General features: G+C 68.2%; 104 protein-coding genes and 2 pseudogenes (1 of these 106 only partly in view). 47 read left to right on the top strand and 59 right to left on the bottom strand.

Features of this window, described 5'->3' with window-relative positions; genetic code table 11:
* On the bottom strand, positions 1 to 365 hold the 5' portion of the coding sequence (locus BM013_RS26820; RefSeq protein WP_093130722.1) for an RraA family protein. The gene continues 307 nt to the left of window position 1, outside the view; the window shows 365 of its 672 coding nt (coding positions 1–365); the start codon lies at positions 363 to 365; its stop codon lies off the left edge, out of view.
* A 32-nt stretch (positions 366 to 397) separates the two neighbouring features.
* The gene (locus tag BM013_RS26815) at positions 398 to 1,606 is read right to left on the bottom strand and encodes an aspartate transaminase (protein ID WP_093130720.1); all 1,209 of its coding nucleotides are present in this window, start codon (positions 1,604 to 1,606) and stop codon (positions 398 to 400) included.
* A gap of 162 nt (positions 1,607 to 1,768) precedes the next feature.
* Between BM013_RS26815 and nac the strand changes: the two genes are divergently transcribed.
* The 13 genes from nac to BM013_RS26750 all read left to right on the top strand — a co-directional run bounded on the left by nac (position 1,769) and on the right by BM013_RS26750 (position 12,642).
* Entirely contained in the window at positions 1,769 to 2,707 is a 939-nt protein-coding gene (gene nac, locus BM013_RS26810; protein WP_177206593.1) for a nitrogen assimilation transcriptional regulator NAC, read from the top strand.
* Positions 2,708 to 2,865: 158 nt separating this feature from the next.
* Positions 2,866 to 3,309, top strand: coding sequence for an acetyl-CoA carboxylase biotin carboxyl carrier protein (locus BM013_RS26805; protein WP_093130716.1), 444 nt, complete (start codon positions 2,866 to 2,868; stop codon positions 3,307 to 3,309).
* A 13-nt stretch (positions 3,310 to 3,322) separates the two neighbouring features.
* Entirely contained in the window at positions 3,323 to 4,675 is a 1,353-nt protein-coding gene (accC, locus tag BM013_RS26800) for an acetyl-CoA carboxylase biotin carboxylase subunit (protein ID WP_093130714.1), read from the top strand.
* A 50-nt stretch (positions 4,676 to 4,725) separates the two neighbouring features.
* The gene (gene pxpB, locus BM013_RS26795; RefSeq protein ID WP_371280993.1) at positions 4,726 to 5,391 is read left to right on the top strand and encodes a 5-oxoprolinase subunit PxpB; all 666 of its coding nucleotides are present in this window, start codon (positions 4,726 to 4,728) and stop codon (positions 5,389 to 5,391) included.
* The gene (locus BM013_RS26790) at positions 5,388 to 6,389 is read left to right on the top strand and encodes a 5-oxoprolinase subunit C family protein (RefSeq protein WP_093130712.1); all 1,002 of its coding nucleotides are present in this window, start codon (positions 5,388 to 5,390) and stop codon (positions 6,387 to 6,389) included. The genes pxpB and BM013_RS26790 overlap by 4 nt, the downstream gene beginning before the upstream one ends.
* Before the next feature lies 1 nt (position 6,390).
* Entirely contained in the window at positions 6,391 to 6,786 is a 396-nt protein-coding gene (locus tag BM013_RS26785; protein WP_093130710.1) for an acetyl-CoA carboxylase biotin carboxyl carrier protein, read from the top strand.
* Positions 6,787 to 6,806: 20 nt separating this feature from the next.
* Positions 6,807 to 7,571, top strand: a complete 765-nt coding sequence (locus BM013_RS26780; protein WP_093130708.1) for a LamB/YcsF family protein — start codon at positions 6,807 to 6,809, stop codon at positions 7,569 to 7,571.
* Between the two features lie 165 nt (positions 7,572 to 7,736).
* Complete coding sequence (locus tag BM013_RS26775; RefSeq protein ID WP_093130706.1) at positions 7,737 to 8,489, top strand: SDR family oxidoreductase; 753 nt, start codon at positions 7,737 to 7,739, stop codon at positions 8,487 to 8,489.
* A 76-nt stretch (positions 8,490 to 8,565) separates the two neighbouring features.
* Positions 8,566 to 9,267 (top strand): amino acid ABC transporter permease, encoded by a 702-nt coding sequence (locus tag BM013_RS26770; RefSeq protein ID WP_093130704.1) that lies wholly within the window; start codon positions 8,566 to 8,568, stop codon positions 9,265 to 9,267.
* Between the two features lie 12 nt (positions 9,268 to 9,279).
* Positions 9,280 to 10,074: an amino acid ABC transporter permease gene (locus BM013_RS26765; protein ID WP_256221705.1), complete on the top strand. Its 795-nt coding sequence runs from the start codon at positions 9,280 to 9,282 to the stop codon at positions 10,072 to 10,074.
* A 50-nt stretch (positions 10,075 to 10,124) separates the two neighbouring features.
* Complete coding sequence (locus BM013_RS26760) at positions 10,125 to 10,859, top strand: amino acid ABC transporter ATP-binding protein (protein WP_093131033.1); 735 nt, start codon at positions 10,125 to 10,127, stop codon at positions 10,857 to 10,859.
* Positions 10,860 to 10,922: 63 nt separating this feature from the next.
* A complete protein-coding gene (locus BM013_RS26755) occupies positions 10,923 to 11,765 on the top strand; it encodes an ABC transporter substrate-binding protein (protein WP_093130703.1) in 843 nt (280 codons plus the stop codon).
* Positions 11,766 to 11,901: 136 nt separating this feature from the next.
* Entirely contained in the window at positions 11,902 to 12,642 is a 741-nt protein-coding gene (locus BM013_RS26750; protein WP_093130702.1) for a hypothetical protein, read from the top strand.
* Positions 12,643 to 12,708: 66 nt separating this feature from the next.
* Here the strand turns inward: BM013_RS26750 and BM013_RS26745 are convergent, their stop codons facing one another.
* Genes BM013_RS26745 through BM013_RS26725 form a run of 5 tightly spaced genes read right to left on the bottom strand, consistent with a single transcriptional unit; the run spans position 12,709 to position 18,943 of the window.
* Positions 12,709 to 13,521, bottom strand: a complete 813-nt coding sequence (locus tag BM013_RS26745) for an enoyl-CoA hydratase (protein ID WP_093130700.1) — start codon at positions 13,519 to 13,521, stop codon at positions 12,709 to 12,711.
* 10 nt (positions 13,522 to 13,531) lie between these two features.
* The gene (locus BM013_RS26740) at positions 13,532 to 14,998 is read right to left on the bottom strand and encodes an aldehyde dehydrogenase family protein (RefSeq protein ID WP_093130699.1); all 1,467 of its coding nucleotides are present in this window, start codon (positions 14,996 to 14,998) and stop codon (positions 13,532 to 13,534) included.
* A 6-nt stretch (positions 14,999 to 15,004) separates the two neighbouring features.
* Positions 15,005 to 15,799, bottom strand: coding sequence for an enoyl-CoA hydratase/isomerase family protein (locus BM013_RS26735; protein ID WP_093130698.1), 795 nt, complete (start codon positions 15,797 to 15,799; stop codon positions 15,005 to 15,007).
* Positions 15,786 to 17,948 (bottom strand): acetate--CoA ligase family protein, encoded by a 2,163-nt coding sequence (locus tag BM013_RS26730; protein WP_093130697.1) that lies wholly within the window; start codon positions 17,946 to 17,948, stop codon positions 15,786 to 15,788. Before BM013_RS26730 ends, BM013_RS26735 begins: the two co-directional genes overlap by 14 nt.
* 14 nt (positions 17,949 to 17,962) lie before the next feature.
* Positions 17,963 to 18,943, bottom strand: coding sequence for a Bug family tripartite tricarboxylate transporter substrate binding protein (locus tag BM013_RS26725; protein WP_093130696.1), 981 nt, complete (start codon positions 18,941 to 18,943; stop codon positions 17,963 to 17,965).
* Positions 18,944 to 19,043: 100 nt separating this feature from the next.
* On the opposite strand from BM013_RS26725, the gene BM013_RS26720 reads away from it, so the two are divergent.
* The 5 genes from BM013_RS26720 (at position 19,044) to BM013_RS26700 (ending at position 25,352) form a co-directional block, all read left to right on the top strand.
* Entirely contained in the window at positions 19,044 to 19,943 is a 900-nt protein-coding gene (locus BM013_RS26720) for a LysR substrate-binding domain-containing protein (RefSeq protein WP_093130695.1), read from the top strand.
* A gap of 158 nt (positions 19,944 to 20,101) precedes the next feature.
* Positions 20,102 to 21,901 carry an FAD-dependent oxidoreductase gene (locus tag BM013_RS26715; protein ID WP_093130694.1) on the top strand — a complete coding sequence of 600 codons (1,800 nt, stop codon included), beginning with the start codon at positions 20,102 to 20,104 and terminating at the stop codon, positions 21,899 to 21,901.
* 86 nt (positions 21,902 to 21,987) lie between these two features.
* The gene (locus tag BM013_RS26710) at positions 21,988 to 23,817 is read left to right on the top strand and encodes a 2-oxoacid:acceptor oxidoreductase subunit alpha (protein ID WP_093130693.1); all 1,830 of its coding nucleotides are present in this window, start codon (positions 21,988 to 21,990) and stop codon (positions 23,815 to 23,817) included.
* Positions 23,814 to 24,869 carry a 2-oxoacid:ferredoxin oxidoreductase subunit beta gene (locus BM013_RS26705; protein WP_093130692.1) on the top strand — a complete coding sequence of 352 codons (1,056 nt, stop codon included), beginning with the start codon at positions 23,814 to 23,816 and terminating at the stop codon, positions 24,867 to 24,869. The genes BM013_RS26710 and BM013_RS26705 overlap by 4 nt, the downstream gene beginning before the upstream one ends.
* A gap of 45 nt (positions 24,870 to 24,914) precedes the next feature.
* The gene (locus BM013_RS26700) at positions 24,915 to 25,352 is read left to right on the top strand and encodes a CBS domain-containing protein (RefSeq protein ID WP_093130691.1); all 438 of its coding nucleotides are present in this window, start codon (positions 24,915 to 24,917) and stop codon (positions 25,350 to 25,352) included.
* Between the two features lie 9 nt (positions 25,353 to 25,361).
* On the opposite strand, the gene BM013_RS26695 is transcribed toward BM013_RS26700, so the two are convergent.
* Positions 25,362 to 26,267 (bottom strand): FAD-dependent monooxygenase, encoded by a 906-nt coding sequence (locus BM013_RS26695; RefSeq protein ID WP_256221703.1) that lies wholly within the window; start codon positions 26,265 to 26,267, stop codon positions 25,362 to 25,364.
* Positions 26,268 to 26,378: 111 nt separating this feature from the next.
* On the opposite strand from BM013_RS26695, the gene BM013_RS26690 reads away from it, so the two are divergent.
* The 7 genes from BM013_RS26690 (at position 26,379) to BM013_RS26660 (ending at position 33,491) form a co-directional block, all read left to right on the top strand.
* Positions 26,379 to 27,611 (top strand): SpoIIE family protein phosphatase, encoded by a 1,233-nt coding sequence (locus tag BM013_RS26690; RefSeq protein ID WP_093130690.1) that lies wholly within the window; start codon positions 26,379 to 26,381, stop codon positions 27,609 to 27,611.
* A gap of 51 nt (positions 27,612 to 27,662) precedes the next feature.
* The gene (locus tag BM013_RS26685; protein WP_093130689.1) at positions 27,663 to 28,235 is read left to right on the top strand and encodes a SiaB family protein kinase; all 573 of its coding nucleotides are present in this window, start codon (positions 27,663 to 27,665) and stop codon (positions 28,233 to 28,235) included.
* A 34-nt stretch (positions 28,236 to 28,269) separates the two neighbouring features.
* Positions 28,270 to 28,659, top strand: coding sequence for a DUF1987 domain-containing protein (locus BM013_RS26680; protein ID WP_093130688.1), 390 nt, complete (start codon positions 28,270 to 28,272; stop codon positions 28,657 to 28,659).
* Positions 28,660 to 29,406, top strand: coding sequence for a GGDEF domain-containing protein (locus BM013_RS26675; protein ID WP_093130687.1), 747 nt, complete (start codon positions 28,660 to 28,662; stop codon positions 29,404 to 29,406). It begins immediately after the preceding gene.
* Positions 29,403 to 31,727 (top strand): putative bifunctional diguanylate cyclase/phosphodiesterase, encoded by a 2,325-nt coding sequence (locus BM013_RS26670; RefSeq protein WP_093130686.1) that lies wholly within the window; start codon positions 29,403 to 29,405, stop codon positions 31,725 to 31,727. Before BM013_RS26675 ends, BM013_RS26670 begins: the two co-directional genes overlap by 4 nt.
* A gap of 334 nt (positions 31,728 to 32,061) precedes the next feature.
* A complete protein-coding gene (locus tag BM013_RS26665; RefSeq protein WP_093130685.1) occupies positions 32,062 to 32,463 on the top strand; it encodes a GreA/GreB family elongation factor in 402 nt (133 codons plus the stop codon).
* A 116-nt stretch (positions 32,464 to 32,579) separates the two neighbouring features.
* Positions 32,580 to 33,491, top strand: coding sequence for a universal stress protein (locus tag BM013_RS26660; protein ID WP_093130684.1), 912 nt, complete (start codon positions 32,580 to 32,582; stop codon positions 33,489 to 33,491).
* Here the strand turns inward: BM013_RS26660 and BM013_RS26655 are convergent, their stop codons facing one another.
* Positions 33,492 to 33,683, bottom strand: a complete 192-nt coding sequence (locus BM013_RS26655; protein ID WP_093130683.1) for a hypothetical protein — start codon at positions 33,681 to 33,683, stop codon at positions 33,492 to 33,494.
* A gap of 55 nt (positions 33,684 to 33,738) precedes the next feature.
* Entirely contained in the window at positions 33,739 to 34,626 is an 888-nt protein-coding gene (locus tag BM013_RS26650) for a universal stress protein (protein WP_093130682.1), read from the bottom strand.
* A 144-nt stretch (positions 34,627 to 34,770) separates the two neighbouring features.
* Between BM013_RS26650 and BM013_RS26645 the strand changes: the two genes are divergently transcribed.
* On the top strand, positions 34,771 to 35,583 hold the full coding sequence (locus tag BM013_RS26645; RefSeq protein WP_093130681.1) for an AraC family transcriptional regulator: 813 nt from the start codon (positions 34,771 to 34,773) through the stop codon (positions 35,581 to 35,583).
* 20 nt (positions 35,584 to 35,603) lie between these two features.
* On the opposite strand, the gene BM013_RS26640 is transcribed toward BM013_RS26645, so the two are convergent.
* Positions 35,604 to 36,419 (bottom strand): TatD family hydrolase, encoded by an 816-nt coding sequence (locus tag BM013_RS26640; RefSeq protein ID WP_093130680.1) that lies wholly within the window; start codon positions 36,417 to 36,419, stop codon positions 35,604 to 35,606.
* Positions 36,420 to 36,806: 387 nt separating this feature from the next.
* On the opposite strand from BM013_RS26640, the gene BM013_RS26635 reads away from it, so the two are divergent.
* Positions 36,807 to 37,787 (top strand): ferritin-like domain-containing protein, encoded by a 981-nt coding sequence (locus BM013_RS26635; protein ID WP_093130679.1) that lies wholly within the window; start codon positions 36,807 to 36,809, stop codon positions 37,785 to 37,787.
* Here BM013_RS26635 and BM013_RS26630 read toward each other — a convergent pair.
* On the bottom strand, positions 37,784 to 38,239 hold the full coding sequence (locus BM013_RS26630) for a hypothetical protein (RefSeq protein ID WP_093130678.1): 456 nt from the start codon (positions 38,237 to 38,239) through the stop codon (positions 37,784 to 37,786). The genes BM013_RS26635 and BM013_RS26630 overlap by 4 nt on opposite strands.
* A 238-nt stretch (positions 38,240 to 38,477) precedes the next feature.
* Between BM013_RS26630 and BM013_RS26625 the strand changes: the two genes are divergently transcribed.
* Positions 38,478 to 39,173 carry a winged helix-turn-helix domain-containing protein gene (locus BM013_RS26625; RefSeq protein WP_093131029.1) on the top strand — a complete coding sequence of 232 codons (696 nt, stop codon included), beginning with the start codon at positions 38,478 to 38,480 and terminating at the stop codon, positions 39,171 to 39,173.
* Positions 39,174 to 39,231: 58 nt separating this feature from the next.
* Here BM013_RS26625 and BM013_RS26620 read toward each other — a convergent pair whose 3' ends face one another.
* From BM013_RS26620 to BM013_RS26590, 7 genes are all read right to left on the bottom strand, one after another.
* Entirely contained in the window at positions 39,232 to 39,642 is a 411-nt protein-coding gene (locus BM013_RS26620) for a BLUF domain-containing protein (RefSeq protein WP_093130677.1), read from the bottom strand.
* 60 nt (positions 39,643 to 39,702) lie between these two features.
* Complete coding sequence (locus tag BM013_RS26615) at positions 39,703 to 41,613, bottom strand: HEAT repeat domain-containing protein (RefSeq protein ID WP_177225573.1); 1,911 nt, start codon at positions 41,611 to 41,613, stop codon at positions 39,703 to 39,705.
* A gap of 242 nt (positions 41,614 to 41,855) precedes the next feature.
* Positions 41,856 to 43,292: an FAD-binding oxidoreductase gene (locus BM013_RS26610; RefSeq protein ID WP_093130675.1), complete on the bottom strand. Its 1,437-nt coding sequence runs from the start codon at positions 43,290 to 43,292 to the stop codon at positions 41,856 to 41,858.
* A 3-nt stretch (positions 43,293 to 43,295) separates the two neighbouring features.
* A complete protein-coding gene (hpaI, locus tag BM013_RS26605; RefSeq protein ID WP_093130674.1) occupies positions 43,296 to 44,117 on the bottom strand; it encodes a 4-hydroxy-2-oxoheptanedioate aldolase in 822 nt (273 codons plus the stop codon).
* 20 nt (positions 44,118 to 44,137) lie between these two features.
* Positions 44,138 to 45,610, bottom strand: a complete 1,473-nt coding sequence (locus BM013_RS26600; RefSeq protein ID WP_093130673.1) for an NAD-dependent succinate-semialdehyde dehydrogenase — start codon at positions 45,608 to 45,610, stop codon at positions 44,138 to 44,140.
* A gap of 51 nt (positions 45,611 to 45,661) precedes the next feature.
* A complete protein-coding gene (locus tag BM013_RS26595) occupies positions 45,662 to 47,185 on the bottom strand; it encodes a UxaA family hydrolase (protein WP_093130672.1) in 1,524 nt (507 codons plus the stop codon).
* 58 nt (positions 47,186 to 47,243) lie between these two features.
* Entirely contained in the window at positions 47,244 to 48,242 is a 999-nt protein-coding gene (locus BM013_RS26590) for a tripartite tricarboxylate transporter substrate binding protein (RefSeq protein WP_093130671.1), read from the bottom strand.
* 123 nt (positions 48,243 to 48,365) lie between these two features.
* Here BM013_RS26590 and BM013_RS26585 point away from each other — a divergent pair, with 123 nt between their 5' ends.
* Complete coding sequence (locus BM013_RS26585) at positions 48,366 to 49,298, top strand: LysR family transcriptional regulator (protein WP_093130670.1); 933 nt, start codon at positions 48,366 to 48,368, stop codon at positions 49,296 to 49,298.
* A 94-nt stretch (positions 49,299 to 49,392) separates the two neighbouring features.
* On the opposite strand, the gene BM013_RS26580 is transcribed toward BM013_RS26585, so the two are convergent.
* The 11 genes from BM013_RS26580 to BM013_RS26530 form a co-directional block, all read right to left on the bottom strand.
* Positions 49,393 to 50,049 carry an energy transducer TonB gene (locus BM013_RS26580; RefSeq protein WP_093130669.1) on the bottom strand — a complete coding sequence of 219 codons (657 nt, stop codon included), beginning with the start codon at positions 50,047 to 50,049 and terminating at the stop codon, positions 49,393 to 49,395.
* Positions 50,046 to 50,480, bottom strand: a complete 435-nt coding sequence (locus tag BM013_RS26575) for an ExbD/TolR family protein (RefSeq protein ID WP_093130668.1) — start codon at positions 50,478 to 50,480, stop codon at positions 50,046 to 50,048. The genes BM013_RS26580 and BM013_RS26575 overlap by 4 nt, the downstream gene beginning before the upstream one ends.
* Positions 50,481 to 50,492: 12 nt before the next feature.
* Complete coding sequence (locus tag BM013_RS26570) at positions 50,493 to 50,921, bottom strand: ExbD/TolR family protein (protein ID WP_093130667.1); 429 nt, start codon at positions 50,919 to 50,921, stop codon at positions 50,493 to 50,495.
* Positions 50,922 to 50,934: 13 nt separating this feature from the next.
* A complete protein-coding gene (locus BM013_RS26565) occupies positions 50,935 to 51,831 on the bottom strand; it encodes a MotA/TolQ/ExbB proton channel family protein (RefSeq protein ID WP_371280917.1) in 897 nt (298 codons plus the stop codon).
* 33 nt (positions 51,832 to 51,864) lie between these two features.
* Positions 51,865 to 53,091, bottom strand: a complete 1,227-nt coding sequence (locus BM013_RS26560) for an alanine racemase (RefSeq protein WP_093130666.1) — start codon at positions 53,089 to 53,091, stop codon at positions 51,865 to 51,867.
* Positions 53,079 to 55,457: an alpha/beta fold hydrolase gene (locus tag BM013_RS26555; RefSeq protein WP_093130665.1), complete on the bottom strand. Its 2,379-nt coding sequence runs from the start codon at positions 55,455 to 55,457 to the stop codon at positions 53,079 to 53,081. The genes BM013_RS26560 and BM013_RS26555 overlap by 13 nt, the downstream gene beginning before the upstream one ends.
* A complete protein-coding gene (locus tag BM013_RS26550; protein WP_093130664.1) occupies positions 55,454 to 57,127 on the bottom strand; it encodes a serine hydrolase domain-containing protein in 1,674 nt (557 codons plus the stop codon). Before BM013_RS26550 ends, BM013_RS26555 begins: the two co-directional genes overlap by 4 nt.
* Positions 57,128 to 57,177: 50 nt before the next feature.
* A complete protein-coding gene (locus tag BM013_RS26545) occupies positions 57,178 to 58,572 on the bottom strand; it encodes an MFS transporter (protein WP_093130663.1) in 1,395 nt (464 codons plus the stop codon).
* A gap of 1 nt (position 58,573) precedes the next feature.
* Positions 58,574 to 61,057, bottom strand: a complete 2,484-nt coding sequence (locus BM013_RS26540; RefSeq protein WP_143098347.1) for a TonB-dependent receptor — start codon at positions 61,055 to 61,057, stop codon at positions 58,574 to 58,576.
* 112 nt (positions 61,058 to 61,169) lie between these two features.
* Positions 61,170 to 62,216 carry a FecR family protein gene (locus BM013_RS26535; RefSeq protein WP_093130661.1) on the bottom strand — a complete coding sequence of 349 codons (1,047 nt, stop codon included), beginning with the start codon at positions 62,214 to 62,216 and terminating at the stop codon, positions 61,170 to 61,172.
* On the bottom strand, positions 62,213 to 62,737 hold the full coding sequence (locus BM013_RS26530) for an RNA polymerase sigma factor (protein WP_093131025.1): 525 nt from the start codon (positions 62,735 to 62,737) through the stop codon (positions 62,213 to 62,215). The genes BM013_RS26535 and BM013_RS26530 overlap by 4 nt, the downstream gene beginning before the upstream one ends.
* Positions 62,738 to 63,085: 348 nt before the next feature.
* On the opposite strand from BM013_RS26530, the gene BM013_RS26525 reads away from it, so the two are divergent.
* Positions 63,086 to 63,358 (top strand): STN domain-containing protein, encoded by a 273-nt coding sequence (locus BM013_RS26525; RefSeq protein ID WP_143072494.1) that lies wholly within the window; start codon positions 63,086 to 63,088, stop codon positions 63,356 to 63,358.
* Positions 63,359 to 63,478: 120 nt separating this feature from the next.
* A complete protein-coding gene (locus BM013_RS26520; RefSeq protein ID WP_256221700.1) occupies positions 63,479 to 63,835 on the top strand; it encodes a DUF2200 domain-containing protein in 357 nt (118 codons plus the stop codon).
* Between the two features lie 250 nt (positions 63,836 to 64,085).
* On the opposite strand, the gene BM013_RS26515 is transcribed toward BM013_RS26520, so the two are convergent.
* On the bottom strand, positions 64,086 to 65,003 hold the full coding sequence (locus tag BM013_RS26515) for a LysR family transcriptional regulator (RefSeq protein WP_093130659.1): 918 nt from the start codon (positions 65,001 to 65,003) through the stop codon (positions 64,086 to 64,088).
* A 96-nt stretch (positions 65,004 to 65,099) separates the two neighbouring features.
* Between BM013_RS26515 and BM013_RS26510 the strand changes: the two genes are divergently transcribed.
* Genes BM013_RS26510 through BM013_RS26500 form a run of 3 tightly spaced genes read left to right on the top strand, consistent with a single transcriptional unit; the run spans position 65,100 to position 68,085 of the window.
* Entirely contained in the window at positions 65,100 to 65,879 is a 780-nt protein-coding gene (locus tag BM013_RS26510) for an enoyl-CoA hydratase-related protein (RefSeq protein WP_177225572.1), read from the top strand.
* Positions 65,880 to 65,905: 26 nt separating this feature from the next.
* Positions 65,906 to 66,880 (top strand): tripartite tricarboxylate transporter substrate binding protein, encoded by a 975-nt coding sequence (locus BM013_RS26505; protein ID WP_093130657.1) that lies wholly within the window; start codon positions 65,906 to 65,908, stop codon positions 66,878 to 66,880.
* Entirely contained in the window at positions 66,877 to 68,085 is a 1,209-nt protein-coding gene (locus BM013_RS26500) for a CaiB/BaiF CoA transferase family protein (protein WP_093130656.1), read from the top strand. Before BM013_RS26505 ends, BM013_RS26500 begins: the two co-directional genes overlap by 4 nt.
* A gap of 42 nt (positions 68,086 to 68,127) precedes the next feature.
* Here the strand turns inward: BM013_RS26500 and BM013_RS26495 are convergent, their stop codons facing one another.
* The 8 genes from BM013_RS26495 to BM013_RS26460 form a co-directional block, all read right to left on the bottom strand.
* A complete protein-coding gene (locus BM013_RS26495) occupies positions 68,128 to 68,952 on the bottom strand; it encodes a YihY family inner membrane protein (protein WP_093130655.1) in 825 nt (274 codons plus the stop codon).
* A gap of 735 nt (positions 68,953 to 69,687) precedes the next feature.
* Positions 69,688 to 69,921 (bottom strand): hypothetical protein, encoded by a 234-nt coding sequence (locus BM013_RS26490; RefSeq protein ID WP_177225571.1) that lies wholly within the window; start codon positions 69,919 to 69,921, stop codon positions 69,688 to 69,690.
* A gap of 78 nt (positions 69,922 to 69,999) precedes the next feature.
* On the bottom strand, positions 70,000 to 70,605 hold the full coding sequence (gene gstA, locus BM013_RS26485; protein WP_093130653.1) for a glutathione transferase GstA: 606 nt from the start codon (positions 70,603 to 70,605) through the stop codon (positions 70,000 to 70,002).
* 91 nt (positions 70,606 to 70,696) lie between these two features.
* Positions 70,697 to 71,569 (bottom strand): glutathione-dependent disulfide-bond oxidoreductase, encoded by an 873-nt coding sequence (gene yghU / locus BM013_RS26480; protein ID WP_093130652.1) that lies wholly within the window; start codon positions 71,567 to 71,569, stop codon positions 70,697 to 70,699.
* Positions 71,570 to 71,644: 75 nt separating this feature from the next.
* Positions 71,645 to 72,733, bottom strand: coding sequence for an NADH:flavin oxidoreductase (locus BM013_RS26475; RefSeq protein ID WP_093130651.1), 1,089 nt, complete (start codon positions 72,731 to 72,733; stop codon positions 71,645 to 71,647).
* Between the two features lie 27 nt (positions 72,734 to 72,760).
* Positions 72,761 to 74,287 carry an efflux transporter outer membrane subunit gene (locus BM013_RS26470; protein ID WP_093130650.1) on the bottom strand — a complete coding sequence of 509 codons (1,527 nt, stop codon included), beginning with the start codon at positions 74,285 to 74,287 and terminating at the stop codon, positions 72,761 to 72,763.
* Positions 74,284 to 77,514 (bottom strand): efflux RND transporter permease subunit, encoded by a 3,231-nt coding sequence (locus tag BM013_RS26465; protein ID WP_093130649.1) that lies wholly within the window; start codon positions 77,512 to 77,514, stop codon positions 74,284 to 74,286. The genes BM013_RS26470 and BM013_RS26465 overlap by 4 nt, the downstream gene beginning before the upstream one ends.
* Positions 77,511 to 78,689, bottom strand: a complete 1,179-nt coding sequence (locus BM013_RS26460) for an efflux RND transporter periplasmic adaptor subunit (protein WP_093130648.1) — start codon at positions 78,687 to 78,689, stop codon at positions 77,511 to 77,513. The genes BM013_RS26465 and BM013_RS26460 overlap by 4 nt, the downstream gene beginning before the upstream one ends.
* Positions 78,690 to 78,869: 180 nt before the next feature.
* Between BM013_RS26460 and BM013_RS26455 the strand changes: the two genes are divergently transcribed.
* A complete protein-coding gene (locus tag BM013_RS26455; RefSeq protein ID WP_093130647.1) occupies positions 78,870 to 79,787 on the top strand; it encodes a LysR family transcriptional regulator in 918 nt (305 codons plus the stop codon).
* Between the two features lie 113 nt (positions 79,788 to 79,900).
* Here BM013_RS26455 and BM013_RS26450 read toward each other — a convergent pair whose 3' ends face one another.
* Together BM013_RS26450 and BM013_RS26445 are read right to left on the bottom strand one after the other, a co-directional pair.
* Entirely contained in the window at positions 79,901 to 80,857 is a 957-nt protein-coding gene (locus BM013_RS26450; protein ID WP_093130646.1) for an alcohol dehydrogenase catalytic domain-containing protein, read from the bottom strand.
* A 34-nt stretch (positions 80,858 to 80,891) separates the two neighbouring features.
* Complete coding sequence (locus tag BM013_RS26445; protein ID WP_093130645.1) at positions 80,892 to 81,656, bottom strand: SDR family NAD(P)-dependent oxidoreductase; 765 nt, start codon at positions 81,654 to 81,656, stop codon at positions 80,892 to 80,894.
* Between the two features lie 180 nt (positions 81,657 to 81,836).
* Between BM013_RS26445 and BM013_RS26440 the strand changes: the two genes are divergently transcribed.
* Positions 81,837 to 82,763, top strand: a complete 927-nt coding sequence (locus BM013_RS26440; RefSeq protein WP_093130644.1) for a LysR family transcriptional regulator — start codon at positions 81,837 to 81,839, stop codon at positions 82,761 to 82,763.
* A 335-nt stretch (positions 82,764 to 83,098) separates the two neighbouring features.
* On the opposite strand, the gene BM013_RS26430 is transcribed toward BM013_RS26440, so the two are convergent.
* The 11 genes from BM013_RS26430 to BM013_RS26380 form a co-directional block, all read right to left on the bottom strand.
* The gene (locus BM013_RS26430) at positions 83,099 to 83,464 is read right to left on the bottom strand and encodes a TfoX/Sxy family protein (RefSeq protein WP_093130642.1); all 366 of its coding nucleotides are present in this window, start codon (positions 83,462 to 83,464) and stop codon (positions 83,099 to 83,101) included.
* Positions 83,461 to 83,826 carry a nuclear transport factor 2 family protein gene (locus tag BM013_RS26425; protein ID WP_093130641.1) on the bottom strand — a complete coding sequence of 122 codons (366 nt, stop codon included), beginning with the start codon at positions 83,824 to 83,826 and terminating at the stop codon, positions 83,461 to 83,463. Before BM013_RS26425 ends, BM013_RS26430 begins: the two co-directional genes overlap by 4 nt.
* The gene (locus BM013_RS26420; RefSeq protein ID WP_218153687.1) at positions 83,816 to 84,643 is read right to left on the bottom strand and encodes a TetR/AcrR family transcriptional regulator; all 828 of its coding nucleotides are present in this window, start codon (positions 84,641 to 84,643) and stop codon (positions 83,816 to 83,818) included. The genes BM013_RS26425 and BM013_RS26420 overlap by 11 nt, the downstream gene beginning before the upstream one ends.
* 107 nt (positions 84,644 to 84,750) lie before the next feature.
* Positions 84,751 to 85,281 carry a hypothetical protein gene (locus BM013_RS26415; protein WP_093130639.1) on the bottom strand — a complete coding sequence of 177 codons (531 nt, stop codon included), beginning with the start codon at positions 85,279 to 85,281 and terminating at the stop codon, positions 84,751 to 84,753.
* Positions 85,278 to 85,718, bottom strand: a complete 441-nt coding sequence (locus BM013_RS26410) for a hypothetical protein (RefSeq protein ID WP_143098344.1) — start codon at positions 85,716 to 85,718, stop codon at positions 85,278 to 85,280. The genes BM013_RS26415 and BM013_RS26410 overlap by 4 nt, the downstream gene beginning before the upstream one ends.
* Before the next feature lie 9 nt (positions 85,719 to 85,727).
* The gene (locus tag BM013_RS26405; protein ID WP_093130637.1) at positions 85,728 to 86,237 is read right to left on the bottom strand and encodes an OmpA family protein; all 510 of its coding nucleotides are present in this window, start codon (positions 86,235 to 86,237) and stop codon (positions 85,728 to 85,730) included.
* Between the two features lie 7 nt (positions 86,238 to 86,244).
* A complete protein-coding gene (locus BM013_RS26400) occupies positions 86,245 to 87,486 on the bottom strand; it encodes an RCC1 domain-containing protein (RefSeq protein WP_177225570.1) in 1,242 nt (413 codons plus the stop codon).
* Positions 87,487 to 87,488: 2 nt separating this feature from the next.
* Entirely contained in the window at positions 87,489 to 88,046 is a 558-nt protein-coding gene (locus tag BM013_RS26395) for a hypothetical protein (RefSeq protein ID WP_143098343.1), read from the bottom strand.
* A gap of 47 nt (positions 88,047 to 88,093) precedes the next feature.
* A complete protein-coding gene (locus BM013_RS26390; protein WP_143098342.1) occupies positions 88,094 to 89,026 on the bottom strand; it encodes a hypothetical protein in 933 nt (310 codons plus the stop codon).
* Positions 89,023 to 89,394, bottom strand: coding sequence for a hypothetical protein (locus tag BM013_RS26385; RefSeq protein ID WP_143098341.1), 372 nt, complete (start codon positions 89,392 to 89,394; stop codon positions 89,023 to 89,025). The genes BM013_RS26390 and BM013_RS26385 overlap by 4 nt, the downstream gene beginning before the upstream one ends.
* On the bottom strand, positions 89,373 to 90,008 hold the full coding sequence (locus tag BM013_RS26380) for a hypothetical protein (protein ID WP_093130632.1): 636 nt from the start codon (positions 90,006 to 90,008) through the stop codon (positions 89,373 to 89,375). The genes BM013_RS26385 and BM013_RS26380 overlap by 22 nt, the downstream gene beginning before the upstream one ends.
* Positions 90,009 to 90,326: 318 nt before the next feature.
* On the opposite strand from BM013_RS26380, the gene BM013_RS41340 reads away from it, so the two are divergent.
* The 6 genes and pseudogenes from BM013_RS41340 to cysC all read left to right on the top strand — a co-directional run.
* Positions 90,327 to 90,497 carry a hypothetical protein gene (locus BM013_RS41340; protein ID WP_177225569.1) on the top strand — a complete coding sequence of 57 codons (171 nt, stop codon included), beginning with the start codon at positions 90,327 to 90,329 and terminating at the stop codon, positions 90,495 to 90,497.
* An 88-nt stretch (positions 90,498 to 90,585) separates the two neighbouring features.
* The gene (locus tag BM013_RS26375; RefSeq protein WP_143098340.1) at positions 90,586 to 92,421 is read left to right on the top strand and encodes an ATP-binding cassette domain-containing protein; all 1,836 of its coding nucleotides are present in this window, start codon (positions 90,586 to 90,588) and stop codon (positions 92,419 to 92,421) included.
* Position 92,422: 1 nt separating this feature from the next.
* On the top strand, positions 92,423 to 95,614 hold the full coding sequence (gene lanM, locus BM013_RS26370) for a type 2 lanthipeptide synthetase LanM (protein WP_093130630.1): 3,192 nt from the start codon (positions 92,423 to 92,425) through the stop codon (positions 95,612 to 95,614).
* The gene (locus tag BM013_RS26365; protein ID WP_093130629.1) at positions 95,601 to 96,251 is read left to right on the top strand and encodes a sulfotransferase family protein; all 651 of its coding nucleotides are present in this window, start codon (positions 95,601 to 95,603) and stop codon (positions 96,249 to 96,251) included. The genes lanM and BM013_RS26365 overlap by 14 nt, the downstream gene beginning before the upstream one ends.
* The gene (locus BM013_RS26360; protein WP_093130628.1) at positions 96,245 to 97,072 is read left to right on the top strand and encodes a phytanoyl-CoA dioxygenase family protein; all 828 of its coding nucleotides are present in this window, start codon (positions 96,245 to 96,247) and stop codon (positions 97,070 to 97,072) included. The genes BM013_RS26365 and BM013_RS26360 overlap by 7 nt, the downstream gene beginning before the upstream one ends.
* Positions 97,073 to 97,092: 20 nt before the next feature.
* Positions 97,093 to 97,689, top strand: a pseudogene (gene cysC / locus BM013_RS26355) (adenylyl-sulfate kinase); the annotation flags it as partial.
* Between the two features lie 7 nt (positions 97,690 to 97,696).
* Here cysC and BM013_RS40640 read toward each other — a convergent pair.
* Positions 97,697 to 98,008: a hypothetical protein gene (locus BM013_RS40640; RefSeq protein ID WP_143098339.1), complete on the bottom strand. Its 312-nt coding sequence runs from the start codon at positions 98,006 to 98,008 to the stop codon at positions 97,697 to 97,699.
* 469 nt (positions 98,009 to 98,477) lie between these two features.
* Here BM013_RS40640 and BM013_RS26350 point away from each other — a divergent pair, with 469 nt between their 5' ends.
* Positions 98,478 to 100,103 (top strand): YadA family autotransporter adhesin, encoded by a 1,626-nt coding sequence (locus BM013_RS26350; protein WP_256221697.1) that lies wholly within the window; start codon positions 98,478 to 98,480, stop codon positions 100,101 to 100,103.
* Here the strand turns inward: BM013_RS26350 and BM013_RS41855 are convergent.
* Both BM013_RS41855 and BM013_RS26340 read right to left on the bottom strand, forming a co-directional pair.
* A pseudogene (locus tag BM013_RS41855) lies at positions 100,082 to 100,633 on the bottom strand (transposase domain-containing protein); the annotation flags it as partial. The gene BM013_RS26350 and the pseudogene BM013_RS41855 sit on opposite strands and share 22 nt — an antisense overlap.
* Positions 100,634 to 101,128: an SgcJ/EcaC family oxidoreductase gene (locus BM013_RS26340; protein ID WP_093130626.1), complete on the bottom strand. Its 495-nt coding sequence runs from the start codon at positions 101,126 to 101,128 to the stop codon at positions 100,634 to 100,636. It lies immediately after the preceding pseudogene.
* 561 nt (positions 101,129 to 101,689) lie between these two features.
* Between BM013_RS26340 and BM013_RS26335 the strand changes: the two genes are divergently transcribed.
* Positions 101,690 to 101,947 (top strand): hypothetical protein, encoded by a 258-nt coding sequence (locus BM013_RS26335; RefSeq protein ID WP_093130625.1) that lies wholly within the window; start codon positions 101,690 to 101,692, stop codon positions 101,945 to 101,947.
* Between the two features lie 1,032 nt (positions 101,948 to 102,979).
* Here BM013_RS26335 and BM013_RS26330 read toward each other — a convergent pair.
* The gene (locus BM013_RS26330; RefSeq protein ID WP_371280989.1) at positions 102,980 to 104,044 is read right to left on the bottom strand and encodes an ATP-binding protein; all 1,065 of its coding nucleotides are present in this window, start codon (positions 104,042 to 104,044) and stop codon (positions 102,980 to 102,982) included.
* 2 nt (positions 104,045 to 104,046) lie between these two features.
* On the bottom strand, positions 104,047 to 104,754 hold the full coding sequence (locus tag BM013_RS26325) for a response regulator (RefSeq protein ID WP_256220037.1): 708 nt from the start codon (positions 104,752 to 104,754) through the stop codon (positions 104,047 to 104,049).
* Between the two features lie 172 nt (positions 104,755 to 104,926).
* On the opposite strand from BM013_RS26325, the gene BM013_RS26320 reads away from it, so the two are divergent.
* The 3 genes from BM013_RS26320 to BM013_RS26310 are packed head-to-tail and all read left to right on the top strand — an operon-like array spanning position 104,927 to position 110,715.
* Complete coding sequence (locus tag BM013_RS26320) at positions 104,927 to 106,090, top strand: efflux RND transporter periplasmic adaptor subunit (RefSeq protein WP_093130622.1); 1,164 nt, start codon at positions 104,927 to 104,929, stop codon at positions 106,088 to 106,090.
* Positions 106,091 to 106,110: 20 nt separating this feature from the next.
* Positions 106,111 to 109,254 carry an efflux RND transporter permease subunit gene (locus BM013_RS26315; RefSeq protein ID WP_093130621.1) on the top strand — a complete coding sequence of 1,048 codons (3,144 nt, stop codon included), beginning with the start codon at positions 106,111 to 106,113 and terminating at the stop codon, positions 109,252 to 109,254.
* A 3-nt stretch (positions 109,255 to 109,257) separates the two neighbouring features.
* Positions 109,258 to 110,715 (top strand): efflux transporter outer membrane subunit, encoded by a 1,458-nt coding sequence (locus tag BM013_RS26310; protein ID WP_093130620.1) that lies wholly within the window; start codon positions 109,258 to 109,260, stop codon positions 110,713 to 110,715.
* Positions 110,716 to 111,384: 669 nt separating this feature from the next.
* Here BM013_RS26310 and rraA read toward each other — a convergent pair.
* Complete coding sequence (gene rraA, locus BM013_RS26295; protein ID WP_093130618.1) at positions 111,385 to 111,870, bottom strand: ribonuclease E activity regulator RraA; 486 nt, start codon at positions 111,868 to 111,870, stop codon at positions 111,385 to 111,387.
* An 8-nt stretch (positions 111,871 to 111,878) separates the two neighbouring features.
* On the bottom strand, positions 111,879 to 112,578 hold a 700-nt coding region (locus BM013_RS26290), incomplete at its 5' end, for a Bug family tripartite tricarboxylate transporter substrate binding protein (RefSeq protein ID WP_143098338.1).

The raw sequence follows: 112,578 nt of genomic DNA, 5'->3' as shown, positions 1-112,578 counted from the left end.
TCGCGGATGGCGCCGTCGAGCACCACGCCCACGGTGCCGATGGTCGCGGCATAGAACGACAGGATGCCGCCGATCACCGCGTTGGTCACGTCGCCGCCCGCGTCGATCACCAGCACGTCGCCGGGCCGGCAGAACTCGAAGGCCCGCATCATCGTGAAGTTGTCGCCGCCGCGCGTCTTCACGGTCACGGCCGTGCCCGCCATGGTCCTGGGGCCGGGTCGGTGGTAGGGCTGCAGGCCCACGCTGCCGATGTTGCGGTGCATGTTGTCGCTGAGCGCGGCCACCGGAATGTCGTGCAGCGCGGCGATGATCTCGGCCGCCACCTGCGGGGCCGACGGGTTCTTGCGAATGGCTTTGTAGGGCATGGGGTCGTCCTTGCGAATCGGGTGGTGCGCGTTCAGCGCAATGCGGCCACGGCGCGCGCGATGCGCTTGCAGCCTTCTTCCAGCGTCTCGATCGACGTGGCAATGGAAAGACGGAAGTAGGGCGACAGCCCGTACGCGGTGCCTGCCACCAGGGCCACGCCTTCGCTTTCGAGCAGGTACATCACCACGTCGCCGTCTTGCGCCAGGTGCTTGCCTTCGGGCGTGGTCTTGCCGATGAGGCCGCCGCAGTTGACGTACAGGTAGAACGCGCCCGGCGGCGTGGCGCAGCTCAGGCCCGCAATGCCGTTGACGAGCGCCAGCGTGCGGTCGCGCCGCTGCTTGTACACGGCCACGCTCTCGGCCACGAAGCCCTGGTCGCCGTTCAGCGCCGCCGCCGCGGCCGCCTGGCTCACCGAGCAGCAGTTGCCGGTGGACTGCGACAGCAGCGTGTCGAGTGCCTTGATGAGGTCCACCGGCCCGGCCGCATAGCCGATGCGCCAGCCCGTCATGGCATAGGTCTTGGAGACGCCGTTCACCAGCAACGTGCGCTCGCGCAGGCCGGGTGCCACCGCGAGGATGTGCGGCGTGGCTTCGCCGTCGAAGCGGATGTGCTCGTAGATCTCGTCGGTCATCACCATCACGTGCGCGTGGCGCTCCAGCACCTCGGCCAGCGCGCGGTACTCGGCCGCGGTGTAGCTCGCGCCGGTCGGGTTGCTTGGCGAGTTCAGCAGCAGCCAGCGCGTGCGCGGCGTGATGGCCGCCTCGAGTTGCGCGGGCGTCAGCTTGAAGCCGTGCGACTCGGGGCAGGCCACGGTGACGGGCGTGCCTTCGCAGGCCAGCACCATGTCGGGGTACGACACCCAGTACGGCGCGGGAATGATCACCTCGTCGCCCGGCTCCAGCGTGATCGCGAAGGCGTTGTAGATCGCGCTCTTCGCGCCGCTGGTGGCAATGATCTCGTTCATTGCGTAGCGCAGGCCGTTCTCGCGCTCGAGCTTGGCGACGATGGCTTCGCGCAGCTCCACCGTGCCGGCCATCAGCGTGTAGCGCGTGGCACCGCGCTCGATGGCGGCGGCCGCGGCCTGGCGGATGTGGGGCGGCGTGTCGAAGTCGGGCTCGCCCACCACGAGGTTGACGATCGACTTGCCCTGCCTGCGCAGTTCGTTGGCGCGGTCGGCGGCCGAGGTGCTGGGCGAGGACTTGATGCGCCGCACGCGGGCGGCAATGCGGGACGTGGTCACATGGCTTCCTGGTCTGGAGATGGCATGGACCGAACGGTACGCACATCGAACCGGCGAGGCCAAGACGGTTTTGCACTGGTCGTATAGGCGCAGCTTATGGTGAGCCCCGATACCGGCTGCGCAGGCGCGGTGCTAGGCTTGGGTTTTGCTTGGGGACAAGGCGTGAACCTGCGACGCCTCAAATATTTCGTGAAGATCGTGGACATCGGCAGCCTCACGCAGGCCGCCGAAGTCCTTTTCATTGCACAGCCCGCGCTCAGCCAGCAACTGGCCACGCTCGAGGGCGAGGTGCGCCAGCAATTGCTGGTGCGCACCAAGCGCGGCGTGACGCCCACCGAAGCCGGCAAGGTGCTTTACCGCCACGCGCAGATCATCCTGCGCCAGTGCGAGCAGGCCCGTGTCGACATGGAGGCCGCCGGCGAAGGGCTCTCGGGCCAGGTGTCGGTGGGCCTTGCGCCGGGCACGGCCGCGTCGGCGCTGTCGTTGCCGCTGCTGCGCACCGTGCGCGCGCGGCACCCGGGCATCCTGCTGTACCTGAACGAGAACTACGGCACCACGCTGAGCGAGCTCATCATGAACGGCCGCATGGACCTGGCCGTGCTGTACGGCGACAAGGCCATTCACGGCCTCACGTTCCTGCCGCTGCTCAAGGAGCCGCTGTTCCTGGTCGGCCCGGCGTCCATGCCGGCGCCTTCGCAGCCCGTGAAGCTGACCGACCTGCGCGACATCGAGCTCCTGCTGCCACGGCCGTACAACGTGGTGCGCAAGCTGGTCGATTCGGCCTTCGTGCGCGCGGGCATGGTGCCGCGCGTGGTGGCCGAGATCGAATCCGCCTTCACGCTGACGGCCGCCATTGCCGACGGGCTGGGCGCCACCATCCTGCCCGCGTCGATGGCGCGCGAGGTGGTCGCGAGCTGCGGGGCCTGGCAATTCCCCATCGTCGACCCGGTCATCGAGGCGCCGCTGGCGCTGTGCCAGTCCGACCACCTGCCGCTGTCGGAGCCCGCGCAGGCCGTGAAGGACATCCTGCTCGAGCTCGTGGTCGACCTGGCCGGCACCGTGGCGTCGACGCCCGAACCCGAGCTGACCGCGCTGTCGTAGGGCGCCTTGGCGGGGCGCCAGCAGGGCATTGGCGCGGCGTCATAAGCCGCCCTTATCCCGGCACAGCCAATCCGTCTTGGGCTTTGTGCCCTTGGCCCGCTACCTTTCATGCATGCCGTCACGCGTTCGCGGAGCGCGTCGGCCACCTACAGCCCGGCATGAAGCAGGAACAGATCAAGACGCTCATCGACGCTTTGGCCGCATCGGACCTGGCGGAACTGGAGTTCAGCGAGAACGGCAGCAGCTTGCGGCTGGTGAAGCTGTCGGCGCTCGGGGCCGCGCCCGCCGCGCCCGCCGTGCGGCAGCCGTCCGCTGTACGCAAGGCGCTGCCCGGAGCCATCGAAGAGGCAGCGGCACCGATGGCCGCCAGCGCCGACTGCCTCGCCCCGCTGCACGGCGTGGTGCACCTGCAGCCCGCACCGGGCGAGCCGCCCTTCGTGCAGCCGGGCCAGGCCGTCGAGGCCGGCCAGCTGCTGTGCGTGATCGAGGCCATGAAGATGTTCAACGAAGTCCGCGCCGACCACGCGGGCACCGTGCGGCAGGTGCTCGCGCACTCGGGCCAGGAAGTGGAAGCAGGGCAGCCCCTGTTCCGCTTCGAATGAGAAGGGCCGCGCCATGTTCGACACCGTGCTCATTGCCAACCGCGGCGAGATCGCCCTGCGCATCCAGCGCGCCTGCCGCGGCCTCGGCCTGCGCACCGTGGTCGTGCACTCCGAGGCCGACCGCGACGCCGTGTACGTCGCGCAGGCCGACCAGGCGCTGTGCATCGGGCCGGCCGCGCCGGGCCTGAGCTACCTGAACCAGTCCGCCGTGCTGTTCGCCGCCGAGGTGAGCGGGGCGCAGGCGGTCCACCCCGGCTACGGCTTCCTGTCGGAGAACGCGGGCTTTGCCGCGCGCTGCGAGGAGGCCGGCCTCGTCTTCATCGGCCCCAGCGCCGCCTGCATCCGCACCATGGGCGACAAGGTGTCGGCCAAGCGCGCGATGCGCAAGGCCGGCGTGCCCTGCGTGCCCGGGCCCGACGAGCCGCTGCCCGCCGACCCGGCCGCCGTGCTTGCGCTGGCCCGCGGCATCGGCTACCCGGTGATCGTGAAGGCCGCGGGCGGCGGCGGCGGGCGCGGCATGCGCGTGGTGCACGAGGAAGCCGCGCTGCTCGACGCCATGGCCCTCACGCGCGAGGAAGCGCGCCAGGCCTTCGGCAACCCCGAGGTCTACATCGAGAAGTTCCTGCTGCACCCGCGCCATGTCGAGATCCAGGTGCTGGCCGACAGCCACGGCCATGCCGTGTGGCTGGGCAGCCGCGACTGTTCGCTGCAGCGGCGCCACCAGAAGGTGATCGAGGAGGCGCCGGCGCCCGGCATCGACGAGGCGCTGATGGCCGAGGTGGGCGAGCGCTGCGCCGCCGCATGCCGGCAGATCGGCTACTGCGGCGTGGGCACCTTCGAGTTTCTGTACGAGAAGGGCGCCTTCTATTTCATCGAGATGAACACGCGCCTGCAGGTGGAGCACCCGGTGACCGAGATGACCGCCGGCATCGACATCGTGCAGCAGCAGCTGCGCATGGCGCGCGGCGAGCGCCTGTCGTTCGCGCAGGCCGATGTGCGCTGCCAGGGCCACGCCATCGAGTGCCGTATCAACGCCGAGGACCCCGGCACCTTCGCACCCGCGCCGGGCCGCATCACCGGCTGGCAGGTGCCCGGCGGCTTCGGCGTGCGCGTCGACTCGCATGCGGGCACGGGCTACCGCGTGCCGCCGTACTACGACTCGATGATCGCCAAGCTCATCGTGCACGGCGATAGCCGCGCCGACGCGCTCGACCGCATGCGCCTGGCGCTGGCCGAGACCCGCGTGGAGGGCATTGCCACCAACGTGGCGCTGCACCGCGCGCTGCTGCGCGACGAGGGCTTCGCGGCCGGCGGCGTCGACATCCATCACCTCGAACGCTGGCTGCAGCAAAGGAGCGCGGCGTGAGCGCACAGACACCTTCCACCTCGCCGTTGACTTCGCCGTTGACCTGCCCGTTGACCTCGCTGTCCGGCGATCCTTCCACCAGCCTGCTGGGCACCACCGCGCTGCTGTTCGAGGCGCCCGGCGACATGAGCCTGCCGTCGCAGCAGCGCATCTGGGCGCTGGCGCACGAGGCCGAGAGCTGGCCCGAAGTGCGCGAGGCCGTGCCCGGCATGAACAACCTGATGCTCACCTTCACGCGCGCGCCGCGCCAGCTCGACGCCCTGCGCATGCGCCTGTGCGACGCATGGCGCGCCGCCACCGCCCTGCCGCGCGAGGGCCGCGTGGTCGAGCTGCCCGTGGTCTACGGCGGCGAGGGCGGCCCGCACATGGCCGACGTGGTGGCGCACACGGGCCTGAGCGTGGAGGCCATCGTCGAGCTGCACAGCGCGCCGCTCTACCCGGTGTACGCGCTGGGCAGCCACCCCGGCTACTGCTACCTGGGCGGCATGGACCCGCGCATTGCCACGCCGCGGCGCAAGGTGCCGGTGCTGAGCATCCCGGGCGGCGCGGTGTCGATCGGCGGCGCGCAGACCGGTGTGTCGGCCTCCGCCGGGCCCAGCGGCTGGAACACCATCGGCAGCACCTCGATGGTGTTCTTCGACCCGGCGCAAGACCCGCCCGCGATGCTGCAGCCGGGCGACCTCATTCGTTTTCGCGTGGAGGGCATCGTCCGATGATCGAAATACTCTCGTCGGCGGCGCTGGCCACCGTACAGGACCTGGGGCGCACCGGCAGCCTGCGCTGGGGCGTGGGCACCTCGGGCGCCATGGACAACCTGGCGCTGGCCGCCGGCAACCTGCTGCTGGGCAACGCGCTGGGCGCGGCGGGCATCGAGGTGCCGGTGTTCCCGTTCAGGCTTCGCTTCGCCGAAGACTGCGCCTTCGCGCTCACGGGCGCCGACTGCGCATCGCGGCTCGACGACCAGCCGCTGCTGCCCTGGTGGGTGCACCAGGCGCGGGCCGGCCAGGTGCTCACGCTGGGCTTGCCGCAAGGCGGTGCGCACCGCGGCAGCCGCGCCGTGCTGTGCGTGGCCGGCGGCATCGACGTGCCCGAGGTGCTGGGCTCGCGCAGCACCCAGTTGCGCGGCGCCTTCGGCGGCCACGAGGGGCGGGCGCTGCGCCGCGGCGACGTGCTTCGCGCCGTCGCCCCGGGCCAGCCCTGCCGCACCGGCTTCGGCCTGGTGCCGCCCGTGCTCGCGCTGCCGCTGCAGCGCGACGGCGTGGCGGCCGTGCGCGTGCTGCCCGCGGCCGAGTACCTGGCCTTCGAGCCGGCCTCGCGCGAGGCCTTCTGGGCCGGCGAATGGAAGATCACCCCGCAGAGCGACCGCTACGGCTACCGGCTCGACGGCGAGGCGCTGCGGCCGCTCGCGCCGATGGAGCTGCGCTCGCACGGCATCGTGCCCGGCGTGATCCAGGTACCGCACAGCGGGCAGCCGATCATCCAGATGCGCGACGCGCAGCCTTCGGGCGGCTACCCGAAGTTCGGCACCGTGATCGAGGCCGACATGTGGCGGCTCGGCCAGGCGCCCATCGGCAGCCGCATGCGCTTCGTCGAAACCACCTGGGACGAGGCGCTGGACGCGCTGGAAGAAGTGCGCGCCTGGCTCGACAAGGTGGCGCGCATGGTGGCGCTGCACCGCGGTGCGCCCGTGAACGCCGCTGCGGCAAGGCACTGACATGCAGGACACCGCATTGCGCGCCCCGCAGCTCGCCGCCTGGCTCGCGGGCACCGACATCGGCCTGCTCGAACTGCGAACGCCGCAGGGCACGCTGCGCCTCGGCCGGCAGGGTGACGATGTCGTGGTGCTGCCCGAAGAACTTGCCGAAGCCGAAGCGCTGGTGGTCCACGCCCCGTCGCTCGGCGTGTTCCTGCACAGCCACCCGCTGGCCACCGCACCGCTGGTGCGCGCTGGCCAGAGAGTGGCAGCCGGCCAGACCCTCGGCCTGCTGAAGATCGGCCCGCTGCTGCTGCCGGTGACGGCGCCGCAGCCGGGCATCGTCGAACGCATCTGCGTGGACGACGCCACCGCCGTCGGCTACGGCACGCCGCTGTTCGAGCTGCATCCCCTCTGACCACGAAGCAAGGAACCGCCATGGACATCGACCTGAACGCAGACCTCGGCGAAGGCTTCGGCCCCTGGCGCATGGGCGAGGACGAGGCGCTGCTGGACATCGTTTCCTCCGCCAACGTGGCCTGCGGCTTCCATGCGGGCGACCCGGTCATCATGGACCGCACGGTGCGCCTGGCGCATGCGCGGGGCGTCGACGTCGGCGCGCATGTGGGCTTTCCCGACCTCGTGGGCTTCGGGCGCCGGCCGATGCAGATCGAGACGAAAGAGCTGGTGTCCTATGTGCTCTACCAGCTCAGCGCGCTCGACGGCATGGCGCGCACCGCCGGCCACCGCATGACGCACATGAGCTTTCACGGCGCGCTCGGCAACATGGCCGCGGCCGACGCCGCGCTGGCGGAGCCGCTGGTGCGCGCCGTGGCCGACTTCGACCCCTCGCTCACCGTCAGCACCTCCGCCAGCCGCGCCATCGAAGGGGCGGCCGAGCGCTGCGGCCTGCGCGTGCGCACCACCTTCCTGGCCGACCGCGCCTGCGGCGACGACGGCCTGCTGGTGCCGCGCAAGCTGCCCGACGCCGTCATCCACGACCGCGACACCGTGCTGGCCCGCGTGCGCCAACTGTTGGAAGACGGCAGCGTCACCAGCTACACCGGCAAGAAGATCCCTATGCGCGTGCATTCGATCCTGCTGCACGGCGACACGCCCGGCGCGGTGGCGCTGGCCCGCGCCGTGCGCGAGGTGGTCGAGCAGGCCGGGCACGTGGTGCCGATTTCGAAGCAATCGATTTGATGCACGGGGGCACGAACATGGTGCTTACCCTTGGTCATATGCACGGATCGCGGGCGACATAAGGGGGGCTTATCGCTCCACAGCCAATCCGTCTTGGCGCCGCGCGCAGGCGCTCGATACAGTGAATTCCAGGCAGTCATCTGCCGCTCCAACGAAAGAACACAAATGCCGTTTTCCGACTACAAGACCGCGCTGGTGACAGGAGCCTCCTCGGGCATCGGCGCCGCCGTCGTCGAGCGCCTGAGCAAGGAAGGCCTGAAGGTCCACGCGCTCGCACGCAGCGCCGACAAGCTGGCCGAACTGGCCGCGCGCACCGGCTGCATTCCGCACGCCATCGACGTGAGCGACCTCGAGGCGGTCACGCGGCTCGCCGAGGAGGTCGAGTTCGACGTGCTGGTCAACAACGCCGGCGTCGACCGCCCCGGCTCCATCCTGAAGGCCGACGCCGAAGGCATCGACCTTCTGGTCGACGTGAACCTGCGCGCCGTGCTGCACCTGTGCCGGCTCGTGGTGCCCGGCATGGCCGCGCGCGACCGCGGCCATGTGGTCAACATCAGCTCGATTGCCGCGGCCTACAACTTCGGCGGCAACAGCACCTACCACGCGACCAAGGCGGCGGTGAGCATGCTGTCGCGCCAGCTGCGCATCGACGTGTTCGGCAAGCGCGTGCGCGTCACCGAAATCTGCCCGGGCCGCGTGGCCACCGACATCTTCGCGCACGTGCACGGCGACTCCGAGGACACCCGCAAGCGCTTCGTCGAAGGCTTCGAGCTGCCGCAGGCCGAAGACATCGCCAACGCCATTGCCTTCGCCATTGCGGCGCCCATCGCGGTGAACGTGGGCCACATGGAAATCACGCCCACGCTGCAGGTGCCTGGCGGCCTCTCGACCACGCGGCCCGAGGCGCCGCAGGCCTGAGCGGCGCAGCCCGCGCGATTCACGCAAGCCACGCAAGCCACGACAGCCTCGCAAGCCTCGCAAAGGAGCCGAACACATGAAGGACTTCGACCTGCTGGCGATCCTGCTGAAACCCGAGTTCGGCGCCATGCTGCTGCACGGCCTGCAGGAGACGCTGAAGATCGCCGCGGGCTCGTGGCTGCTCGCCATGGCCATGGCGGTGACGCTGCTGATGGTGCGGCTCACCGCGAACCCGATCGCCGAGCGCGCGGTGGCGGGCTATGTCTCGTACCACCGCAACGTCCCCACGCTGGTGCAGCTCATGTTCTGGTACTTCGGCATCTTCAGCGTGCTGCCCGACGCGCTGCAGGAATGGCTCTCGGCGCACAACGCCGAGACGCTGCTGTCGATCGTGGCGCTGGGCCTGTGCCAGGCCGCCTATTTCAGCGAGGACATGCGCTCCGGCCTGCGCGCCATTCCCGCCGGCCAGGCCGAGGCCGCGCGCGCGCTGGGCCACGGCTACATCGGTTGCATGCGCCACGTGATGCTGCCGCAGGCCATCCGCAACGCGGTGCCCGCGCTGGTGAACCACAGCGTGTCGCTGTTCAAGAACAGCAGCCTGGCCATGGCCATCGGCGTGGCCGAACTCACGCACGCGGTGAAGGAAATAGAGAGCCAGAGCTTTCGCACCTTCGAGGTCTACAGCGTCGCCACGGTGCTGTACCTGGTGTGTTCGCTGCTCATCATGGCGGTGGGCGGCTGGCTGTCTCGGCGCTACCGCATCGTCGGTGCAAGGTAAGCGAGGCACCCGATGTTCAGCGTCTACGAAATTCTTCGCGACAACTGGCTGCTGCTGCTGGTCGGCCAGTACCCCAGCGGCCCGCTCGGCGGCATTGCCGCCACCCTGATCCTGTCGGTGCTGGGCATCGTGCTGGCCTTTCCGCTGTCGGTGCTGCTGGCGCTGGCGCGGCTCTCGCCCTGGCGGCTGCTGCGCTGGCCGGCCACCGTGCTGGTGTACGTGGTGCGCGGCGTGCCGCTGCTCATGGTGATCCTGTGGGTGTACTTTCTGGTGCCCATCCTCATCGGGCGCGATGTGTCGGGCTTCACCACCATGCTGTGCACGCTGGTGATCTACGAAGGCGCCTATCTGTCGGAAGTGGTGCGCGCCGGCATCCAGTCGCTGCCCAAGGGGCAGGGCGAGGCGGCTCGCGCGCTCGGCCACAGCCACCTGGGCACCATGTGGTTCGTGATCCTGCCGCAGGCGCTCTACAACATGCTGCCCAGCATGCTGAGCCAGTTCATCTCCACCATCAAGGAGACCACGCTGGGCTACGTGATCAACGTGCAGGAACTCACTTTCGCGGCCAACCAGATCAACAACCAGCTGCTGACCAAGCCGTTCCAGGTGTTCTTCATATTGGCGCTGACGTACTACGTCGTGTGCTTCAGCCTCACGCAACTGGCGCAGTGGCTGGAGCGGCGCATCGCGCACAAGCGCCTCGGCGCCGCGCCGGTGAAGCCGGTCGACGACGGCGCTGCACCGGCGCCTTCCACGCCGGTGATCTCTCCCGTGCCTCCCGCACCTCGTGTGGCGACGCTGCCATGACGCCCGTTTCACACCCCGCAGCGCGGCCCGTGCCGCCCAAGGACGACACCATGATCCTGTTCTCCGACATCAACAAGTGGTACGGCGACTACCAGGCGCTGGCCGACATCAACGCCGAGGTGAAGAAGGGCGAGGTGGTGGTGGTCTGCGGGCCTTCGGGCTCGGGCAAGTCCACGCTGATCCGCACCGTCAACCGGCTCGAGGAAGTGAAGTCGGGCCAGCTGCTGTTCGACGGCCACGACATCCACGCGCCCATGAGCAGCAAGGCGCTCAACCGGCTGCGCAGCCGCATCGGCTTCGTGTTCCAGAGCTTCAACCTTTTCCCGCACCTGTCGGTGCTGGAGAACATCATGCTGTCGCCGATGCGCGTGCTCGGCGTGAAGCGCGCCGACGCCAAGGCCAAGGCCGGGCAGCTGCTCGAGCGCGTGGGGCTGTCGAACAAGGCCGGTGCCTACCCGGCGCAGCTGTCGGGCGGCCAGCAGCAGCGCGTGGCCATTGCGCGCGCGCTGGCCATGGAGCCGCCGGCCATGCTGTTCGACGAACCCACCAGCGCGCTCGACCCCGAGATGGTGGGCGAGGTGCTGTCGGTGATGCGCGGCCTGGCCCACGACGGCATGACCATGATGTGCGTCACCCACGAGATGAACTTCGCCCGCGAGGTGGCCGACCGCGTCTGGTTCATGGACGCGGGCCGCATCCTCGAGACGGCCGACCCCGCCACCTTCTTCGGCAGTCCGCAGCATCCGCGCGCGCAGCGCTTCCTGTCGGACCTGCGCGCGCACTGACATTCGTTTTCTTCGCAGCTCACCTTCCGTCGCTCACATTTCGCAATCTCTCTGGAGTCCACCATGCCGAACAAGACCGTCTTTCGCCTCGCCGTCCTTGGCGCCTGCCTGAGCGCAGCCTCGCTGCTGGCGCATGCCGACCAGTGGAGCGACATCAGCCAGCGCAAGGAGCTCAAGTGCGGCACCTTCGCCGACGTGCCTCCGTTCGCGGCGCCCGACCCGAAGACGCGCGAAATGGTGGGCCACGACGTCGACCTGTGCAACGCGGTGGCCAAGGAACTGGGCCTCGGCGCCAAGGTCACGCCGCTGTCGGTGGAGGCGCGCGTGCCCGAGGTGAAGCTCGGCCGCGTCGACGTGACCATTGCCAACCTGGCCTACACCAAGAGCCGCGGCGAGCAGATCCAGTTCAGCGACCCGTACTACGTGGCCAAGGAAATGCTGGCCGTGAAGGCCTCCGACCCCGGCATGGCCAAGGCCGACTTCAAGGGCAAGCGCCTGAGCTCGACCAAGGGCTCGACCTCGGAGATGTCGATCAAGATGAACGGCTCCGAGCCCGTCACCTTCCAGGACACCGGCTCCGCCTTCATGGCCGTGCAGCAGAACAAGTCGGTCGGCATGGTGGCCAACACCATGACCATCACCAAGCTGGTGAACCAGTCGAAGACCGAGGGCGTGGCGCTGAAGATGATCAAGGACCCGATGGTGCTGCAGCCCATCGGCATCGGCATGAAGAAGGACGAGCCCGCGCTGCTGGCCAAGGTGAACGGCGCGCTCTATGCGCTGGAGAAGTCGGGCGAGCTCGACCGCATCTGGGCCAAGTGGCTGGGCCCGAACACCGAATACAAGATGGTGCGCGAGGAGAAGGTCTCGCCGCTGGCGGACCTGAAGTTCGAACTGCTGCCTTGATGTTTCGACGGGCCGGGGCCGCGGCGGCGTCCCCGCGACGCCACCAGACGTAGCCCTCGTCCCACATCGCCAGCGCCCGCCAGCCGTTAGGGTGGGGTCTCTTTCCATCTGTCATCGAAAAGAAGGAGACCGAATCATGGCCTATACCTTGACGCAAGCCCGGGTGCTGTTGACCGCCGCGGAACTCGCCATCTTCGACCAGAGCCGGGCCGGCCCCATCAAGGAGCTGACCGTGGCGCGGCTGCACGGCAAAGTGACCCGCGCGCGTGCCTTGCGCGACAAGTACCGCGACCTGTACCGGCGCCAGACGGTCGCCACGCGCGGAGCGGCTGCCAGCCGGCGCTCCGCGGCGGGTGGCGACAACGAGCGCACGCAGAAGAAGTCCATCGTGTTCGCGGAAGTGCTGGAGCGTTTCGAGACGCGCCTGGCGCAGCTCGATGAGAAGGCGGCACCGGTGAAGCCTGCTGGCAAGAAGGCCGCGGCCAAGCCGGCGCCGGCTGCGAAGGCAGCGGCGAAGAAGACGCCAGCCACCAAGGCCGCGCCCAGGAAGACTGCTGCCAAGACGACCGCCGCGAAGAAGGCCAGCCGCTCCAAGGCCAAGCCCGTGAGCCTCAAGACCGCCGTGAAGCACGCGCTCGAACTCAAGCAGGCGGCGCTCGCGGCCCCGCCGGTGGCCGAGCATTCGTCGAAGGCGCCCGCCACGCTGTCGACGCTCGGGGCCGCCGCCGCGGGCGCGCCCCTGGTCCATGCGCCGCTGGACATCAACCCTCGCGCGACCCGGCTGAACCCGCTCAAGGAACGCGCGGAGAACATCGCGCTGCACGCGCACGCGGGTTCGCAGAACCGCCACGCGCAGGGCAAGCGCGACAGCCGCTGAAGGGCACGAGCGGTGGGGGTTCCTGGCGCGCGGCTTGCCGGCGCGCCAGGTGCGATGCCGCTGCGCTCAGCGCCCCGAGAAATTCGCCGCCCGCTTCTCCACGAAGTGCTTGATGCCTTCCTGGAAGTCTTCGCTGCGAAGGCTCTCAACCATGTCTTGGTTCGCCGCGGCGATCGACTCGCCGAGCGTCTGATAGGGCGCCTCCCAGAGCTGGCGCTTCATCACGCCCACGGAGCGCGGCGACACCTCGGTGGACAGGCTCAACGCCAAGGCCTGCGCGGCCGCCGCGAGCTCGTCGGCCGGCACGACGCGATGCACCAGCCCCATCGTCAGCGCTTCTTTCGCGTCGATCTTGCGCGACGTCAGCAGCAGGTCGGTGGCGTGCGCATGGCCGACGACGCGCGGGAGCATCCAGGCGATGCCGTGCTCGGCGATGAGCCCGCGCTTGGCGAAGGCGGTGGCGAAGACCGCCTTTTCCGACGCGATGCGAAAGTCGCTGTAGAGCGCCATCACCAGCCCGAGCCCGGCGGCGGCGCCGTTGATGGCGCTGACGATGGGCTTGGGCGCTGCAGGAAAGTACGAGTAGCGCGTCTGGTAGTCGGCGCGCCGGTTCATGTCGTAGGGGCGCATCCATTCCTCGGCCTGGATGTCTTCGGGCGGCAGCACTTCCAGCTCTTCCATGTCCATGCCCGCGCAGAACGCGCGGCCAGCGCCGGTGAGAACGATGGCGCGCACGGCCTTGTCGCGGCCGGCGTGTTCGATGGCCGAGCGCAGTTCGGCCTCGAGGATCTTGGTCAGCGCATTCATCCGCTCGGGGCGGTTCAGCGTGATGGTGGCGACGGGGCCGTCGACCGAGTAGAGCAGTTGTTCGCAGGTCATGTCGGGGTGATCAAGAGGAAGAAGAGGAAGAAGAACAAAACGAGGCAGGGTGTTCGAGGAAGGCCGCGGGCAGCTGGATCGACACGGGTTCGAGGAACTCCTCGAGACCGAAGCGGCCGTTCTCGCGTCCGATGCCGGATTTCTTGAACCCGCCGAACGGCGCCGCGGGGTTGAAGGGCGCGCCGTTGATGTCGACTTGCCCGGCGCGGATGCGGCGCGCCACGGCCAGCGTCTGCGGCTCGACGGGGCCCCACACGGCGCCCGCCAATCCGTAGTCGGTGCCATTGGCCAGTGCGATGCCTTGCTCGACATCGTCGTAGGCGATCAGCACCAGCACCGGGCCGAAGATTTCCTCCCGCGCCACCGCCATGTCGGAGGTCACGCCGGTCAGCACGGTGGCCGGCACGAAGAAGCCTCGCGCAGGGCGTTCCGCCGCGGTGCCGAGGCGCTTGGCACCGGCCGCGATCGCGCTGTCGATCAGGTCCTGCACCTTTTGCTGCTGGGCCTTCGACACCAGGGGACCCAGACGCGTCGCGGCATCGGCCGGGTCGCCCATGCGGTAGCCGGCGAGCAGGTCGAGGGCCAGGCCTTCCGCGGCTTCCAGCGAAGCGCGCGGCACCAGCAGGCGCGTGGTCGCGGAGCAGGTCTGGCCCGAGTTCAGCATGCAGCCCGCGAGCGTGGCCTTCACGGCCGCGGCCAGGTCCGCGCCGGGCAGCACGAGCGCCGCCGACTTGCCGCCCAGTTCGAGCGCCACGCGCTTGATGTCGGCACCCGCCAGGCTGGCGATGTGCCGGCCCGCGCGCGTCGAGCCGGTGAAGGACACCATGTCGACGTCGGGGTGGCGCACCAGCGCCTCGCCGATGTCCGGGCCGGCGCCATGGACCAGGTTGAAGACGCCCGCGGGCAGCCCCGCCTGCCGCACCGCCTCGGCCAGCAGGAAGGCGCTGGTCGGCGCGATCTCCGACGGCTTGAGCACCACCGTGCAACCGGCCAGCAGCGCCGGCGCGACCTTGCCGGTGATCTGGTGCAGCGGATAGTTCCAGGGCGTGATGCAGGCGACCACGCCGACCGGCACCTGCTGCACCAGCGAATGCCCCACGCGCGACGCCCATTCGAAGTGGGCGGCCAGGTCGGCATACATGTCCCAGGCGGCGAGCGGTGCGCCGACCTGGATGCGCGCGGCCAGCTTGCGCGGCATGCCGACCTCGCGCGAAATGGCGCTCGCCAGCGCGTCGGCCTGGTCGCGCAACGCCGCGGCCACGCGGCGCACGGCCGCCACGCGTTCTGCCACGGGCGTGCGGGCCCAGCCGTCGAGGGCGCGCCGCGCGGCCGCCACGGCCGCGTGCACGTCGGCTGGCGACGCGGTGCGGTAGGTGCCGAACGTTTCCTCGGTGTAGCTGTCGGTGACGGGCAGGTCCTGTGCACCGTGGGCCGGCACCAGTGCGCCGTCGATGAACAGTTGGGTGTGAGAGGCCATGAAAGCTCAGTCCTTGTGAAGTGTCGATGTCCTGGGGGCGTCGCGGCGGGCGATGAACTCGCGCATCACGCGCTGCGGTTCGCCCGTCGAATAGCACTCGAGCTGGTAGCGGATGCCGGCGCTGCAGGCTTCCTCGAAGCCCGGCTGCGTACGCTCGCGAAAGCGTTGCTTGGTCGTGCGCAGCGCGGCGCCTGGCAGCGCCGCCAGGGCGCGTGCGCGCTCGATGGCGCGCGGCAGCACCTGCTCGGCGGGCACCAGATCGTTGACGAGGCCGAGCGCGTGCGCGCGCTCGCCGCTGACGAGTTCGCCCGTCAATGACAACTGCTGGTTGAGCGAATGCCCGATCTGCAGCGACATCAGGTACGAGCCGACGATGCTCGCCAGGCCGGCCTTGACCTCGGGCTGGCCCATGCGCAGCGCGGGGTGGGCCACGCGCAGGTCGCACATCAGCGCCATCTGGAAGCCGGCGCCCACGGCGGTGCCGTTGAGTGCCGCGACGATCGGCTTGGCCACGTCCCGCACCGCCTGGTACATCGCGTGCTGGCGGTTGAGCCAGGCGGCCAGCGTGCCGGTGTCGATGGTGGCCGACTCGTCGAGGTCCTGCCCGCCGCAGAAGGCGCGCTCGCCGCTGCCGGTCAGCACGATGGCGCCGACCGTCGAATCGGCATCGAGCGCGTACAGCTGCCGCGTCAGTGCGGCGCGCAACCCGGCATCGACCGCGTTCAGCACGTCGGGCCTGTTCAGGCGCACGACGGCAATTTCGCCGAGCCGCTCGACCAGCACCGGGTCATGGGTGTGCATGGGTTTCTTCCTGGCGTTCGATGACCGCGTCGACGGCCCAGCCGCCCTGGCCGGCCGCGCCGACGATCAGCGGGTTGAGATCGATCGAGGCAATGGCCTGCGGGTGCGCCGCGGCGAGCGCGCCCAGCGCCACGGCCGTGCGCGCCACCGCGTCGAGGTCTGTCGGCGCGTCGCCGCGCACGCCGGCCAGGACCGGCGCGATGCGCAGCGTCCGCAGCTTGGCGAGAACGTCGGCTTCCGAGAACGGATGCAGCAGCACCACGAAGTCGCGCAGCGCCTCCACGTACTTGCCGCCGTCGCTCACCATGACCACGGTGCCGAAGAGCGGGTCCTGCCGCACGCCGAGGGCGAACTCGCGCTGGCCGCGCACGCGCTGCGCGACGATCACGCCGTCGAAGGGCACGCCCATCGCGGCGATCCGTTCGCTGCAGGCGGTCCAGCTCGCGGCGATGTCGCCGGCGCTGCGCACGCCGAGGAACACGAGGCCGTGTTCCGACTTGTGCGGAACCTGCGCGGAGCAGGCTTTCACCACCACCTCGGGTCCCAGCGCCTGCCACGCCGCAACGGCTTCTTCGACAGTGCGGCACAGCCGGTGCGCAACGACCGGAATGCCGGCCTCGGCCAGCAGCGAGAGGCTCTGGGCTTCGCTCAGAAAGGGCGCGTCGCCGGCCGGCATGCGGGTGGTGTGTGGCGCCGTCGAAGCGCTGCCGTTGCTGCTGCTGCTGCTGCTGCTGCTGCGCGTTGCCGCCTGGCGCAGCAGCGTGCCGTGCCGGCTCCACTGGTGCAGCGCGCCGATGGCGTCGGTCTCGTGCGCGAACACCGGCACGCCGGCTTCACGAAAAGCCTGGCGCACCGACGCCTGCGGCGCCGACACCGCCGTGGGCTTGCCGCGTGCGGCGGCGAAGCGCGCGGTGTCGCGCGCCATGCCCGGCACGTCGTAGCCTTCGCCGGCCACGGGCACGCCGACCAGGAACATGTCCGCCTGCGGGTCGGCCGCGAGCGCGCCGAGCGTGTCCGCATACATGCCGCCCTTGGTCATGAGCGACGCCGTGAGGTCGACGGGGTTCTGCGGCGTGGCGAAGCTCGGCATGATCGCGGCCAGCGCCTTCACGACCGGCTCGCCCAGTTCCGCCAGCGGCAGGCCGAGCGACTCGGCCGCGTCCGCGCACAACACGCCGACGGCGCCGCTGTGGCTCATGACGACCAGGCGCTCGGCCCGACGCTCGGCCGGACGCGGCGGCGCCGCGAGATAGAGCTCCACGGCGTTGACCAGGCCGTGCACGTCGTTGGCGCGCCAGATGCCGTGGCGCTCCAGGAAGGCGTCGACCACCACGTCGTCGTTGACGATGGCGCCGGTGTGCGAGGCGGCGGCTTTCGCGCCGTGCGCGCTGCGGCCCGACTTGAGCGCGATCACCGTCGCGCCGCGCGCCGCCGTGAGGCGCGCGACCTCGGCCAGCATGGCCGGGTCGCCGAGCGACTCGATGTACATCAGCACCACGCGAATCTCGGGGTCGGCCGCCGCCGCCAGTGCAAGCTCGCACACCGAGGCGTCGGCATCGTTGCCCGACGCGACCAGGTAGCGCACGCCGATGCCGCGCTCGCGCAGCATGGCGTAGGGCATCACGCTGGCCGCGCCGCTCTGGCTGACGATGGCTATCGGGCCGTCCTGCGGCGCGACTTCCATGAACATGGTGCTGAAGTTCATCACCGCGCCGGTGCTGAAATTGGCCACGCCCTGCGCGTTGGGCCCGACCAGGCGGACGCCCAGGCGCCGGGCCTGCGCCACCAATGCGTGCTGCAGCGCAACGCCCGCGCTGCCGGTCTCGCCGAAACCCGAGCTCATGATGATGGCGGCGGCGACACCGCGCGCGGCGCACTGGTCGATGACGCCGGGCACCGCGTCCTGCCCGACGGCGACGATGGCCACGTCGGGTGTTTCCGGCACGGCGTCGAGCGACGGGTAGGCCTGCAGGCCCTGCACGGTCGCGCGCTTCGGGTTGATCGGGTACACCGCGCCCTGGAAGCCGAAGCGCTGCAGGTAGTGCAGCGGCCGGCCGCCGACCTTGTTGCGGTCTTCGGTGGCGCCCACCACGGCGATGCGCCGCGGTGCAAATGCCTGCTGCAGGCGTGGATCGAGCAAGGAAGCCATGGGCAATGTCCGGTTCAGTCGAGGCTGGCGCCGGAGTTCTTCACTACCGGCGCCCACTTGGCGGTGTCGCTCTTGATGAGCGCGGCGAATTCGGCGGGCGTGGTGCTGCGCGCCTCGGCGCCGTCGGCTTCCATGCGCTTCTTCATTTCGTCGGTGGCCATCACCGCCGCGATCTCGCGCTGCAGGCGGTCGACGACCGGCGCCGGCGTGCCCTTGGGCGCCAGCACGCCGTACCAGATCGTCACGTCGAAGCCCTTCAGGCCGGCCTCCTGCGCCGTGGGCACGCCGGGCAGCAGCGGCGAACGCTTCGGGCCGGTCACGGCCACGGCATGCACCTTGCCGGCGGCCAGGTTCTGGGTTTGCTGCGCGATGGTGTCGAACATCATCGACAGGCGCCCGCCCAGCAGGTCGATGAGCGCGGGCGCGGAGCCCTTGTACGGAATGTGATTGATCTGGATGCCGGCGGTGCTGCGAAACAGTTCGCCCGACAGGTGGTTCGAGCTGCCGTTGCCGGCCGAGCCGTAGGTGAGGTCGCCGGGCTTGGCCTTGGCCAGCGCGATCAGATCGGACAGGTTCCTGGCGGGCACCTGCGGGCTCACGACCAGCACGTTCATGGTGGTGGCCATCAGGCTCACCGGCGCGAAGTCTTTCACCGGGTCGTAGCGCAGCTTCTTGTAGAGGCTCGGGTTGATCGCCATCGTGCCGGTGGTGCCGAAGAAAAGCATCTGCCCGTCGGCCGGCGCGCGGGCCACCAGTTCGGCGGCGATGCTGCCGCCGGCACCGCCGCGGTTGTCGATGATCACTTGCTGGCCCAGCCGGTCGCCGAGCTTCTGGGCCAGCAGGCGCGCCATCGAGTCGGTGGGGCCGCCGGCGGGGAAGGGCACCACGAGGGTGACGGGCTGCCGGGGGTAGGGCGCTTCCTGGGCGTGGAGCAGCGGCGATGCGAGCAGGGCGGCGCCTGCCAGCGCCGCGCAGAGCGAGTGCGTGAATTTCAAGTCGGTCTCCGTTTATTGATTTGCTGCCGCGAGGTTAGGACCTGCCGAGCATTCCAGAAAGATGAATGAATGGATTTCAGGTTTCCATTAAAGTGAAACCATGAAACTCAGGCAGCTCAGCACCTTCCTGCTGGTGGCGGACATGCAGTCGCTGTCGCGCGCGGCCATTGCGTCGGACACGGCCCAGTCGCTCGTGAGCCGGCAGATCGCGATGCTGGAGGCGGCATGGGGCGGGCGGCTGTTCGACCGCACGGGCCGCGGCATGGCGCTGTCCGATTTCGGCAAGCGCATGTACCCGGAGGTCAAGCGCGTGGTCGACCAGGTGGCCCAGCTCGACGCCGCGGCGAGCGAGGCGGCCGGCGTGCTGACCGGCACGGTGCATGTGGGCGTGCTGCCTTCGCTGTCGCGCCAGTTGCTGCCGATGCTGCTGGCCGACATCCGCGATAGGGCGCCGGCACTGCGCCTGCACGTGCTGGAGGGTTTCAGCGGCACGCTCGACGAGCAGCTCGCCTCGGGCCGGCTCGACATGATCGTGGTCAACCGCTACGGCTCGTCGGCGCTGCGCGGGGAAGACGTGCTCGGCAAGGTCGACACCTTCCTGATCGGCAAGGCGGGCCTGCCGCAGTTCAGCGGCAAGACCATGCCGTTTCGCGCGCTCGCCGGCCTGCCGCTGGTGCTGCCGGCCGTGCCCAACGGCCTGCGCGCCACGCTCGACGTGCTCGCCCGGCGCCACAACGTGGCCCTGGACATCGTGATGGAGGTCGACACCGCCACCTCGATGAAGGACGTCGCGGCCAGCGGGCACGCCTTCACGCTGCTGCCGAACACTGCCGTGGCGCAGGAGGTTGCCGCGGGCATCCTCGGTGCATGCAAGGTGACGGGGCCGGGCATCCGCCGCACGATTGCGCTGAGCCTGACGCGGCAGCGGCCGCTGTCCGAAGGCGCGCGGCTGGTGGCGTCGCGCGTGCGGCTGCTGGCGTCCGAATTGCTGGCCGGCTGATCCGGCTGCAGGAGGGCCGCGGCCCATTCGCGCCCGCGCCACGGCCCAACTGCTGCGGGATTCCACCAAGGACACAGGCCGGCCAGCGCGGCGCATACTCGCGCAAAAGCCACTCGCCGGCCCCTTCGGGGTTCCAGGCGACAGCCAGGAGACACGCGTTGCAGCGAACGAATATTGCCGACCCGGCCTATTTCCACAAGGTCGTCGATTGCCAGTACGCCTGCCCGGCGCACACACCCGTTCCCGAATACATACGCATGATCGCGCAGCGCCGCTATGGCGACGCGTACATGATCAACTGGGCCTCCAACGTGTTTCCCGGCATCCTGGGGCGCACCTGCGACCGGCCGTGCGAGCCGGCCTGCCGGCGCGGGCGCGTGGAGGAAAGCAACGCGGAAGCCCCTGAACCGGTGGCGATCTGCCGGCTCAAGCGCGTGGCGGCCGACATGAAGGAGGACGTGCGCGCGCGCATGCCGCAGCCGGCGCCCAGGAACGGCAAGCGCGTGGCCTGCGTGGGCGCGGGGCCGGCCTCGCTCACCGTGGCGCGCGACCTGGCGCCGCTGGGCTACGAGGTGACGGTGTTCGACGGAGAGGCCAAGGCCGGCGGTTTCATCCGCACGCAGATACCGCGCTTTCGGCTGCCGGAGTCGGTCATCGACGAGGAGACGGGCTACGTCCTGGACCTGGGCGTCGAATTCCATGGCGGCGAGCGCATCGATTCGATGAAGGCGCTGATGGCGCAGGACTGGGACGCGATCTTCGTCGGCTGCGGCGCGCCGCGCGGGCGCGACCTGGACGTGCCCGGCCGCCAGGAGGCGGCGCAGAGCATCCACATCGGCATCGACTGGCTGAACTCCGTGTCGTTCGGCCACGTGAACAGCATCGGCCGGCGCGTGATCGTGCTGGGCGGCGGCAACACGGCAATGGACTGCTGCCGCTCGGCACGCCGCCTGGGCGGCACCGACGTGAAGGTCGTCGTGCGCAGCGGCTTCGACGAAATGAAGGCCTCGCCCTGGGAGAAGGAAGACGCCGCGCACGAAGGCATTCCGATCGTCAACTTCCACGTGCCCAAGGCCTTCGTGCACGAGAACGGCCAGCTGCTGGGCATGCGTTTCGGGATCGTGAAGGCCGCGTACGACGAGCGGGGCCGCCGCACGCTGGTGCCCACCGGCGAGCCCGACGCGTACTTCGAGTGCGACGAGGTGCTGGTGGCGGTGGGCCAGGAGAACGCGTTTCCGTGGATCGAGCGCGACTGCGGCATCGCCTTCGACGCGTCGGGCCTGCCGGCGCTGGACAAGGACACTTTCCAGTCGTCGGTGCCGCGCGTGTTCTTCGGCGGCGATGCGGCTTTCGGCCCCCGGAACATCATCACGGCCGTGGCCCATGGGCACGAGGCCGCCGTGTCGATCGACAAACTGCTGCGCGCCGAGCCGGTCTACGTGCGCCCGGCGCCCATGACCAACCTGGTGTCGCAGAAGATGGGCATCCACGAGTGGAGCTACGACAACGACACCTCCAACGACCTGCGCTACAAGGTGCCGTGGGCCAAGGCCGAGACGGCGCTGGCGAGCATCCGCGTCGAGGTGGAACTGGGCTTCGATGCGGCCACGGCCTTCAAGGAGGCGGAGCGCTGCCTGAACTGCGATGTGCAGACCGTGTTCACCGAGTCGGCCTGCATCGAGTGCGATGCCTGCGTGGACATCTGCCCGATGGACTGCATCAACTTCATCGACAACGGCGAAGAAGACGAGTTGCGGCCCCGGCTCAAGGCGCCTGCGCTGAACCTGGCGCAGGACCTGTATGTGTCCGGCGGGCTCAAGACAGGCCGCGTGATGGTGAAGGACGAAGACGTCTGCCTGCATTGCGGCCTCTGCGCCGAGCGCTGCCCGACAGGCGCGTGGGACATGCAGAAGTTCCTGCTGAAGATGACGCCGGCGGGGCAGGGGGTGGCCGCGTGAGCGCCGTGCGGCCGCCCGAGGGCGCGAAGGACGCGTCCGGGGAGAGCGGAGCCCACGAAGCACACCACACCCACGACGTGGCGAAGATGGGCACCGTTGCACAGATCGCGGCGGTCAACGACTTCGTCATCAAGTTCGCCAACGTCAACGGCTCGGGTTCGGCCTCGGCCAACGAGCTGTTCGCCAAGGCCATCCTGCGCATGGGCGTGCCGGTGAGCCCGCGCAACATCTTTCCGAGCAACATCCAGGGGCTGCCGACCTGGTACGAGGTGCGCGTGACCGAGCAGGGCCACCTGGGCCGGCGCGGCGGCACCGACATGATGGTGGCGATGAACCCGCAGACCTGGGACGCCGACGTGGCCGAGCTGGAGCCCGGCGGCTACCTGTTCTACGACAGCACGCGGCCCTTGCCGCCGTCGAAGTTCCGCAGCGACATCCGCGTCATCGGCATGCCGCTGACCGAGATCTGCAATGCCGTCTACCAGGACCCGCGCCAGCGCCAGCTGTTCAAGAACATCGTGTACGTGGGCGCGCTGGCCATCCTGCTCGGCATCGATCCGGAGGTGGTCGAGAAGCTGTTCGGCGAACAGTACAAGGGCAAGGAAAAGCTGCTGGCCTCCAACGTGCAGGCGCTGCACCTGGGCTGCGACTTCGCGCGCGAGAACCTGCGCGAGCCGGTGGGGCTGCAGGTGCTGCGCGCCGACCGCGTGGGCGAGCGGATCTTCGTGGACGGCAACAGCGCCGCGGCGCTGGGCTGCGTGTACGGCGGGGCCACGGTCGCGGCCTGGTACCCGATCACGCCGTCTTCATCGGTGGCCGAAGCCTTCCAGAAGTACTGCACCAAATTCCGCGTGGACCCGTCCACCGGCCAGCACCGCTTCGCCATCGTGCAGGCGGAAGACGAACTCGCGTCGATCGGCATGGTGGTGGGCGCCGGCTGGAACGGCGCGCGGGCCTTCACCGCGACCTCGGGCCCGGGCATTTCGCTGATGGCCGAGTTCATCGGGCTGGCCTACTTTGCGGAGATTCCGATCACGCTGATCAACGTGCAGCGCGGCGGCCCTTCCACCGGCATGCCCACGCGCACGCAGCAGGCCGACGTGCTGGCCTGCGCCTATGCCTCGCACGGCGACACCAAGCACGTGCTGCTGTTTCCCGAAGACCCGCACGAATGCTTCGAGCACGCCGCGGCGGCGCTGGACCTGGCCGACCGGCTGCAGACGCCGGTGTTCCTCATGACCGACCTGGACATCGGCATGAACCAGCGCCTGTGCGAGCCCTTTGCCTGGGACGACGCCGCGGCGTACGACCGCGGCAAGGTCATGAGCGCCGAGGAACTCGAGGCGGGCCGCGACTTCGGCCGCTACAAGGACGTGGACGGCGACGGCATTCCCTGGCGCACGTTGCCCGGCACGCACCCGAGCAAGGGCAGCTACTTCACGCGCGGCACCACGCGCGACGCGTATGCGCGGTATTCGGAGCGCGGGCCGGACTACATCTACAACATGGAGCGGCTGCTGAAGAAGTTCGCGACCGCGGCCACGCTGGTGCCGCAGCCGGTGCTGCGGCCGGCGGCAAGGAAGACCGGGATGGGCGTGATCTATTTCGGTTCGACCAGCCCGTCAATGCACGAGGCGCTGGAGACGCTGGAGGAGCGCGGCGTTCACCTCGACGCGCTGCGGCTGCGCGCCTTTCCGTTTGCGCAGAGCGTGGTGGAATTTCTCGCGCAGCACGACAGGGTCTTCGTGGTCGAGCAGAACCGCGACGCGCAGATGCGCAGCCTGCTGGTCAACGAGCTCGACGTCGACCCGGCAAGGCTGATTCGCGTGCTGCACTTCGACGGCACGCCCATCACCGCGCGCTTCATCGTGCAGGCGATCGACACGCACATCCATCCGACGAAGGGAGCGGCATGACCTACCTCGCCAAGCCCCGGCTGCGCCATCCGACGCTGGCCACCAACAAGGTCGGCTACACGCGGCGGGACTACGAAGGCAAGATCTCGACGCTGTGCGCCGGCTGCGGCCACGATTCGATCTCGGCCGCCATCATCGAGGCGTGCTGGGAGCTCGACATCGAGCCGCACCGCGTGGCCAAGCTCTCGGGCATCGGCTGCAGTTCGAAGACACCCGACTACTTCCTGGGCGCGTCGCACGGCTTCAACACCGTGCACGGCCGCATGCCCAGCGTGCTGACCGGCGCCAACCTGGCCAACCGCGACCTGCTGTACCTGGGCGTTTCAGGAGACGGCGACTCGGCGTCGATCGGCCTGGGCCAGTTCGCGCACGCCATGCGCCGCGGCGTGCGCATGGCCTACATCGTGGAGAACAACGGCGTCTACGGCCTGACCAAGGGCCAGTTCTCGGCCACGGCCGACCAGGGCTCCAAGAGCAAGAAGGGGGTGGTCAACACCGACAGCCCGGTGGACCTGGTCGCCATGGCGCTGCAGTTGGGCGCGAGCTACGTGGGGCGCGGGTTCTCGGGCAACAAGGCGCAGCTGGTGCCGCTCATCAAGGGCGCGATCAGTCATGGCGGCTCGGCCTTCATCGACGTGATCAGCCCCTGCGTGGCGTTCAACAACCACCCGGGCAGCACCAAGAGCTACGACTACGTTCGCGAGCACAACGAGGCGGTGAGCCGCATCGACTTCATCAGCGAGCGGGAAGAAATCACCGTCGGCATGGCGCCGGGCGACGTGGTGGACGTGCGCCAGCACGACGGCACGCTGCTGCGCCTGCGCAGCCTGCACCCCGACTACAGCCCCGGCGACCGCTACGCCGCCATGGCCTACATGCAGCGCCACCAGGAGATGGGCGAGGTGGTGACCGGGCTGCTCTACGTCGATCCGCTGGCCACCGACCTGCACACGGCGCTCAACACCAGCGACCGCCCGCTCAATGCGCTGGGGACGGCCGAGCTGTGCCCGGGCGCCGGCGCGCTGGCGCGGCTCAACGCCTCCTTGCGCTGAGCCGCCGCCGGCGGCACCATTCACGGTTCTTCTGGAGGGCGCACCATGGCCGAGCGCACCGTTTTCCAATCGATCTCGCGCACCCACGTGATCAGCCTGGCCCCGCAGGCCAGCGTGCGCGACGCCGCCTGCGTGATGACGCGCGCCAATTGCGGCAGCGTGCTGGTCATGGACCTGCCCGACACGCTGCTGGGCATCCTGACCGAGCGCGACCTGATGACCCGCGTGCTGGCGCGCGGCCTCGACCCCGACCGCACGGTGGTGAGCGAGGTCATGACGCCCAACCCGATCTGCGTGCCGCCCGAGACGCTGGTGTCGGATGCCGTGGCGCTCATGCTGGAGCGCGGCTTCAGGCACCTGCCGCTGGTGGCGGGGGCGAAGATCCTCGGCGTGTTCTCGGTGCGCGATGCGCTGCCGCGGGAGATCGGCGCGGCGGTGAGCCTGAGCGAGTTCAGGGAGCAGGTGAACGACGCGCTGGGGTAGGTGAGCCGGTCAGGTCCGCGGAGCAAGGCCGCTGCTTGGCGCTTCGAGCCCGACCTGCCGGAAGTAGGGCGCCAGCGCATCGACGTTCGCGGATGCAACGATCGCACCGACATGGCCGTCCGGACGTACCAACACCCAGTCGCCAGGCGCCAGGGCGTAGGCGTCCTGAAAGTGGCCGCCATCGTCGCGGAGGTCGCCACGCGCACCGATGGTGTGGATGTGCAGGCCCGGGCGCGGTGCCACGCGATTGCGTTCGACTTCGCAGCCGAGCAGCGTCCAGTGCGCGCCCTTGAAGATGTCGAAGAGGCGCGTGGCCTGGCCCGATGCACCGGACACAGGCGCATCGGGCGCCCGGTCGCCCGCGAGCAGGCCGCGTGCACGTCTGGGCTGCTCCAGCGCAAGGGGTGAATCGGGATAGCCGATGTCGAGTTGATGCACTTCGCGGCCGCGCCGCATGTCGCCGCGCCTCGCTGCATCGAGCAGCTTGGTGGCGAGGCCGAGCATGTTCGCCGCGATGGGCCGGCGCTCCTCTTCGTAGCTGTCGAGCAAGGTCTCGGGGGCGCCGCCGCGGGTGACCGCCGCCAGCTTCCAGCCGAGGTTGTAGGCGTCCTGCACGCTGGTGTTCAGGCCCTGGCCTCCGGTTGGCGGATGCACGTGCGCGGCGTCGCCGACCAGCAGCACGCGCCCGACCTTGTAGCGGTCGGCCAGCCTGGCGTTCATGTTGAACGCGGCCACCATCGACGTCAGCCCTTCGGCGGACAGGTCGGCATCGCCCTCGAGCGGGATCGGCGCCTGCAGCTGAAACAAGGTGGTTCCGGCGAGCGGGCACAGCGACATCTGCGCGTCCATGCGGCCTTCGTTGAACCGGTGCCATGCCTCGCGGCCCAGGCCTGTCAGGGCGATGTCGGCCACCACGGCGCGCACGCCCAGCGCCAAGGCCGGACAAATTCCGTCACCCAACTGTCATGGATGCGAAATGTAAAAAACATAACATAAGTTCACATTTATTCCGCAGGCGCTGTTTCCATGCCCGAAACCTCCGAGTATTTGAGCGATTTCCGGCCACGTTTTCGCCAGCCCTGCGCGGCAGACCTCTGCACGACCGTGCCGTGCATGACGACCGAGGAGACGAACGACAAGGTGATGGAAGTCTTCAGCCGGCATCGTGACCTCGTCAGCCTGCCGGTGGTGGAGGGAAACCAGCCGATCGGCCTGATCAACCGGAACATCTTCCTGTCGCAGATGAGCAAGCCGTTCCGCGTGGAGCTGTACGGCCGCAAGAGCTGCATCGCCTTCATGGACAAGGACCCGCTGATCGTCGACGCCGCGCTGGACCTGGAGGCCCTGACCTTCAAGACCGTGGAGCACGGTGAGAAGGCGCTGTCGGACGGCTTCATCATCACGCGAGAAGGCGAGTTCGCCGGCGTCGGCAACGGCTTGCAGCTCATGCGCGTGGTGGCGGACCTGCAGGTCTCGCGCAACCGCCAGATCATGCACAGCATCGAATACGCGAGCGTGATCCAGCGCTCGACCCTGCGCAGTTCGCTCGATGCATTGGCGCGGGCCTGCCCCGGCGCCCACCTGGTGTGGGAGCCGCGCGACGTGGTCGGCGGCGACTTCTACCAGTTCAGCACCGCGGCGGACGGCTGGTTCGCCACCGTGGCCGACTGCACGGGGCACGGCGTGCCCGGCGCCTTCATGACGCTGATCGCCTCCACCAGCCTGAACCAGGCCATCGAGCAGCACGGCGCGCGCGACCCGGCGCGGTTGCTGGGCAGCGTGAACCGCAGCATCAAGCAGATGCTGGGCCAGATGGACGGGCAGGACGCAACGCCCGGCTCGGACGACGGCATGGACGCCGCATGTTTCTGGTTCGAACCCGCGAACGGGCGGCTGGTGTTTGCCGGCGCGCGGCTGTCGCTGTTCGTGCTGCGCCCCGGCGCCGATGCGGTGGAGCTGGTCGAGGGGCAGCGCAAGGGCGTGGGCTACATGGACAGCGAGTTCGACTTCAGCTGGCTCAACCAGGAACTGGTGTTGCCCGCGGGCAGCCTGGTCTTCGTCAGCACCGACGGGCTGATCGACCAGGTCGGCGGCCCGCGCGCCATTGCGCTGGGCAAGCGGCGCGTGCGCGAACTGCTGCTCGAGCAGCGCGAGCGCACGGCCGCCCAAGTCAATCAGGCGGTGCTCGAGGCCCTGCGCGTGTGGCAGGGCGAGCACCACCGCCGCGACGACCTGACCTTTTTCTGCTTCCGCACCTGATTGCGCACCCAGTTCTGCACCCAGTTCAGCACCTGACACGGGAACTCACCCATGCCTTTCCCCCCCATCGCCGACAAGTACGGCTCCTTCTTCAACGTGGCGCGCCAACACCAGGTCATCTTCTACTACGTGGGCTACTTCTCGCAGCACATCGTGGCGGCCATGGCCGACGCGGTGAAGCTGCAGCTCGAGGTGGCCGGCGTGGCCGGCCCGACGCGGCGAAGGCTGTTCTCCTCTTTCGTGGAGATGGCGCAGAACATCATTCATTACTCGGCCGACACGCTGACCCCCGCGAGCCAGGTCAGCGGTGAGCTGCGCCACGGCTCGGTCTGCATCCGCCGCGAGAGCGACGGCGGCTTTCTGCTGCTGTGCGCCAACCCGGTCGAGCCCGACATCGCCGACGCGCTGCGCGTGAAGCTGGAAGCGCTGCGCAGCATGACGCTGGAAGAGATCAAGCAGGCCTACCGCCAGACGCTGCGCGAGGAAACGCCCGAAGGCAGCAAAGGCGCGGGCATGGGACTTCTCACGGTCGCTCGCGACGCCCGCGAACCGCTGGAGTTCGACTTCGACGCTTCCGACAGCGCCGGTGGCGCCCCGGTGTTCTACCTGAAGGCCGCGATCTAACCCGCGCAGGCCCGGCAACGAATCGAGATCACAGATGGAAAACCTCTACATCGCCCCGACGCCCAGTTCCCCCCAGGTGGACTTCAGGTTCGACACCCGCACGCTCAGCCTGCGCGGCGAGTCCTACCCCGAGAACGCCGCCGCCTTCTATGGCGAGGTGATCGCGCGGCTGAAGGACTACCTCGCGCAGCAGAACGACAGCCGCATCGAGGTCCATATCGCGTTGGCCTACTTCAACAGCTCCAGCACCAAGATGCTGTTCAACCTGATCGCGGCGCTCAACGACGCCGTGGAGGCGGGCAACCGGGTGGCCCTGAACTGGTACCACGACGAGGAAGACGACACCATTCTCGAATTCGGCCAGGAGCTCAGCGAAGACTTTCCCGCGATCGACTTCGCCAGCCATCCCGTGAGGTCGGCCTGAATGGACACCACCGCAGCGCCTGACCTGTTCGACGCCGAGAACCGGGCGCTGCAAGCCGCCCGCGCCGCCTACGACGCGTGCGCCACGACGCAGCCCGCGCCGTGCCGCCAGGCGCTGGGCGAGCTGCTTACCACCTACGAGCGGCTGCTGCGCGAAACGCGCCGGCTGGTGCGGCGCAGCGACCGGGCCGAACTCGAGATGAACCAGCTGAACCTGCGCCTGCAGGACCTGGCCGCCGAGCTCGAGTACCGCGCCACGCACGACCCGCTGACCGACGTGCTCAACCGGGCCGCCGTCATCGAGCTGGTGAACCGCCATTTCGTGTGCCACGACCTCGCGCTGATCGTGCTGGACATCGACCACTTCAAGCGCATCAACGACAGCTTCGGCCACCCCACGGGGGACCGCGTGATCCAGGGCGTGGTGACCTGCCTCAAGCAGGCCGTGTCGGCAACGGCGCAGATCGGCCGCGTCGGCGGCGAGGAGTTCACCGTGGTCTTGCCCGGGCAGGGCGGCGATGGCTGCGGGCAGGTCGCGCACACATTGCGGCGTGCCATCGAAGCTTACGCATTCGACCTGCCCGACGGCAGCGGCGTCACCGCCAGCTTCGGCGTGAGCTGGCTGCCGTGCGGCAGCAGCTTCGACGAAGCCTACGGCCTGGCCGACGAGGCGCTGTATGTCGCCAAGCGCGGCGGGCGCAACCAGGTGGCGCTCGCAGCCGGCCATGTTCACGTGCAGCCCGCATGAAGCGCGAGGCTGACGCGGGCTGGCCGGCCCGCGCGCCGGAGCCGGTCGCCGCAGCTGCCTGCGTGCAGAGCCAGGCCCCCGATTGGCGCGTGCTGGTGGTCGACCAGGACGCCGACGTGCATGCGGCCGCGCGCGCCGCGCTGCAGGGCCTGACGCTGTTCGGGCGTCCGCTGGTGTTCCTGCATGCGTACTCGGGCGAGGAGGCGCGCGCGCTGGTGCGCGGCGAGCGTGACCTGGCCATGGTCATCCTGGACGTGGTGACCGAGAGCGCCAGCGCCGGGCTGGACCTGGTGGATTTCATTCGCCACACCGCCGGCCTGCGCAACACCCGCATCGTGCTGCGCACCGGGCGCCCGGGCCATGTGCCGGCGCTGGACACGCTGCTGCGCTACGACATCAACGACTACCGGACCAAGGCCGAACTCACGCAGGACCGCCTGCTGGCCATGGTGGTCACGGCCGTGCGGTCGTACCAGCAGTTGTGCGCCATCGAGGCCAACAGCCGCGGGCTGGAGCTCATCGTGCGCTCCAGCGCCTCGCTGCTGGAAGAGACCGACCTGCGCGCCTTTGCCGGCGGCGTCATCACGCAGCTGACCGCGCTGCTGGGCGTGACCGGTGATGGCCTGGTCTGTGCCCAGGGCGTGCAGGGCGTGCAGGGCGGACAAGGCGTACATGGTGGACATGGCGCGCAACAGGCACCGCAGTACCGCGTGCTCGCGGCGGCCGGCCGCTTCGCCCACCTCGTCGACCGGCCGCTGGACGCGGTGCCCGAGCCGGCGGTGCTGCAGCTGCTGCGCCGCGCGCTGGCGCTCGGCTGCAGCGTCTATGGAGAACACGGCGAACACGGCGAACACGGTGGGCTGGCCCTGCACATCGGCCGCAAGGACGAGCAGGGCATGGCCGTGTTCATCGACACCGCCGGACTGCATTGCGCCGTCGACCGGCAACTGCTGGACGTCTTCTGCATCAACCTCGGTACGCTGCTGCACAGCCGGGGCCTGATGGAGCGCCTGCACGAATACGCCTACTACGACCCGCTGGTGCGCTTGCCCAACCGCACCCGCTTCGTCGAGAAGGTCGACGACTGCGCGCGGCAGGGCATGCGCGACCACATCCTGGCGCTGGTCGACATCGACGACTTCAGCGCCACCAACGACGTCATGGGCCACCGCTTCGGCGACCGCCTGCTGGAAACCGTGGCCCGGCGCCTGGCCGGCGCCTTGCCGGCCGGCGTCCTGCTGGCCCGCCTGGGCGCCGACACCTTCGGCGTGCTCGGGCCCGTGCGGCAGGTGTCGCCACGGCAACTGCTGGAATGCGTGCGCGAGCCGCTGGCCGTAGACGGCGTGCCGCACAAGGTCTCGCTGACCTGCGGCTACGTGCTACTGCCCGAAGACGCGCAGGCCGGCGTCGACCTGGTGAAGGACGCGACCATCGCCTTGAAGCGCGCCAAGCGCGACCACCGGGGCCAGCACCTGCAGTACTCGGGCCACATGGGCGCCGAGGCCCGCGCCCGCGCCTTGCTGCTGTCCAACCTGCGCACGGCCATCGACAACGCGCAGCTGTTCTTGGTCTACCAGCCGCAGCTCAACCTCCACACCCGTGCGCTGGTGGGCCTGGAGGCCTTGCTGCGCTGGCGTGCCGAAGACGGCAGCCTGGTGCCGCCAGACCGGTTCATTCCGGTGGCCGAGCATTCGGGGCTCATCGTCGCGCTCGGGCAATGGGTGCTGTCCACGGCCTGCCGGACCATGCGCGAGCTGCTGGACGCGGACCGCGCGCCGCTGCGCATGGCCGTCAACGTGTCGAGCGTGCAGCTGCAGGACCCGGGATTCTTCGACACCGTGCGCGCGGCGCTCTCGCACAGCCGGCTCCAGGGCCATCACCTGGAACTGGAGATCACCGAGTCCGTGGCCGCGCTGCCCACGCAGCTGCTGGAGTCCACGCTGGCCGCGCTGCGGGCCGAGGGCATCTCGATTGCCATCGACGACTTCGGCACCGGCTATTCCTCGCTGAGTTACCTGGAGCGGCTGCCGCTGGACCGCATCAAGATCGACGGCACCTTCGTGCGCCGGCTGGGCGAGGCGCAAGGCGCGCGCATCGCCGAGATGGTCGCGCAACTGGGCCGCAAGCTCGGGCTGCACGTGCTGGCCGAAGGCATCGAGGACGCGGCGGCCTGGCAGGCGCTGCTGGCCATGGAGTGCGACGAAGGGCAGGGCTACTACATCGCCCAGCCCATGGACAAGGACGGCCTGTTCCGTTGGCTGCACGAACGGGCCGAAGCCGAAAAGAACGCCCGGCTTGCGTTGGGAGTTCTCGAGCGGTAGCCGCGCTTCCCGAGATGCCGGGCGGTTCCTGCTCTCGCGCAATCTGGCAAGAACCGTGAGGCTACTCGCTGCAAATCCGGTCTGCCTGCTTAGACTTCGCGCATGTCGACCGCCCACCTCCTGCTGACCCACGCGACCGCGGACCAGCTGCTGATTGCAGCGGCGTCCATCGGCGCGGGCGTGGCCACGTTGGCGCGTCGCAGCCCGACGGCCGCACTTCCCTAAGCCCGGCGGTCCGCTCCTCCCCTCACAGCGCAAACCATCCACCGCCGGGCACCAGCCCCGCGCGGACGTGGCGGCCTCCTCGAGGCGCCGCAAGAATGGAGTGCGTCAAATGCATGCAGCGATTCATGGCGAGCGAACGCTCACCGATCTCGATTTCGGCCGCCTGAGCAATCTGCTCGGCCGCCATCTCCCACCTGGCCTTGCCGACCTGCTCGCCTGCGCCGAAGTCACCAGCTCGCGGGCGATTCCCTGCGACGTCGTGACCATGTATTCGCAGGTGGAACTCGTCGACGTGCACACCCGGCGCCGGCAGACACTGACGGTGTGCTACCCCGGCGATGCGGAGCCCGCGGCCGGCTACATCTCGGTCCTGTCTCCGGTCGGCAACGCATTGCTGGGAATGAAGCTGGGGGAGGTCGCCCGGTGGTACAGCCCCACGGGCGAACAGTGCTGCGCCGAAATCTCCGCGATGCATTTCCAGCCTGAAGCCACCGGCGACTACGTCACCTAGCTTCGGCTTGCCGCCGCTCGCACCTGCGAGCCACCCATTCGCTCTGCCGCTCTCCGCTGCCCGGGTCTTCGACCCGAGGCATCGGCGCGGCCACGCACTCAGAAAGAGGCTGGTCCATGAACCTCCGATCGATCCTGGCTTGTACCGATTTTTCAACCAGCACGGACGCCGTGCTCTCCCGCGCGGCATTGCTGGCATGCGAGCACACCGCGATGCTGAAGCTCATCTACGTGCCACCTGCCAACGAACTTCCGTGCCCGGACGCCGCGTGCCGGCTGTCCCATCACGCCTTGCAGCTGACTCAACGCCACGGCATTCGCGTGCGCACCGTGGCCCATGTGGCGAACACGCTGGACGACGTCGCGCGTGCGGCGCAGGGCGCGGACCTTGTCGTCACGGGCACGGCCAATGAACGCAGCCTGCGTGCCTTCGCGCTCGGCCAGCCGGAGATGCGCCTCGTCCGGAAGGCGCGCCTGCCGGTTCTCTCCGTGCGCGGCAGGAGCGACTCGGCCTATCAACGTCTGCTCGTCGCAGTGGACTTTTCAGAGGCGTCGCGCAACCTGACCAAGGCAGCGTTCGGCTTCAGCAAGTCGGGCCTGGTGGAACTGTTCCATGCCATCGGCACGGCGAACGACGCACGGCTGCATGACGCCGAGGTCTCGGACCGCGCCATCAGGGCCTACCGGCACGAATGCAGGCGCTACGCGCAAGAGCGGATGTTCTGGCTGACGGACTCGACCGACGCGCGCCGGAACCGCGTCTACGCCGCGATCAGCCATGGCGACCCGGCACGGCAGGCGAGCGCGCAACAGAAGCAGGGCGGCGCGGACCTTGTCGTCGTCGGCAAGCGCACCACGTCGGGCCTGTCGGACTTCGTGTTCGGCAGCGTGGCCGAACGCCTGCTGAGACTCAGCAGCGTCGACGTCCTCGTGGTGCCCCACGACTTGCGGCAGTCGCCCGTGCGTGAACACGGTGGCGAGCCGCAAGCCAGGCGGCGTGTGCGCGCGGGAAGTTCGCCAGTCGGCTGATCACGTGTTTGGCGAAGTCCGGCGGCGTTCGGTCTGCGCGGCCAGTTCCCTGGCGGGCTGGTCGTTTCCCCTGGACGCCTGTTCCGATACCTCTTTCAGAACGGACGGGTCCGGCTCCCCCGTCGCCGGGTCTTCCGCCGCGACGACGCCGGGGTTGTGAATGACGCCATTTTTCTCTGTGTCCTTGTTCATCGATTGCTCCTTTGAAAGATGGGCCTTGAACCTGCCTCAAGGCGATGGCGGATGGTCAGGCAGCCGCTGCTTTCGCATCCGGGTTGGCATCCGGGGGATGGCAGGGAACCACGAGGATGTCCGCCTCGCACCAGGCCAGGATCCGCTTGGCGACGCCGCCGCACAGGATGTCGGGCAGCGCGGAAGAGCGCCTCTTGCCGACAACCACGAGGTCGGCCTTGGCATGCGACTGCTGGAGCGTGGCGTGCCAGGCCGGATCGCCATCGCGCAGGACGGTCGTGACCCGGCCATGGTGTCTCCCTGCGCCGGCGGCCACGTGCAGCAGTTGCTCGTGCGCCTCCAGCTTTCGTCGAGCCAGGTAGGCGCGCAGGATGCGGTCTGGCATCTCCGCGTCGCGCAGCGGGTTCGAATGCAATGGGCGGATGGCATGGAGGACCTGGACTTCGCTGTTCTCCCCGAGGCGGCAGGCAAGGGCCATCAGGTGGGCCGCCGAGGCGCTGAGGTCCACTGCCACGAGCAGGCGCTCATAGTTCTCGCGTGCGTTCGGTTGCGCTTTCAGAATCAACACGGGCCCGTCGCAGACGCGCATGAGTTGCTCCGCCAGCGAACCACGCCAGAGCGAGCGCAGCCGCGGGCGCCGGTCGTGCTTCAGGACCACGAGGCTTCGCCGGCTGAACCCGGTGAACTCGGCAATGTCCGAGACGCGGGTCGCCCGCTCAGGAAGCACTTCGGCGTGCACACCGAGGCCGTCCACAACGGAGCTCACGAGCGCCTTCAACGCGATGGCCGCTGGCGACCTCGACGGGCCCGACAGCGGGCCGATGTCCATCACCTTGAGCACCGCGCCATGTTTCATGGCGAGCATGGCCGCGCGGTAGACGACCTGCGCCGACGCCGGCGACATGTCCACCGCGGCGAGGATGCAGTCGAAACCGGAGGTCATGACCCACGCCTCACGGCCACGCCAGCCAGGCGCGCAAACGTCGAGTGATCGGACGGCGTTCTAAGTGATCTCATGGGTCGGTGCAGTGCAAAACCCGACGTTATCGCGCGCTAAGATTTCCGGCTAACGATAAGGAGGCATGCAGTGTCGACAAAAGGACAGGCGGACACGGATCTGCGAGCGGGTCTGGCCGAACTGAAAGCGCTGCCGCGGCCTGTGTTCGGGCACGCGGAGTCGCTTCCAAATGCCGTGCTCGGCTACCGGCATCGCCACCCATGGGTTCAGTTCGCCTATGCGGTTCAAGGGGTGCTCGAGGTGCAGACCAACGCCGGCCGTTTCGTTGCACCGCCTCAGCGCGGCGTCTGGATTCCGGCTGGCGTGACCCATCGCGTCTGGAGCACTGCGCACACCTGCGTTCGCAGCCTGTACATCGATGAAGGCCAGAGCGGCGCATCGCCGGCGCGTTGCCGTGTGCTGGAGGTCAGCCCCTTGCTGCGTGAGCTGGTCAGGGCCTTCAGCCTGGTTCCCGTCGACTACGCGCCGGGAAGCGCGGACGAGCGCCTGGCCAACGTGCTGCTGGACCAGCTCTCGGCGGCAAGGGAGGTCGACCTCATGCTGCCGATTCCGGCGGATGCACAACTGCGCCAGCTTTGCCGCAGCGTCCAGGCTCGGCCGGGCGAAAAGGCCAGCCTGCGCGATTGGAGCGAGCGCTTCGGCATCTCGGAGAAAACACTGAGCCGGCGCTTCATGCGCGAGACGGGCCTCACCTATCGCGCCTGGCTGCTGCGAATGCGATTGCTCAGCGCGCTCCCCGGGCTGGAGCGGGGAGAGCGCGTGACAGACGTCGCGCTGAACTGCGGCTACGAGTCGCTCTCGGCGTTCATTGCGGCTTTCGGCAACCTGTTCAACGCAACCCCTGGCGAGTTTTTCAATCGCGCGGTCGAAAGGCAGTTCTAGAACCCCGGCCAGGGTCGGCTTCAGGTGCCTGGAAGGTTGAACATCCGGCGGCTGTTCGCAGTGCAGGCCTGAATGATCTCGTCGACCTCGCGGTTCATGAGCTCCGCCACGCCGGCGGCAACCCAGGGCAGGTTCGCCGGTTCGTTGTGCCCGCGACGGGCGCCCGAGTTCTTGGGGAACAGGTAAGGCGCGTCCGTTTCAAGGTGAAGCCGATCCAGCGGCAGGGCCGGCACGGCTGCGCGAAGTGCCTGGCCACGTTGGAGGTCCGTGACCCAGCCCGTGATGCCGATGTCCAGGCCCATCTCAAGGAAAGCCTCCGCTTCGGCCCGATTGCCGGTGAAGCAATGCACGACGCCGCGTGCGCCGTCGGCCACCACGGGCGCGAGCATGTCGTGGAAATCGGTGAAAGCGTCGCGGCAGTGGAGAAACAGCGGCTTTCGCGTTTCGACGGCCATCGACAACTGCTGCTCGAACGCCGTGCGCTGCGCCTGCGGCGTCGAGAAGTTGCGGTTGTAGTCGAGGCCGCACTCGCCGACCGCCACGACTTCCGGGCACTTCCAGAGCTCGATCAGTTCACGGAACGTGGCCGTGTCGTGCGACTTCGCACCATGCGGGTGGACACCCGCGGTCGCGAAGACGACGCCGGGGTTGGCCTTTGCAAGGTCGAGGGCCAGGCGGCTGGACGCGAGCGAAGTGCCGGTGGCCAGGATCTGCGCGACGCCGGCCGCTTTGGCACGCGCCAGCAAGGGGGACGTCATCGACGCCAGCTGCGCCGAGTGGAAGTTGACGCCGATGTCGACCAGCGGCGGTCGTGCGCCTTTCGAATCTGTGTTCATGCGCCGATGGTACGGGGCGCGATGGCAGCAACAGCAGCTATGGAAGGTCTGGCCGATCGGGTCCGGAGCGGATGCGATGCGCCAAGAAAAAAAGCCCGCACGAGGCGGGCGAAACAATCCCCTCAGGTGTCCGTATGGACAAGGATTGAATGGGCAGTCTAGGTCGAGAGCGCGGGCGGTGGAATCCCTCGAATGAGGTAGGCCGTCGGCGGGCGGGCAGGGGCTTTGGCGTGATGGACGCTGGCGACGGTATGGACTACAGAAGCCCGCGACAGCCGCCGACCCGGCCGCGCGCGCGAGCGACGAAACATGGAGCAAACAACGCGAACAACCCACGCGAACAACTCGCCCGTTTCACCGTTTCACTCACGCCATGCAAGGAACCCCATGACCCAGATCACCAAGCCCACCGATCGCGACGACCTCAACCTCGACCCCATCACCGGCGAGCCCGGTGCCCATCCCCTGGGAACCGGCGCGGGCGCCGCCGGAGGTGCCGTGGCCGGCGCAGCTGTGGGCGCCGTCGGCGGACCCGCGGGCGCAGTCGCCGGACTGCTTGTGGGTGCCGTGGTCGGCGGCCTCGGCGGCAAGGCCGCCGCGGAGCGCATCAACCCGACGGCGGAACACAGCCATTGGGAAAGCGCCTACACCCGGGAGCCCTACTACGAGCCCGGCCTCAGCTACGAACACTATGCGCCGGCCTACGAACTGGGCTGGAGCCGCCGCGCGGCGCTGGACGACGACTTCGCGGCCGTAGAACCTTCGCTGGCCCGCGAGTGGGAAGCGCGCCGTGGCGTTTCCTCGCTTTCCTGGGAGCAGGCGCGGCCTGCTTCGCACGCCGCATGGGAGCGTGCCGACCGGCTGTACATGCGCGAGGAAGACACGGCGTTTCCCGAGGGCGAGCCGCTCTCCAACGACGACGTGGCCGACGTGCTGAACGACTTGCTCGAGAACACCCGCGACGGGGAAGCCGGCTTTCGCACCTGTGCCGAAGAAGTGAAGTCCGCGCGCCTGCAGGAAGTGTTTGCCGTGCGCGCCGCGCAATGCCGGAGCGCCGCGGCGCAACTGGCCGAGCTGGTCGTGTCCTACGGCGGAAAGCCCGCGGAAGGCGGAACGGCTTCGGGCGCGTTGCATCGCGGCTGGGTGCATCTCAAGGGTGCGGTGGGCGCCAACAGCGAGCTGTCGATCCTCGAAGAGTGCGAGCGCGGCGAAGACGTGGCCGTGGCGCGCTACCGCAAGGCCTTGAAGCAGCAACTGCCGCAGGCCGTGCGCCAGGTGGTGAGTTCGCAGGCGCAAGCGGCCCAGCGCAACCACGACCAGATCCGTGACTTGCGCAACGAGGCGCGGGCAGCAGCCAAGCGCGCCTAGCGAGGGATGAAGTCCGCCATGAGGCGGCCTGCCTGGTACAGCAGCTCGAACTCGCCGTCGTCGATCGACCGTTCGACCAGGTCGAAGTGGGAGAGGGTGCCCAGAAGGGCGCGGTCCGGGTCGATCACGGGGACGGCGTGGTAACTCACGACGATCCCTTGCGCGGGATGCCCGGTCAAGCGTGTATCGAGCGAGGAGTTGTTGGTGCGAAAGAGGCCGTCGCGCACGACGAACTGGCAGAAGCTCGCGTCCATCGGCACCACTTCGAGGAAGGCCGGCCGTATCTCGCCGAGCTTGTCGAACAGCAGCACGTTCCGCAGGTTCGCGCCTTCGATCCGGTAGACGCCGGAGAACCTGTGCGGCACCCCCGCGTTGAGGTAGGCCAACGCGGCAGCTGCCCCCTTCGACTTGAGGACCGCCGCAAGCCGGCTGAAGTCACGCGTGGCATGCATTTGATCTGCCTCCCGGTGTAGGGAAGGCTGCCCTGGAATTCCGACGCACCGTTCGCACCGTTCGATCAGACAGCCTCCGAATTGGTGATTCGCATTGCTTTGCCAAGGGAAAATCTAGCCGATTCGCGCGGGCGTGTATGTAGTGTTTGTCCGTGGCTGGCCTTGAGGGAAGCAGGCAACACCGCACCCTTCGGTTTTGCCCTTGCCAGGGCTGCCCGGCTCTCAGTACGATCTTGCGATGCGGATTCTGGTCGTTGAAGACGAGCCCATGCTCGCCGACTGCATCAAGAAGGGCCTCCAGGAGCAGGGGTTCCGTGTCGATCTTGTTCGAGATGGTTTTGAAGGGCAGTACCTCGCGATCGAGGGCGACTACGCATTGGTTCTGCTCGACGCGAAGCTCGCGGGTCCCGACCTCGGCGTCTTGCAGGCCATCCGCCGCACCAGGAATGTTCCCGTGCTGATGCTGACCGCGCGCGACAAGCTCTCCGACCGATTGCAGGGATTGAAGCTGGGTGCCGACGACTACCTTGCGATGCCTTTTTCCGTGCCCGCACTGCTGGTTCGCGTTCAGGCGCTCCTGGAGCGCGGCAGGCCGCCGCAATCGACCCTTCTGAGGTTGGCCGACCTCGAGGTCGACCTGGAGCGCCGCAAGTGCGCCCGCAACGGCGTCCTGCTGAAGCTGTCGCCCACGGAGTTTTCGTTGTTGGCCGTGCTGCTGCAGCGGCACGGCGCGGTTCTTTCGCGCGCGACCCTTGCGCAGCAGGTATGGCACATGGAACTGGCGAGCGAGTCGACGACCCTCGAGGTCACCATCGGCCGGCTTCGAAGGAAGCTGGACGATCCGTGCGACCTGAAGCTGCTGCACACGGTTCGTGGCGCGGGCTATGTGCTCGACGATCGAACCGCGGGATCCGGTTCGCTCGAAGTCTTCTAGTCAGGAGCCGTCTGCGGCTCGGACGCGCGATCTGCGCCATCGACTGCGAATCCAGACCCTAGAGCACGTTCCAGTGCGAGGTCATGCTGAGCGAACGGAAGATGGGCGCCGCATCGTCGGGCGGGATGCCGAAGAGCCCCATGTCGGCGAGCGGACCGAGCGTGGCTTCGATCTCCGGATCCCAGGCCAGCATGGCCATCGACCACTGCGGAAACGCGCGTGCGGCAATGAGGCGGTATTCGATCACCGACAGGCCGCAATGCCGCTGGTCTTCGGTGATGGCGGCCATGACGCACTCGATGGCCGCTTCGTCGCCCTCCAGATACTGCATGTAGGCACCCCGCAGATGGCACAAGGCACCGGTGATGCCCACCGCATGGTTCTTTCGGCGCGACGTGGTCAGGATGTCGGAAATATCCGCATCCGAAGGATTCTTCGACACGCTCCGGTAGATCAGTCGGGCCAGCATGCGGGAATTATTGCTGAAGGGCCAGGCTTTGGAAGCGCCTTGACGAGCGCCGCGGGTTACCTATTCGCAGTGAGTCGTCCCCAGCTGCACACGGCGCGGCGATGGGTTGCGCTCCGCGGAATCTTCGCCTTCCAGCTCGGCGGCTGCTTCTTCCAGCGCCTCCTTGACGTCGTCCAATGCCGGCGGCAGCGCCAGCCCGATGCGGCGCAGGGCCGGCGCATCGCACAGATCGGCAAGGGCGTTGACCGCCGTGGACCGGACGTGTGGATCGTCGTCCTCCAGGCTGCTGACCAGCAGCGGCAGCACCCTGGAGGGCGTGAAGAAGCTCAGGGCCCACACGACCCGTCTGCGGACAGATGGGTGCTCGTCTTCGAGCAGTGCCTTCAACGGCTCGATGGCCCGGTCATCCGCAAGGGCCGCCAGCGCCAGTGCCGCTTCGCCGCGCACATCCTCGTCTTCGTCATCGAGGAGCGCGGTCAACGGAGGCATCGCACGCGGGTCGGGCAGTTCGCCCAGCGCCTGCGCAGCCGCCGCACGGACATGACCGCTCTTGTCCTGGAGCAGCAGGCCGATCAGCACGGGCACGGCCTCCGCACCCCCTCGGCGCGCCAGTGCCTTTGCGAGGTCGCACCTGGCAAAAGGATCGCCATCGGGGTGGGCAAGGCAGGCCAGCACCGCGGGCGGAATCGGCGCACTCTGTGCCAGCACCAGGGACTTCGCGGCCGCTCTTCGAACATCGGTGTCCGGATCGTTGAGGCCTTCCAGAAGCAGCGCCGCACCGGCGGTGGCATCGATCCTGGCGATGGCTTCCAAGGCTGCTGCCCGGCAATCTTCGGTGTCGTCCTGCGCGGCCTTCATCAGGAAAGGAAGCGCGCGCGGGTCTTTCAGCTTGCCCAGCGCGCCGCTTGCGGCTTCCCTGACGCTGCTCTCGGTGTCCTTCAAGGCCAGGCACAACGGTTCCAGGGCCGCGCTGCCCTCGGGGACTTCCGGGTCCAGAAGCCACTCCAGGCCTCGCGCCGCGGACGCTCTTGTCTCGGGGTCGAGGTCTCTCAACGCCACGCACAACGCGGGCAGCGCCCTGAAGTCTTCGGCATTGCCCAGCGCACGCACGATCTCCGCCCGAATTTCGGGGGAGTCCGCCTCACTCTGAAATGCATCGATCAAGTGCGTTGTCGCGCGCTCGTGCCGGAGGTCGCCCAGCGCGGAGGCGGCACTGCATCGCACTTCCGTATCTGCATCGTTTCGAAGCCGCTCCGCCAGAGCGTCGATGGCCTGGCAGGCATCCAGCGTTCCGAGGGCGGCAATCGCCTCCTGGCGCACGTCGGCGGCCTCGTCTGCCAGCAGCGCCATCAGCCCGGGAATCGCTTCAGCGGCCGAATAGCGCAACGCCCTTGCCGCGCTTTCTCTGACGCCGGCCGATGGATCAGCCAAAGCCAGGAGCAACGCGTTGACGATGGCTGGCGATTCGCTGGTTTCGTACTCGCCCAAGGCGCGAGCGACAGCGGCTCGAACGATCGCGCTCTCGTCTTCAAGTGCACGGACCAGGTCATCCACCGAACCCTCGGGTTTCAAGCGCTCCAGGGCCATGACGGCACGTTCCCGGACCTCCGGCGCCGGGTCGCGGTGCAGGCGATCGGTCAATGCGGCCACGGTGTCGCTCGTCTCGAAGGCCCCGAGCGCAAGCACCACCTCCTTGCGCACGTCGGGGCTCGCATCGCCGAGGGCCGCGAGCAGCGCAGGAACAGCGTCAGAAGACATGCCTGCCAGGGCCTCCGCCGCGGCCGATCTCACCGATGGGTCGGGGTCATCGGCCAGCGCACGGAACAGTGTCGCCAGCAACTGCGTGTCTTCTTCGGCGTCGTAGCTCGCAAGCGCATGGACGGCGCTCGCCCGGATATAGGCGTTCTGGTCCGTCGTCGCCTTCAGCAAGTGCGGGATGAAGGCCGCGCAAGGCGCGTGGTCCAGGCTCACGCGGGCGTGCCTGTCGTCGGGATCCTGGCCTCTCAAGGCGTGAATCAGTTCCTCGATCTCTGTGCTGGGGGATGGGTGCTTCGTCAAGATCTTCGCTTCGCAGGCTGTCGCGGGTGGGCCGGGCGCCAGAATATAAGGCCACGCCATGCACCCGAAACGCATGACGCACGAATGGCGAACGGGCCCCTCGGGGCCCGTTCGTCATCGGAAGCGCGTTCGACCTCGGTGTCTCTGCGCCGTCTTCACGCGGCCTGCGGCAGCACCTTGGCCGGGTTCAGCAGGTTGTCCGGATCGAGCGCGCGCTTGATCTGCCACATCAGCTCGAGCTCGACCTCGCTCTTGTAGGCGCTCAGGTCGTCGCGCTTGGCCACGCCCACGCCGTGCTCGGCCGAGATCGATCCGTTTTGCCGGTGCGCCAGCCCGTCGACCGCGTGCGACACGCGCGCGTAGTTGGCCTCCAGGAACTGCGCGGAACTCGCGCCCTTGGGCTTCAGCGGGTTGAAGTGCACGTTGCCGTCGCCCATGTGGCCATAGATGACCATGCGCGCATCGGGCGCCAGGGCCAGCACCGCGGCCGAGGCTTCGGCGATGAAGTCGGCGATCTTCGACAGCGGAATCGAGATGTCGCATTTGATGCTGCCGCCTTCGCGCGTCTGCGCGTCGGAAATCTCTTCGCGGATGCGCCAGAAGTTCTGCGCGTCGGCACCGCTGGCGGCGACGGCTGCGTCGAGCACGAGGCCTTGCGCCATGCCTTCTTCGAGAACCGACAGCAGCGTGGCGTCGAGGCTGCCCGGCTCGCCGCCCGAGCTCAGCTCGATCAGCACCATCCAGCCGTGCGCGTCGGCCAGCGGCGAGCGCAGCTGGGGCATCGATTCGAGCACCAGCGCGAGCGCGGGCGCCGAGATCAGCTCGAAGGCCGTGACGGCCTGGCCCGCGATGCGCTTGGCTTCTGTCAGCAGCTGCACCGCGGCGTGCGGACTTTGCACCGCGACCAGCGCCACCGCCGTGGCGCGCGGCAGCGGCATGAGCTTGAGCACGGCTGCCGTGATGATGCCGAGCGTGCCTTCGGAGCCGATGAAGAGCTGCTTGAGGTCGTAGCCCGTGTTGTCCTTGCGCAGGCCGCGCAGCGACGAGAAGATGCGCCCGTCGGGCAGCACCGCCTCGATGCCCAGCGTCAGGTCGCGCATGTTGCCGTAGCGCAGCACGGCGGTGCCGCCGGCGTTGGTCGAGAGATTGCCGCCGATCTGGCACGAGCCCTCGGAGCCGATGCGCAGTGGAAAGAGCCGGCTCGCGTCTTCGGCCGCGGCGCGCGCGGCCTGCAGCGTCACACCGGCCTGCAGGGTCAGGGTGTCGTTGACGGTGTCGACCTCCAGCACCTTGTTCATGCGGCGCAGGTTGAGGATGACCGCGCGGCCGGACGCGTCGGGCACGGCGCCGCCCATCAGCGAGGTGTTGCCGCCTTGCGGCACCACGGGCACCTTGTGCGCGGCGCACAGCGCCACCACACCGGCGACCTCTTGCGTCGAAGCGGGGAGCACCACGGCCAGCGCCTTGCCGTGGTAGAGCTTGCGGTAGTCCGTGGCAAAGGGCTGCATGTCGCCGGGCGCCTCGATGCAGGCTTTCTCGCCGACGATGGCGCGCAGGCCTTCGATCACGGCCGTGGATGTCGGTGCGTCCATGGTTCAGTAGGCTCCGCGCGTCGCCGCATCGACCGGCGCAGCAGCAGCAGAGCCTGCGGGCGCACCGAGAAAGTCCGCTGCCAGCTTGCGCGCCGCATTCGCATAGACCAGCACGTCGACGCCCACGGCGACGAAGGTGCAGCCCAGTTCCAGGTAGCGCCGCGCCAGCGTGGCGTCCGACGTGAGCGTGCCCGCCGCCTTGCCCGACGCGACGATGGTGCGCATCGCCTGCTCGATGGCCGCCTGCACTTCGGGATGGCCGGGACGGCCGCGATGGCCCATCGATGCCGCAAGGTCCGCCGGCCCGATGAACACGCCATGCACGCCGTCCACGGCGCAGATCGCCTCGAGGTTGGCAAGCGCGCTCACCGTCTCGGCCTGCACCAGCAGGCAGACTTCGTCGTCGGCAATGTCGAGGTAGTTGCTGCGCGCACTCCATTGCGACGCGCGCCCCACGGCGCTGCCCACGCCGCGAATGCCCTGCGGCGGGTAGCGCGTGGCCGACACCAGCGCGCGCGCCTGGTCGGCCGTGTCGACCATGGGCACCAACAGGTTCTTCGCGCCGATGTCGAGCAGCTGCTTGATGGGCGCGGTGTCGCCGTTCACGGCGCGCACCACGGGCTGTGCGCGGTGCGGCGCCACGGCCTGCAGGGCGGCCAGCGTCGAGCGCAGGTCGTTCGGCGCATGCTCGCCGTCGATCAGCAGCCAGTCGAAGCCGGTGGTCGCGCTGACCTCTGCCATGTAGGGGTCGGCCATCGACAGCCAGAGGCCGACCTGCGCGCGCTTTTCGGCCAGCGCAGCCTTGAAGGAATTGGGGTTGCTCATGCGGGGTGTTTCCAGAAACGTCAGTCGAGTTGCCCCTGGCACACGTACTTGGTGTGCAGGTAGTCGTCCAGGCCGTGGACCGAGCCTTCGCGGCCATAGCCCGAGTCCTTCACGCCGCCGAAGGGCGCGGCCTCGGCGGCCAGCGCGCCTTCGTTGATGCCGACGATGCCGCATTCCAGCGCATCGGCCACGCGCCAGATGCGCCGCGCGTCGTTCGAATAGAAGTACGCGGCCAGGCCGAAGGGCGTGTCGTTGGCCTGCGCGATCACCTCGGCCTCGTCGGTGAAGCGCGTGAGCGGCGCGACCGGGCCGAAGGTTTCCTCGCAGGCGCAGGCCATGGTGGCGTCGGCATCGGCCAGCACGGTGGGGGCGAAGTAGTTGGCGCCCAGCGCGGGCAGGCGCGCGCCGCCCGTGAGCACGCGCGCGCCGCGTGCCACGGCGTCCTGCACGTGGCGCTCGATCTTCTCGACGGCGCGCGCGTTGATCATGGGGCCGATCTGCGAGGCGGCGTCGCTGGCGGGGCCGACCTTCAGCGCGGCCACGCGCGCGACCAGCAGTTCGGCGAAACGGTCGTGCACGGCCGCATGGACGAACACGCGGTTGGGGCACACGCAGGTCTGGCCGCCGTTGCGGAACTTGGCGGCCATCAGGCCGTCGACGGCGGCTTCGAGGTCGGCGTCCTCGAACACGATGAACGGCGCATTGCCGCCGAGCTCGAGCGAGAGCTTCTTCAGCGTGTCGGCCGAGCGGCGCGCCAGGTGCTTGCCAACGGGCGTCGACCCCGTGAAGGTGATCTTGCGCACGCGCGCGTCGTCGAGCCAGGCGTCGACCACCTCGGGCGTGCGCTCACGCGACGCGGTCACGATGTTGAGCACGCCCGGCGGCACGCCGGCCTCGGCGGCCAGGGCCACCAGCGCCAGCGAGGTCAGCGGCGTGTCCTCGGCCGGCTTGCAGACCACGGTGCAGCCCGCGGCGAGCGCGGGCGCGATCTTGCGCGCGATCATCGCGGCCGGAAAGTTCCACGGCGTGACGGCGGCGACCACGCCCACCGGCTCCCTGAGCGCGAACATGCGCCGGCCGGGCACCGGCGCCGGAATCACGTCGCCATTGGCGCGCGTGGCTTCCTCGGCGAACCATTCGATGTAGCTGGCCGCATAGGCCACCTCGCCGCGCCCTTCGGCCAGCGGCTTGCCTTGCTCGCGCGAGATGAGCCGGCCCAGGTCTTCCTGGTGCGCGAGCACCAGGTCGTTCCAGCGCTTGAGGATCTGCGCGCGCGCCTTGGCCGGCGTCTTGCGCCACGCGGGGAACGCGGCGTGCGCGGCATCGACGGCGGCGCGCGCGGCGCTGGCGGTCGAGTCGGGCACGTTCGCAATCAGGTCGCCGGTGGCCGGGTCGGTCACGGCCAGCGTGCGTCCGGGCTGCGCGGCCAGCCATTCGCCGGCGATGTAGTTGGCGCTGCGCAGCAGCTCGGTGCGGGAAAGGGTCAGGGGCATGGGGGCGTTCTTGTCGGGGTTGTGTGATGCGGGTATAGCGCAGGCATCGGCTCAGCTCACGATGCCCATGTGCCAGGGCACGAACTCGTGATCGCCCAGGCCGAGCGCTTCGCTCTTGGTGGCTTCACCCGACGCGTGGCGCAGGATCTGCTCGAAGATCTGCTGGCCCAGTTCGGGCACCGTCAGCTCGCCGTCGATCACCACGCCGCAGTTGATGTCCATGTCTTCCTCGAGCCGGCGGAACATCGGCGTGTTGCTCGCCAGCTTGATGGTGGGCGCCGGCTTGCTGCCGAACATGGAGCCGCGGCCGGTGGTGAAGCAGATCAGCTGCGCGCCGCTGGCGATCTGCCCGGTTGCGGCCACGGGGTCGTAGCCCGGCGAGTCCATGAAGACGAAGCCGGCCTCGTCGATCGGCTCGGCGTATTCGTACACCGCGCGCAGCGGCGTGGTGCCACCCTTCATCGCCGAGCCCAGCGACTTCTCGAAGATGTTGGCCAGGCCGCCGGCCTGGTTGCCGTGGCCCACCACGCCGTTGAACTGCGCGTTCTGGCCGGCCGCATAGCGCTCCCACCACGCCAGCCGGTCGAGCAGCTTCTGCCCGACCTCGGGCGTGATGGCGCGCCGCGTGAGCATGAACTCGACGCCGTGGATCTCGGGCGTTTCCGACAGGATGGCCGTGCCGCCATGGCGCACCAGCACGTCCATGGCCGCGCCGAGCGCGGGGTTCGCCGTGATGGCCGAGAAGCCGTCGGAGCCGCCGCATTCCAGGCCGATCTTCAGATGGTTGGCGCCCACGCGCGAGCGCTGCGCGGCGTTGGCCTCGGGCAGCATGTCCTCGATGGCGCGGATGCCGGCCTCGATGGTCACGCGCGTGCCGCCCACGTCCTGCATCACCATGGTTCGCATCAGGCGCCCCTGCTCGAGGCCCTGCGAATCCACCAGCGAATCGACCTGGTTGCGCTCGCAGCCCAGCCCGACGATGAGCACGCCCGCCAGGTTCGGATGGCGCGCATAGCCTGCCAGCGTGCGCCGCAGCACGTCGAAGTGCTCGCTCGGCGAAGACATGCCGCAGCCGCTGGTCTGCGCGAAGGCGGCCACGCCGTCGACGTTCGGAAACGCGGCCAGCCGCTCGGGCGTGAAGTGCGCGGCAATGCGCTTGATCACGGTGGCCGAGCAGTTCACCGACGACAGGATGCCGATGAAGTTGCGCGTGCCCACCTGTCCGTCGGCGCGCACGAAGCCCATGAAGGTGGCGCGCTCGGCCTCGGGCACGAAGTCGACCGGCCGCACATCCTGGCAGAAGGCCGGATCGCGGTAGGAGTCGACCAGCGTGAGGTTGTGGCTGTGCACATAGTCGCCCGCCTGCAGGTCGCGCGAGGCCACGCCGATGACGGTATCGTACTTTTTGACCTGCTCGCCGGCGGCGATGGCGCAGGCCGCGATCTTGTGGCCGGCGGGAATCTGCGCCCGGGCGCGCACGCCGAACTCGGCGATGGTTTCGCCCAGCGCAATGGCGGACTTGGCAACCAGCACGTTGTCGTGCGGATGCAGGCGAAGCAGGGGACTGTCGTTCATGGCGTGGCGCGTGGGCGCTTTCTGGGGGCGTGGAGGCGGATGCGGTGGACGAAGGGGCTCAGCCCTTTTCCATCAGCGCCTTGAGATCGAGCTTGCGGATGAGTTCGGTCTCCTGCTTGTAGACGGCCTGCACGTACTTCCGGTAGTCGGGCCCGTCCTGGTACATGACCGGCGCGTCGATGCTCTCGGCGACCTTGCGGAACTCCTCACTGTTCACGGCGATGCGGAACGCTTCGCGCAGCCGCTGCTCCACGGCGGGCGGCAAGCCCTTGGGCGCGCCGATGCCGTTGGGAGCCTCCACCACCACGTCGTAGCCGAGCTCGCGCAGCGTGGGCGTGTCCTTGAAGCGCGGCGTGCGCGTCTCGCCCCAGGTGGCCAGCAGGCGCATCTTGCCGCTCTCGATGTAGGGCGCCCAGGAACTGCTGTCGGCCAGCATGTCGACCTGTCCGCCCAGCACGTCGGTCAGCGCGGCCGCGCCGCCCTTGTAGGCGATGGAATTGAACTTGATGCCCGCGGCCTGCGCGAACTGCTCCATGCCCACGTGCGTGGCGCCGCCGATGCCGGCATGCGCATAGCTCAGTGCGCCGGGGTGCGCCTTGGCGTGGGCCACCATGTCGCGCAGCGACTTGAACGGCGAGCTCGCCAGCACGGCAATGCCGAAGGTCTGGCCCGAGGTGCGGGTGAGATAGGTCAGGTCCTTCAGCGGGTCGATCTGCACGGTGCCGATCTGCGAGAAGCGCGTGACCGAGATCGGCACCTGGCCGATGGTGTAGCCGTCGGGCCTGGCCGAGGCCAGCGCCTTGGTGCCGATCATTCCGGAGGCACCGGCGCGGTTCTCCAGCGCGATCGGCTGGCCCAGCTCGCGTGCGGCGATCTGGCAGATGACGCGCATCGAGCGGTCGGCGGTGCCGCCGGCGGGCCAGGGGCAGATGAACGTGAGGGGGCGCTCGGGGAAGGGCGTGGCGGCGAAGGCGCGGGCGGGTGCGGCAACGAATGCGGCGGCGCTGAGGCCGCCCAGCACGAACTGGCGTCGCGCCATGGGGCGAGAGATCTTCATCGTTTGTCTCGTGAATAGTTGTGGGGTACGCACCGCATTCTTTCGAAGACAATCATTTCTTTCCAATGAAATAGTGGACTCTCTTCATAAGCTCCAGGTTATGAAGATTTTCCGCCCCATCCGATGAGCCAGATCGATCGCGTTCTCCGTTCCAACCTCAAGCTGCGGCACCTGCAGCTGCTGGTGGCGCTCGACGAGTTCCGGCACCTGGGCCGCGTCTCGGAGTTCCTGTCGATCACGCAGCCGGCCGTCTCGAAGATGCTCAGCGAGATCGAGCGCATGTTCGAACGCCAGCTGTTCGACCGCTCCACGCGCGGCACCGTGCCCACGGCCTACGGCAACGCCGCCGTGCGCTTCGCACGCTCGGTGCTGGCCGACTACCAGCGCACGCAGGACGAGATCGGCGCCGTGGCCAGTGGCGGCGTCGGGCGCACCAGCGTGGGCGCGATGGTGGTGGCGACGCCGAGCCTGCTGATGCCCGCGATCCAGCGGCTCAAGGCGCGCTCGGCGCTGACCACCGTGATGGTGGAAGAGGGCGACCTCACGCGGCTGCTGCCCCGCCTGCGCGTGGGCGAACTGGACCTGATCGTCGGGCGGCTGGAGCCCGGCTATGCCTCGCCCGACCTGGACACCGAGGCGCTCTACACCGAGCCGATGTGCATCGTCGTGAGCCCCGGCCACCCCATCGCCGGCACCGCCAAGCCGACCTGGGACATGCTCGCACAACAGGCCTGGATCGTCCCGCCGCCCTGGGCCTCATCGCGCTCCAAGCTGGCCCAGATGTTCTACAAGCACCGGATCGACCCGCCCGCGGACATCATCGAGACCGCGTCGTTCCTGGTCACCTTGACGGGCCTGCAGGAGCGGCCCGCGGTCGGCTTCCTGGCGCGCAGCGTGGCGCAGCACCTCGAGAAGCAGGGCCTGGTCCGCATCCTGAAGATCCGCATTCCGATCGAGCTGCCGCCCGTGGGGATCATCACGCTGCGCGGGCGGCAGCAGACGCCCGCGGGGCTGCTGCTGGTGGCGTGCCTCAGGGAGACCGCGGCAGCGCGCTAGGGAGCGCCACCGCGCCAGGCTTCGTTTGCCCGCACATTGCGATCGGGCGACAGAAGCCGCCGCCGCCCGGTCATGCGGAAGCCCGCGCTGCCGATCACTCGATCCTGAAGACGAACTCCTGCGTCGCCAGGATCTCCGCGTCCCCGGTGCTCTGGCACTCGTAGCGCATCATGGCCGAGCGCACCGCCGACTGGTACACGCGCGGCCCCGACAGAAAGCGCACCTCCGTCACGCGCCCGCCCTTGATGCGCACCTCGGCCTTCACCACGCCGCTGATGCCTTCGTCCAGCGCCTTGCGCGGCATCTCGGGCTTCACCTGCCTGGGGCATGCCACCGCAATGTCCGTCGAGGTCGCCTGTGCCGGAGGGGCCGGCGGCGCGGGTGGCGCAGGCGGTGCGGCGGGCGGCAGTGCCACCGGCTCGGTGGTCTGCACCGCGGTGATGGCGGGCGCCGTGCTCGGCGGCGGCGTCACGGCCGGGGGCGGCACATAGGCCGGCTTCGGTGGCGGCGGGGCCTTGGGCGTCTCCTGCTTGATGACTTTCTTGGGCGGTGGGGGTGGCGGTGGCGGAGGTGGGGGCAGCTTCACCTCCGCGATGATCGTCGCGTCCATCGGCTTCTTGATCATCTCCACCGCCTGGCGCGCCAGGCCGGAGACCAGCGCATAGCCCACCAGCACGTGGAACAGCACCATCACGCCGATGCCCACGGGGCCGAAGCGCGACTTGGGGTCGAAGTCGTTGGTGCGGCTCATGGGATGAACTGCTCCGAACCCATGATGCCCAGCTTGGTCAGGCCCGAGCGCTGCGCCGAGGCCATCACGCCGGCCACCACGTTGTACTTGGCCTGCTTGTCGGGGCGCAGGTGCACCTCGGGCTGCACCGGCTGCGCGGCCACCTGCTCGAAGCGCCGCTCCACCTCTTCGAGCTCGGCCACGGCCTCGCCGTTCCACAGCACCGTGCTGCGCGCGTCGATGTCGATGCGCAGCACCTCGGGCTTCAGGTCGCTGGGCGGCGGGTTGCCGTTGGGCATGTTCAGGTTCACCGCGTGCAGCTGGATGGGGATGGTGATGATCAGCATGATCAGCAGCACCAGCATCACGTCGATCAGCGGGGTGGTGTTGATGTCCATCATGGGCTCGTCGGACGGCGCGCCGCTGCGGCGCCCCTGTTTTTCTTTTCGCATGGCTGTGCCTTCTCAGTTGCGCGCGGGGGGCTCGGTGATGAAGCCCACCTTGACGATGCCGGCCGACTGGCATGCGTAGATGATCTTGCCGACAGGCTCGTAGTCCGAGTGCCAGTCGCCGCGGATGTGCACCTCGGGCTGCGGGGTGAGCGCGGCCACCTTCTTCAGCTTGTCGGCCAGCGCATTCACGTCGCGCACCGGGGTGTCGTACCAGTAGATGCGCCCCGCGGCGTCCACCGACAGCACCACCGTCTCGGGCTTGCTCTCGCGCACCTCGTTGCGCTGCTTGGGCACGTCCACCGGCACCGAGTAATTGACCACCGGAATGGTGATGAGGAAGATGATCAGCAGCACCAGCATCACGTCGACCAGCGGCGTGGTGTTGATGGCGGCAATGGCCTGTTCCTCGTCGCCCCCGGCGGATGGGATGTTCATCGCCATGGCGGTGCCGCCCTCAGGCCGGTGCGCTGCCGGCCAGGATCACCGAATGCAGCTCGCCGCTGAATTCGCGCACGTCGTCCATCACCGTGATGTTGCGCCGCAGGAGCCAGTTGTAGCCCAGCACCGCGGGCACGGCCACGGCCAGGCCGATGGCCGTCATGATGAGCGACTCGCCCACCGGCCCCGCCACCTTGTCGATCGACGCCTGCCCGGCGATGCCGATGGCGGTGAGCGCGTGGTAGATGCCCCAGACCGTGCCGAACAGGCCCACGAAGGGCGCGGTCGAGCCCACGGTGGCCAGCAGCGACATGCCGTTGCTCAGCCGGCGCTGCACGCGTTCCGTGGCGCGGTGGATGCACAGGTCGACGAAGTCGGCAAAGTCGACCTTGCCGCGCAGGCCGTCGTGCTTTCGGGTGGCGTGCACGCCGGCATCGGCAATGAAGCGGAACGGGCTGCCTTCGGCCAGCCGCGCGGTGCCGGCCTGCACGGTGCCTTCGTTCCAGAACTCGTTGTCGACCTCCTTCGCCTGGCGGCCCATGCGCATCTGCTCGAGCAGCTTGGTGACGATCACGTACCAGCTGCCCATCGACATGATCGCGAGGATCAGCAGCACGGTCTTGGCCACCAGGTCGCTCTGGGCCCAGAGCGCGCCCACGCCGTAGGGGTTGTCGACCTTGGCGGGCGCGGAGGCCGAGGCGCCTGTCGGCGCCGCGGCCGATGCGGCGGCCACCGGCGCGACGGCTGCGGGGGCTGCGGCTGTTGGTGCCGTTGCCGAAGCATCGGGGCTGGTCGAAAGTGCCGGTGCCGGCGCGGCTTGTGCATGGGCGCCATGCGGCACGGCCGTCAGGGAGAACGCTAGAACGAGCGGTGCAGCGGCGGCCATCAGCCGTGCGCAGAAGGTTTTCATCATGAGTGACTCCAAAAAAACTAAACGTGTCCCGGCTCAGGCGCCGTGTTCCGCCGCGTGCCAGCCGCTGGCCTTGCCCCACACGGCATGCACCTGCGTGCCCGTGCCGCGCACGACGTGGTAGCGGTCGTAGGGGGCCGCCGTCATGCAGGCGTGGTGCGGCAGGATGCGCACGCGGCTGCCGATGGGCAGGGCGTCGAACATGGCCTGCAGCGCTTCGTTCGCACCTGTCGCCGTGCCCCCCGCGCCTTCGTCCTCGCAGGCGATCAGGCCGTGCTCCTGGTGCAGCTCGGCCACGCACAGCCCGGGCAGGGGCCGCGTGTTGCCCGCGTGGCAGACCAGCCCGAAGCCCAGCCCGTCGCGGAACTCCGCGGCGGACTCGTCCTTCGACAGCGCGAGCCCGCCCGCATCGATCAGCACCCGGCGCGAACGCGGGTTGTGGCCGATCACGGTGGCCAGCACCGACAGCGCGATGTCCTCGATGCCGCAGATGCCGCGCGCGGCCTGGTCGAGGTCGAAGAAGGTGTAGACGCCGGGGCGCATCTCGGTGACGCCGTCCAGCCGCTGCGCGCACACCGCCGTGGGCGTGGCGCCCACGCTCACGACCTCCACCGCGAAGCCGGCCGCGCGCAACCGCTCGGCCGCCTGCACCGCGCCCGCGCGCTCGGCCTCGGCAATGTCGCGGATCGCGGCCAGTCCGTTGGCGTGGTAGCTGTGGCCGGCATGCGTGAGCACGCCGGCCAGCGTGAGAGAGCCGCTGCGCTGCGCCTCGCCGGCAATGGCCAGCAGCGCGTCGTCGCCGGGCGCGACCCCGCCGCGGCCGCCGCCGGTGTCGATCTCGACCAGCAGCCTGAAGCGCGCCCCCAGCGCGCGCGCCCGCGCGGCCGCGGCCCGCACCGCTTCGACGCGGTCCGCCAGCAGCGTGAGGCGTGCGCCGTGCACGCGCTGGATGCGGTGCAGCGCTTCGATCTTGCCCGCGCTGATGCCTACCGCGTAGGTCAGGTCGTCGAAGCCGTGGCGCGCGAAGTAGTCGGCCTCGGCCACGGTCGACACGGTGATCGCGCCGCTGTGCCCGCGCGTGGCCAGGCGCGCCACGTCGGCCGACTTGGAGGTCTTCAGGTGCGGGCGCAGCGCCACGCCGTGGCGCGCGGCGCGCTGCGCCATCGCGTCGCAGTTGCGCTCCAGCACGGCGCTGTCGAGCAGCAGCGCCGGCGTGACGAGTTCGGACAGCGCGGTGTGCGAAGGCTGCGTCAACGCGACCATCCCAGCTCCGCCATCATCAGGTCGACCGCCTGCGCGATCTGCTGCACGAAGAGCGGCAGCAGCACCAGCGTCATGTGCGCGGAGCCCTCCACCAGCTGCACGCGGCCCCGGGTCGACAGCGCCGCATGGTCCAGCTGGTATTCGGGCCAGCGCCGCTGGACTTCCGTGGCGCCTTCGCCGCCCGGCGGCAACTTGTCCAGCGCCGCCCACAGCACCGCGACCGGGCGCGCGCCCAGGTCGGGCGACGCCGCGGCCTGCAGCGCGACCTGCGGCAGCCCCGTGTGCTCCGACACCATCGTGTCGAGGGTCTCCGGCGTGTAGGTGGCTTTCAGCTGCCGCGCGACGCCGGGCAGGTCGGCGAACATGGCCTCGATCGGCGCCATCTCCGGCGGCGGCTCTCCGCCGGCCTGGAAGCCCGCGCGCTTCGCACGCTCGGCGTCCAGGTGCGCTTGCGGCAGCGGCTGCCTGAACGATTCGCTCTGGTCGGGGTGGCTCGCGTCGAGCATGACCACGCCCACCACCTGCTCGGGATACATGCCCGTGTAGATCCGGTTCAGCAGCCCGCCCAGCGAATGGCCGACCAGCACGACCGGGCCCGTCACGCCGGCCGCGGTCAGCAGCGCGTGCAGGTGCCGCGAGTTGCGGCGCCCGTCGAAGGGCTCGGGGTCGGGCTCGCTCCAGCCCATGCCGGCGCGGTCGTAGCTCACCACGGGGTACTTCGCCGACAGCACCTGCTGCAGGCGCCCGTAGGTCGACGAGGCACAACCGCCGCCGGCCTCGATCACCAGCGTGGGCTGCAGCGGGCCGGCCGGCGCCGGGCCGCTGCGCTGCAGGTGCATGGCGCGGCCGTCGACGATGTACAGCTCGCCGGGGGCGGCCAGCTGCCACGGCTTGGCCGCCGGTGCCGGGCGCTTCGGTTCTTTCACCCGCGGCCAGTAGTCGAGGTCGCGCACGCGGTAGGGCAGGTTGGCGAAGTCGGTGCTCAGCGAGGCCGGCGTCGACACGTACAGCACCGACTTGGCAAGGGGGCCGAACTCCGCATGGAAGTGCTGCGCCGACTTCACGATGACCAGCTTCTTGGCCGCGAGGTCGATGCCCAGGCCCGTGAAGAGGTCGGCGCCGATGACCTGGTTGCGCTTGCTGATGAGCACGATGTCCACGCCGTCGGCCGCCTGCACCCACACGCACGGGCCCATGGGCGTGCGCACGCCCGAGAGGCCGCCCTGCGAATGCGCCTCGACCACGCGCTTGACGGTCACATGCAGGTCGATCGGGTCGCCCGAGGCCGGGCCGCACTTGCCGCCCAGGCGCAGCTCGAAGCTCGCGCCCTCGCCCGCGTCGCGGCACAGCTGCACCGCGCCCAGGTCCCACACGCCGCCGAAAGCCACGTCGCCGATGCCGCGCTCGACCACCGCGCGCAGCATGAAGGTGCTGTCGCTGGTGGCGCCGCCGCCGGGGTTGTCGGCGGTGTCGGCAATGACCACGGGGCCGTCCGGCGTGGCCATGGCCCTGGCAAGCGTCTCCTCGATCGAGAGCGAGGGCACGCCGGTCTCGTGGCGCAGGTCCCAGAAGCCGCGGCCCAGTTCTTCGGCGAGCTTCGCGGCGAGCACGGGGTCGTCGTCGGTCACCACCCAGAGCTTGGCGCCCGACTCGGGCACGTCGGCCCACGGGAAGCCATGGCCCAGCGACACCGAGAGCACGCCCGGCTGCTTCTCGGCGGCTTGCATGCGGCGCACGAAGCCGGCCATCGGTTCGCGCGTGGTGTGCCACTTGCCGACCATGCGGCAGTCGTGCACGGCCGTCACGGGCCGCACGCGGCCCTGCGCGGTGTCGACCACGATGCGGATCAGCTCGCTCAGGCGCTCGAACGCGTCGGTGTGCGGATATTCCTTGTAGCAAATGATCGCGTCCGCCGCGTCCAGCATCTTCTGCGTGAAGTGGCAGTGCAGGTCGAGCGACACGCCGATGGGCACCTTCGGCCCGACGATGTCACGCACGCGCGAGATCACGTCGCCTTCGCAGTCGTCGTAGCCATCGGCCACCATCGCGCCGTGCAGCACGAGGATCACGCCGTCGACCGGGCCGGCCTTGCGCAGGTCGTCCAGGATCTCGTCGCGCAGGCGTTCGTACACGCTGCGCACGGTGCGCCCCAGCGGCTGCGCGAAGGCCAGCAGGCTCTCGACCGTTTCATGGCCTTCTGCGGCCAGCTGCCTGCGCACTTCCACCGCGTACAGGCCGTAGCCGGCCGCGTCGCGCGTGCTCGCATCGCCGCGGAAGATGCCGTATTCCTCGTAGCTGCCCAGGCCGGTGGGGGCCGAGACGAAAGTGTTGGTCTCGGTGGCGAACAGGGTGGTGAAGAATTTCATGCGCGGGGCTCCTGGCGGGCAAGGTGGATGTTTCGCGAGCGCGCGGTGGCGAACTGCAGTCCCACGACCCGCCCGTTCTTGCGCTCCACGTTGAGAACCGATTGGCCCAGCTGGGACAGCACCGGGTCGACCGAGGCGAGCGTCATCACGTCGGCCGACAGCGGCGTCAGCACGCACGCGTGCTGGCCGTGGCGGCCCTGCACCGTGAGCAACAGCTTGCCGTCCACCAGCGCCATTCGCGCGGTGGCATCGAGGTCGGGGCTGGTGTAGTCGCCGCACAGCTGTTCGGCGAGCGACGCGGCGTCGGGCGCGGTCTCGGGCAGGCGCTCGAAGCTGTGCGGCTGGCCGCCTTCGTGCAGCACGAGTGCGTCGGGTGCGCGTTGCGGATCGATGTCGGCGGTGGCCAGCACGAGGTCGTTCGTCGGCAGGTCCTGCAGGCCCAGCCACAGCTTGCCGTCGCCCTGGTTCATGGGCTTCGCCTCGCCGGCCTGCCACGACATCGCCAGCTTGCCGGCCACGTCCGCAAAGCCCAGCAGGCAGCCCGTGGCGGGTGCGTGGTAGCGCTGGCCGGGCAGCGCGGGGAAGGCGCTGGCCAGCGGGCGCGCTTCGGGCGGCGCGAGCGCGTCGCCCAGCAGCAGCTCGATCACCTTGAGGGCCAGCGCCCCCGGCGACACGGGCGCCCCGTTCACCATGGCGATGATGTCCAGCCCGTGGCTGGGCACGCTGATCATCTGCGACTGCGCGCCGAGCACGGCGCCCGCGTGGTGGACGATCTCTACGCCGCGGTACGGGTGGCGCGCCAGCCCGAAGCCGTAGTTCACCGTGGAGCCCGACGACAGCGTGGTGGGCGCCGACAGCAGGGCCCAGCTCTTCGCGCTGCCCACGATCTTTTCGCTGCCGTGCATGTGCGCGAGCCAGCGCAGCATGTCGTCCGCCGTCGACACCAGCGAGCCGCCGCCGTCCAGTTCGCACGGGTACAGGCCGCGCCGCCAGCCGCCGCCGGGCGCGGGCATGTACAGGCCGGCCATGCCGGGAACGATGTCGAGGTCGGTCTGCACCGACGAGGTGTCGTCCATGCCCAGCGGGCCGAAGAGGCGCGCCTTCAGGAAGTCGTTGAAGCTCTGGCCGCTCACGCGCTCGACGATCTTCGCCAGCAGGAAGTAGCCGCCGTTGCTGTAGACCATGTGCGTGCCGGGCTCGAAGTTCAGCGCGCTCTGGCGCGCCATGGCCGGCAGGCCCGGGCCGGGCAACGTGAACGTGAGGCCGTGCGCGATGGCCCACAGCTCGTCGTGGCCGCGCCAGCCGCTGGTGTGCGTGAGCAGGTGGCGCAGCGTGGGGCCGTTGGCGCTCAGCCGCGGCAGCTCGGGCAGGTATTTCTGCACCGCGTCTTCCACATCGAGCAGGCCGTCTTCGGCCAGCAGCAGCACGGCCATCGCCGTGAAGTGCTTGCTGGTGGAGGCGATGCGCATGCGCGTGGTCGGCGCGAGGGCCACGCCCATCTCCAGGCTGGCCATGCCGACGGCGCGGCGGTACAGCAGGCGGCCGTGCCGCGCGATGCCCAGCACCAGGCCGGGCGCGTCGCTGCGGTTGAGGGGCGCCACCAGCGCGTCGATGGCGGCCAGCGCGCAAGCGGTGTCAGGAAGAGAGGTTGAAGGGTGTGGTTGTGACATGGAGGAATGACGAACGATGGAAGGGGGAGCGAAATCTCGAAGAAGCAGGCTCAGTTCGGCTTCGCTTCGCGCATCAGGCGCACGAACGGGCCCTCTGTGGCGCGCAGCACCATGGCGCCCAGGCTGCCGCCGACCAGCGTGGTCGCGACGATGGACACCGCCAGGCCGTTGGGCACCGACTTGAGTGCGTCCGACAACATGCCGACCACCAGCGGACCCACCACGCCGAAAGGCAGGCTGGCCATCGTGAGCATGGCGATGGTGCGGGCACGCAGGTGCGGCGGCGCCGCGTCCTGCAGCACGTTGGGAAGCAGCACCGCACTGCCGATGAGCGGCACCACCAGCAGCCCCAGCAGCATGAAGTTGTGGTTGGCCGAACTCGTGAACAGCAGCAGCGTCGACATCAGCGCCGCCGAGAGATTGCCCAGCATGATCAGGCGCAGCGCTGCGGCCGGCCCCATGCGCGGCTGCACGTAGCGCATCGACAGCACGCCCAGCAGGCCGCCGGCCACCGTGCCGCACAGGAAGGCCAGGCCCATGCCCTGTCCCATCTGCACCGGCGTGACGCCGTAGGTGCGCGCCGTGACGATCGGCAGCCAGGTGCCCAGCGAACTCAGGCCCACGCTGGTCAGGCCCACACCGGCCACCAGGCCCGCGAAGGTGCGCCAGTGCAGGCGCAGGTGCTGGCGCAGTGTCGTGGCGGCCGCCGCGCCGGCGCTCGGAGCGGCCGGTGCGCCGGGCTTTGCTTCCTGTGCCCCGCCGCGCGGCGTGCGCCGTATCGACAGTACCAGGAACGTCACCGGAATGCCGGCGCAGGCCAGCACGAAGAAGGTCAGGCGCCAGGCTTCGAGCTGCTGCATCGACACGGGCAGCCAGGGCCGCAGGTCGTTGGTGAGGTGCACGATGGTGCCGCCCAGCAGCGCACCCAGCGCACTGCCGAAAATGGCCGACAGCGCGAACACCGCGTTGGCCAGCACCCGCTGCGCCCGCGGGAACAGGTCGGGGATCATGCTGTTGGTGATGGGCGTGAGGCCCGCCTCTCCCACGCCCAGGCCGACGGAGGCGACGAAGAGCACGCCGTAGTCCATGGCCGTGCCGCGCATGGCCGTCGCGGCACTCCACAACACCACGCAGGCGGCGAGCACCACGCGCCGGTCGTAGCGGTCGCTGAGCCAGCCCAGCGGCAAGGTGGCGATGCCGGTGAAGAGCACGATGCCCGCGCCCTGCAGCAGCCCGAGCTGCGTGTCGGACAGCGACAGCGTCTGGCGGATCGGCTCCGTCAGCAGCGTGAGGATGACCTTGTCGATCGACCCCAGCACGGTCGCGATGATGAGCACCGCCAGCGCATACCAGGCGCTGGTGGGCGCCCTGCGGGTCGTTTCCAGGGCCGCGGGGGCGGCCGCATCCAGCGGCATCGGTGCCGCGAACGGTGGGAGGCCCGACATGTCAGAACGGAACGTTGACGTTCAAGCCGATGGTGCGCGCCGGCACGAGCGCCGCGGTCACCAGGTTCGGGTTCGCGTTGAGGCCGGTTTCGATCGACACGATGCCGCGCCGGTTCGTCAGGTTGCGCACGTAGGCCGAGACGCTGAAGGTCTTGAAGTCGATGCCCGCCTGCAGGTCGACCAGCGTGTAGGCCGGCATCATGATGCTCGGCAGGGCCGCACTGCCGCGGTAGCCCGCATCGCGCTTGCCGGTGTAGCGCGCGCTGATGCCGACGTAGGCCGGGTGATCGGCGAGGCTGAAGTTGCGCGTCACGCCCAGCGTGGTGGCAAAGCGCGGCGTGTGCGGCAGGCGCGTGCCGGCCTTGGCGCCCAGGCCCGTGGCGTCCTCGGTCAGGCGCGCGTCGATGGCGGCGGCGTTGGCGGTGAAGCGCCACTCCTTGCTGGGCTTCCAGTTGAGCGTGAGCTCGCTGCCCTTGATGCGCGCCGCACCTGCGTTGGTCACGAAAGTGAAGCCGCCGCTGCGCGTGGGCTGCTGCACGCCGCTCCACTCGATGTCGTACAGCGCCGCTTCCAGCGACAGCGTGCGGTCCAGCAGGTCGGCCTTGTAGCCCAGCTCGTAGCTCCACAGCGAGTCGGAGTTGTACGTCGGCTGCACCACGTTGCGGTCGGTGCTGGCCTTCAGCACGTTGGGACCGCCGGGGCGGTAGCCGCTGGCCGCGCGGAAGTACGCGGTGCTCGTCTCCGACAGCGTGTACTTGGCCGCGGCCAGGTAGGTGGTGGGGCTTTCCGACGAGGTGCCGGCCGCATCGGCGGCGACCGGGCCGACGAGCTGGCCGGTCTGGCGACTGGCGTACTTCTGGTTGTTGCGCGCCAGGCGCAGGCCGCCGGTGAGCGAGAGCGCAGGCGTCACGTTCCAGGTGAGGTCGCCATACACCGCTTCCTCGCGGTAGCGCGACGACTGCGTCGACGTCAGCAGGCCGAGGCTGCCCAGGCCTGCGATCAGGTTGGCGTCCATGGCGCCGTTGTTGCTGCCGCGTTCGCGGTTCAGGTACAGGCCCGCCAGCCACTCGATGGTGGTGCCCGAGCGCGAGGTCAGGCGGAACTCCTGGCTGACGCGGTGCTGCTCCACGGTGCTGTTGATCGGCACCGAGGCCACCGGCACGCGCAGCGCGCTCAACGCCGGCCCGTACAGGCCGGTGACGTCGACCGTATTGTTGATCTTCACATCCTGCGCGGAAGTGATCGAGTTCAGGCGGGCCCAGCCAAAGTCGTACTCCACGTCCAGTCCGAACAGCTGCGTGAGGTTGCGGAACGACTCGTTGGCCGAAAGCTGGCGCGTGCGCTCCCGCGTCCAGGGGCGCAGCGTGCGCTTGTCCATCTCTTCGAAGCCCAGGCCCTTGCGATGCACGTCCTGCACCGTGCCCGTGAGGCGCACCGTGAGTTCGCGCGTGGGCGTGAGCAGCAGCGAAACGCGGCCGCCGTCGGTGTGGCCGCGGTCGACGTTGCGGCCCCGCGCGGGACCGACGGCGTCGTAGCTTCCGCCCACCTGGTCGGTGAAGGCGGCGAAGCGCACGGCCGCCACGTCTTCCTTGAGGGGCACGTTGAGCACCGCGGCGGTCGTGAAGCCCGGGCCGCCGCCCTGGGTCCACGAGGTGCCGAACTTCACCGAGCCCGCGAACTCCATGGTGTCGGGCTGGTTGGTCACGTACTTGAGCACGCCGCTCATGGCGCCCGCGCCGTACAGCGTGCCCTGCGGGCCGCGCAGCACCTCGATGTGGTTCAGGTCGAGCATGCCCATGTCCAGCGGCGTGTTGCCGCCGTTCGCGCCGGCCGAGCTCAGGCCGGTGGCCACGTCGTCCACGTACACGCCCACGGTCGCGATGCCCTGCACCGGACCCATGGTCAGCCCGCGCATGGTGAGCGTGCCGCCCACGCTGCCGCTGCTGGTGAGGTTCACGCCCGGCTGCTCGGCCACGTAATCGGCCAGGTTCTTGGCACCGGCGCGCTCCAGCGTCTCGGCCTTCATCACGTTCACCTGCATCGGCACCTCGCGCACCGGCTCGCGGCGGCGCGTGGCCGTCACGGTCACGCTGTCGAGCGACTGCGGCTCTTCGGTCGCCGGCCGCGCCGCCACGGGCGCGGCGGTGTACACCACCACGGCGCCGTCGTCGCCACGGCGCGTGAGCAGCGGCGTGCCTTCGAGGATGCGCGCCAGCGCCTCCTGCGGCGCCAGCGCGCCCTTCACGCCGCGCGTTGCGAAGCCCTTCACGTCGTCGACCTTGTAGATCAGCTGCACGCCGCCCTGGGCGACGTACGCGTCCAGCGCGCTCTTCAGGTCGCCGCCGGCGATGTCGAAGCTCTGTTGCGCCTGCATCTGGCCTTGGCCTTGGCCCTGCGCCTGGGCCTGCGTGGACAGCCCGCCCATCAGCGCGCAGGTGCCCGCGATGACCAGCGGCCGAAGGATCACCCGTTTGCTCTTCTTCACGGACGGCACGGAAGGCAGGGTAGCGCTTTGCTCGATTCGATTCATGATCTACAGCGTGGTATTTGTTTGGGTACCCACTGAGACGAATGCCCCGTCACATTCCGGTAATAAGCTAGTTTGAAATTCTTATTTCGTTGCCGTTGTCCTGCACCGCAAGGCCGAAGCCCTGCTTGAGCAACGCCACGAAACCGCCCATGTTGTTCGCATCGAAGCTGCCGCCGATGCGGATGCGCGCAACGGCCGCGTCCGCGATCACCAGCTTGTGCGTGTTGTAGCGGTTGAACTGCGTGGCCGCGTCGCCCAGCGTGGTCTGGTCGAACACCAGCTTGCCCTGGCGCCAGCTGAGCTCGTCGTCGATCTGCTTGGGCGCCTTCGGCACCACCAGCACGTTGCCCGCGTTGGCCACCGCGGCCTGGTTGCGCGTGAGGAGGGTGGGCGCAACGGCCTTGCTGCTTTTTTCGTCCTGGGCCGATGCGATCTGCACGCGGCCTTCCTCCACCACCACGTTCACCTGGTCGCCCTGGCGCCGCACCACGAAGCGCGTGCCCAGCACGGTGATGCGGCGGTCGCCGGCGATCACCACGAAGGGATGCTTCTTGTCGTGCGCGATGTCGAAGTAGGCCTCGCCGTCTTCCAGCCACACCTTGCGCCCGCTGCCGTTCACCAGGGTGCGCAGGTGCGTGGCGGTGTTCAGCGTGAGCACGGAGCCGTCGGCCAGCGCGACCTGCTGGCGCGCGCCCACCGCGGTGGCGTAGCTCTCGCTCTGCCAGTCCTGCGTATAGCGCCAGCCCAGCCAGCTGAAGCTGACGGCCGCCAGCAGCATGCCGGCCGCGATGCGTTGCGTGGAAAAGCGCGGCAGCCGGCGGGCGCCGGTTGCCTGCGGCGACGGGCCGGCCGCGGGCGCACGCACGGGCAGGGGAATGAGCGATGCCTCGGGCGCCGGTGCCGGTGCTGGCACCGGTACCGGCGGTGCGCGCAGCGCGCCCAGCCGGTCGCTGCGCTGCCACACGCTCTCCAGGCGCAGCCAGGCGATGCGGTGCGCGATCGACTCGGCGATCCAGCCGTCCAGCTGTTGCTGGTCGGTGTCGCTCCAGTGGCCGCTGTCGCGGCGTGCCAGCCAGTCGGCGGCGGCGGATTCGATGCGTTCGGCTTCCGTCATGGTGAGAGCCTCTTGTCGTTCTGTGCCCGGCCGAAGGCCTTGGTGTCCAGCTGCACGCCGCTGGAAAGCATGGCATCGGCCAGGGCCCGTACGCCGCGCGACACCTGCCGCTCGACCGTGTCTTCGGTGATGCCCAGTTGCGTGGCCACCTCGCGCTGCGAGAGGCCGTCGATCTTGCGCATTTCCACCACGCGGCGGCACTTGGAGGGCAGCGAGTCCAGCGCCGATTGAAGCAGCCGCAGCTCACCGCGGCCGGCGGCATGGCGCTCGGGGGTGAGCTCGTCGGCCGAGAAATCGAGCGCGTCGAGGTCGGCAATGATCTCGATGGACACGATCTGGGCCCGCCGTGCCCGGTCGATCAGCAGGTTGCGGGCGGTGGCGAAGACAAAAGGCTTGACCAGCTCGGGGAGGGCCTTGGCGGCCGATTCATAGATACGCACGTAAACGTCCTGGCGCAGGTCGGGAATTTCGGCGTCGTCACGCCAGTTGCGCCGAAGAAACCGCGTGAGCGCGGCCTCCATGGGAAGCACTTCCCTGACGAACCAGGTGTCCAAGTCACTGAGAACCAAAAGAGCGCTCCTGGGAGTGGCGGGGTGGGGTGGCGACGGGCCGCCGGGATTGGCGACAGACAGTGAGACGAACGGCCGCGCAATTTCCGGTAACGCGCGGTGCAAATACCTGCGGGCCGCCGCCGAAATGCGGCGCGGCCGTTACCGGAATCCGTGGTCTGGCTCGTCTCACACAGGTCACAAGAAAAATCAGATCGCGGGAAGCACATCCAAATGAATCGAAGCCGGAGGCAGAGTCCCTCCCTCTCCACGCAGTCCAGCCGACACCTCGCCCTGGCCCTTGCGGTCTCCGGCGTCCTGATGGCGGGCCCGTCATGGAGCCTCACGCTGACCCGCGAGTTTGACGTGGGCAGCGGCGCGCTCAAGCCCGCGCTGGACGCCTACATCGCGCAGTCGGGCGTGCAGCTCATCTACAAGGTGGAGGACGTCATGGAACTGTCGACGCGGGGTGTCAGGGGCAAGGCCACGCCCGACGCGGCGCTGGAACGATTGCTGGAGGGGACCCGGCTGCGCATCCGCCGTGGCCAGGACGGGGCGATGGTGCTGATCGCACCGGTGGACAAGAAGCCCTGAAGGCGTCGCCAGATTGAGCGCAGCTGAGCGCTGTTGCACGCTGTCGAAGTCCCGGCAGAACTTGTAGAGTCGAGCCCGCACCCGGCCGGATGCCAACATTCCGGCTGGCATGAAGGAGAAATGACGATGCCGGAGCACCGGATCTTCGCGATGCCGTTCGCCAAGGTGTACCCGCTGTACGTCAAGAAGGCGGAACGCAAGAATCGCACGAAGGAAGAAGTCGACCAGGTCATCTGCTGGCTCACCGGCTACGACCTGGCGGGAATGCAGCGGCAGATCGAACAGGAGAACGACTTCCGGACCTTCTTCGCCCAGGCCCCGGCCCTGCATCAGAACGTCGGCCTGATCAAGGGCGTCGTGTGCGGCGTTCGCGTCGAGGAAGTCGACGACCCGCTGATGCGGAAGATCCGCTATATGGACAAGCTGGTGGACGAGCTTGCCAAGGGAAAGGCGCTCGAGAAGATCCTGCGGAAGTAGCACGCGCGGTGGGCCTGTCGATTCGGTCGTGCGCTGGCGCTTCCAGGCAAGGGGCAGGGGTTGCCTCATCCGTGGCCGCCTGAGCGACGGCTTCGAGAACGAGCGATTCTGCTTCGGCGTGGAAAGCGACCGAAGGACATGCGCTGGGTTGCGGAATCGGGCCTTCTTGCGGCGTCCTTCGTCAAGCAGCAAACGGCAATATCGACATGGGCGCTGAACGCCCGCGCCGCCTGCCGGCGAAGCAGGGTGCCTAAGACTGGCGGTTAGGTTGGGCGAAGTTCATGGCCGATGCCTGCAACTCGTCCAGGAATCGCCGCGCGGCGATGGACAGCGTCGCCTTCTGCCGCCGGATCACGTGGATGCGATGGACCGTGGTGCCGATGTCGGCAATGGCGCACGCCTTGAGCCCCCATTCCTGCGCGATGCGGGCCGCGTAGCCGGGCAACACGACCACGCCCGCGCCTGCACGCACCAGCCCAAGCGCGGCCGTGAGTGTGCCGACCTCGATCGCGCTGGGCAGCGCGATGCCCTGGCGGGCCACGATGTCGTCGATGGTCCGCCGCACCGTGTACACGTTGCGCAGGCTGATGTGCTCGCAGCGGGCGAGTGTCTTCCACGGGACTTTCTTCTTTCCGGCGATCGGGTGGTCGGCGCGAACCACGGCGAACATCGAATCCTCGAATGCGACCTGGGTGTCTGCGCCGGCGATCTGGTGGTCGACCGCGCCAAGGCCGAAGTCGACCCGGCCCGCCAGGACGCTCGCGACGGTCTCGTCGGTCGAGAGTTCATGCAGGTCGAACTGCACGCCGGGGTAGCGCGCGCGGTAGTCGGCAATCAACGGGGCCAGCAGGCCGTAGACCATCATGGGCGATGCGGCAATGCCGACCCGCCCGCGCTGCAGGTCGGCCAGCTCGGCCACGCTGCGCGCCGCCGAGCGCATGGTCGCGATGATCTCCTCCGCGAAGGGATGGAACTCGAAGGCCTCCGCATTGGGCTGCACGCGCCGCGTGGTGCGGTCGAACAGCGCGAACCCCAGCTGCGCCTCGAGTTCTGCGACCACCTTGCTCACGGCCGACTGCGTCATGTGGCGCTGGGTGGCCGCCGCGGTGAAGCTGCGCGTGTCGAACAGTGCCAGGAAAACCTCGAGCTGCCGAATGGTGATATTCATTCCAATGGGGACTTAGTTTATTCGAATAATTCCATTGTTGCATCAATGACCGCTGCCTACCATCGGGCGCAATCTCACAACCGATCTGCCCGTGCCATGGAAATTTCCACCGAATCCCGCCCTCGCTGCCACGTCGATGTCGATGCCGAAGGCGTCGCCAGCGTGCAGTTCGACAACGGCCGCCTCAACCTGCTGACCGCCGAGGCCGCCGCCATCTACACCGAGACGCTGCACGAGCTCCAGTGGCGCGACGACATCCGCCTGCTGATCCTGCGCGGACGCCCCACGGCCTTCGTGGGCGGAGCCGACATCAAGTTCCTCAAGGACGCGAAGCACCGCGACATCGACGCCTACATCAAGGGCGTCTTCGCGCTGTGCGAGCAACTGCGCGCCTTGCCGTTCCCGACCATGTCCGTGGTCTCGGGCTACTGCCTGGGCGCCGGCATGGAGGTCGCGACCGTGTGCGATATCAAGATCGCGGCGAAAGACGCGCGATTCGGCATGCCCGAGGTCAAGCTCGGCGTGCCTTCGGTCATTCACGGCGCGTTGCTGCCGGGGCTGATCGGCTGGGGCCGCACGCGGGACCTGCTGCTGTCGGGCCGGATGATCGATGCCGAGAAGGCTTGCGACTGGGGCCTCATCACCGCAACCGCGCCCGCCGAATCGCTCGAGGACGAGGTTGGCACGTGGCGGCACGAACTGCTTTCGGGCGCACCGCAGGCCCTGCGCAACCAGAAGGCGCTGATCCGCAGCTGGGAACGCATGCCCACGCAGGACGCCATTGCCGTCGGCGTCGAGGCGCTGGTGCGGGCCTATGACACGAGCGAACCCAAGGACTACATCGAGGCTTTCCTGCGCGCGAGAAAGCGCGCCTGAAGACACCGGCAAGGAGACATGCACACATGACACCGATCTCTAACTTCGTGCGCGCCGCATCCCTCGGCCTGGCACTGGCCGCGGGGGTTTCCGCAGCCGTCGCGTCCTCGTACCCCGAGCGCGCCGTGACGCTCGTCGTGCCGTTCGCCGCGGGCGGCATGACCGACGTGCTGGCCCGCCAGTTGTCGCGCAGGATGCAGGACGAACTCAGGCAGCCGGCCGTGGTGGACAACCGCGTCGGCGCGGGCGGCATCATCGGCGCCGAGCGCGTCGCCAAGTCGCGCCCCGACGGCCACACGCTGCTCATCACGACGACGGCGCACGTCGTCAATCCGGCCATCACCAAGCAACTGCCCTACGACACCGAGAAGGACTTCGTGCCCGTGGCCATGCTGGCGCGCACGCCGAACGTGCTGGTGGTGCATCCCTCGGTGCCCGCGAAGAATCTGCAGGAACTGATCGCGTTCGCCAGGAAGAGCGGCGGCGTGTCCTACGGCTCGTCGGGCAGCGGCGGCACGACGCACCTGTCCGGGGAACTGCTGGCAGCCCGCACCGGCGCGCCGTTTCTGCATGTGCCGTACAAGGGCACGGCGCTGGCGGTGAACGACGTGCTGGGCGGCCAGATCCAGGCGGCCTTCGTCGATGCGCTCACGGCGGTGAAGTACGTCGAGAGCCAGAAGCTGCGCGCCATCGGCGTGTCGACCGCGCAGCGCAACCCCTCGCTGCCCGAGGTGCCCACCATCGCCGAGCAGGGCGTGCCCGGCTACGAGACCGAGATCTGGATCGGCCTGTATGCGCCGCGCGGCACGCCGCCCGAGATCGTGCGGCAGCTCAACCGCATCGCCGTCGGCGCGATGAACGAGCCCGCGTTCAAGGGCATGCTGGCGCGCCAGGGAACGGCACCCGGAACGATGGACACGGTCGCCTTCGAGGCCTACGTGAAGCGCGAGATCGCCAAGTGGCATGCCATCGTGCGCGACGCGCGCATCGAGCCGCAATGAAGGAGAAGGGCGTGACGGCCGCATTGCCTCTTTCGGGCGTACGCATCCTCGATCTCACGAGCGTCATCATGGGGCCCTATGCCACGCAGATGCTCGCGGAGTACGGCGCCGACGTCATCAAGGTCGAACCGCCCGAAGGCGACATCATGCGCGGCATGGGACCGGTGCGCGAAGAAGGCATGGGGCCGGTGTTTCTCAACCTCAACCGCGGCAAGCGCAGCCTCTGCCTCGACCTGAAGTCACCGGGCGCGGCCGAGACGCTGTTGCGCGCGGTGGCCACGGCCGACGTGTTCATCACCAACATGCGCCAGGGCGCGCTCACGCGCCTCGGGCTGGGCTGGGAAGAACTGAAGCGGCACCACCCGAAGCTGATCTACGTCTTTCTGTCGGGGTTCGCACAGGACGGCCCGTACGCGGGCCGCCCCGCATACGACGACCTGATCCAGGGGATGGTGGGGCTGCCCGCGCTCGTGGCCGCCGCAGGCGAGGGCGAGCCGCAGTACCTGCCGCTGAACATCGCCGACAAGACCATGGGCCTCTTCGCTGCGCAGACCGTGCTGGCCGCGCTGCTGCAGCGCAACCGGAACGAAGCCCAAGCGGAGGGACAGTTCATCGAAGTGCCGATGTTCGAGACCATGGCGAACTTCGTGTTGCTCGATCACATGGCCGGCGCGAGCTTCGAGCCGCCGCTCGGGCAGCCGGGCAACCCGAGGCTGCTGTCGCGCTACCGCAAGCCCTATCGCACGCAGGACGGGTGGTTGAGCACGCTGCTCTACACCGACCGGCATTGGGAGAGCTTCCTGCGCTTGGTGGGACAGGATGCGTTGTGGCACAACGACCCGCGCTTTCGCACCATGGCCAGCCGCACGCAGCACATCGACGCGGTGTATGCGTTCGTGGAGCAGCACATCGCCCAACATCCGACGGCGCACTGGCTGGAGGTCTTGCTACACGCCGACATTCCGGTGGCGCGCATTCCCGGCGTCGAGGCGCTCATCCGCGAACTGCGCGACAGCGGCAGCGGCCCGGTGCGGGACTATGCCGATGCGCACGGCAACACCTACGTCGGCCTGGAGCCCGCGGCACGCTGGCTGCATGCGCAGCCGGTGGCGGGGAGGGCGGCGCCTCGCCTGGGGGAGCACACCGAGGAAATCCTGCGGGAGCTTTCGGCGGCGGGCATCGACCATGAGGATCGCGTCCGGTGAGGGTGGCTGCCTGGCGGCGGCATCCGGCACGTCCAGATGCTGCTAGGCCCGTGCGCGCTTGCCCGCCGGTTGTCGCCGGCCGATTGCCAGGTTGGCCGTCACCATGGCCGCCACCAACGTGACCAGCCAGGAGAAGTACACCCACAGCATGAACATGGGAAGCGCCGCGAAGGTCCCGTACAGCGCCTTGTAGGTCGGCACCTTGACGAGGTAGGCCGTGAAGCCGCGCTTGCCGAGCTCGAAAGCCACGCTGGCGATCACGCCGCCCACGAAAGCGTCGACAAGCCGGACCGAGGTGTTCGGCACCAGGTAGAACATGGCCGTCAGCACGGCGATGCCGAGCGCGAGCGGACCGAGATCGAGCACGAAGGCCAGCGGGTGTGGCAGCGCGCCGATCAGGCCCATGGAGATGCCGAGCAGATACGACGTCGCCCAGAGGCTCAGGCCGAGCACCGGCGGGCCGACGGCCAGCATCAGCAGGTACAGGCCGACCCTGCGGAAGAACGGCCGGTTCCGGTTGATCTTCCACATCTGGTTCAGCGCGTTCTCCACGGTGAGCAGCATCGCAACGGCTGTACCCAGCAGGAAGAGCGAGCCCACCCAGGTCAGGCCGCTGGCATTCGCGGCGAACTGGTTCAGGTACTTCATCACCGTGCGTGCGATGTCCATGGGAAGCAGCCTGCTCAGCAAGAGCTCCTGAAGCGCATCCCTCAACCGATGGAAGAGGGGGAATCGCGTGAAAAGCGCGAAGCTCGCGGCCAGCAACGGCACGATGGACAGCAAGGTCGTGAACGCCAGGCTGCCGGCGACCTGGGGCAGGCGCTCCTTGCGGGCGCGTTCGATCGTCAGGCGGATCAGGGAGAACATGGATCGTCGGGGAGGGGAATCGGCTGGTTTCGCGGCCGGATACAGCGCTGGTGCTGCGAAGAATTGTGATCGGCCTGCGAGAACACAAGTGCCGCAACAGGCTCGAACAGCCAGCTGATTGATTTCACTCGGCTTTCGCCTGAGGTGTCGGCGAGTTTAGTCACCGCGAGTGACGCCGAAACTCAAGGACCCAAGGACTCAGGCGTCTCCAGCCACGGCAACCTCGCTCGCTTCATGCCGCAGCTCAGGGTGGCCGGGCTGCGCCCGGCCTGCATGGCAATGCGCCACGGCAACCATCTTTGGCGGCGCCGAGCCTCGACGCATTCAGCCGCGCGACGAAGACGAAGAGCGTCGTTGGGCAGGTAGAGGCGCCGATGAAATTCTCTCGGAACCACGGCCCATTGGGGGCTGATGAGCATCACGATGACCTGGCCGGATGCATACCAGGCGTTTTGCATTTGCCCGCCACCTCGCACAGGTTCATCGATGAAGAAGCCCCTGTCCGCGCTGCCCAAGGACCTGGACCTGCGTACCGATTGTTCAAGGCGCTGCCCGGGTAGGGATAGCGCCGTGCCTGCGACCTTCCCGCTGCGTGACGCAGGCAACGCATCCGCAGCCGGCACTACCAAGCGTCTCCTGACCACCTGCCAGTGCGACGCCGGCGCTGCCCGTTCCATCGCTGCTGCGGGCGCGGTCTTGCGAACAGGGCTCCAAGCGGAGCCCTGTGCGAACGTCTCAGCACGACAGCACCACCATGGGTGGTCCCTGGCCGGTCGGCTGCGTGATCGCTCTGCTCGGCAGGCCCGTGATCTCACGAAGCTGGTAGGCGGCCACGTTGTTGTCGCCGTTGTTCGCGATACAGGCGAACTTGCCCTGGGGCGCGACGACGACCGACGTCGGGTTGGTGCCGATGGTCGGTCCGGTGACCGGGCCGCTCAACAGGCCGGTCGGTCCATCGACCTGGAACACCTGCAGGCCGATGTTCCCCCATCCAGCGGGATGGGGTCGTGTGATGCCATCGTCTCTTTCGAGAGACGGCAGCCCGAACTACTGAAGTTCCTCGGCTTGCAGCGAAGCACGCACGCTGGGCCGCTGCGCCATGCGCGCCATGAAACGCTGGATCCCGGGGTAGCCGGAGATGTCGAGGCCCACGCGCGGGGGCCATGAGAGCACGTTGTAGAGATAGGCATCCGCCACGGAGAACTGGCTGCCCAGAACGTAGTCATTGGCCGCCAGATGTTCTTCGATGTACGCGAACTTGCTGATCAGGTTGCCCTCGGCAAATTTCGTCTTCGACTCCTGGCTCACGAGCGGCGAGAACATCACTGCCATGCCCTTGTGCAGGTCGCTCGCCACGAAGTTCAGCCACTCGAGCGCCTTGTAGCGCTCCCTGGAGCCGAAATGCGGCAGCAGCTTGGCTTCGGGGTGCTTGTCCGCAATCCACTGCAGGATGACAGCGCCTTCCGTCAGAAGGTCTCCATCGTCGAGTCTCAAGGCCGGCACGAAGCCTTTGGGCGTGACCTGGAAGTAGTCGCCTTCCGCGGTGGTCTTGGTCTTGAAGTCCACCTTGATCAGGGTGAACTCGAGGCCGGCTTCGCGAAGCGCGATCTGCGAAGCCAGGCCGCACGAACCGGGCGAGTAATAGAGTTTCATGATGGTCTTGGGTGAGAGGCCCCATGGAGGGGCACAAGGGAATGGCACAACGGGATCGCTCGCGCAGCGAGCGGGTTTTCGAACGCGCTCTTCAGGGCGTCAGCGTGTCGAAGTCGGAGGCATCGTGGCGTTCGCGCAGGAACTCGCCGGGAATGGCCGAGATCCGGTTGACGCGCCTGCCGCGGGCCACGGCAGGCCGGGCGCCGATGGCCCGGTACCAGCGCAACAGGTGCGGGTACTCCTCGACGGCCAGGAACTCGTGCGTGTTGTAGACGCCATAGAGGCTGCCGGGATGCCAGGGCCAGACCGCCATGTCGGCGATCGTGTATTGGTCGCCTGCCAGGTACTCACGGGAGGCCAGGTGCGTGTCGAGCACATGCAGCTGGCGCTTGGTTTCCATGGCGTAGCGATCGATCGCGTACTCGATCTTCAGCGGGGCATAGGCATAGAAGTGGCCCAGGCCACCCCCCACGAAGGGGGCGGAGCCCATCTGCCACATCAGCCAGTTCAGCGTCTGCGTGCGCGCCCGGCGCTCTGTCGGCAAGAAGGCGCCGAAGCGCTCGGCCAGGTACAGGAGGATCGAGCCGCTCTCGAAGACAGGCAGCGGCGGATCGGTGGCGCGGTCGACCAGCGCGGGAATCTTGGAGTTGGGATTGATCTCGACGAAGCCGCTGCCGAATTGGTCGCCCTTGAAGATGTCGATCAACCAGGCGTCGTATTCGGCGTCGGCGTGCCCCGCGGCGAGCAACTCCTCCAGCAGGATGGTGATCTTCTGGCCGTTGGGCGTGCCTTGCGAGTAGAGCTGCAGAGGGTGCTTTCCCACGGGCAGTTCGCGCTCGAACCGGGCACCCGACACCGGGCGGTTGATGCTGCCGAACTGGCCGCCATATTCGTTCTTCGGGCGCCATACCTTGGGGGGCACGTAGCCCGACGGCAGGTTATCGAGAGCAGATGATTCGTTCATGATGACTCCTGGTTTTCGGGTTGGTTTCGGGGTTGGTTTCGGGTGGGTTGGCGATGAGATGCATCGCGCCTGGGGTCAGGCGCTGCCTGGCTCGACAAAGTACGGCCAGCCCCGCATGTGATTGATGAAGCGCTCGCTCAGCCCGCCTGCGCGCAGGTACTGCGCGGGTACGGGAAGCTTCGGGCTGTCGTACATCGGGTCGGCATGGACCCGCAGCGGAAAGTCCCGCACGAGAATGCCGGCCCTGCCGATCAACACGAAGTCGCAACCCTCGTCCAGCAACTGGCTGGCGCGCTGGGCGCTCATGATCTTTCCGGCCGCTCCGACACGCACACCCTTGCGCGGCAGGTCCGTGAAGACACTGAGCATGGTCTTGCCCTGGAAGGGGCCCTCGCGCACGCGCTGGGCTGAATCCCAAAGGGCCAGGTCCAGGTAGTCGATCAGTTCCCGGTCCAGGATTTCCGCGGTGACCTCGCGCAACTCTTCCAGGCGCAGGCCGTAGCGCTCGATCGACAGGCGCCAGCCGATCTGGAAGTCGGGCCCGCAGGCGCGCCGGATGCCCTCGATCACCTCGAGCGTGAGGCGGGCCCGGTTCGCGACGCTGCCGCCGTACTTGTCGGTGCGGTCATTCAGATGCGGCGACATGAACTCCGACAGGATCCAGCCGAAGGCACCGTGCACGGCCACGCCATCGAAGCCCGCGAGTTCGGCCCTGCGGGCAGCGGCAATGAAGCTGTCCCGGATGCGCTCGACCTGTTGCGTCGACAAGGCGTGCACGCCGGGCAAGGTGTCGCCGGACGCTGGCGCGGGAACGCCCCCGAGCAGAGGGTTGGCGCGGTGGCCCGCATGATGCAGCTGGACCGCCGAGAGCCCGCCTCCCCGGCGGATTGCGGCAGCCATCCTCGACAGGCCTGGCAGGTGGCCCTCGCAATGGATGCCCATCTGGCGGTCGAAGGCGATTCCGCCGGCCTCGACCGTGGTCGCGCAGGTCTGGATCAACGCATAGCCTCCTTGCGAGAGTTGCCCGATCCACGCCTGGTCGAACTCGGAGGCCGTGCCATCGCGTTCGCTCTGCTGGTTGGTCAACGGAGCCAGCATGAAGCGGTTCCTCATGGCGGGGCCATGCAGGAGCGTCAGCGGCTTGAAAAGATCGGAAATCGACATCGAAGTCTTTCAAAAGTGGTGAAGGCGTCAGCTCTTCTTTGCGAACGCCGTGGCGCCGGATGCGTCCCAGCCGCCACCCAGCGCCCGCACCAGGTCCACGGTTGCGCGAACCCGTTCGCCTTCGGCCTGGATGAGCGACTGACGACTGCGCAGCAGCGTTCGCTCGGCATCGACGACGCTCAGGTAGTCGACGTCGCCCTCGTCGAAGCGGGCCTTCGCGGACTGGTCCACCCGCGCCGCGGCCTGCGCCGCGCCTTGCTGGTGGGCGAGGCGTTCGTCGAGCGTGCGCATGGACACCAGCGCGTCCTCGACCTCCCGGAACGCCTGGAGCACGGTTTTCCGATACTCGGCCACCCGCTCCTCATAGGCCGCGCGCGCCTTGGCTTCGTCGGCGCGGCGCCGGCCGCCGTCGAAGATCGGCAGGCTCAGGGCCGTTCCCACCAGCGGACCGAGCAGGAAGGTCCGCTGGGACCAGTTGGCCAGGTTGCCGAGGTCGGCCGACTCGTAACCCAGCGATCCGGTCAAGGACAGCGAGGGGAAGAACGCGGCCTTGGCGACGCCGATGCGGGCGTTTTCCGCCGCCATCGCCAGCGCCGCGGCCGCGATGTCCGGCCGGCGTTCCAGCAGCGTGGACGGCAGCCCCGCTGGAATCCGGATGACGGGCAGCACCAGAGGCTGGGCGTTCAGCGCCAAGGTGCCGGGCGCCTTGCCCAGCAGGACGGCCAGCGCATGGGAAGTCAAGGCCTGCTGCTGACGGATCGCTTGCTGCTCCGCCTTTGCCGTGAACAGCTCGGCTCGCGCCTGCTCCGCCACGAACGGTGCCACCGCGCCTGCTTCGCGCTTGCGCTCCAGCAGTTGCAATGCGCCCTCCCGGAGTTGAACGGTCCGGCCCAGGAGTTGTTGTTCGCCTTCGAGCTGGCGAAGGCTGAAGTAGGTTCGGGCCACGTCCGCCTGGACGAGCAGCAGCATCTGGTGGGCCAACGCCCGTGCCTGGGCGGCGTCTGCCTGTGCGGCAGCCACGCCGGATGCGACGCGCCCGAACAGGTCCACTTCATAGGCGACGCTGGCTTGCGCGCGCCAGAGCGTCTGGACGGCGCCCGGCGCGCCATCTCCCAGGCCTGCCGCAGCGCCGCTGGTGCGCTGCCGGTTCGGCCCGAAGCCTGCGTCGATGCTGGGCAGGCGCTGCGATTCGCTGCGCGAGGCCAGGGCCCGTGCCTGCTTGAGCCTCGCCATGGCGATGCCAACGTCAGGGTTGGCTTGCAGCGCCTGCTCTTCGAGCTGCATCAGCACCGGGTCTTGAAAGACCTGCCACCAGGGGGACGGCGCCTGCGTCTGTGTGGGCTCGGCCGGTTGCCAGCGCCCCGGCTCCTCCGAGGGCGCCAACGGCGGCGCCGAGCGATCGTCGGAGGCGGCGAAGCTGGCGGGAATTTCCAGGTCGGGAAGATGCTCCTGCGGGGTGAGCGAGCATGCGGCCAGGAAGACGATGGCGGCCAACGCCAGGGCGGTTTTCGAGAGGCGAGCCAGACGGACGCTCGCTGGGGTTGCGCGGTTCATGCTTGCTCCTCTTGGGGCTTCAGTTCCGGGTGACGGGGAACAGGCGCAGGCGCCTGGTGAGGCACTGGCACAGGCGCCTCGTGGCGGCTGGCGGTGCGCAGCGGTTTGCCATGGCCGAGCGAACGCGCGATCACGTAGAACACCGGGGTGAGGAACAAGCCGAAGAGCGTGACGCCGATCATTCCGAAGAAGACCGAGATGCCCATGGCCTGACGCATCTCCGCGCCCGAGCCGCTCGACAAGACCAGCGGGATGACCCCCATGATGAAAGCGAGCGACGTCATCAGGATCGGGCGCAGCCGCAAGCGGCTGGCCTCGACCACGGCCTTGAGCGTGGACATCCCGGCAATCTCCAGTTCGCGGGCGAACTCGACGATGAGGATGGCGTTCTTCGACGCCAGCCCCACCAGGACGATCAAGCCGATCTGGGTGAAGATGTTGTTGTCGCCTCGCGTCAGCCATACGCCGAGCAACGCCGAGAAGATGCTCATCGGGATGATCCCGATGATCGCCAGGGGCAGCGTCAGGCTTTCGTATTGCGCGGCCAGGACGAAGAAGACCAGGAGCACGCACAGCGGAAGGATCCACACAGCGCTGTTGCCCGCGATGATCTGCTGGTACGTCAGGTCGGTCCACTCGTACGTCATGCCCGGCGGCAGCGTTTCGGCGGCCACCCTCGCGATGGCAGCCATGGCCTGGTCCGACGAGTAGCCGGGCGCCGGGCTGCCGCTCACGTCCGCCGACGTGAAGCCGTTGTACCGGAGCACCTGGTCCGGGCCGTAGGTCTGGCTGACCTGGGCCACCGAAGCCAGGGGAATCATCTGGCCGGTTTCGCTGCGCAGGTGCAGCTGTCCGATGTCGTCGGGCTTGGAGCGGAACTGGCTGTCGGCCTGCATGCGCACCTGGTAGACACGCCCCAGGAAGTTGAAGTCGTTGACGTAGTACGAGCCAAGAAAGGACTGCAGCGTGCTCAGGATCGCGGGCGTGTCCACGCCCAACTGCTGCGCCTTGGCGCGGTCGATGTCTACTTTCAGCTGGGGCACGTTCACGGTGTAGGTCGAGAACAACGGGGCCAGCTCGGGCGCCTCGGCGGCCTTCTTGATGAACGCCTGCGTAGCGGTGTAGAGCGCCTCGTAGCCGAGGTCTGAGCGGTCTTCGATCTGCAGCTTGAAGCCGCCGAGCGTGCCCAGGCCGTAGACCGGCGGCGGCGGAAAGATGCCGGTGAAGGCATGGCCGATGCCGCTGTATTCCCGGGTGAGGTCGGCCGCGACCTGGTCGGCGCTGATGCCCTTGCGTTCCTTGAAGGGCTTGAGCAGCACGAAGGTCAGCGCGGTGCTCGAACTCTTCGTGACGCCGTTGATCGACAGGCCGCTGTAGCCGGACGTGCCCAGGACAGCGGGATGCTTGAGCGCGATCTCGTTCATCTTGCTCATCGTGGCGTCGGTGCGGTCGAGGGTCGAGCCTTCGGGCAGCTGTGCCAGGCTCACCAGGTACTCCTTGTCCTGCGCGGGCACGAAGCCACCGGGCACATGGCCGGTCAGCCACCAGGTGGCACCCAGCAGGCCGGCGTAGACGACGAGCATGGCGCCCTTGCGCTTCAGAAGCCGGCCGACGCCGCCGCCGTAGCTTTCCGAGGTGCGATCGAAGGCGCGGTTGAAGCGGGCGAAGAAGCGGCCCAGCACCCGCTGTGTCACACGGGTCACCACATCGGGCGCTTCGCCGTGGCCTTTCAGCAGCAGGGCCGCCAGCGCCGGGGACAGGGTCAGCGAATTGACCGCCGAGATCAGCGTCGAGATGGCGATGGTGACCGCGAACTGCTTGTAGAACTCTCCGGTCAGGCCGCTGAGGAAGGCCAGCGGCAGGAAGACCGCGGACAAGGTCAGCGCGATGGCCACGATGGGGCCGCTGACCTCGCGCATGGCCTGGTACGTGGCCTCCCGGGGCGCCATGCCTCGGGCGATGTTGCGCTCCACGTTCTCGACCACCACGATGGCGTCGTCGACCACGATGCCGATGGCCACCACCAGCCCGAACAGCGACAGCGTGTTGATGGAATAGCCCGCCAGCAGCAGGAAGCTGAAGGTGCCGACGATCGAGATGGGAACGGCGATCAGCGGGATGATCGATGCGCGCCAGGTCTGCAGGAAGAGGAACACGACCAGCACGACCAGGGCCACGGCCTCCAGCAGCGTCTTGACCACGGCATCGATGCCGGACTGGACCGCACGGCTGGGCTCATAGACAACGCGGTAGGTGACGTCTTCCGGGAATTTTTTCTCGAGCTCCTTCATGGCGCGATGCACGTCCCGGGAAATCTGCAGCGAGTTCGCGCCGGGTGCTTCCTGTACGGACACGGCGACGGCCGGCGCGTTGTCCAGCGTGGCCCGGATGCCGTAGTCCTCGGCGCCCAGCTCCACGCGGGCCACATCGCCCAGGCGCGTGATGGCACCGGCCGCATCGGACTTGATGACGATGTTCCTGAATTCCTCGGGCGTCTTGAGCCGTCCGTCGGCATTGACGTTGAGCTGGAAGGCCGTGTCCGGACTGGCCGGCGCGCTGCCGATGGTTCCCACCGCCGCCTGCATGTTCTGGCGCCGGATGGCGCTGGCCACATCGCCCGCGCTCAGGCCGCGCTGGGCCAGCGCGGCGGGATCCAGCCAGATCCGCATGGCATAGCCGCCGGGGCCCCAGATCACGACGTCGCCCACGCCTTGGATGCGGGCCAGGCGGTCCTTCACATGAAGGAGCGCGTAGTTGCTGATGTAGTTGTTGTCGTAGGTGCCCTTGGGCGACACCATGTGCACGGCGATGGTGATCATCGGCAGGTTCTTGACGGCCGTGACGCCCAGGCGCTGCACGTCCTCCGGCAGCCGCGGCGACGCCTGCGACACGCGGGTCTGGACCAGCTGCTGGGCCCGGTCCGGATCGGTGCCCAGCTTGAACGTGACCGTCAGGTACAGGTGGCCGTCGCCGCTGGCCTTCGAGTCCATGTAGAGCATGTCCTCGACGCCGTTGACCGACTGCTCCAGCGGCGCGGCGACGGTCTCGGCGATCGTCTTGGCGTTGGCGCCCGGGTATTGCGCGTGGATCACCACCGAAGGCGGGATGACCTGCGGGTATTCCGACACCGGCATCTGGAAGGCCGCCACGATGCCCGCGAGCATGATCAATGCAGACAGGACGCCCGCGAAGATGGGGCGGTCGATGAAGAACTTGGAAATGTTCATGACCGCGCCCCTGAAGTCATCGGGGCGGATGCGGCCGGCGCGCCAGCCTCGACCGCTGACACCGCGGCGCCCGGGGCGGCACGGTAGGCACCATCCACGATGACCCTGGCGCCCGGCTCGATGCCGCTGCGCAGCACGCGCTGGCTCCCCTGGAGCACGCCGAGCTCCACGAAGTGCCGCTCTACCTTGTTCTGGGCGTTCACGACGAGGACGTACTTGCGGTCCTGGTCGGTGCCGACCACGGCATCGTCGACCACCACGGCCTGGTAGGGCACGGCGCCCTGCAGGCGCACGCGCGCCTGCAGGCCCGGGAGCATCTCGGGACTCACACGGTCCACGCGCGCCCGCACGCGCACGGTTCCGGAGCGGGTGTCCATCCGGTTGTCGAGGGCCTCGAGCGACGCCGTGTGCGGGAAGTCGGCGTCGACCGCCAGCCCCACCTTCACCGCCGGTTGCGCGCCGCTGCGCAACGACGGCGCGATGAGCCGCAGGTAGCTCTGCTCATCGACGTTGAACGAGGCATACAGCTTGTTCTCCGAAACGATGCGGGTCAGCGGGGCCGAATCCCCGCCGGAACCCACCACGTTGCCGGCAGTGATTTCCGCCCTGGAAATGCGCCCGGCAATGGGCGCGCGGACTTGCGTGTAGCTCAGGTCGAGCTGTGCCTGGGCCACCGCCGCCTGTGCGCCCTTGAGGGCCGCCAGGGCCTCGCTGGCCGCGTTGTCGAGGGCCTCGAACTCACGCTGCGAGATCGACTGCGACTCGACGAGCCGGCGAGCGCGTTGTTGCTCCATGTCGGCATGCCGCAGGCGCGCCTGCGCGCCCACCAGGCCGGCCTGGACCTGCTGCAGCCTGGCCGTGAAAGGCGCAGTGTCGATGCTGAACAGCAGGTCGTTCTGCTGGACGCGCTGGCCATCCTTGAAGTGCACCTTCAGGAGCGTGCCGGGCACCTTCGGGCGCACGTCGACGAGGTCGACGGCCTCGAGGCGGCCGGTGTAGTCCTGGGCATCGAACACCTGGCTCTGCAATGCCGTTTTGTACTTGACCTGGGGGAGCACGGCGGCCGCGGCGGCATGCGCCTGCGGCCCCTTGTCCCAGAAGATTCCCATGCCTGCGCCCGCAACGGCGATTGCAGCCGCGAGGGCCGCCAGATGCTGCTTTCTGAATGAGTTCATGCGACGTCCTTAACGAGTTGGTGAGGCTCAGTTTGGGCGCGAGGGTCGCAAAGATCGAGACGGCAAGCTGGAATTGGTTATTGCATCGGTTGCAACAATCAGCCTGAAAATTGGCAAAACTGGCGCGCAATCTCTAAACTTGTTCTTGTTTGGACAACAAATTTTCGAAGGAACGACACCGTGGACCGTCTTCAATCGATGCAGATCTTTGCCCGCGTGGTGGACATGCACAGCTTCAACCGTGCCGCCGACAGCCTTCTGATGTCCAAGTCGCTGGTCACGCGTGCGATCAAGGATCTGGAGCAATTCCTGGGCGTGCGCTTGCTGCAGAGAACCACGCGCCACCTGAGCCTGACGCCCGAAGGCACGACCTACTACGACCATTGCAGGCGTCTCCTGGCCGAAATCGAGGCGGTGGAATCCAGCTTCCCGGCAAGAGCCGGCAAGCCGCGCGGCCGGATACGGGTGGACATGACGCTGTCGCTGGCCCGGCTGGTCGTCATACCGGCCCTCAAGGACTTCCGGGATCGCTTTCCGGACGTCGACCTCACCTTGACCATGAGCGACCGGAAGGTCGACCTGATCCAGGAGGGCGTGGACTGCGTGGTCCGCACCGGAACGCCGGAGAACTCGGGCACGCTCGTCGCCCGCCGCGTAGGCGCGTTCGATTGGGTCACCTGTGCGTCGCCAACCTACCTCGCCCGTCATGGCGAGCCCACGACCCTGGAGGAGCTGGCGCAGCATCATTCGGTGGGCTACCTGTCGAACCAGACGGCGCGCCCGTGGGACTGGCACTTCGTGGTGAACGGGGAAGACCGGTTCATCACGATGCGCGAGCACCTCGTGGTCGATGACATCGATGCCTATGTGGCCTGCGGCGCCGAAGGCCTGGGACTGATTCGGGCCGGGAGCTACATGGTGCTGCCGTATCTGATCAGCGGGCGCCTGCGCCGCGTGTTGAGTGATTTTTCGGCGCCGGCCATACCGCTTTCCGTGCTCTATCCCCAAAACCGCCACCTCTCGCCGACCGTGCGGGCCTTCGTCGACTGGGTCAGCGAAGTCGTCAAGGAAGCCGAGGCAGGTTGGCGTGTCAACTGAGCCGCTCCTGCAGCCACTTCCAGAGCGTGGGGCCAGAGCGCTTTGCCGCATCGGGCTGGCTTTCCGACCGGTGCCGGCAAAGGTCCTAGAACCGGCTACGGCTACGGCTACGGCTACGGCAACAGCACGGTCAGCCCTGGCAGTCGACGTGCATCCATGAGCCGATGAACGTCGGCCGCTTCGTCGAGCCGTCTTTGCGTGATCACAAGATCCGCGAACACACCGGCTTCGATGAGGCCGAAGAGTTCCGCCGCGGCTGCAATCTGGTTGCCTGCATTCACGATCTGCGGCGTGCTGCCGCCACGCAGCTCTATGGCCCGCCGCGTCAGTTCGGTCTTGCCCGGCGTGGCCGGACCTGAAGCGGCGCCAAGAGCCAGGATCTTCCCCCCGTCGCGCACCGCGGCGACCGAGCTTGCAAACGTGGCGTCGCCCACGAAGTCGTAGACGGCATCCACCCCTCTCGGGGCAAGTGCCCGCACCTTGGCCAGCAACTCGGGGTCGCCGGCAGCCAGCGCGAGCGTGGAGCCCGCTGCGACCAGGGGCAGCTTCTGCGCAGAACCGGCCACCCCGATGACGGTTGCGCCCAGCGCCCTGGCCCAACGGGTGAGTATCGAGCCGACATTCCCGGAAGCGCCTTGCACGAGGATCACTTCCGAGGCCTTGATCTGATGCAGCACCCGCAACCCCATCCAGGCGGTGAGGCCCTTGGCCAGGAATGCGGCGGCCAGCTGTGCGCTGATGTGATCCGGCAATGCCACCAGAGACGACGCCTTGACCACGTTCAAGTCGGCATAGGCGCCTTCCGCGAAGAAGTAGCCGACGCGATCGCCGACCTTCAGTCGTGACTCGGCAGCGTCGATCTCGGTCACCACGCCCGCCGCCTCGAAGCCGGGCACTGCTGGCAGGGCCACGCGGTATCGGCCGGTGCGAACCATGGTGTCGACGAAGTTGATGCCCACGGCCTCGTGGCGAACCACGGCTTCGCCCGGACCGGCGCTCGGCGTTTGCGTTTGCTCGTAGCGCAGCACCGAAGGGCCGCCGGTTTCGCGGAGGACGACAGCGTGGTTCATGGCGGTTCCCGGTTGATGGTTGATGGTTGATGGTTCAGGCTGTCTGGCCGCCATCCACGTTCAACGTGGCGCCGGTGATGTATGCCGCGTCCGGCCCCACCAGAAACGCGACCGCGGCGGCCACTTCATCTGGCTGGCCATAACGGCCGAGCGAGGTCATGGCGCGCAGCGTGTCGGCGAACGCCGTGTTTTCCGGATTCATTTCGGTATGGATGGCACCCGGTTGAACCACATTGACCGTGATGCCGCGCGGGCCGAGGTCCCTGGACCATCCGCGGGTATAGGCCGCGACCGCGGCCTTGGAGGCAACGTAGTCGGCCGCGCCCGGAAATGGAATGCGCGTGGCACCCGTCGTCCCGATGGACACGACCCGCCCGCCGTCGCTCAGCAGCGGCGCGGCGGTGCGCACAGCGGTCACCACGCCCTTGATGTTGATGTCGATCTGCCGGTCGAACGACGGGAGGTCCGCACCCGGGTCACCCACGACGCCGGTGACGAACACGCCGGCGGAGTTCACCAGGATGTCGAGCCGGCCGAAGGTCTCATGGGCGGTCCTGACCAGACGTTCGACGTCCTGCGTCCGGGCTTGGTCGGCCTGGACGGCCAGGGCCTGGCGGCCAAGCGCTTTCACCTCGTCGCGCACCTGTTCGGCGCGGCCGGGGGAATTCGAATAGCTGAACACGACGTCCGCGCCATCGCGGGCGAGCCGGCGCACGATTGCGGCGCCGATGCCGCGCGAGCCGCCGGTGACCAATGCGACCTGGCCGGCGAGGGGGAGGGGAGTGGGGATGGTTCCCATGATGGTTCTTTCTTCAGATGCGATCAGCACGTTGCGATGAAGGAACTATCGAGCTTCACGGCGTTCACTGGTAGCCACTTGATGCTTGAATCTGCTTCAAGCAATGCTTGAAATAGCGAGGCCGCTGTGCGAGGCTTGGTGCTGCATCGGTTGCATGGGCAACCATCTGAAAGGAGTGCAATGGAGACTTTGGCCAACCTGGAATCCTTCGTGAGAAGCGCCGAGGCGCGCAGCTTCTCGGGCGCCGCCAGGAGGCTGGGGCTGACGCCCGCGGGCGTGAGCCGGAACGTGGCCCGGCTCGAAACGAACCTGGGCGTTCGCCTCTTCGTGCGCAGCACGCGCAAGCTTTCTCTGACCGAGGCGGGCGAGCGGCTGCTGGATGGTCTGTCCGTTGGCCTGGAAACCATCCAGTCGGCGCTTGCCGCGGTCGGCCACGCGGCGACGGAACCCAGCGGCACGCTTCGCGTCACGATGCCGCCAGGCTTCGGCACCGACTACGTGCTCCCGTTGCTCCCGGGATTCACCAAGCTCTACCCCAAGGTACTGTCGGACTGGCACCTGGACAACCGACGCGTCGACCTCATCTCCGAAGGCTTCGATGTGGCCATCGGCGGTGGATTCGATTTGTCGCCGGGCGTGGTCGCGCGTGAACTGGCGCGAATCCATCTCGTCGCAGTTGCATCACCGGCCTACGTCGGCGGCCGCAGCGAGCCGAAGGATCCGCTGGACCTGCAGGACTGGGACTGGATCGGCATGACGTCGATCCAGCTGGGTCGCGTTCGCAGTCGGCGCCTGCGCAATCGCTCCGGCAGGGAGGTGACCTTCGAAACCAGCCCACGAATGTCGTTCAACGACCCGGAGGCAGTCGCTCGAGCCGTCGCCATGGGGCTCGGGGTCACCCTGATGGCGATGCCGCATGCGGCGCCGCTGCTGCGAACGGGCGTGATCAAGCGGGTGTTGCCCAACTGGTATTGGGACGACGGGGCCATTGCGATGTACTACCCAGGCCAGAAGAAACATCTCCCGGCGAAAACCAGGGCGTTCATCGACTACGTCACCGAGCAATTCAAGCAAAAGCGGCTGGCGGAAATGTTGTCGGCGCATTGAGGCCAAGCCGACCCTTCAGGTCCGCATGGAACGCCGCGGCATCGTCCAACGTCGGCTGCGCGGTGAACACGGCCTCCGCGGTGCGTGCCGCTCGCCATGGCACTCACCAGCACCGCGGGGTCGTTGATCGGCAGCTGGATGGCATCGCGCAGCGCGGCGTCGTACTGCGGCTCGATGTTTTGACGGTGAGGCCGCGGTCCGCTTTCGATGCTGGCCCGCTGCTTCGGCCGGTGGGCCGGGGCATCTGATGGTTCGTTCAACGACAGGTTCAGCCCCGGCAACAGCGCGAGCCATGCTCCGGCGCGGAGGCCACGCGCGTCGCTTGCGATCGAGGTCTACTTTGGCGTCGTGGCCTTGCGGGACGATTTCATGGCGAGCGCGGCGCGGTGTGCATCGACAACCCATTGGCCCAGCGTGTCCGGATCCTCCACGACCTCGCTGGGCGCCTCATAGTAGGCCGTGACCGTGACCGTCTTCGCTGATCCCGCGTAGGTAAAAGGCGCAGCGCCCAAGGCCTCGAAGGTCGAGCGGGTCTTTTTGTCCACGCGCAGGTAGAGCGTGCCCTTGATGACAAACCCGAACTGAACACTGGCTGCCACAAGGCCTGCACCACCGAAGAAGCGAGAAACGCTGATCGGCCCAACCGTTCTGATCCGTCCGGCAATATCAAGCGCCAGGTCGCGGGCCGAAGCAGCGCTCATGCCGGTGATCCCTTGCTCGCGGCATCGAAGAAGCCACTGATCGCCTGAAGGCGACCGTCCTTGGACAGCACTGCGTGACTGGTGCCTGTCTGCAACGGCGTGCCATCGGGCCCTTGCAGCGCCCAATGTGCGAGGGAGCGATCGTGGTGGTGCAGCACAGATTGGATGACAAAGCGTCCACCGGGTACGTTCTGTTGAAAATCATCCATGTAATTGGACAATGCCGAACACCCTTCGACTGTGCCGTTTGGATCGCAGTAGGTAACTTCGTTGCCAAGACACGTGGCAAATTCGGCGGCGCGCGCGTCAGCGCCGAGAGACCAGGTCGCCGCGTATCGTTGCCACAAAGCTTCAGGTGTCATGGGAAATCTCCAGGTTGTCGAATTCGTTGAGGATGAGTCGCTCGAGGCCGGCCTTGTCGCAACCAGCGCGAACCAGGACCAGGATGCCTTGATAGAGCGCGAGGAGCTTCAGCGCTCCTTCCATGGGGTCTGAAGTACCGCGCAGGAAGCCAGCTCGGCGGGCAGCATCAAGCCTCTCGGCAAACGCCGCTGCCAGGATGCGCATGCCCTCGCCGACGCCGGTATGGGGGCCATCCTCGCTGCCGAGTTCTACCGCCGAATTTGTGATGAGACAGCCGTACGACTCGTCATTCGGCTCCTTCAGCAGAGAAAGAAAGAGTTCGCGCAAGCCCTGAAGACTTGCTTCGGCAGGCGCGTGGTGGCTGAGCCGGTGTTGCAGCACGGTGCGGTTGTAGTGTGCAAATGCCGCATTGAAAACACCGGCTTTGTCGCCGAAGCTGTTGTAGAGGCTGCCAGCCTTGAGTCCTGTTGCGGCTTCAAGATCGCGGATCGATACGGCCTGATAGCCCTTGCGTCTAAAGGCATGCATCGCCCTGTCGAGGACGGCGTTTTCGTCGTAGGCGCGAAGGCGTCCCATATACAGCCCATTATTTTTTAGCAATCTTTTTAGTATGGCCGATAAAAAACAGCTGTCAAGCAGTTCAGGAGAAGTGCCGTGGTGTGCGTTGAGCTGGCGCCCGAGGAACGTACCAAGGCCCGAGCGCGCTAGAAATGGATGGCGATGATGGGACTGGAACCTCTGCAAACAGCCTGAGGGTGCCGGATCACGCGCAGGCCTCGCCGATTCGACGTATCTGGCGACGCGATTCATCACCATGCGCCTCATTGGCCCTCATCGAAGGCCGATGGGTGACCTGTTCGGACCTTCCCTGGCGGTGGTCGACGCGAAAGCCCTTGCGCGGAAGGTCGTTCGAACGCCGCGCTTCACTGCCCCTTGCGCAGCACCCGGTCGAGCTCGGCCTGCCCGAGCGGCACAGGCGTGCCGCCGAACTCCCGCCGAAGCTGAAATGTGGCGGCGCCGCCGCGCGGCTCGACCGCGATCGTGGGAAAGCGCAGCAGGCGTGCGGAGTACGCCAGCAGCACCGCGCCGCTGGCAAACGCCTGGCCGTCGATCGCCAGCACGAAGCAACGGTCGGTGATGCCGATGGCACCGCCGAGTTCGTCGAGCTTGCGCGCGTCGAGCGTCCAGCTGGCGCGCGACGCGTCCCACGAGGCGATGTCGTCTTCGGTGATCAGCGGTGCGCGTCCGTCGGCGGGGCTCCACGCGCGCAGCGCCGCCGCGTCGAGCTGGCAGTGTGCCGCGTTGGTCGCGCCGATGGGGCCCGTCAGCCAGAGTGCGAAGCGGGGTGTCTGCACCTGCGCCTGCACCTGCACCTGCGCTTGCGCGCCGTGCGCGGCGAACGCGAGCAGCGCCGGCGCAAGTGAGCGCAGCACGGTGCGAAGTCGCGCGTTCATCGCCGGTCCATCCGGAAGCCGAGCACCTGATCGCCGTCGGCGGACATGCTCAGGATCGGGTTGACGTGCATCGGCGTGTCGAAGTACCAGTGGTAGACGCGCTGCGACGCGTTGGCGCCGCCTTCCTCGCGGCTGGGCGGCCCCAGCAGGCAGACCACCTCGGCCACCGGCTGGCCGGCCTGCAGCGCGCGCCGGTCGAGCAGGGCCTGCACGGCCGCCGCCCAGCGCCGGCCCGCGCCGCCGTAGTCCGGAAACTTCTGCTCGGCGACCTCGGCACGCAGCCGCTCGCGCTGCAGCGGCAGCTCGGCGTCGGGCACTCTCGGGCCGGGGCACTCGGTGGCTGCGGCCGCTGTTGCGGCCGCGCCCAGCACCAGCCCGCCCAGCACCAGCCCGCTCAACGCGAGCACCGCAACGGCACGCACAGGCCTGTGGTTCACCGCGCGCCGTCAGTTGGCGTAGACGAAGTCGACGCGGCGGTTCTTCGCGCGCGCGTCCGCGCTGTCGCCGCTCGCCGCCGGCCGTTCCTCGCCGAAGGACACGGTCTCGATGCGTTGCACCGAGACGCCCTGCAACGCCAGCTGGCGCAGCACGGCCTCGGCGCGCTTCTGGCCGAGCGCCAGGTTGTATTCGCGTCCGCCGCGCTCGTCGGTGTTGCCTTCGAGCCGCAGCGTGACCTCGGCCTTGTCGCGCATGAAGCGCTGGTTGGCCTCGATCACCTTCGCGCCTTCGGCGTCCACGGTGAACTGGTCGAACCCGAAATAGATGGTGCTCGCCGACGGCGCGAACACCGGCCGCTTGGGTTGCGGGCCGGCGCAGCAGGTGGGCTGGCCTTCGTCGCGCCGGGCGTCGCGCTGGGCGTCGGACGCACCGCCGCCGGTAGTCGGCGTGGTGCAGGCGCTGGCGAGCAGGAGCGCGAGCGCGGCGAAGCTGAGTCGGGTGGTTTGTTGCACGGTCATGGGAGGTTCAGGGTGGGGGTTTGCGCGCAGCGAGTGGAAATGCGATGCGCTGGGGTTCGTGCACGAACATCTCGGTGCGGTCGAACACGTCGGGGTAGCGGCCGAGGTCGGCCAGGCGCTGCCAGTTGCGACCGCCCCAGAGCCACAGCGTCTGGTCGTTCTTGATGCCGGCGCTGCCGTAGTCCTGCACCGCGATGCGCTTGAAGTCGCCGCCCATCGGCGCGGGCATGAGGTGGCGTTCGCCCTGGGTGCGCCAGCCCCATTCGAGCACGGTGCCGTCGCGCTGCAGGCCGAGGGCGTGCGAGTTGTCGGTGACCACGTTCACGAATCCGTCGCCGATCTTCACCGGCGTGTTGCTGCGGTCTTCTTCCACGCCGCGGCCGAAGCCGTGGCGGCTGCTGCCCCAGGCCATGAGTTCGCCCGCGGCCGTGACCGCGACCGAATAGCCCGCGCCAACCGACACCTCGGCATAGCCAGGCCCCACGCGCAGCGGCACGTCGGACCCGGGCGCGGTGGGCTCGCCCACGCCGAGCTGCCCGACCCGGTTGTTGCCCCAGGTCCACAGCGAGCCGTCGTCGCGGATCGCCGCCGCGTGGTTGTAGCCGGCGCTGATGCGGCGATAGCCGTCGCCGATCTTCACGGGCAGCGCGCGCGCCTGCCGGGTGCCGTCGCCGAGCTGGCCGGACGCGTTGTTGCCCCAGGCCCAGAGGCTGCCGTCGGTCTTGATCGCGAGCGTGAAGTCTTCGCCCAGCGACACGCGCGCAAAGCCCTTGCCGATGCGCGCCGGGCGATGCTGCGCGCCGAGGAGCTCGGCATTGCCGTTGCCGATGAGCCCCTGGCCCCACGCCCAGAGTTCGCCGTCGGGCGTGAGGGCCGCCGCGCGCTTGGGCCCGCAGGCAACGGACGCAAAGCCGCTGGCGATGCGGGTTGCCGCAAAGTGCGAGAAGACGCCGCTGGTGCCCGCCAGGAAGTCGAGTTCGTTGTCGTCGCCCAGGCCGAGCTGGCCGTCCGAATTGCCGAGGCTGCCGCCCCAGCTCCACAGCGTGCCGCGGTCGTCGAGCACCAGCGCGAAGTCGGCGCCCAGGCAGACGTCGACCGGTTTGCCGGTGGGGTCCGGCGTGGCCTTGGCTGGTGCCGTCCTGGTCTTGGTTTGGGCCCATGCATTGCCGCCTGGCGCACCCAGCAGCAGCGACACCAGCCACAGGCTCGCGGCCACGGCGCGCCGGCCTTGCCGGGGGAGTGTGATCATGTTCAGCATGTGACAGCGGGGCCATCGCTTGGGGAACGCGCGGCGGCGGGCGGGCGCTCCCGCGGGGTCACCGCCTCGACCTTGAAGTTCATGGTGAAGACGTCGGCCTTGCCTTTGCTTTTTCGCGGCACAAGGCGCAGCGTGGCCTCGCCGGGACGCAGCGCGCCGATGCGCAACGACGGCGTGGGGATCAGCGCGGCGCGGTCGGCCCCCGGCAGCACGAGCATGATCGACAGCGCGCGCGGCGATTGGAGCACGGCCGAGAACTCTTCCTCGGTCAGCACGCGCAGCACGCCCTGGCGGCTTTCGCTCAGTTCGACCTGCCAGTCGTCGGGCGTGCCGGAGGGCAGGGCGAGGCTGACCAGGTCGCGCTGGTCGAGCGTGCGCGAGGCCGGCGTCTCGGTCCAGGGGTTCTTCGCCGCCAGCGCGATGTAGTGGTGGCGATCGACCGGCGGGCCGTTCATCACGCAGGCGCCGGCGGACTGCAACAGGGCGAGCGCCAGACCTGCGCTGGCCAGCCACGGCTGCAAGCGTGTGGCGAGGGGTTTTCTTCTTTTCATGGTGGCGTACGTGGCCTGTATGGCCTGTGTTCGAGGTCGGTGGAATGTCATGGTGCGCGCGGCACCGCGGGCAGCACGGCCTTGGCGGCGCCCATCAGCGCAAGCAATATCAGCGGCCATTCAGTCCAGGCATGAAGGCCCGCCGCAATGGCGTACAGGCCCTTCGCCTGTGCGAAGTCGAGCCAGAAGCCCAGCAGGATCGCCGCGCATGCGGCCAGTGCCGCCGTGCGCCACGGCAACCCTTTCCATGCCGGCCCCAAGGCCCGGGGCACCAGGTACAGCACTGCCAGGTAGTGAAGGCATTGCGCCCAGACCAGCGCCGGCAGCAAGGCCGCACCGAAGGCGGCCGAGCCGGTGTTGGAGGCCCAGCCCAGTTCGGCGGGCCGCCACGCGGTGGCCGGCGCGCCCGTGCCGAACAGCCAGAGCAGCAGAAATAGCGCCAGCGGCGCCGCAAACACCAGCCCCAGCACCGCGCGCGCCGGCCAGGCGCCGATGCGGGCCGCAGCGGGCACCAGCCCGATGGGCGTGAAGTTGTGCGCGATGGTCAGCGCCGCCAGCACGCCCATCACATGCACGGTATCGGCCACCGCCACGAGCAAGGCCGCCAGCCCGGTGGCCGCCGGCACCAGCAGCCAGCGCCGTCGGGGGCCGGCGCCTTGCAGCAGCGTGAGGGCGCACAGCAGTGCCAGCGCCAGCGTGGTGGCGTCGCACAGGGCGGCGGTCTCGGCGTCGATGCGGTCCAGCCACAGCATGGTGCGCGCGCAGGCCTGCAGCGCGAGCGTCCCGCCCAGGCACAGCCAGAAGGCGCGGGGCAGCACCGGCGCCCAGGTTTTGCGCACCCATGCCATTTCCCACAGCACGTGCGGCAGGCCGAACACCGCCAGCGCCACGACGTACAGGCCCGCGGGTTGCCACAGCGCCAGCGCGCCAAGGCCGAGCGCCGCGGGGGCCCAGCCGTGCGCGGCCAGCTGCGACTTCACCACAGGACCCATCCCACGCAGACCGACGCCGCGTTGGCGAGCAAGGACAGCAGCAGCGCCATGCCGAACGAGCCGCCCAGCAACCAGCGCAGGCACACCGCCTCCGCCAGCACCACGGCCGACTCGACCAGCCACAGCCCCGCCACGTAGTCGTGCGTGCCGTAGTTGCCGATGGCCCGATAGGCCAGCGGGTGGGTGAGGCAGCTGGGCACGAAAGCCGCGGCGATCCGGCGAAGGGGCGCCAGCTCGTGAAAGTGGGTGAGCCTTCGGCGTGCCGTCGCCAGCAGCACGATGGGCGCCTCGACCGCCAGCGTGAGGGCCAGTGCCAGCAACTGGCCGCCGGCCATCACTGGAACAGCTTGCGCCATGCACCGACCGGCGTGAGCACGGCGGGCACGGGGTCGGTCTCCGGCCGGCACAGCACCACCGGCCGCGTCAGCTGCTGGCGCCCGCGGCGGTAGATGCTCGAGGTCTCGATCTCGCTCTTGCAAATGCCGTTCGACGGCACGACGGCGTCGCCGACCCGCACCTGCGCCACGCAGCTGTCGCCGGGCGCCTGGCCCTTGCAGAAGCGGTCGCTCACGGGCGCGGGCGTCTCGCACACCAGGCCCATGGCGGCCAGCGTGCGCCGGCCGTCGGGCTCGCGCAGGATGTCGGCGCACATGTAGCTGTCGGCCTGGTAGGGCTGCGAGGCCATCTGGCGATCGATCTGCGGCGGGTTGTCCGGCGTGCAGCGCAGGTCGATGAAGCGGTACTCGTTGCGGTTGATGCCGCGCTCGCACTTGCCGGGGCCGCCGCCTTCGAACGCGGTGCCGGGAACCGTGCAGGCGTTGCCGACGCCCTGGCCCTCGCACGGCGCGTCGGTGCGGTCGAACGCGCCGGGGTTGCTCTGGAACCGTTCGGACAGCCTGGCGGCCTGTGGCGGCAGCACGTCGGCGGCCGCGAAGCCGGTGGCAAGGACGGCGGCGAGGCAAAAAGCCATGGCCGGCCCGATCCGCCGGCGCCTGGCGGCACTTGCACGAAGAACCACGGTTTGCGGGGATGGATTCAAGCAGCGATCTATTCAGGCAAATGGTTGTCGGGGTGCCGCGCCGCGCGCCAAGGGCCGGAAACAGGGCCGGGCCGGCGGCGTGGCTGGGCATTCTCCCTGCGGCGGGGCCGCAAGCACCTCCTATGAATTGGGGATGCGGAAATCCGATCCTTACCTCGATAGTTCTCCTTGGCGGTTGCGGGTTTTTCAAACGCCGTCCGGCGTTTCCGGCAACCGGCGTCGGTAGTTTTTCCACCAGGAGTTTTTCAGATGATCGATTTGGACGCATGCATCGACGACGAAATGAAGTTGATCGAGGAAATCGACGACAAGGTCGAGTTCGCCCTGCATGACAAGGTGATGGAGACCGTCTTCAAGCCTTTCATGGGAAGCAAGGAACTGGTCTGCGCCCAGCAGTCGCGCTACAACCATTGCAAGTGAGGCGTGCGGGCCGCCAGCCGGCGCCCTTCACCGCCTCAGCGCGACAGAACGCCACGACACGTGGCGTTTTTTTGTGGGAGCTTCCTTCTTGAGCGACACCTTCGCGGCCCCGCCCACCGTGCTGCGGGGCACGGCGCTGGGCGCCATCTTCTCCGCGGTCGCGCTGCGCCGGGGCATCGCGGTGGCTTGCACGGCGCTGCTGGTGCTCGAAAAGCTCGTCGCCGTGCTGCTGCCGTTGATCTTCGTGAAGCTGCTGGCGCAAGGAGCGCAGGGCGCGCAGGGTGAGCTCGCGCCGTCGATGCTGCTGCTCGCGCTGTTCTGCGCCGCCGGCGTGGCGGTGGTCTGCCTGAGCGAGTACCGCGAGGTCCGCTTCCTGTCGATCCTGCAGAACGCCCAGAAAGCGCTGGTGCAGCAGGCGCTTGCCGCCTTCCACCGCAAGCCGCAGGCCTTCTTCGCGGCGCATGCCTCGCCGGAGCTCACCCGCGCGGTCAACCGCGCGGCCTGGAGCGTGGACGCGATCTTTTCGATCGGTTTCTTCAACATCCTGCCGACCGTGCTGCAGGTGCTGTTCGCCTGCGGCGTGCTGTGGGTGCACCTGTCGGCGCTGCACGCCGCGCTGCTGCTGCTGATGGTGGGCCTGCTGGTCAGCATGACCTACCGGTCGGTGAACACCCAGCAGGCCCTCTACCGCGAGCGCATCCGCGAAGACAACAGGATCAACGCCGTGCTGGCCGACAGCCTGGTCAACGCCGAGACCGTCAGGGCCTTCGGCGGCATCGGCTTCGAGCTGGAGCGACTGTCGGCGCGCCAGGCGCGGCTGGACGTGGCCTGGCGGCGCCAGCAGACCCAGCTGAGCGCCGGCAAGTGCGCGCAGGCCTCGCTGATCCAGCTGAGCCAGTTCGTGCTGCTGGGCGCGACGGTGCTGGCCTCGACCGGCACGGGCATCGGCACCGCCGAGCTCGGCGTCGGCCTCGTGATGGTCAGCATGTACGTCGCGCAGGTGTTCGGTCCGCTGGAGTCGGTGGGGCTGCTGTACAGCAGCTTCACCCATGCCTTCATCGACCTGCGCGAGCTCGACGCGCTGACGCGCGACGCGCCGCCGGCGCCCGAGGCCAAGGCTGCCGCCGACGCGCCGGACGCGCCGGAAGCGCCAGAAGCGCCAGAGGCGCCTGCCCCCGCGCCGCTGCAGGCCCAGTGCGTCTCGGTCGCCGTCGACGGCAAGACCCTGCTGGACGCGGTGAGCCTGCGGTTGCCGGCCCGGGGCAAGATCGCGCTGGTGGGTCCCACCGGCTCCGGCAAGACCACCCTGGCGCGGGCATTGACCGGCATGGGCCCGCTCAGCGCGGGCCGGCTGCTGCTGAACGACGTGCCGGCCACGCCCGAAACGATGCTGCGCCACGCGCTCTACGTGTCGCAGACCACCGGCCTGTTCGACGACACGCTCGAATACAACATCGGCTACGGCAACCGCGAGGTGCAGGCCGCCCAGCTCGGCGCGGCCGTCGAGCGGGCGCAGCTTGCCTCCATGCTGAAGGAGCGCGAGGCGGGGCTGGCGTCGCCGTGTGGCGAACTGGGCGCGCGGCTGTCGGGCGGAGAGCGCCAGCGCATCGCCGTGGCGCGCGCGTTGCTCAACGCACGGCCGGTGATGGTGTTCGACGAGATCACCGCACAGCTCGACGCCGTCACCGAGACGGCCATCTTCGCGGCGCTCGACCGGCTCGCGCAGGACGCGCTGGTGGTGCACGTCACCCACCATCTCGAGATGGTCGCGGACGCCGAGCGCATCTTCTGCTTTGCCGGCGGGCGCCTGGCCGAGCAAGGCACGCACGACGAACTCATGCGCAACCGCGGCGGTTACGCCGCGCTGTGGGACGCGCGCATGCAGGCGCTGGGCGTGCGGCCCCTGCTCGGCAAGGCGGCCTGAGATGGACGCGCAACGGTTTCTCGAACTGTTCGCGCCGCGTGCCGCCACGCTGGACGAGCACCTCGGCGCGCCCTGGCTCGCGGCCCACGACGGCACGGGCGCGCAGGCCGTGGCCGAGCGCCGCATCGCCCGCTGGCAGCAGGCCTGCAACCGCTTCGAGCCCGAGGGCTTCGCCAAGCGCGTGCACTGGAAGTTTCCCTCGGGCGCACCCGCGCTCGCGCAGCGGCTGGGGCCCAAGACACTGGTGTCGCCGCAAGGCGTGCCGGCGTGGATGGCGCAGGCCTGGCACTTCGTGTCGGAACTCTGCGCGCAGCCGCCGCGCGATGTGGAGGTGGCGCGCGAGCCGATGCCGTTCGAAGACCTGTTCACCGGCTTCGCCGCGCGCGAGTCGCACCGGCTGCGCGAAACGCTCAGCGCCGCGCAGGCCGGCTGCTTTGCCAACGGGTGCTTCCGCGCACTCGAGCGTCAGCTGGTCGTCGACCTGGCGGAGGTCTTCGGCTACGCGCTGGAGCACGAGTTCTCGCTGTTCCGGGTGAACCACCCGCAGCGCGAGGCCAGTGGCGGGCCCGAGCGGCTGTACCGCGAGTTCATCGCGCGGCTGCGCGCGGGCGAGCTCTTTGCCTTCGCCATCAAGTACGCGGCATTGACCCGGCTCGCCTGCCAGGCGCGCAGCCAGTGGCGCGACCATGCCGCCAAGCTGCTGACGCGCTTCGCGCAGGACCGCGAGGCACTGGCCGGCTGGCTGGGCGTGGCGCCGCAGGGGTTGCGCGTGGAGGCGCTGCACTGCGCCCTGTCGGACCGCCACCAGGGCGGCCAGAGCGTGGTCCGGCTGCAGCTGTCGCAGGGCGGCGCCATCTACTACAAGTGCCGCGCCATGGCGCTCGAACACGCGATGGGCGAGCTGCTCGAGCACGTGTCGGGCCCGGCCGGCGCTGACGTGCCCGGGTTGGCCGCCTTGCTGCCGCGCGTGCTGCCGCGCGGCGACCACGGCTGGGCACAGGGCGTCACTGCCGCCGCGCCCGAGCTGTCGCGCTACTACGCCGCGGCCGGCGGCGGCCTGGCCGCGTCGTGGGTGCTGGGCGCCACCGACCTGCATGACGAGAACGTCCTCATGGCCGCGGCGGGGCCCGCCATCGTCGATGCGGAAATGTTCGCCTCGCCCAAGCCGCGGCGCTTCGGCGGGTCGGCCGTGTCCGACCTCAACGTGGCCGAGCTCGACACCGTGCTGCGCTGCGGCCTGCTGCCGCATTGGCAGACCTTCGGCGACGGGCGCCGGCTGCAGGTCAACGGGCTCGGCGGCACCCGCGTCGCGGCCCTGGGCGTGAAGGCGGTGGCCTGGGAACACGTCAACACCGACCGCATGGCGCGCCGCATGCTGGAGGTGGAGGCGCACGACATCCCGGTGACGGATGTGCCCGCCCACGAACCGGCCGACTTCGAGGCCGAGATCATCGCGGGCTTCGAGCAAGGCTGCGCGGCGCTGGCGCGCGCGCTCGGTGGCGAGGGCGCCTGGCCTCGTTGGCGCGAGCGGCTCTCCAGGCTTCCCGTGCGCTTTCTGTTTCGCGACACGCGCGTCTACGCCATGTTGAGGCAGCGCTTGCTGGACCCGCGCCATGCGCAGCATGTGCTGGACTTCGAGCTGGAGATCGAGCAGCTGGTTTCCACGCTGGTGATCGACGACGCTTTTCCGCAGCTGCAGGCGCTGTTCGAGGCGGAGAAGAAGGCCATCCTGCAAGGCGACGTGCCGTACTTTCTGGCCCGCACCGACAGCGTCCACTGGCAGCCCGGCGCGGACACCGGCGATGCGCAGGGCGCGCTCGCGCTGTTCTCGGTGTCCGGCGTGGACGTCATTGCGCAGAACATCGCGGGCCTCACGAGCGAGCGGCTGGCGTTCCAGGCGTCGCTCATCCGCGCGACGCTGTTCGCGTCGCGTCCTCCGGGTGGGCCGGACAACCCTGCGGGCGAGGCTCGCGGCATGGCCGCGCCGGCCGTGCACGGCACGGGCGGCACCGACCCGATGGCCGCGGCGCAGCGCATCGGCGAACAGCTGCTGGCATCGGCCATCCGGGGGCGCACCGGCAGCATCGACGACCTGAGCTGGATCGCGCCGCAGATGGCCGGGCGCGACGGTTGCATGAACGTGCGCTCGCTGGGCTGCAGCCTGTACGACGGCCGCGCCGGCGTGGGGCTCTTTCTTGCCGCGCTGGCCAGGTACGGCGCGCAGCCGCGCTTCGAGGCGGCGGCCCGCGCCGTGTTCGAGCCCATCCTGCAAGGCACCTACCTGGCGCGCCGCACCGAGGACCTCGATGGCGTGCGCGGCGGGCAGGTGGGCCGAGCCTCGCTGCTGTACGGCCTGCACGCCGCGGGCGTGCTGCTGCGCGAGCCGCGCTGGGTCGAAGTGGCGCGGCGCGAGGCCCGCCGTTGCAGCGCCGCCGACATCGCGGAGAACCCCTGCGCGGATTGGATCAGCGGCCTTTCGGGCGAGCTGGCGGCGCTGCGGTCGGTGCTGGGCGCGCTGCCCCGCGACCGGCTCGATGCGGGCCTGCTGCGCCTGGTCGAACTGCGCCGCGACGCCGGCGCACCGGGCGGCGGCTGGTGGCCCGCGCCAGACATGCCCGAAGGCCTCGCGGGCGCGGGCCATGGCGTGGCCGGCATCGTGCAGGCCCTGGTCCGGCTCTACCCGGGCAACGAGGCGGCCGGCGCCTGCCTGGACGCCGCGCTGCGGTCGTTGCACGCGCGCTGGCAGCCGCGGCGCGCGGGGTGGTTGCCCTCGGCCGGCAACGAGGCCGGTGGCGCGCTGCCCGACACCTGGGCCCATGGCAGCGTCGGCATCGTCATGATGACGCAGGGCATCGACGCCGGCCGCGAAGCACACCGTGTGCAGGGCCGCAGCGAGGCGCTCGCACGGCTGCGCACCGCGCCGTTGTCCGACTGGGACACGTTGGCCACCGGCAACTGCGGCGCCATCGACATGTTCCTCTCCCTGGGCGAGCACGACCTGGCGCTGCAACGCGCCCACGCCATGCTGGCGCGCGCCGGTGCCGACGGCGACTTCCACATTCCAGGCCACCGCCTGCTGCGCCCCGGCCTGTGCGACGGCCTGGCCGGCGTGGGCTATACCCTGTTGCGGCTGCTTCACCCCGAGGCCTTGCCGTGCGTTCTTCTGCTGGAGCCGATCGATGAGGGCCTTTGACCCGCAAGCGCTGCTGGTGTCCATCCACATTCCCAAGTGCGCGGGAACCTCGTTCATCGGCTGGCTGCGCGCGGCCTTCGACGGCCGGCTGCACCTGCACTATCCCGACCTCGCGCCGCCCGAAAAACTCTCGCACCGTGCCGGGTGGTGCGTGCACGGGCACTTTTTCCACCATGCCTGGCCCATCGGCGCGAACGACTACTACCCCGATGCGCGCCAGTACATCACCGTGCTGCGCGACCCGCTGCAGATGGTGATCTCGAGCTACTTCTTCATGGCGCACAAGGGCGAGAGGCTCGCGCCCACGCTGCAGGCCTACCTCGACGAAGTGCTCACGCAGTGGCCGCGGCTCACGCAGTTCGCCGGCATGCCCGCCGCGCCCGACGCCGACGACACCTGGGGCTGGATGAACGAACGCTTCGTCTGGGTCGGCGTGGTGGAAGCGCTCGACATCTGCCTGCCGGTGCTGGCCGGCCGGCTGGGCGTGCGGGCCGCGCCCATGCCCCTGGAGAACACCGCGCCGCGCGACCAGGTGCTGGCCGACCCACGTGGCTGGGAGGCGCGCTTTCGCGACAAGTTCGCGTGGGAGTACGGGCTCTACGACAAGGCGCTGGCGGGCGCTCGCTCGGCATGCTGAGCGCCGACGCCGCGCAGGCCGTGCCCGACATGCACGATGTGCACGATGTGCACGATGTGCACGATGTGCACGACGTGCCCCCGATGCCGCAGGCCCGCATGCTGCAAGCGCTGCGCAGCGACGGCGTGCTGGTGTTCGAAGGCCTGCTGGCGCATCGCATCGCATCGGCGGCCGACGAGCACCGACGCGTCACCGCCGGCCACTTCGCCGGCATCCGGGTCTCGATGGAACTCGACGGCGAGAAGATCTTCGTGCTCGGCGACGACCTGCTGCGCGCCCAGGGCCTGCGGCACTTGGCCGACATGCTCGCTGCGCCCTGGTTCGTGGCGCTCGCCAACGACTACCTGGGCACCGCCGAGCCGGCGCCGCACGTGTATTCGATCGCGCTCGACGGCGCCAAGCAAGCGGCGGACGGCCCCGGCAACCACCACCTGCACTGGGACCCGACACTGTCGCTGCGCATGATGGTCTACGTGGGCGACACGGACCGGCGCAACGGCGCGCTCGAGGTCATCGCGGGAACCCACCTGCTCAACCACCGGCGCCGGCTCGACGAGTGGGCCGGCGGCATCGCGTACCAGCCGCGCCCGGTCTGCGCGGGCCGCCTGGAAGACACCGAGGTCGTCGAGGGGCGCGCGGGCACGGTGATCGTCTTCGACACCTCGGTCAGCCATCGCCGCGGGCTGGTGGCGCCCGGGCACACGCGCCGCGTGGCCTTCGCCCACATGCATTCGGCGCTGGCGGCCGCGCAGATGGCGGGCATGCCCCACGCCCAGGCCGCCGACCACTTGCTGTGGCCGCACGCCACCGCCTTGCCATGAAGCGCGAGCCGTTGTGTCCTGCCTTCGACCTGGACAAGGCCGCGCGCGCCGGCCTGCTGGGGCAGCGGCCGGCCGTGCTGTGGTTCACGGGGCTGTCAGGTTCGGGCAAGAGCACCATCGCCAACGCGGTGTGCAACGAACTGCACGCGCGCGGCAAGCACACCTACCTGCTCGACGGCGACATCGTGCGCTCAGGCCTGTGCCGCGACCTCGGCTTCTCGGCGGCGCAGCGGGTGGAAAACATCCGCCGCGCCGCCGAGGTCGCCCGGTTGATGGTGGACGCCGGCCTCGTGACGCTCACCGCCTTCATCTCGCCGTTCCGCTCGGAGCGCGAGATGGCCCGGCGGCTGTTCGCGCCCGGCGAATTCCTGGAGGTGTTCGTCGACGTGCCGCTGGCCGTGGCCGAGCAGCGCGACCCCAAGGGCCTTTACCGCAAGGCGCGGCGCGCAGAACTGCCGGATTTCACCGGCATCGACTCGCCCTACGAGGCGCCCGCGAGTCCCGACCTGCGGCTTGATGCGGCGGGCCGGAGCGTGGCGTTCAACGTGGGTCGAATCATCGACGCGATGGAGGTGGCGGGGCTGTTGTCGCCGCCGGACGGGCCGCGGCGTCCCTGACGCCGCGTCAGGGCTTGGCGCGTTCGCGCTGTGCGCGCTCGGCCGCCTCGCGCATCGCCTGGGTCCGCGGGTTGTGCCGGTCGTGTGATGCACGCACCTCGGCGTAGCAACGGTCGCGCGCACGCCGGCTTTCCGGCCAGCACGGCGTGCCTTGGGCGCCGGGGCTGGCGTCGAGGCACGACTGCAGCGTGCGCGCGGCAAGCGCGTGGCATGGCAGGTATTCGTTGGACGTGGGGGAGGCGAGGGCGCTCGCGCAGACGACAGCAGCAACAACTGCCGTTGTCGGCATGCGCCAATGGCTGGAATGAATACGACGCACGGTGGGTCTCCCTCGGTGTGCTGCCGATGGTAGCCAGCCGCGCCGGCTGGCGAACCCCATGAAAGCAGGAGGCGTGCGATCGAACGATCGCCACTGACGGCTTGCCGTCAGCGCTCAATGAACAACGCCCTTGCGCGTGGTTGATCGAGCGCTTGCAGGAAGTCTGTTGGCGGCAGAACGCAAGCCCCTGCAGCAAGCCTCCGATTTACTTGTTTTCGGGTATGGCTCCACTGGAAACCAAACGATACGCTCGCCCGCGTCCGGATTGCTCGCCGTCCTCCTTTTCTCGTTCTTCATCACAGGAAACCCCATGCTCATTCAGGCCGATGCCAGCGGCGCCCCACCCAAAGTCACCGGAGGGCGGCGGCGGTTGCGGCGCACGCTCCGGTGCTTGTCCGCCATCGCCCTGCTCGCTGCGGGCAGCGCCTTTGCCGATGGCTTCGCTGGCGGAACGAGCGGAAGCGCGGGGGTGCCGTCCCTAGGGGGCACGGGCAATGCTGGTGGCGCCGCGGCGACCGTCACCGCCGATGGCGCGACCGCGGTGGGCGCCGGCGGCAATGGCGGCACCGGCGACGCTGGCGGAACCGGCGGCGTGGGCGGCGCTGGCGCCAGCGCCACAGCGAGCGGCGCAACCGCCATCGGCGGTGGTGGAACCGCCGCCCAGGGAATTGCCGGCGGCACCGGAGGCACAGGCGGCAGCGGAGCCAGCGCCTCGGCCAGCGGTGCCGTCGCCGTCGGCGCGGGCGCCAGCGGTAGCGACGGCTGCTGCGGCTTCGGTGGCCAGGCCGGCGGCAGCGGCGCCCAGGCGTCGGGCACCTCGGCCATCGCCATCGGCAGCGCCTCGGGCACCACTCGGGGCGCGGTGGCGTCGGGCAACGGCAGCACCGCGATCGGCGGCGCGTACAACGGATCGGCCGGCGCATCGGCGCTGGCCACGGGCGGCGTGGCCGTTGGCTCCGGCAGCCAGGTCGCGAGCGGCGCGACCAACAGCGTGGCCATTGGCGCCAACGCGGTCGCAACGGCGGCGAACACCGTTTCCTTCGGCTCGGCGGGCCAGACGCGCATGCTCGTCAACGTCAGCGCAGGCGCGGTGAACGCCACCAGCACCGATGCCGTCAACGGCAGCCAGCTCTACACGGTGCAGCAGACGTCCAACACGGCCCTGGGCGTTGCGCAGAACTCGGCGCAGTACGGCGTGGGCGGCACCTCGCTGCAGCTCAACGCCAACGGCGGCGCGGGCACCACCATCAGCAACGTGGCCGCCGGACAGGCAAGCACCGACGCGGCCAACGTCGGCCAGGTACAGCAGGCACAGCAGACGGCCGTCACCACCGCGAACAACTTCACCGTGCAGCAGGTCAACGCGCTGCAGGCGCTGATGAACCAGGCCCTGTCCAGTGGCGTGTGCGCGGTGAACGCGGGCGGCTCCGTGGCGTGCGGCCCGGGCGCTGGCGCGAGCGGCGCGGGCAGCACCTCGATGGGCACCAATGCACAGGCCAACGCAGACAACACCGTGGCCGTGGGTAACGGCGCGCGGGCCGATCACGCGGGCTCGGTCGCCATCGGCGCGGGCGCGAAGGCGCTGGCCGATCCCACCACCGCCGTAGGCAACAACGCCATCGCCAGCGGCAACAACGCCGTCGCGCTGGGCGCCAACACGCTGGCCAGCGGCAACAACGCGGTGGCGCTGGGCCAGGGCTCGGTGGCCGATCGCGACAACACCGTGTCGGTGGGCAATGCCGTCACCAACCAGTTGCGCGGCATCACGAATGTTGCCCCCGGCGTGCTGGGCACTGACGCCGTCAACGTCAACCAGCTGCAGCAGGCCGTGGCCAACGCGACCAGCCAGGCCAATGCTTTTGCCGCACAGGGCGTCGCGGCGGCGCTGGCCATGCCGTCGATGCCGATGCTGCCAACAGGCAGGAAGTGGGTGGGCGCGGCCGTCGGCAACTACGCGGGCGCGTCTGGCGTGGGCATCGCCTTCGGCTATCAGGTCAACGACAACCTGAACCTGGGAGCAGGACTGTCGACGGCGACGAGCAGCGGGAACGGGAGCCGGGTGGCGGCGCGGGTTCAGGCGGGGTATGCGTGGTGAGGGGGGAAGCCTCGGCCTCGGCACCCTTGCTGCGGAACCCATGGGCGGCGCGCCCCCTGCAGCCCGAGTTCGATCACGCACGCTGCAGCGGTCCTTCGTGCAGGCGCCCGCTCTTCACTGCGCCGCTTTTTCCCGTGGCCGCGCGGATCTTGAAAATCGTCGATGCATCGGTCGTGGCTCCGCCCGGTTTGCTGGCGGCAGGTTCCCGACTGCGCGCTCCTCGCCGTAAAGGCGTTGAGCACGCAGGCGCGTGCGGCGGATGACGGTAAGCGCTCAATGAACCACGCCCTCGCGCGCGGTGTCGGAGCCAATGCGCGCAGGGAGGCCTGCGCGCCGCCGAGCCCGATGTTCCAGGGCAGCAGCAGTGCCTCGTCGTCGTCGACGGTCTGCGCCAGCGGCAGCTTCTTGAACGAGGCGACCCGGTACCGATAGGGTTCGACGTTGTTGGCCTTGGCTGTCTCGATCAGCGAGTACAGGTTGGCGCTGGCATTCGCGCCGCCCACGGTATCAGCGAACAACCAACCGGAGCGTCAAGACGAAATGCCCGACTGTTTGCGTACTTCGGGCATCGCCGACGAGTGGTGATGCGCGATCAGCCACTGGCCATTCACCCATTCGTAGACATAGGTGTAGCGCGCGTGCACCGTGCCGCCGTCCTTGAAGCGGAAGGTGTAGGTGCCAACGTCCTGTGCCACGTTGCAGCCGATCTTGATGATGCGCTGGTCGATCTTTCCCTGCGGCTTGCTCTTGAGAAACTTGACGAAGTACTCGCGAATCTCGGCCGGGTTGGTGCGGGGCTTGTTCGACACGGTCGGCAGCAGAACGCCGTCGGGCGCGTAGTTGGCGACCACCTTGTCGGGGTCCAACGTGCGCAGCGAACTGTTCCAGCGGTCGAAGAGCGCGCTGACCTGCGCTGCATCGGTCTGTGCGCAAGCGACGGCGCCAGACCCCTGGGCCAACGCCCCGGCGGCAAGAGTGAGGGAGAGAACGCCGAGGGCGGCGCTGAGGACGAGACTTTTCTTCACGGAGACTCCTTGTTATGAAAGTAGTTGAAGCACCGGTGCCGGCCGGAGCTGCACCGCATTCGCGAAGCAGGAATCAAGTCTCTGGCGCACGGGCGAACACTACGCCTTCCGGGCGATGAACGCCAGTTGAAGTTCAAAAGATAACCCGCTCAAAGCGGGTTGAGGCGGCGACTTCGTTTTCCTCGTCGTCGGACTTCGACGCGCTGGGACCCCTCTACTTGTTTTCGGGAATGGCTTCGGAAATCGGCCTCGACAGCCTCCAGGCTCGCCGCAAAACGTTTCCCCGCCGAGCTTCTCGATGTCCCTCTTTCCCTCTTTCCCGCTTCTTCGCGCGGCGCGTCGTCACCGGCCGTCCCCTCACTGCGATCCCGCGTGCATCGCGCCGGCTACGTCTTCGCTCTAACCGTCGCACTTGCGCTTGGTGCGTGCAGCGGAGGGGGCGGCGGTGACTCTTGCTTCTTCCCCAGTTTCCCCGCATCTCCTGCGCCCTCATCCGTACCGACTGCCGAGACCTCGCCGCCTGCTGAAGCCTCACCGCCTCTGACGGCACCCACTTATTCTGTGACCGGCACGGTCGGTGGCCTCCTGGGGACGGGCTTGGTATTGCAAAACAACGCCGGCGACGATCTGCCCATCGCTGCCGATGGCCGCTTCAGCTTTGCGACGCCGCTTGCGGCTGGCGCGAGCGATGCGGTTTCGATCAAATCCCAGTCGAAGATCCTGACGCGCGTGTGCGCCCTCAACAATGCCAGCGAAACGATCGCGACGGCAGAGGTGAGCGATGTGCATGTCTTGCGAGGAAGTAGGCCGGCCAGATGATGCACCGACCAGTGCGTCCGTTCACATCGGGAAGCGAACTGACAACTGGCTAATCAAAGGACTGTGCGCAGCGCGAAGCGTGCCGGGACCAAAGGCACTTCTTTCTGTAGAAGTTCTCGTTGGGGGCATACCTCTTGGCGAAACGCAGCCATGTCGGGCCTTTGCGCACCGATCTCGCGTGTGCGAAGAACACGAATGACGCGGCGCTTGTGCATGAGTTGGGCGATCTCCTTGCATACCCCATCGTTTCGCCTGGCGGTGTCACATTCAAAGACGTCATTGAGCTCACGTAGCCGTTCCGGGTTTGCGATAACCGATTTGATGGAGGCGGTTGGGGCTGGCTGTCCACATGCGGTCAATAAGCAGACGATTGCAAGTTGAGACAGCAACAAATTTTGATTGCCTTTGCGTTGCTTCGGGTCTGCTGGGTGATGCAGGTCCCTGTCCGGGTTCGGTGGCTCGTTGTGTGCATGCCTCGCCGAGAGTTGGTGCGCTTCTATACTCGGCTCTAACAGGTCTTTCGTGCGTATGAACATCGTCCTCAATCATCTGAATGTGATTGATTGATGGTGCGACGCACGTGTTCACAGTCGGTCGCGAGTCGATGGAGAATCGATGGATCGAACGAACATTCGCCATGGCGGCGCAAAACTGTTTCTTTTCGGCTCCATCCTGCGTCGCTGTATGAACGCGGGGATTGTTCAAGATGATGGCGTTGCTGTCGATAGCGATACCATCAAGGCCGATGCTCGCAGAGCGCGCCGCTTGCACTTCTCCGGCTCTCGCCATGGCGTCAAGGTACCCAGCACAGGCGTTGCGCGAGCGGTGAAGGAGCCGGCCAGTCGGGCAGAGGATCTGAGAGTCGGCCGCGACCGATGCCCGGGCTCGTTGCACGCACTCAGCAGCCGTGCTGCTGCCCAGACTTCACGGGCGTACGCGACGGGTCAAGCCGACTCGAGGGCGTTGCGAGTTGGACGATCGGGGAGCAGATCATGCGAGACCTGGATAGTCTTGCATACCATCTCTGTCTTCTCACTGCGAGTGAGCAGGCCAACTGAGCTCGAAGATCGAACCCCCTTGGGGAGAGCGGCGGCATGCTGCTTCTCCTGCGTGCGACTGCGCGATTGCCCGCACGACTGCAAGTCCCAATCCGCTTCCCGCACCGTCCTGGGAGCGTGAGAAGTTGCCTCTCTGGAACGCATCAAACACATGAGCTACGAGATCATCAGCGATGCCGGGGCCGTCGTCTTCCACACTCAATCGGTACCAACCATCCCGCTCACAGCCTCGAATACGGATACAACCGGGTACGGCATGGCGTCGCGCGTTCTCCAACAAGGCCAACAAGGCTTGCCGGATCCTGGCCGGGTCACAGCGCACGTGCTCAGAATCGAGTTCAACGACAGGAATCAAGCCAGCGGACGCCAGGCGGGGCCGTAGCAGCTGTAGCAATGAGTCGATCTCCAGGGAAATATCGGCGTCGGTCAAGTGAAGCTGGAGATGGCCGCTGTCCGCCAGCCCCACAACGCGCAAATCCTCAATCAGCCGGGCCAGGTTCTTGACTTGAGAGAGCAGATTGAGAAACTGCTGTTCATTCGCTTCGAAGACTCCGTCTGCGAGCCCTTGGAGCCGGCCCTGAAGAATGGTGACGGGGGTGCGAAGTTCATGGGCGATCGCAGCGTTCCAGAACAGTTGTTCCTTCGTCATGCGCTGCAGGCGCTCTGCCATGACGTTGAAGTCGTCCACGAGCAGTGCAGCCTCCCCAAGCGAACGATCGCCGGCGACCGCCCTGACTCCCAGGTTTCCGCGTGCGAGATCGCGCAGGCTGTCGGCCACGGATGTCAGCGGCTCGAGAATTCGCCGAGAGAGTTTGATGGCCACGGCCACGGCGAGCGCCAGCGCCGCAAAGGTTGTCAGCACCATCCACAGCCATTCCACTTTCGAAGGCAGCCATTCGCCGACGACGGGAGCCTGGGAGGGCCACAAGTTGAACAGCGCCGCATAGAACGCATAGGAGCCCAGGATGACCAGCAGGATGACCCCGAGTACCACGGCCCCCATGGACAAGACAATTTGCCGGCTGAGCCCCGTGGGCATCTTCACGATGTGCTTCCAAACTTGTAGCCGACTCCCCGCACGCTGGCTGGAACGCCGTTCACGTCGAGGTCTTCCAGCTTCTTGCGCAGCTTGCTGATGTGGCTGTCCACGGTCCGCTCGAGTGTGTCTCCCTCAGGAAGGCAATGAGTCAGCAATTCGATTCGACTGAACACCTGCCGGGGCGATCGTGCGAGGTGTGCCAAGAGTTTGAATTCGGTCAGCGTCAACGAAAGCGAATGTGCGCGGCGCTCGAGCTGAACCGTCACCTCGTGGTGATCCAGATCTATCTTGAAGATGTCCACGCGCATCACCTTGCGGATCTGACTCGGCTGCTCGTTGGATGTTCGCCGCAACACTGCCTGTGCGCGCGCCACGACTTCAGCGGGATTGAACGGCTTGACGACATAGTCGTCAGCGCCGATGCGCAGGCCCATTAGTTTGTCGATGTCCTGATCCAGCGCGGTCAGCATGATCACGGGCGTACCACCGCGGTGCCGAATCTCGGAGAGGACTTGCCAGCCGTCTACGTGTGGCATCTGCACATCCAGCAAGACGAGGTCAGGCTTGAGCGTCATGTGCATTTCCAATGCCCGGCGCCCGTCTGCTGCATGAACGACTTGCAATCCACTGCGCGTGAGATAGGCGGTCAGTATGTCGGCAATCTCGGGTTCATCTTCAGCGACGAGGACGAGCGCCTGAGGCTGTCTCATGCGGGCCGTTCCGGGCACTTCATGACTCGGAGAGTCAGCCATATTGGTGTATTTCCATCAATTCAATCGCGTCCATCATATCTACACAATTCGTTGACGGTTTCCCCATTCCTCGTCCGCAGAATTCCCCGACTTTCAGCACTATTGCTGCGCCACAGGGTTTCTGACGGACATGAAAATCGATTGGGTTCAAAAAAAATGGGGCGTGAAGTCTCTCGCGGCTTTGGCGTCTCTCGCGCTCGTAGGGTGCGAGAACTCAGCGCCGGAGGCCGCCGCACCACCTGCCCAGGTGTCGGTCATCGCGCTGTCGCAGACCCGTGTGGACGCGGTGGATGAATTGCCTGGGCGCGTTGCCGCGGTGCGTACGGCAGAGATCCGTGCTCAGGTAAGCGGTATCGTCCAACGGCGTCTCTTTGAACAGGGGGCAGAGATCAGGGCGGGCCAACCGCTTTTCCAGATCAACCCAGCTCCCTTCAGAGCGGATGTGGAGAGTGCCGCGGCGGCGCTGAAGCGTGCGGAAGCCGCGCGCAACCGGGCGCAGGTGCAAGCTGATCGGCTGCACCCTTTGCTGGATGCCGAGGCCGTAAGCCGACAGGTATACGACGACGCGGTCACGCAGCGCGACCAGGCTCTCGCCGACGTCGCGCAGGCGAAGGCCACGCTTTCGCGCAAACGACTCGATCTGCAGTTTTCCACCGTCGATGCGCCAATTGCCGGTCGAATCGATCAGGCCCTTGTCACGGAGGGTGCGCTGGTCGGCGCGAGCGACACGAACCCCATGGCTCGTGTCCAGCAGATTGACCAGGTCTACGTCGATGTGAGGCAGCCGGCCTCGACGCTGGATGCCATGCGCGACGTACTTTCAAAGAGGTCGGCCGACAACCAGGGACTTCCGGCGGCCATTCTCCGCAGCGACGGAGTGGCTTACCCCGTCAAGGGGCGCATTCTCTTTTCCGGCGTCAATGTGGATGCCGGGACGGGTGACGTGCTGGTGCGTGTTCTCGTGGACAACGCGAAGCGTGATCTGTTGCCCGGCATGTTCGTACGCGCGCGTGTACCGCGGGGTAGTTACCCAGACGCGTTGATGGTTCCGCAGCAAGCAGTGGTGCGCAACGGCAACGAGGTCAAAGTCTGGGTCCTCGATCAGGGAAACAAAGCACATCTGACATCCATTCAGCTGGGTGAACTGATTGGCCGGCAGTACCGCGTCCGCGACGGATTGCGTGCGGGCCAGAAGATCGTGACGGAGGGAATGGAGCGGCTGACCGATGGCGCGCTGGCCACACCGAGCGCGCTGCCGAAGGCGGCACCGGCTCTCGGCGACGAAGCGCGCTGAGCCAGAGGAAATTAGAGACCATGCCTCAGTTTTTCATCAACCGCCCGGTGTTTGCCTGGGTCGTCGCTGCGTTCATCATCCTGTTTGGATTGATCGCCATCCCCAAGCTACCGATCGAACGGTATCCCTCCGTCGCGCCCCCGACGGTCAATGTCTCCGCGTCCTATCCCGGTGCTTCACCTCAGACAATGAACGACGCGGTGGTCGGGCTGATCGAGCGCGAACTCTCCAGTGTCAAGAACCTGCTCTATTTCGAGTCGTCCGCCGATACTTCCGGGGCCGCTCAGATCGTGGCGACGTTCAAGCCGGGCACCGAGCCCGACATGGCGCAGGTGGACGTACAGAACCGACTCAAAGCGATCGAGCCGCGTTTGCCGCAGGTCGTGCGGCAGAACGGCGTGAACGTCGAGTCCGCGTCCTCCGGCTTCCTGATGATCGTCGGCCTGACTTCTTCAGACGGTCGCTTCGACGAGATCGCGTTGAGCGATTACATGTCGCGCAACATCACCGAAGAGTTGCGGCGCATCGAGGGGGTGGGGAAGGTGCAGTTGTTTGGCGCAGAGCGTGCCCTGCGCATTTGGGTCGACCCGGCCAAACTGACCGCCTATAACCTCTCGATGAGCGATTTGTCCAGTGCGGTCAGCCGCCAGAATGCGCAGATTGCGCCAGGCCGGGTGGGCGACTCTCCTTCGTTGCCGGGCCAACGTGTGACTATTCCGCTGACGGTGCAGGGACAGCTTCAGAACCCCGAGCAGTTCGCCGGGATTGTGCTGCGCGCCAACGCTGACGGGTCGAAAGTCGTGATGAGCGACGTGGCGCGTGTTGAGTTGGGTGCGCAGTCCTACAACTTCGTGAATCGCCAGAACGGCAAGACTGCCACGGCGGCCGCGGTGCAACTGTCGCCCGGTGCCAATGCGGTCAAGACGGCCGAAGGTGTGCGCAAGCGACTGGACGAGTTGAGTCAAAGCCTCCCCCAGGGCATGGAGTACTCCGTTCCGTTCGAGACCGCGCCCTTCGTGAAGATCTCCATCGAAAAGGTTGTCCATACTTTGCTGGAGGCCATGGCGCTCGTGTTTCTGGTGATGTTCCTGTTCCTGCAGAACATCCGCTACACGTTGATCCCAGCCATCGTGGCACCCATCGCGCTGCTCGGAACTTTCGCCGTGATGCTGCTGGCCGGTTTCTCGATCAACGTCCTCACGATGTTCGGCATGGTGCTGGCGATCGGCATCATCGTGGATGACGCAATCGTGGTTGTTGAGAACGTCGAGCGCCTGATGGCCTCCGAAGGCTTGTCACCCAAGGAAGCCACATCCAAGGCCATGCGGGAGATCACGGGTGCCGTCGTGGGCATCACCTTGGTGTTGACGGCGGTCTTCATTCCCATGGCCTTCGCCAGCGGTTCCGTGGGCGTGATTTACAAGCAGTTCACGCTGTCCATGGCCGTGTCCATCCTGTTTTCCGCGTTTCTCGCGCTCAGCCTGACGCCCGCACTGTGCGCCACGCTACTCAAGCCAGTGGCGCCAGGCCATCACGAGGGGCGTGGCTTGTTCGGTTGGTTCAACCGCTCTTTCGATCGTTTGACGCAGAAGTATGAATCGGGGGTGGTCTTGCTGGTCAAACGCGCCGGCCGGGTGATGATTGCGTTTACGGTGATCGCGGCGGTGCTGGTGTTCGCATTCCGCCAGTTGCCATCGGCTTTCCTTCCTGAGGAAGACCAAGGCTACTTCATGACGTCGTTTCAGTTGCCGTCGGACGCAACGACCGAACGCACGCTCGATGTGGTCAAGAAGTTCGAGCAGCATGCAGCCGCACGTGCAGGCATCGGCGACAGCCTATCCATCCTGGGCTTCGGCTTCTCCGGCTCGGGGCCGAATGCAGCCCTGGCCTTCACCATGCTCAAGGACTGGAAGTATCGCGACGGCGCGACCGCCCAGGAGGAGGTCGCTCAGGCGCAGCAGGCGATGTCGCAGTCAGCCGAAGGCACGGTGATGAGCCTGATGCCCCCGGCGATCGAGGGCCTCGGCAACTCGTCGGGATTTGCCCTGCGATTGCAGGACCGGGCCAACCAGGGCCATGAGGCGCTGAAGGCGGCTGAGGCCAAGCTGTTGCAGCTCGCGGCACAGAGCAAGCTCGTGACGGCGGTCTATCCGGACGGTTTGCCTGCGGGCACCAGCATCCAGCTGGACATTGACCGGCAGAAGGCTCAGGCACTGGGCGTGTCCTTCGGCGATATCAGCGACACCCTGTCTGCGGCCATGGGTTCGCTCTACGTCAACGATTTCCCCAACGCAGGGCGCATGCAGCAGGTCATCATCCAGGCCGATGCGCCAGCGCGCATGCAACTCGATGACGTGCTCAAGCTCTATGTTCGCAACGCAAGCGGCGCCATGGTGCCGTTGCGCGAAGTTGTCACGCCGATCTGGAGCGAGACACCGCTGCAACTGGTGCGCTACCAGGGCTACCCTACGTCGCGGTTGTCGGGCAACGCGGCGCCCGGCGTATCCAGTGGCGACGCCATGGCCGAGATGGAGCGGCTGGCCGCACAGCTTCCGAAGGGCTTCGCCGTGGAGTGGACGGGGCAATCGCTGCAAGAGCGCGAGTCGGCCTCGCAGGCACCGATGCTCATGGCCTTGTCCATGCTGGTCGTCTTTCTGGTGCTGGCCGCCTTGTATGAAAGCTGGTCCATCCCTGTGTCGGTCATGCTCGTCGTGCCACTGGGGCTGATCGGCGCGGTGGTCGCAGTGCTGCTGCGAGGCCTGCCCAATGACGTGTTCTTCAAGGTGGGAATGATCACCGTCATAGGCTTGTCGGCCAAGAATGCGATCTTGATCGTCGAGTTTGCCAAGCAGCTGCGCGAGCAGGGCAAGGGGTTGGTCGAGTCGGCTGTGATGGCGGCGCGCCTGCGGCTGAGGCCGATCCTGATGACGTCGCTGGCGTTCGCCTTGGGTGTCGTGCCTTTGATGATTGCCATGGGGGCGAGCGCCGCGACCCAGCACGCCATCGGCACCGGTGTGTTCGGCGGCATGGTGAGCGCCACATTGCTCGCGGTGTTCTTCGTGCCGGTGTTCTTCGTCTCGGTATTGGGACTCCAGGAACGCATCGGAAAGCGGCGCGCCACGCGCCACGCACAGCGGGCGCTGCCCCAGATTGCAGAGGATTGATTCATGCGGTTTCTTCTACTTCCCCTGGTGCTGGCACTTTCGGGATGCTCCTTGGCGCCGAAACTCGTAACGCCCGACACACCGGTCCCCGCAATGTTTCCGATGCAGGCCCATGATGCCGCGCCCGGCGTTCATGCCGCCGACCTTGGCTGGCGGACGATGTTCAAGGATTCACAGCTGCAGCGACTGATCGAACTGTCCTTGGCCAACAACCGCGACCTGCGAATTGCCGCGCTCAACGTCGAGGCCGCGCAGGCCCAGTTTCGCGTTCAGCGCGCAAGCAGGCTGCCGGCTTTGGAGGTCAATGGCTCGGCATCGCGCGAGCGTGCACTGGGCGCCGGCAATCCAGGCAGCACGGCCGCGCCGCGCTCCAGCATCCAGGAGCAAACAAGCCTGGCCCTGGGTCTGAGCGCCTTCGAGATCGACCTTTTCGGTCGTGTCCGATCGCTGTCGGACGCTGCATTTGCGCGTTACCTGGCCAGCGACGAAGGGCGGCGCAGCGTTCAGCTATCACTGGTCTCCGCGGTGGCCGATGCCTGCTTTTCCGAACGGCTGGCGCACAGCCAGTCGCAGCTGTCGCAACGAACCTTCGCCGGCTGGCAACAATCGCTGGACCTCGCGCGGCGGCTCAAGCAGGCTGACCAGAACAGCGGGCTGGAGGTAGCGCAGGCCGAAGGCCAGGTTGCGACGGCTGAAGCCGATCTCGAGGCTCGCGAACGCGCGCTGGCGCAGTCCCGCAATGCATTGCAACTGTTGATTGGCGGAGAGATCCCCGAGGACCTGCTAGGGATCGGGATGCCGGAAGATCCCCCGGTCGTCACCCGCCTGCCTGCCGGATTGCCATCGGATCTCTTGAGCCGGCGACCTGACATTCGGCAAGCCGAGCAAAACCTCGCGGCCGCCAACGCAAGCATCGGTGCCGCGCGCGCGGCATTCTTTCCCCGACTGTCACTCACTGCGTCCTTGGGGTACGCAAGCCCCGCCTTGAGCGGATTGGTGGGCGCCGACCATCGTACGTGGCGATTTGCGCCACAGATCACCCAACCGCTATTCCAGGGCGGCAGCTTGCGAGCCGAGTTGCGGCTCGCGGAGATACGCAAATCGACCGCCATCCTGGAGTACGAGCGGGCCGTCCAGACGGCTTTCCGTGAAGTGGCCGACGGCCTCGCCGGCACCGCGACCTATGGTCGCCAGATCGACGCCCAGACCCGGGTAGTCGCGAGCGCGCAAAAGCGTCTCGATCTCTCCACATTGCGTCACCGATACGGTCTTGAGGGGCGACTGGAGTTGCTCGATGCCCAGCGCCAGCTTTATGCCGCCAGCCAAGCCTTGCTCGACCTGCGTCGTAACGAGATCGGCAATGCGGTCTTGCTCTACAAAGCCCTTGGAGGCGGGCTGCTTGAGAAAACCGTTGAGCCAACGGCCAGCCCGGTTGAACCGCATAGCGCGTGGGCAAGCTGAATGTCACTGCGAGCAGACGCCAGCCTGACCAGTGGCGGTATCTCCGCTGCGCAAGACGCAGTAGATGCGGTGACGCCTTGGCAGTTTCGCTTCTGGTGCGTCTTCATCGGTCAGGCGTTCTCACTTCTGGGTTCAGCACTCACGCAGTTCGTGCTGCCGTGGTGGATCACCGACAAGACGGGGAGCCTGTCCGCGCTCGCAACAGCTGGTACGGCGGCACTGTTGCCGCAGGGCGCTACTCGGCCCCGTTGGAGGCACGTTCGCCGACCGCTACAGCCGCCGCTTGCTGATGATTGGGGCCGACGCCAACAGTCATGCGCGAGCTTCGAGACGAACTCCCGCTGCTGCGGAACGGCCTCGCGTTCAACCTCTTCGAGCGATTGCAGCAGTTGAGTTTTAAGGCGTGGACGCATTGCGATCTCTTCGTGCAACGTCGTATGGGCGCGTGTATTGATCGGTGTTGAGGCCGTGACGGCACCTTCGTGAGGCCGAACTGACGCTTGATCACCAGCAACGGGTACGCCGCCTTCTCCCGGATGCCGGTCTTGCGGTATTCCTGCTTGCGCGCTCTGGCTTCGGCTCGGGGCTCTTGCATCTTCGCCATGTCGCCGGACCGGCGCGCACTGTGTCACTACACGTCAGTCGATGCTACTTGTGCCACCGACGCATTCACAGCTGGCCCTGGTGAGGCGCGTCGCGCAGTACGATGAGTCCGTCGTCGTCGAGCGCGACGGTGTCACCGGGGGCGAACGCGATGCCGCCGATGTCGAGTTCGACGTCGCTTTCGCCAACGCCAATTCCGCCGCCGCGCCGAGGAACCCGGCCCAGCGCCAGCACAACGAGATCGAGCGCTGACAATGCTTCGACATCGCGGACCGCGCCGCTAATGATCACACCGCGCCAGCCATTGGCGATGCCGATCGAGGCCATGCGATCGCCGAACACTGCGGCACGCAAGGAGCCGCGTGCGTCGATGACCAGGAGGCGGCCTTCGCCGGGCATTTCGAGCGTCTTGCGTATTAAAGACGCATCCTCGAAAGTCCTGACGCACGCGATGCGCGCTGTCGCCGCGCGGCATCCGCCGTAGGAAATAAAAGGCGCGTTGCAAACCAGCACGGCGTCCCCGTGCTGGTCACAGAGATCGGAGGTGCGCATCACTGGGTTCAGTCCAGCGTCGCGCCCGAGAGCTTCACGAGCTTCTGGTGCTTTGCCAGCTCGGCCTGGAAGAAGGCGGGCGCGGTGTCCGGTCCCTTGTCGAGCACGGTGAGCCCTTGCCCGGCGATGGCGGTCTTCGCCTCGGGCGAAGCCATCGCGGCCTTGATGGCGGCGTGGTAGCTCTCCACCATCGGGCTGGGCAGGCCCGCCGGCCCGACCAGTGCAATCCACGCATCGAAGCTGTAGCCCGGCACGCCGGCCTCGGCCAGCGTCGGCACGTCGGGCAGCGCGGCCGAACGCGTGCCGGTGCTCACCGCCAGCGCGCGCAAGGTGCCGGCCTTGACCTGCGGCGCCACCTGCGAGATCGACACGAACCCCAGCTGCACCTGCCCGCCGATCATGTCGGTGATCAGCGGCCCGGTGCCGCGGTAGGGCACGTGCTTCATGCGGATGCCGGTCTCGCTCACCAGCAGCTCGCCCGCCAGGTGCAGCGTGCTGCCGTTGCCGGCCGAGCCGTAGTTCAGCGCGTCGGGGTGGGCCTTGGCATGCGCGACCAGCTCGGCCACGTTCTTCACCGGCAAGGCCGGGTTCACCACCAGCACCAGCGGCACGGTGGCCAGCACCGCGATGGGCGTGATGTCCTTCAGGCTGTCGTAGGGAATCGTCTTGTAGATGCCGGGGTTGATCACGTGGTTCGAAGAGATCATG

Origin of the sequence: Variovorax sp. OK605, assembly GCF_900115445.1 — a bacterium.
Lineage (GTDB): Bacteria > Pseudomonadota > Gammaproteobacteria > Burkholderiales > Burkholderiaceae_C > Variovorax.
The sequence above is the reverse complement of the archived record's forward strand: the minus strand, read 5'-3'. Positions and strand labels throughout refer to the sequence as shown.

What these genes read in the sequence shown, in the direction of transcription:
- BM013_RS26805 (WP_093130716.1), top strand. Translation starts at nt 2,866, where the DNA reads ATGAAGCAGGAACAGATCAAGACGCTCATCGACGCTTTGGCCGCATCG.
- accC (WP_093130714.1), top strand. Translation starts at nt 3,323, where the DNA reads ATGTTCGACACCGTGCTCATTGCCAACCGCGGCGAGATCGCCCTGCGC.
- BM013_RS26790 (WP_093130712.1), top strand. Translation starts at nt 5,388, where the DNA reads ATGATCGAAATACTCTCGTCGGCGGCGCTGGCCACCGTACAGGACCTG.
- BM013_RS26785 (WP_093130710.1), top strand. Translation starts at nt 6,391, where the DNA reads ATGCAGGACACCGCATTGCGCGCCCCGCAGCTCGCCGCCTGGCTCGCG.
- BM013_RS26780 (WP_093130708.1), top strand. Translation starts at nt 6,807, where the DNA reads ATGGACATCGACCTGAACGCAGACCTCGGCGAAGGCTTCGGCCCCTGG.
- BM013_RS26775 (WP_093130706.1), top strand. Translation starts at nt 7,737, where the DNA reads ATGCCGTTTTCCGACTACAAGACCGCGCTGGTGACAGGAGCCTCCTCG.
- BM013_RS26770 (WP_093130704.1), top strand. Translation starts at nt 8,566, where the DNA reads ATGAAGGACTTCGACCTGCTGGCGATCCTGCTGAAACCCGAGTTCGGC.
- BM013_RS26765 (WP_256221705.1), top strand. Translation starts at nt 9,280, where the DNA reads ATGTTCAGCGTCTACGAAATTCTTCGCGACAACTGGCTGCTGCTGCTG.
- BM013_RS26760 (WP_093131033.1), top strand. Translation starts at nt 10,125, where the DNA reads ATGATCCTGTTCTCCGACATCAACAAGTGGTACGGCGACTACCAGGCG.
- BM013_RS26755 (WP_093130703.1), top strand. Translation starts at nt 10,923, where the DNA reads ATGCCGAACAAGACCGTCTTTCGCCTCGCCGTCCTTGGCGCCTGCCTG.
- BM013_RS26750 (WP_093130702.1), top strand. Translation starts at nt 11,902, where the DNA reads ATGGCCTATACCTTGACGCAAGCCCGGGTGCTGTTGACCGCCGCGGAA.
- BM013_RS26745 (WP_093130700.1), bottom strand. Translation starts at nt 13,521, where the DNA reads ATGACCTGCGAACAACTGCTCTACTCGGTCGACGGCCCCGTCGCCACC.
- BM013_RS26740 (WP_093130699.1), bottom strand. Translation starts at nt 14,998, where the DNA reads ATGGCCTCTCACACCCAACTGTTCATCGACGGCGCACTGGTGCCGGCC.
- BM013_RS26735 (WP_093130698.1), bottom strand. Translation starts at nt 15,799, where the DNA reads ATGCACACCCATGACCCGGTGCTGGTCGAGCGGCTCGGCGAAATTGCC.
- BM013_RS26730 (WP_093130697.1), bottom strand. Translation starts at nt 17,948, where the DNA reads ATGGCTTCCTTGCTCGATCCACGCCTGCAGCAGGCATTTGCACCGCGG.
- BM013_RS26720 (WP_093130695.1), top strand. Translation starts at nt 19,044, where the DNA reads ATGAAACTCAGGCAGCTCAGCACCTTCCTGCTGGTGGCGGACATGCAG.
- BM013_RS26710 (WP_093130693.1), top strand. Translation starts at nt 21,988, where the DNA reads ATGGGCACCGTTGCACAGATCGCGGCGGTCAACGACTTCGTCATCAAG.
- BM013_RS26705 (WP_093130692.1), top strand. Translation starts at nt 23,814, where the DNA reads ATGACCTACCTCGCCAAGCCCCGGCTGCGCCATCCGACGCTGGCCACC.
- BM013_RS26700 (WP_093130691.1), top strand. Translation starts at nt 24,915, where the DNA reads ATGGCCGAGCGCACCGTTTTCCAATCGATCTCGCGCACCCACGTGATC.
- BM013_RS26690 (WP_093130690.1), top strand. Translation starts at nt 26,379, where the DNA reads ATGCCCGAAACCTCCGAGTATTTGAGCGATTTCCGGCCACGTTTTCGC.
- BM013_RS26685 (WP_093130689.1), top strand. Translation starts at nt 27,663, where the DNA reads ATGCCTTTCCCCCCCATCGCCGACAAGTACGGCTCCTTCTTCAACGTG.
- BM013_RS26680 (WP_093130688.1), top strand. Translation starts at nt 28,270, where the DNA reads ATGGAAAACCTCTACATCGCCCCGACGCCCAGTTCCCCCCAGGTGGAC.
- BM013_RS26675 (WP_093130687.1), top strand. Translation starts at nt 28,660, where the DNA reads ATGGACACCACCGCAGCGCCTGACCTGTTCGACGCCGAGAACCGGGCG.
- BM013_RS26670 (WP_093130686.1), top strand. Translation starts at nt 29,403, where the DNA reads ATGAAGCGCGAGGCTGACGCGGGCTGGCCGGCCCGCGCGCCGGAGCCG.
- BM013_RS26665 (WP_093130685.1), top strand. Translation starts at nt 32,062, where the DNA reads ATGCATGCAGCGATTCATGGCGAGCGAACGCTCACCGATCTCGATTTC.
- BM013_RS26660 (WP_093130684.1), top strand. Translation starts at nt 32,580, where the DNA reads ATGAACCTCCGATCGATCCTGGCTTGTACCGATTTTTCAACCAGCACG.
- BM013_RS26655 (WP_093130683.1), bottom strand. Translation starts at nt 33,683, where the DNA reads ATGAACAAGGACACAGAGAAAAATGGCGTCATTCACAACCCCGGCGTC.
- BM013_RS26650 (WP_093130682.1), bottom strand. Translation starts at nt 34,626, where the DNA reads ATGACCTCCGGTTTCGACTGCATCCTCGCCGCGGTGGACATGTCGCCG.
- BM013_RS26640 (WP_093130680.1), bottom strand. Translation starts at nt 36,419, where the DNA reads ATGAACACAGATTCGAAAGGCGCACGACCGCCGCTGGTCGACATCGGC.
- BM013_RS26635 (WP_093130679.1), top strand. Translation starts at nt 36,807, where the DNA reads ATGACCCAGATCACCAAGCCCACCGATCGCGACGACCTCAACCTCGAC.
- BM013_RS26630 (WP_093130678.1), bottom strand. Translation starts at nt 38,239, where the DNA reads ATGCATGCCACGCGTGACTTCAGCCGGCTTGCGGCGGTCCTCAAGTCG.
- BM013_RS26625 (WP_093131029.1), top strand. Translation starts at nt 38,478, where the DNA reads ATGCGGATTCTGGTCGTTGAAGACGAGCCCATGCTCGCCGACTGCATC.
- BM013_RS26620 (WP_093130677.1), bottom strand. Translation starts at nt 39,642, where the DNA reads ATGCTGGCCCGACTGATCTACCGGAGCGTGTCGAAGAATCCTTCGGAT.
- BM013_RS26610 (WP_093130675.1), bottom strand. Translation starts at nt 43,292, where the DNA reads ATGGACGCACCGACATCCACGGCCGTGATCGAAGGCCTGCGCGCCATC.
- hpaI (WP_093130674.1), bottom strand. Translation starts at nt 44,117, where the DNA reads ATGAGCAACCCCAATTCCTTCAAGGCTGCGCTGGCCGAAAAGCGCGCG.
- BM013_RS26600 (WP_093130673.1), bottom strand. Translation starts at nt 45,610, where the DNA reads ATGCCCCTGACCCTTTCCCGCACCGAGCTGCTGCGCAGCGCCAACTAC.
- BM013_RS26595 (WP_093130672.1), bottom strand. Translation starts at nt 47,185, where the DNA reads ATGAACGACAGTCCCCTGCTTCGCCTGCATCCGCACGACAACGTGCTG.
- BM013_RS26590 (WP_093130671.1), bottom strand. Translation starts at nt 48,242, where the DNA reads ATGAAGATCTCTCGCCCCATGGCGCGACGCCAGTTCGTGCTGGGCGGC.
- BM013_RS26585 (WP_093130670.1), top strand. Translation starts at nt 48,366, where the DNA reads ATGAGCCAGATCGATCGCGTTCTCCGTTCCAACCTCAAGCTGCGGCAC.
- BM013_RS26580 (WP_093130669.1), bottom strand. Translation starts at nt 50,049, where the DNA reads ATGAGCCGCACCAACGACTTCGACCCCAAGTCGCGCTTCGGCCCCGTG.
- BM013_RS26575 (WP_093130668.1), bottom strand. Translation starts at nt 50,480, where the DNA reads ATGCGAAAAGAAAAACAGGGGCGCCGCAGCGGCGCGCCGTCCGACGAG.
- BM013_RS26570 (WP_093130667.1), bottom strand. Translation starts at nt 50,921, where the DNA reads ATGGCGATGAACATCCCATCCGCCGGGGGCGACGAGGAACAGGCCATT.
- BM013_RS26565 (WP_371280917.1), bottom strand. Translation starts at nt 51,831, where the DNA reads ATGATGAAAACCTTCTGCGCACGGCTGATGGCCGCCGCTGCACCGCTC.
- BM013_RS26560 (WP_093130666.1), bottom strand. Translation starts at nt 53,091, where the DNA reads ATGGTCGCGTTGACGCAGCCTTCGCACACCGCGCTGTCCGAACTCGTC.
- BM013_RS26555 (WP_093130665.1), bottom strand. Translation starts at nt 55,457, where the DNA reads ATGAAATTCTTCACCACCCTGTTCGCCACCGAGACCAACACTTTCGTC.
- BM013_RS26550 (WP_093130664.1), bottom strand. Translation starts at nt 57,127, where the DNA reads ATGTCACAACCACACCCTTCAACCTCTCTTCCTGACACCGCTTGCGCG.
- BM013_RS26545 (WP_093130663.1), bottom strand. Translation starts at nt 58,572, where the DNA reads ATGTCGGGCCTCCCACCGTTCGCGGCACCGATGCCGCTGGATGCGGCC.
- BM013_RS26535 (WP_093130661.1), bottom strand. Translation starts at nt 62,216, where the DNA reads ATGACGGAAGCCGAACGCATCGAATCCGCCGCCGCCGACTGGCTGGCA.
- BM013_RS26530 (WP_093131025.1), bottom strand. Translation starts at nt 62,737, where the DNA reads ATGGAGGCCGCGCTCACGCGGTTTCTTCGGCGCAACTGGCGTGACGAC.
- BM013_RS26525 (WP_143072494.1), top strand. Translation starts at nt 63,086, where the DNA reads ATGGCGGGCCCGTCATGGAGCCTCACGCTGACCCGCGAGTTTGACGTG.
- BM013_RS26520 (WP_256221700.1), top strand. Translation starts at nt 63,479, where the DNA reads ATGACGATGCCGGAGCACCGGATCTTCGCGATGCCGTTCGCCAAGGTG.
- BM013_RS26515 (WP_093130659.1), bottom strand. Translation starts at nt 65,003, where the DNA reads ATGAATATCACCATTCGGCAGCTCGAGGTTTTCCTGGCACTGTTCGAC.
- BM013_RS26510 (WP_177225572.1), top strand. Translation starts at nt 65,100, where the DNA reads ATGGAAATTTCCACCGAATCCCGCCCTCGCTGCCACGTCGATGTCGAT.
- BM013_RS26505 (WP_093130657.1), top strand. Translation starts at nt 65,906, where the DNA reads ATGACACCGATCTCTAACTTCGTGCGCGCCGCATCCCTCGGCCTGGCA.
- BM013_RS26500 (WP_093130656.1), top strand. Translation starts at nt 66,877, where the DNA reads ATGAAGGAGAAGGGCGTGACGGCCGCATTGCCTCTTTCGGGCGTACGC.
- BM013_RS26495 (WP_093130655.1), bottom strand. Translation starts at nt 68,952, where the DNA reads ATGTTCTCCCTGATCCGCCTGACGATCGAACGCGCCCGCAAGGAGCGC.
- gstA (WP_093130653.1), bottom strand. Translation starts at nt 70,605, where the DNA reads ATGAAACTCTATTACTCGCCCGGTTCGTGCGGCCTGGCTTCGCAGATC.
- yghU (WP_093130652.1), bottom strand. Translation starts at nt 71,569, where the DNA reads ATGAACGAATCATCTGCTCTCGATAACCTGCCGTCGGGCTACGTGCCC.
- BM013_RS26475 (WP_093130651.1), bottom strand. Translation starts at nt 72,733, where the DNA reads ATGTCGATTTCCGATCTTTTCAAGCCGCTGACGCTCCTGCATGGCCCC.
- BM013_RS26470 (WP_093130650.1), bottom strand. Translation starts at nt 74,287, where the DNA reads ATGAACCGCGCAACCCCAGCGAGCGTCCGTCTGGCTCGCCTCTCGAAA.
- BM013_RS26465 (WP_093130649.1), bottom strand. Translation starts at nt 77,514, where the DNA reads ATGAACATTTCCAAGTTCTTCATCGACCGCCCCATCTTCGCGGGCGTC.
- BM013_RS26460 (WP_093130648.1), bottom strand. Translation starts at nt 78,689, where the DNA reads ATGAACTCATTCAGAAAGCAGCATCTGGCGGCCCTCGCGGCTGCAATC.
- BM013_RS26450 (WP_093130646.1), bottom strand. Translation starts at nt 80,857, where the DNA reads ATGAACCACGCTGTCGTCCTCCGCGAAACCGGCGGCCCTTCGGTGCTG.
- BM013_RS26445 (WP_093130645.1), bottom strand. Translation starts at nt 81,656, where the DNA reads ATGGGAACCATCCCCACTCCCCTCCCCCTCGCCGGCCAGGTCGCATTG.
- BM013_RS26440 (WP_093130644.1), top strand. Translation starts at nt 81,837, where the DNA reads ATGGAGACTTTGGCCAACCTGGAATCCTTCGTGAGAAGCGCCGAGGCG.
- BM013_RS26430 (WP_093130642.1), bottom strand. Translation starts at nt 83,464, where the DNA reads ATGAGCGCTGCTTCGGCCCGCGACCTGGCGCTTGATATTGCCGGACGG.
- BM013_RS26425 (WP_093130641.1), bottom strand. Translation starts at nt 83,826, where the DNA reads ATGACACCTGAAGCTTTGTGGCAACGATACGCGGCGACCTGGTCTCTC.
- BM013_RS26420 (WP_218153687.1), bottom strand. Translation starts at nt 84,643, where the DNA reads ATGGTGATGAATCGCGTCGCCAGATACGTCGAATCGGCGAGGCCTGCG.
- BM013_RS26415 (WP_093130639.1), bottom strand. Translation starts at nt 85,281, where the DNA reads ATGAACGCGCGACTTCGCACCGTGCTGCGCTCACTTGCGCCGGCGCTG.
- BM013_RS26405 (WP_093130637.1), bottom strand. Translation starts at nt 86,237, where the DNA reads ATGACCGTGCAACAAACCACCCGACTCAGCTTCGCCGCGCTCGCGCTC.
- BM013_RS26400 (WP_177225570.1), bottom strand. Translation starts at nt 87,486, where the DNA reads ATGATCACACTCCCCCGGCAAGGCCGGCGCGCCGTGGCCGCGAGCCTG.
- BM013_RS26395 (WP_143098343.1), bottom strand. Translation starts at nt 88,046, where the DNA reads ATGAAAAGAAGAAAACCCCTCGCCACACGCTTGCAGCCGTGGCTGGCC.
- BM013_RS26385 (WP_143098341.1), bottom strand. Translation starts at nt 89,394, where the DNA reads ATGGCGCAAGCTGTTCCAGTGATGGCCGGCGGCCAGTTGCTGGCACTG.
- BM013_RS26380 (WP_093130632.1), bottom strand. Translation starts at nt 90,008, where the DNA reads ATGGCTTTTTGCCTCGCCGCCGTCCTTGCCACCGGCTTCGCGGCCGCC.
- BM013_RS41340 (WP_177225569.1), top strand. Translation starts at nt 90,327, where the DNA reads ATGATCGATTTGGACGCATGCATCGACGACGAAATGAAGTTGATCGAG.
- lanM (WP_093130630.1), top strand. Translation starts at nt 92,423, where the DNA reads ATGGACGCGCAACGGTTTCTCGAACTGTTCGCGCCGCGTGCCGCCACG.
- BM013_RS26365 (WP_093130629.1), top strand. Translation starts at nt 95,601, where the DNA reads ATGAGGGCCTTTGACCCGCAAGCGCTGCTGGTGTCCATCCACATTCCC.
- BM013_RS26360 (WP_093130628.1), top strand. Translation starts at nt 96,245, where the DNA reads ATGCTGAGCGCCGACGCCGCGCAGGCCGTGCCCGACATGCACGATGTG.
- BM013_RS26330 (WP_371280989.1), bottom strand. Translation starts at nt 104,044, where the DNA reads ATGCCCACGGGGCTCAGCCGGCAAATTGTCTTGTCCATGGGGGCCGTG.
- BM013_RS26325 (WP_256220037.1), bottom strand. Translation starts at nt 104,754, where the DNA reads ATGAGACAGCCTCAGGCGCTCGTCCTCGTCGCTGAAGATGAACCCGAG.
- BM013_RS26320 (WP_093130622.1), top strand. Translation starts at nt 104,927, where the DNA reads ATGAAAATCGATTGGGTTCAAAAAAAATGGGGCGTGAAGTCTCTCGCG.
- BM013_RS26315 (WP_093130621.1), top strand. Translation starts at nt 106,111, where the DNA reads ATGCCTCAGTTTTTCATCAACCGCCCGGTGTTTGCCTGGGTCGTCGCT.
- BM013_RS26310 (WP_093130620.1), top strand. Translation starts at nt 109,258, where the DNA reads ATGCGGTTTCTTCTACTTCCCCTGGTGCTGGCACTTTCGGGATGCTCC.
- rraA (WP_093130618.1), bottom strand. Translation starts at nt 111,870, where the DNA reads ATGCGCACCTCCGATCTCTGTGACCAGCACGGGGACGCCGTGCTGGTT.